The sequence below is a fragment of the Enterobacter sp. BNK-13 genome (assembly GCF_048685015.1).
Classification (GTDB): domain Bacteria; phylum Pseudomonadota; class Gammaproteobacteria; order Enterobacterales; family Enterobacteriaceae; genus Enterobacter; species Enterobacter quasiroggenkampii.
This window is the reverse complement of sequence record NZ_JBLQTP010000001.1, coordinates 4,204,189-4,319,531: the sequence shown is the minus strand read 5'-3', so window position 1 is coordinate 4,319,531 and position 115,343 is coordinate 4,204,189. Positions and strand designations below refer to the sequence as shown.

Sequence of the window (115,343 nt, the reverse complement as noted above, 5' to 3'; positions counted from 1 at the left end):
GCGTTAACTCGCTGAAATCATGTCCGGCATCGCTTCTGAACAGCAGGATCTTAGGTACTGCCTCATGCTTAAATCCCTCAATCAGCACCAGATCCAGGGTGGAATGATCCATCCGACTGACCAGATAAGCGAGATCCAGCGGGGCCTCATCCGGCGTTTCTGTCATTAACGCCCAGCGCTGAGGACTTGCTACCATCGTTTGTGCTGCTCCGGCCTTACGCAGCTCATAGCTGTCTTTTCCTGGCGTATCGATATCCATGTTGTGATGACTATGCTTAATCAATCCAGGACGAAGGCCTCTGGCACACAGCGCGGGTATCAGCTTTTTCAGCAGCGTGGTTTTCCCGGTCCCACTCCATGCGGAAATGGCTAAAAGAGGTATCATTTTTTCTCCTGCATCATCTGCAAATCTTCATGCGTATTCACGTTCACAAACGCTGATTTCACATCGCTAAAATCAACGGAATGGCCGCCAGACTCACGCATGAAGACCATCACCCTGCGCTCTCCCGCAGCCAGATAGCTCTGCAGAGCAGGCACTAGCGATCGATGCATCAACGCGATAGCAGGATGGTCACGCTCGCCGTCATGTACCCAAACCACAGGTGCTGTACCACGAAGCAGGAACAGACGCTCGACGAGATCGGAGGGAATAAAAGGGTTATCGCAGGGGCAGAAAATAAACCACTCTCCATGCGACTGTTGCATGACCGAAAGCATACCGGCAAGCGGGCCCGGGTAATTCTCAAGGCTATCCTGATAAACGGCGTACCCGCTTTGCCGGTAAATGTCGATATGCCTGTTCGCGCTGATGGCCATTGTCGTCACCTGGCCGGCGAGCGTATCGGCGACATGCTGCCACAAGGGTTTTCCATTAAGAAGCTGAAGCCCCTTATCTTTACCGCCCATTCGCGTTGCTCTGCCGCCTGCCAGAACGACCCCGATGATTTCCTGGCTAACATTCACGAATATCGCCTCTTTTATTGTGGGATTGACCCTGCTAACGTGTCACTCTAAATGAAAGGAGCACCACCATGAAATGTAAACGTCTGAACGAAGTTATTGAACTCCTCCAGCCCGCCTGGCAAAAAGAGCCAGAACTCAATCTGATGCAATTTTTACAGAAACTGGCGAAAGAGTCAGGTTTTGACGGCGATCTGGCAGACCTTTCTGACGACATCCTGATCTACCACCTTAAAATGCGCGACTCCGCCAAAGATGCTGTTATTCCTGGTATTCAGAAAGATTATGAGGAAGATTTTAAGACCGCATTGCTGCGCGCCCGAGGCGTAATTAAAGAGTAAAAGCTTGTAAGCGGCGGCACCGAAATCGCCACAAGATGATATCCTGAATCATTCGTATAATTTCCGGATGATCGGATGAACGACCAGGCTTTTACTTTCCAGACATTACACCCGGACACCATTATGGATGCCCTGTTTGAACAGGGTATTCGGGTGGATTCCGGGCTAACACCGTTAAACAGCTACGAAAACCGCGTCTATCAATTTCAGGACGAGGATCGTCAGCGCTACGTCGTAAAATTCTATCGTCCTGAACGCTGGTCCGCTGAACAAATTCAGGAAGAGCATCAGTTTGCTCACGATCTGCTGGATGACGATGTCCCCGTTGCCGCGCCCCTGAAATTCAATAACCAAACGCTCCTCACGCACGAAGGGTATTACTACGCAGTATTCCCAAGCCTGGGTGGTCGTCAGTTTGAAGCGGATAATATCGATCAGATGGAGTGGGTTGCCCGCTATCTTGGGCGTATACACCAGACGGGACGCAAAAAAGCCTTTATTGCCCGCCCGACGATGGGGATTCAGGAATACCTTCTTGAACCGCGCGAACTATTCGAAACGTCTGCAATGATCCCCGCTGCGCTAAAGGATGATTTCCTCAACGCCACCGATAAGCTTATTGCTGCAGTGAAAACCTGCTGGCGCGATGATATTTCCGTCCTGCGCCTGCATGGCGATTGTCACGCCGGGAATATTCTCTGGCGTGATGGCCCGCTGTTTGTCGATCTCGATGATGCGCGTATGGGGCCAGCGGTTCAGGACCTGTGGATGCTGCTCAATGGCGACAAAGCCGAGCAACGCATGCAGCTTGAAACCATTATTGAAGCTTATGAAGAATTTAGCCCGTTTAATTCAGACGAAATTGCCCTGATTGAGCCTTTACGTGCGATGCGTTTTGTTTATTATCTCGCATGGTTAATCAGGCGTTGGGACGATCCGGCATTTCCTCGCAATTTCCCGTGGCTTACCGGAGAGGATTACTGGCGTAGCCAGATATCTACATTTACTGAGCAGGTTAAGGTTCTTCAGGAGCCCCCTCTGCAATTAACGCCGATGTATTAATTGGACACACCCAGGAGAGAGTTAATCATGAAAAAAATTTGGCTGGCGCTGGCAGGTATGATTCTGGCATTTAGCGCTTCTGCTGCGCAGTTTACCGACGGCAAACAGTTCATCACGCTGGACAAGCCGGTCGCTGGCGAGCCACAGGTTCTGGAGTTCTTCTCGTTCTATTGCCCACACTGCTATCAGTTCGAGCAAGTGCTGCATGTTTCTGACAACGTGAAGAAAAAGCTGCCGGAAGGCACCAAAATGACCAAGTACCACGTTGAGTTCCTGGGCCCATTGGGTAAAGACCTGACTCAGGCATGGGCGGTGGCGATGGCACTGGGCGTGGAAGATAAGATCACTTCGCCAATGTTTGAAGCCGTACAGAAAACCCAGACCGTTCAGACCACTGCGGATATCCGTAAAGTGTTCGTTGATGCGGGCGTGAAAGGTGAAGAGTACGATGCCGCATGGAACAGCTTCGTGGTGAAATCACTGGTTGCCCAGCAGGAAAAAGCGGCTGCTGATCTCCAGCTTCAGGGCGTTCCGGCGATGTTTGTTAACGGCAAATATCAGCTGAACATGCAGGGCATGGACACCAGCAGCATGGATATTTTCGTACAGCAGTATGCAGATACCGTGAAATACCTGGTTGAGAAGAAGTAATTTCGTAGATGTAAAAACGCCGGTCACTGACCGGCGTTTTTGTATGAAGATTTTATCTTGTCTATCTGTTCGTCTTTCTCTTTCCAGAGCGTATTAAGCCACTGCTGGAAACGACGTTTGAAGTTCTTATCGTTTACGTAATCACCGTGCAGTTCAGCGTCAATCGGAACCAGATCGACGTGCACGACAATGCGCGTCAGTTTGCCGCTGAGCATATCGAAGAACGGCGTCCTGTCGTTTTCCGGATAGCAGAGCGTGACGTTAAGAAGTTTATCGAACTGTGCTCCCAGCACGTTAAGCGCCATCGCAATCCCTGCCGCTTTTGGCGGCAACAGGTGCTGATAAGGAGAGCGAGTTTGCTGGCGCTTCTCTTCCGTAAACCGGGAACCTTCAACAAAGTTCACGATGGTCGTAGGATGTGCACGAAACTTTTCACAGGAACGGCGCGTGGTCTCCACATCCTTACCGCGACGTTCCGGATGACGAATCAAATAGCTGCGCGAATAGCGTTTCATAAACGGCATATCGAGCGCCCAGCAGGCCAGCCCGATAAAAGGCACCCAGGCGAGTTGCTGTTTCAGGAAGTATTTGTTCATCGGGATGTGTTTGCGAAAAAGCACGCATAACACCACGATGTCCGCCCAGCTGTGGTGATTGCAGATCAGAAGGTACCAGTTCTTTTTGTTGAGACTCTCCAGCCCTTTGACATCCCACTTCAGATGCGGGTTAAGGCACAACAGGATCGCCAGCCCTTCGCACCAGCAATACATCATGAAGTTACAAAATGCGGACACGGCTCGCCACACCACGGGTACGGGCAGCAGCAGTTTAATGATCCCAGCGAGAATGATAGGCACGGAACAGGCGATCGTCACCAGGATAGTTAAAATGATGCTTAGCAGTAATGTTATTGCAGCGAGCAATCTCGACATGATGAGCTTTTTCAAATAGTTAGCTGTAAGTGAGCGACCGGCTAGTCGACGCTGGGCGCTGATTTTACCAGAAAACAAACGAATGAATGGCGCTTTCACATGATGATTTGGTGGCTTTTACCCTGGCGCAGCAGATTTCTCTGGGGTTCTGCGCGAATCAAGGCTTATATCCACATAGACTAAATTGCCATCAGTTGACCATATAGATAAGATCTAACAACATAACAGCATGATAATTAAGATATAAATATTACCTCATATGTGTTTTTCGCGTCTGTTATTCATATGAAGTGAAAATATTCACAAACTTATCCACAGTTTTATTTTTGCGAGCGATCCTCACGATCGCAAAATCTTTTCCTGTATCTGGCGCTAATAACTGATGTTTTCATCCTTCTGTGGCATCCTTTACTCATAAATTGATTAAAGGCACGGACATTATGGTTCAGATCCCAGAAAACCCTCTTATTCTCGTCGATGGCTCTTCTTACCTGTATCGGGCATACCATGCGTTTCCTCCTCTGACCAATAGCGCAGGGGAACCTACCGGCGCAATGTACGGCGTGCTGAATATGCTGCGCAGCCTGATCCTGCAGTATCAGCCAACCCATGCGGCCGTTGTGTTTGATGCGAAAGGCAAAACGTTCCGCGATGAGTTGTTTGAACATTACAAATCCCACCGTCCGCCAATGCCTGACGATCTGCGTGCGCAGATAGAGCCGCTGCATGCCATGGTAAAAGCCATGGGGCTACCGCTGCTGGCCGTTTCTGGCGTTGAAGCCGATGACGTCATCGGTACGCTGGCGCGTGAAGCCGAAAAGATGGGGCGTCCCGTGCTGATCAGCACCGGTGATAAAGATATGGCACAGCTGGTGACGCCAGGGATCACCCTGATTAACACCATGACCAACACCATTCTGGGGCCTGAAGAGGTCGTCACTAAGTATGGCGTGCCGCCAGAGCTGATTATCGATTTCCTCGCGTTGATGGGCGACTCCTCGGATAACATCCCTGGTGTTCCTGGCGTCGGTGAGAAAACCGCGCAGGCGCTGCTTCAGGGGCTGGGCGGGCTGGATACGCTCTACGCCGAATCAGACAAAATCGCCGGGCTTTCCTTCCGTGGTGCAAAAACCATGGCCGGGAAGCTGGAAGAGAACAAAGAGGTGGCTTATCTCTCCTATAAGCTGGCAACCATCAAAACCGATGTCGAACTGGAGCTGGGCTGTGAGCAGCTGGAAGTGCAGCAGCCTTCTGCGGACGAGCTTCTAAGCCTGTTTAAGAAATACGAATTCAAGCGCTGGACCACTGACGTGGAAGCCGGCAAGTGGCTGCAGGCAAAAGGGGCGAAACCTGCTGCAAAGCCGAAGGAGACGATTGTCGTTGACGCAGAAGAGCAGGCGGAAGAAGAAGCCGTGGTGCTTACCTTCGACAACTACGAAACCCTTCTTGAAGAGCCGCAGCTCATTGCCTGGATCGAAAAACTGAAAAAAGCGCCGGTCTTCGCCTTTGACACCGAAACGGACAGTCTCGATAACATCTCTGCCAATATGGTAGGCCTGTCATTTGCGACAGAGCCTGGTCATGCGGCCTATGTTCCCGTGGCGCACGATTACCTGGACGCGCCGGAACAGATCTCCCGTGAGCGCGTGCTTGAGCTGCTGAAGCCGATCCTGGAAGACGAAAAGGCGCTTAAGGTTGGGCAAAACCTCAAGTACGACCGTGGCATTCTGCAAAACTACGGCATTGAACTGCGCGGGATCGCCTTCGACACCATGCTCGAATCCTACATTCTGGACAGCGTCGCGGGCCGCCATGATATGGATTCCTTATCTGACCGCTGGCTTAAGCACAAAACCATCACCTTTGAAGAGATTGCCGGTAAAGGGAAAAATCAGCTCACCTTTAACCAGATTGCTCTCGAAGAGGCAGGACGCTACGCGGCTGAAGACGCTGACGTCACGCTGCAGCTGCATCTGAAGATGTGGCCAAAGCTGCAGAAGCACGAAGGTCCGCTGAACGTGTTCCAGCATATTGAGATGCCGCTGGTGCCCGTGCTGTCCCGCATTGAACGCAACGGCGTGAAAATCGATCCAACGGTGCTGCATAACCACTCCGGGGAACTGGCGCAGCGTCTGACCGAGCTGGAGCAAAAAGCGCATGAGCTTGCAGGCGAGCCGTTTAACCTCTCTTCGCCGAAGCAGCTGCAAACCATTCTGTTTGAAAAGCAGGGCATCAAGCCGCTGAAGAAAACCCCTGGCGGTGCGCCTTCAACCTCTGAAGAGGTGCTGGAAGAGCTGGCGCTGGATTACCCGCTGCCAAAAGTGATTCTGGAGTACCGTGGTCTCGCGAAGCTGAAGTCTACCTACACTGATAAGCTCCCGCTGATGATTAACCCGAAAACGGGCCGCGTGCACACCTCATACCATCAGGCCGTCGCGGCGACCGGTCGTCTCTCGTCAACCGATCCCAACCTGCAGAACATCCCGGTACGTAACGAAGAGGGCCGCCGTATTCGCCAGGCTTTCATCGCACCAGAGGATTATCTGATTGTCTCGGCGGACTACTCGCAAATCGAACTGCGCATTATGGCGCACCTGTCCCGCGACAAAGGCCTGCTGAGCGCTTTTGCCGAAGGGAAGGATATCCACCGGGCGACTGCAGCCGAAGTCTTCGGTCTGCCGCTGGACAGCGTAACCAACGAACAGCGCCGCAGCGCTAAGGCGATCAACTTCGGGCTGATTTACGGCATGAGTGCATTCGGGCTTTCGCGCCAGCTCAACATTCCGCGTAAAGAGTCGCAGAAGTATATGGATCTCTACTTCGAGCGTTATCCGGGCGTGCTGGAATATATGGAACGTACCCGCGCGCAGGCGAAAGAGAAAGGCTACGTTGAAACCCTGGACGGCCGCCGTCTCTATTTACCGGACATCAAATCCAGCAACGCCGCGCGCCGCGCGGGTGCAGAGCGTGCAGCGATCAACGCCCCGATGCAGGGTACTGCGGCGGACATTATTAAGCGTGCAATGATCGCCGTTGATGCCTGGCTCGAGAAAGAGAAACCGCGCGTGAAAATGATCATGCAGGTACACGATGAACTGGTATTTGAAGTGCACAAGGACGACCTCGACGCCGTGTCGAAGAAGATCCACGAACTGATGGAAAGCAGCATGACGCTGGACGTGCCGTTGCTGGTGGAAGTGGGAAGTGGTGAAAACTGGGATCAGGCTCACTAACGGTTCTTCGCATAACGCGCTGTTTATGTAAGTTTGCAACATAAGAACTCGCGTTTTGTGACGATCATTAGAATTCCCTATGTAAAGAATGAAAAAAAACTACAAAAAGTGCTTTTTCTACAGCACAAAAAGGGGTAGAGTTATCGGCGTAGGGTACAGAGGTAAGATGTTCTATCTTTCAGACCTTTTACTTCACGTAATCGGATTTGGCTGAATATTTTAGCCGCCCCAGTCAGTAATGACTGGGGCGTTTTTTATTGCGGCAAAGAAACTTTCGGGCAAAAAAAAGCGCGGCCATCGCCGCGCCCGGTATTACTCTTCTTCCGCTTCCGTCGCGGGTTCCAGCTCGTTAAACCAGGTGTCGAGCTTTTGACGCAGCTTGTCCACGCCCTGCTTTTTTAGCGAGGAGAACGGTTCAACCTGCACATCGCCGTTGAACGCCAGCACCGCTTCGCGAACCATATTCACCTGCGCTTTACGCGCGCCGCTTGCCAGCTTATCGGCTTTTGTCAGCAGTACCAGCACGGCGATATCGCTTGCCACCGCCCAGTCGATCATCTGCTGATCCAGATCTTTCAGGGGATGGCGAATATCCATCAGCACCACCAGACCTTTCAGGCACAGGCGTTTTTCCAGGTATTCACCCAGCGCACGCTGCCACTTGATTTTCATCTCTTCGGGTACTTGCGCGTAACCGTACCCCGGTAAGTCGACCAGGCGTTTGCCCTCTGCGACTTCAAACAGGTTGATCAGCTGGGTACGGCCAGGTGTTTTTGAGGTACGCGCCAGGTTCTTCTGATTGGTCAGCGTATTCAGGGCGCTGGATTTCCCCGCATTAGAGCGGCCAGCAAAGGCCACTTCAATACCGGTATCAGAGGGGAGGTGGCGAATATCGGGCGCACTGGTGACAAAATGCGTCTGTTGGTAGTTCCAGGTAGTCACGTGGTCGTCTCCAAAATCGTAATCTGAGGGGGATTATACCCGAATGCAGGCAAAAGGCTTTTCTGATTGCTATGCCCTGTAGGCGAATGCCCCCACCGGTGTGAGAGATCCGCCAGTGATGCTATGGGAGATTTCAGAGAATTCGCAGGCGTTAAAAAATGCAAACTGTTTTAAATCATAAGCTTATTTTCGGGTAATTGTCTGAAAATCTCTTTTTATACCGTTTCGTTGCTTGTTAGTTTAACGGAACAAGGTAAAGTGTGCGTCAGGGCGAGGAAGCCAACAGGAAATCGACTTAAGGATTAGGGTCAGGAGCGCCAGGAGGCGAAGACGCAGGATTGTCAGGACGACCAGCGCCTGGAGGCGTTTTAACAGGAAATGGAACCGTATCACGGACGGTATTAGCCAAGGGATAAACAGGGTTTGTTGTTGGCAAACATGGAATGTCTGACCCGCTAAGGGTTGTGAGTCAGGAAAAAAGGCGACAGATTGCTCTGTCGCCTTTTTTCTTTGCTTGCTTTCTGCTAGATTTCGCCGCAATTCTATACTGAAGAAAACGACTTAAAGATAAAACATCATGAAAAAACCAACCTCCGCTGCGGGCGCGAAACGCCCTGCAAAAGCACGCCGCAAAACGCGCGAAGAACTGAACCAGGAAGCGCGCGACCGCAAACGCGACAAAAAACATCGCGGTCATGCTGCGGGTAGCCGTGCCAACGGTGGTGGTGCAGCGGGCGCTTCTGCAAAAGGCAAACAGCAGAAAGATCCTCGTATCGGCAGTAAAACTCCCATTCCACTGGGCGTGACAGACACCCCGGTCACTAAGCAGCACAAACCAAAGAGCGAGAAACCTATGCTTTCACCGCAGGCTGAGCTGGATTTGCTGGAGAACGATGAGCGCCTGGACGCGCTGCTGGAACGTCTTGAAGAGGGTGAAACCCTGACCGCTGAAGAGCAGTCATGGGTGGATGCCAAACTGGATCGTATTGATGAACTGATGCAGAGGCTGGGCCTGTCATACGACGATGACGAAGATGAAAAAGAAGACGAGAAGCAGGAAGATATGATGCGTCTTCTGAAGGGTGGAAACTAACATTTGCACCCGGCAGGCACGATAGTCCTGCTTATAACCCTTCCGGTTATATGTTATCTGGTGTGGTTATTCGTTAAACTACGGCGGTTGTCGCGGCGACAGAAGTGGCTGCGCACCCGAATGATGGCCCGCAATGGGGTCAGAACGGGCCGCCGTATACGAACGCGACACCAACGGAAGGAGTGAGCATGTCAGCACCAACTATCGACTGGGATTTGGCCCTAATCCAGAAATATAACTATTCCGGGCCGCGTTATACATCATACCCCACCGCGCTGGAGTTCTCCGATGCCTTCGGCGAGGGGGATTTTCAGCAGGCTGTTGCGCGCTATCCTGAGCGTCCGCTGTCGCTCTACGTCCATATTCCGTTCTGCCACAAGCTTTGCTACTTCTGCGGCTGCAATAAAATCGTGACCCGCCAGCAGCATAAAGCCGACCAGTACCTTGACGCGCTCGAACAGGAAATTGTGCATCGCGCGCCGCTGTTCAAAGGCCGTCACGTCAGCCAGCTGCACTGGGGCGGCGGTACGCCAACCTATCTGAATAAAGCGCAAATCAGCCGCCTGATGACGCTTCTGCGCGATAATTTCAGTTTTAACGACGACGCAGAAATCTCGATCGAAGTCGATCCGCGTGAAATTGAGCTGGATGTCCTCGATCACTTACGCGCAGAAGGCTTCAACCGCCTGAGCATGGGCGTACAGGACTTCAATAAAGAGGTTCAGCGTCTGGTGAACCGTGAGCAGGACGAAGACTTTATCTTTGCCTTACTCAACCATGCGCGTGAAATTGGCTTCACCTCGACCAATATTGACCTGATTTACGGCCTGCCAAAGCAAACGCCGGAAAGCTTCGCCTTCACGCTGAAGCGCGTGGCCGAACTCAACCCGGACCGTCTGAGCGTCTTTAACTACGCGCATCTGCCGACGCTGTTTGCCGCCCAGCGTAAAATCAAAGATGCCGATCTGCCTTCTGCCCAGCAGAAGCTGGATATCCTGCAGGAAACCATCACCTCGCTGACCGACACCGGCTATCAGTTTATCGGCATGGATCACTTTGCCCGTCCGGACGACGAACTGGCGGTCGCTCAGCGCGAAGGGGTCCTGCACCGCAACTTCCAGGGCTACACGACCCAGGGCGATACCGATTTACTGGGAATGGGCGTCTCCGCCATCAGCATGATCGGCGACTGCTACGCGCAAAACCAGAAAGAACTGAAGCAGTATTACCAGCAGGTTGATGAGACGGGCAACGCGCTGTGGCGCGGCATCGCATTAACGCGCGATGACTGTATCCGTCGCGATGTGATTAAGGCGCTTATCTGCAACTTCCGTCTCGATTTCAGCGACGTGGAAGCGCAGTGGACGCTGAACTTCAGCGATTATTTCGCGGAAGACCTGAAGCTGCTGGCGCCGCTGGCGAAAGACGGGCTGGTGGATGTGTCGGAGAGCGCGATTGAGGTCACGCCAAAAGGACGTCTGTTGATCCGCAATATCTGCATGTGCTTCGACGCGTATCTGCGTCAGAAAGCGCGTATGCAGCAGTTCTCGCGGGTGATTTAAACTGCAATGCCGGGTGGCGGCTTCGCCTTACCCGGCCTACAAAAGTGCGAAATGTAGGCCGGGAAAGCGAAGCGCCACCCGGCTTTTCATCGCCAACTCGCTAGCTAAACAGCCCAACCAGCGCCGCACACAGCACCGCCGCAACGGCGGTTTGTGGCGTGTGGCTTTCAGCGGCTCCGCTAGAGAGCATATTCACGAATGTTTCCAGCATGATGTTCACCCCCAATTTCCGGGCACGATCATACAAAACTCATCGGAACAGTAAAGCGCAAAATAACGGCAATTTGCGCTCAATTAATAACCTTTACACAAGCGCGGATATTACTCCATTCCCAGCTCTTTCAGCTTGCGCGTCAGGGTATTACGTCCCCATCCCAACAGGCGAGCGGCTTCCTGCTTGTGGCCCTGCGTATGACGAAGCGCGGTGGTCAACAGCGTACGCTCCATCTCAGGCTGCGCTTCAGACAACAGGTTTTGATGACCGGAACGCAGTGCGCGGTCGGCCCACTGCGCCAGCAGCGTTGCCCAGCTGTCCGGCAAAGCATGCCCGGTGCTGCTTTCAGGTGCGGTCGCTTCAAACAGCTCGGCCGGTAAATCCTGAATCAGCACTTCCTGCCCGGCGGCCATCACGGTTAACCAGCGGCAGGTGTTTTCCAGCTGACGCACGTTGCCCGGCCACGCCAGGCGCGTCAGAGCGGCATCGGTTTCCGGGTGAAGCTGTTTGGCCTCCACACCCAGCTCGCGGGCGGCTACCTGCAGGAAATGGCGCGCCAGACGGGGAATATCTTCCCGGCGTTCACGCAGCGGCGGCAGATGAACGCGAATGACGTTCAGTCGATGGAATAAATCCTCACGGAATTTGCCTTCCTGCACGCGCTGCTCCAGGTTCTGGTGGGTCGCGGCGATAATGCGCACGTCCACCTTCACCGGCGCATAGCCGCCCACGCGGTAAAACTGCCCGTCGGCCAGCACGCGCAGCAGACGGGTCTGGACATCCAGCGGCATATCGCCGATCTCATCCAGGAACAGCGTGCCGCCGTCTGCCTGTTCGAAGCGCCCCTGGCGAATGGTATTTGCGCCGGTAAACGCCCCTTTTTCGTGCCCGAACAGCTCGGATTCAATCAAATCCTTCGGGATCGCCGCCATATTCAGGGCGATAAACGGCGCTTTTGCCCGCGGGCTGTGGCGATGCAGCGCATGCGCCACAAGCTCTTTACCGGTGCCCGATTCGCCGTTAATTAAGACGCTGATGGAGGAGCGGGACAGACGGCCAATAATGCGAAACACGTCCTGCATCGCCGGCGCTTCGCCGATGATGTCGGTGGTTGGCCCAAAATCGGGCGCGTGGCGCGGCTGCTGCTGCTCCTGATAGTGGCTAATCGCGCGCTCGACCAGCGCCACCGCCTCGTCGATATCAAACGGTTTTGGCAGATAATCGAATGCCCCTTGCTGGTAAGCGCTCACCGCGGCATCCAGATCGGAATGTGCCGTCATTATGATGACCGGAAGCATAGGGTGGCGTTGTTTGATCTGCTTTAACAGCGCCAGCCCGTCCATGCCCGGCATGCGAATATCCGACAGCAGAACATCGGGCGTTTTGGTGGTGAGTGCGTCGAGCACTTCGCTGCCGCTCTCAAACGTCGTGCAGCTTAATCCCGCCCCCGTGAGCGCGCGTTCAAGCACCCAACGGATGGAGCTATCGTCATCGACTACCCAGACTATCCCTCGTTGCATAAACGTCACCTTTATTTTTTAATCGGCAGGAAAACCGAAAACTCGGTATGTCCCGGCCAACTGGTAAATTCAATTTTTCCAGAGTGTTGATCAATCAAACTGCGGGCAATGGATAAGCCCAGGCCGGTTCCGCCTTCGCGACCGCTGACCATCGGGTAGAACAGAGTGTCCTGCAGATGCGATGGAATGCCGGGCCCGTTATCCTCGACGTCGATTCGGGCCGCAAGCCGGTAGCGCACGCCGTGTAACGTGAGCTGGAAGGCGGTACGGGTGCGTAAAATAATCTCGCCCCCGTCAGGCCCCAGCGCCTGCAGGGCATTGCGCACAATGTTCAACAGGACCTGCTCAATCTGATCCGGGTCATGGGCCAGTTCCGGCAGGCTTGGGTCGTAATCACGTACCAGCGTGACGTTCTCCGGCAGCTCCATCGAGACGAGCTTCACCACCCGTTCAGCCACTTTATGGATGCTTTCTGTGACGTGCATTCCCGGCTGCTGTGGCCCGAGAAGGCGGTCAACCAGATTCCGCAGACGGTCCGCCTGCTCAATGATGACGTTGGTGTACTCCGCCAGCGCAGGGTCAGGCAGCGCCTTGGTCAGAAGCTGCGCCGCACCGCGTAATCCGCCCAGCGGGTTTTTGATTTCATGCGCCAGACCGCGCACCAGGTCTCGGGCGGCAATTTGCTGTGCATGCTGAAGCTGTTCCTGGCTCAGTCGGCGCTGATTATCCATCGGCGCCATTTCCAGCAGGATCAGGCCTTCGGGAAGACGTTGCGCGGTCAGCGACAGAATGTGCGAACGCCCGTCGATCACCAGCGTCACTTCGTTATCGGTGAAACCCTGGCCCGCCTGTAAACTTTCCTGCATCAGGCCAATATTCAGCGAAAAATAGCTCAGGAGTTCCGGAAGTGGGGTGCCGAACAGTTTACGTGCGCTTTGGGCGAGCAGCTGCTGTGCCGCCGGGTTGGCGTAATGAACGGCCAGTTCGTCATCGACCAGCAAAATGCTGTTAATCAAAGAATTGAGGATCTGCCCAGCATCGGGCAGCGTGCCAGTTGCCATTCAGCAGTCTCCTGGAGTCGTTTGCACTAATTTAGTGCAGTATAGCGTTTTCGGCGTCAAAAGCGCGTGAGATCAGATTGTTGGTGGAGAAAAAAGCCCATCCGGAGATGGGCTAAAAGTTTCCACGGCAACTACTCCCGGCGCTTGTCACGCCGGGTAAAACAACTTAATTAAACGCTGTAGTACAGTTCGAACTCAACCGGGTGCGGAGTCATACGCACGCGGTCGTTCTCTTCAGTGCGCAGCGCGATGTAAGCATCGATAGCGTCGTCAGTGAATACGCCACCTGCAGTCAGGAACTCGCGGTCTGCGTCCAGCGCCTGCAGGGCTTCTTCCAGAGAGCCAGCAACCTGTGGGATCTCTTTCGCTTCTTCTGGCGGCAGGTCGTACAGGTTTTTGTCCATCGCTTCGCCCGGGTGGATCTTGTTCTTGATACCGTCCAGACCGGCCATCAGCAGTGCTGCGAAGCACAGGTATGGGTTAGCCGCTGGATCCGGGAAGCGCACTTCGATACGACGCGCTTTAGGAGACGCCACCACCGGGATACGGATAGAAGCAGAACGGTTACGCGCAGAGTAGGCCAGCATCACTGGCGCTTCGTAGCCCGGGACCAGACGCTTGTAGGAGTTGGTGGTTGGGTTCGCCAGGGCGTTGATCGCTTTAGCGTGTTTGATTACGCCGCCAATGTAATACAGCGCCTGCTCGGACAGACCGGCATATTTGTCACCAGAGAACAGGTTGGTACCGTTCTTGGACAGAGACATGTGGCAGTGCATACCGGAACCGTTGTCGCCAAACATTGGTTTTGGCATGAAGGTCGCGGTTTTACCGAAACGGTGCGCAACGTTGTGCACAACGTATTTGTAGATCTGAATTTCGTCCGCTTTTTTGGTCATGGTGTTGAAGCGGGTAGCCACTTCGTTCTGACCCGCCGTCGCCACTTCGTGGTGGTGCGCTTCAACAACCAGGCCCATCTCTTCCATCACCAGACACATGGTGGAACGAATGTCCTGTGCAGAGTCGACCGGAGGAACCGGGAAGTAACCGCCTTTCACGCCTGGACGGTGACCTTTATTACCACCTTCGTATTTGGTGGAGGAGTTCCATGCGCCTTCGATGTCGTCGATAGCCACGTGTGAGCCAGAAATAGACGCACCGAAACGGATGTCATCGAACAGGAAGAACTCTGGCTCTGGCCCGAACAGAACGGTGTCTGCGATGCCGGTAGAACGCAGGTACTCTTCAGCGCGTTTCGCGATGGAACGTGGGTCGCGGTCGTAGCCCTGCAGGGTGCCTGGCTCGAGGATGTCGCATCGGATGATCAGGGTAGGTTCTTCGAAGAACGGATCAATGACCGCAGTGGTCGCATCTGGCATCAGAACCATGTCGGATTCGTTAATGCCTTTCCAGCCACCAATGGAGGAGCCGTCAAACATTTTGCCTTCTTCAAAGAATTCGGCGTTCACCTGATGAGCAGGGATTGTGACGTGCTGTTCTTTACCTTTGGTATCGGTGAAGCGCAGATCAACAAACTTCACTTCATGTTCGTTCAGCATCGTCAAAACGTGTTCAGCGGACATACTTAACTCTCCAGATTGGTCATTGTCGTCGTGGTAACGAGGTCTTCAATTTCTGTTTGTACTGGCTGGTGCCATGTATTTTTTATAAAGCGAAATCTGTGCCAACTTTTAAAACACCCCAAAAAGGCGTTATCATGCGCACCATAGTGCAAAAGGGCTGCACCACGATGGATTTGTTGCACCAATATAGTGCTTCAATGTGAACATTGAGCACTATATTGGTGCAATTTACGTTAAAGTGCCCTTTTACCGCTCCGTGAAAGCGATCACAAAGCATCTCTGCAATACTTGTTTGCGGGGGATGTTTGTGATCCTGTTTTGTAGTGCGATTAATCCGTGTACAATAACGCGCTATTTCTAAATGCCTGAGGCAAAGTTGTGATCGAAAATTTGCGTAACATCGCCATCATCGCGCACGTTGACCATGGTAAAACTACCCTGGTCGATAAGCTGCTGCAGCAATCCGGTACGTTTGATGCGCGTGCCGAAACCCAAGAACGCGTGATGGACTCCAACGATTTGGAGAAAGAGCGTGGGATTACCATCCTCGCGAAAAACACCGCGATTAAATGGAATGACTACCGTATCAACATCGTTGATACCCCAGGGCACGCCGACTTCGGTGGTGAAGTTGAACGTGTAATGTCCATGGTAGACTCCGTTCTGCTGGTCGTTGACGCAATGGATGGCCCAATGCCACAGACGCGCTTCGTGACCAAAAAAGCATTTGCCCATGGTCTGAAGCCAATCGTTGTTATCAACAAAGTTGACCGCCCTGGCGCGCGTCCTGACTGGGTTGTTGACCAGGTATTCGACCTGTTCGTTAACCTCGACGCGACCGACGAGCAGCTGGACTTCCCTATCGTTTACGCCTCTGCGCTGAACGGTATCGCAGGTCTGGACCACGAAGACATGGCTGAAGACATGACCCCGCTGTATCAGGCGATTGTTGACCGTGTTCCTGCGCCAAACGTCGATCTCGACGGTACCCTGCAGATGCAGATCTCTCAGCTCGATTACAACAACTACGTTGGCGTTATCGGCATTGGTCGTATCAAGCGCGGTAAAGTGAAGCCGAACCAGCAGGTCACTATCATCGATAGCGAAGGCAAAACCCGTAACGGTAAAGTTGGTAAAGTACTGACTCACCTGGGCCTTGAGCGTATCGAGAGCGACATCGCTGAAGCGGGCGACATCATCGCTATCACCGGTCTGGGTGAACTGAACATCTCCGACACCATCTGCGATCCGCAGAACGTCGAAGCGCTGCCAGCCCTGTCCGTTGATGAACCAACCGTATCCATGTTCTTCAACGTCAACACCTCTCCGTTCTGTGGTAAAGAAGGTAAGTTCGTTACCTCTCGTCAGATCCTTGACCGCCTGAACAAAGAGCTGGTGCACAACGTTGCGCTGCGCGTTGAAGAAACCGAAGACGCTGATGCATTCCGCGTTTCGGGTCGTGGTGAGCTGCACCTGTCTGTTCTGATCGAAAACATGCGTCGTGAAGGTTTCGAAATGGCGGTTTCCCGTCCGAAAGTTATCTTCCGCGAAATCGATGGCCGTAAACAAGAGCCGTTCGAAAACGTGACGCTGGACGTTGAAGAGCAGCACCAGGGTTCTGTGATGCAGGCTCTGGGTGAGCGTAAAGGCGACCTGAAAAACATGAATCCAGATGGCAAAGGCCGCGTACGTCTCGACTACGTGATCCCAAGCCGTGGCCTGATCGGCTTCCGTTCTGAGTTCATGACCATGACTTCAGGTACTGGTCTGCTGTACTCCACCTTCAGCCACTACGACGACGTGCGTCCGGGTGAAGTGGGCCAGCGTAACAACGGCGTGCTGATCTCCAACGGTCAGGGTAAAGCGGTTGCGTTTGCGCTGTTCGGTCTGCAGGATCGCGGTAAACTGTTCCTGGGTCACGGTGCTGAGGTTTATGAAGGCCAGATCATCGGTATTCACAGTCGTTCTAACGACCTGACCGTAAACTGCCTGACCGGTAAGAAACTGACCAACATGCGTGCGTCCGGTACTGACGAAGCAACGGTTCTGGTTCCACCGATCAAGATGACTCTGGAGCAGGCTCTGGAATTCATCGATGATGACGAACTGGTCGAAGTGACTCCACAGTCAATTCGTATCCGTAAACGTCACCTGACCGAGAACGATCGTAAACGTGCTATGCGCGGTGCGAAAGAAGACTAATACGGTTAATCCGTAATAAAAAAAGCCGCTGATTTCTCAGCGGCTTTTTTGTTTTTATTTAAAGCTGTATTTCACCCCCAGCATCCCCTGCGTATCGCTGTAGCCTTTGTCGCCTATCTGCTGAGCCACGTTGCCCCATACGCTAAGCTGCGGCGTAATCTGCCCCTCTACGCCTGTCTTGAGTTCACCGATATTGCGCGTACCACGCATCTCATTGCTAACGTCATCCATGCGGATACGCGTGGTCTGGGTGTTGTGGATCCAGTTCGCTTCGATAAACGGCTGGAAGGTCCGTGATTTACCGTCGTCAATCGCGTTATGTCCGCTGATGTAGGCCTTCACGCCGAGGCGCGTCATCAGGTTCCCCTGGGTTTCGTCTTTCACCCGCGTGCCGTTGCGCTCACGATGGTCGTCAGCCTGCACGTCCATCCAAACGGCCTGCGCTTTCGGCTGGAGCCAGTAGCTGTTGCGGCCGCTTTCGCCCACCTTAACGCTATAGCCTGCTTCTACAGAGGCGGTCACGCCGCTGGAGCGATAGTTTTCAGTGGCCTGATCCTGTCCCATCACCTTATTGTCGAACCAGTTATACAGCACCCAGCTATCAACATAAGTGCCACTTTTATCCGCGTCGTTTGCGTACCAGGTACCGTACAGACCGACGCTATAGCCATTCACTTCACCGCGTGAGTGGTAGCCGGTCAGGCTGGAAGCGCTCCGGCTCTGACTGTTGCCGTAGCCCGCCATCAGGCCAAGATGCCAACGGTCCAGACCGTCGGTGCTCCACTGGGCGACATCGCCACCCAACTGCAGCACGTAGCGATTGGCGGTGGTTTTTAACTGGCCGCTGCCGTCTCTGAAACGCGTATGACCGCCGACGTTACGCATCCACAGGCTCGTCACTTTCTGCTCGCCAGTGAGCATGTCGGTGTACTGCGTTTCACCCAGACGGTCGTGCAGGCGGGTCATAAACAGCGTATTTGCCGCATAGCTGTTTGCCAGGTAGCTACCAAATTCCGGGCGATACTGATGCTCGCTTTTCGGTGGTGCAGGCGGTGGGACCGGCTCTTGCGGCGGAATCACCGGGTCAACGGGCGGATCTACCGGGTCAACAGGCGGGTCTACGGGGTCGACCGGTGGGTCAACTGGATCAACGGGCTCCGCCAGGCTGGTCAGGAACCAGTTTTTACCTTTTTGCACCACGTTATAGTCATAGCCCCCCGCCACGATACGGCTGGCCTTCTCAAAGGTGCCATCGGAATTGCCGCCAACGCTGACAATTTCAATCCCTTCTACGGTTTGTGCGCCAGTACCGCCAATGTTGTTCACTTCCACTCCGGTATGACCGGACGTGTTGCCTTCAACAATCAGCTTGTCCGTTTCCGAAGTGTCGTCAAACAGGACGGTATTGAAAACCAGCTTGCCGCCGTTGCCGATAAAATCATCCTTGATGGTCAGCGTTTGCCACGCCGCGTCCTCTGCATGCTGAAAATTAATCGTGCCGCCCGCATTCAGCGTCAGGCTGGTTAGCGTGGAGCTGTCGCGCAGATTCCAGACGGCATCATTCATCGTCAGTGCGATAGTACCGGTACCCGCGGCGTTGCTCTCAATGAAGGACGCACCATTCCACAAGGAGTTGTCATCCATCGTCAGCGTAATGGTACTGTTTTGTGTGGGAAGTGTGCTGGTGGCCGCGACGCCGCCCGCGGAAAGGACATCGCCGTTGAGGATGAATTTGCCTCCAGCGGACGCGTCAATTACCCCGCCGTTACTGGCGTTCAGGGCATAGCTTCCGTTGTCGCGATGGCCTGCGGTGGTAATGGTTGCACCACCCGCGAGGGCTATCACGCCGCGTGACCAGGCATACATCCCGTGCGGCGCTTGCGCGGAGCTACTGGTTTTCTCACTGCTGTTTACCGCAATGGTGACGTTATCTCCCAGATTCACCGCACCGGTGTAAGCATAGACGCCATGCGCGCTGGCACCGTTGGTCGTGATAGTGGCTCCTTCATCAAGGGTGATAGTTGACGAGCCGGTAGAATAAACCCCGGAGGCACTGGCCGCGTCGGTGGTAATCGTCGCGCTTTTGCCTAGCTCAATTTTTGACGCAGAGCCCGCATACAGGCCATAGGCCGATGTGCCGTACGTTTCGATGGTCGCCTCATTTCCCAGACGAACGTAAGAGCCGCTCTGGTTGGTGCGGATCCCTTCGGCGTAGGTACCACGCGTCACAATATGGGCACGATCGCCGACGATAACGTTATTTTTTGCCTTCGACGCATCATTCAGTGCATAGGCGCTAATCCCGCGTCCTGTGCTGCCCGTGGTTTCGATATAGAGATCGTCCCCCACATAAATATTGGCGGAGCCAAGCGATCCCTGGCTGAAGGAGCTGTAGCCGGCATTGATGCCGTCACCGCTTTGGCCATTAACGTAAATGTGTGTGCGATCGCCGGTAATGATAAATACCGGGTTGTCCGGCGTGTTCATACCGTGAGTACGAATACCGTCGACGTCTATACCATTATTGGCAGCCACTTTTGACTGGGTGCGAATCGTCAGATCGTCACCAAATATCACCCCTGGACTGCCGGACGTGGAGTTCTGAATAACGGTAACGGAATGCTCAAAGGCTTCCGCCCCAGGCCCTTCGAGGGTGATCCCATCTCCGTAGATCGGGATATTACCGGCGCTGTACTGGTAGACATAGTTAGGATCGCCGGTATTTTTGCTAAAGTTCGTGTTTGCCGTTGCAGGTATCATCGCCTGTATTTCTGCAGGCAAATCCGTTACCGCTCCGGAAGCGGGTAAATTAGAAAAATCTATTACCGCTGCATGTGCGGTAAATAGCGCTGACGACAACGCCAGCGAAATCGCAGCGGCGACTGGTGAGTGTTTCATTAAATATGGCATGACTGCCCCCTTTCTTTCAGGCGTAGAACATCCTCCACACCATTAAATGTGGGTAGGTAAACAGGTTGAAATTACAAAATAGAAACGAGAATTTTATGAATGCTGGTACCTAACTTCCTCTCAAGTCGTATTTTATGGACGTAAATTTTTTTAACATCAATGCCGTCTGTTTTTATAATCTCCTGAAGGCACGCTCCTGACAAAAATCTGTTAAGTAACGTGAATTCAACAGCATTTAAGATACTGCCGCGTCTGCTATTCACTCGTCTCCCGGTGAATAAATGGCTAATTTTTTCTTTTAATATAATGTCACTGTCATCCGAATAAATAACTCCCTTTATTTCACTGCGGTGAGTGAGAAAATAATTGGCCAATGCTTCCAGTTTGCGGTCTGAGATAATCACAATGTTCATGTTAGTTCTCGCCAGACGTTCAATCCATTGCGGATCGGCAAGTGCGCGCAGGTTGTACATCGAAAAGTCTACAAATATAAATCCGCGTAATAAGTGATTCTTGTTTCCTCGCACTATTTTATTTTCTACTGCAATCTGCAGGAAATAGTTATCACCTGGCCAAACTGCGAACGAGGCGTTTCCACAATATTGTGAACGTACTGCGTTATCTGGATATAACTGACAGGACAATTCACAGCTTATACAGCGGACAACCTTATGCGACGATGGTATCATCCAGTCCACTCCTGTCTTATTTTCACCGTCAATATTTCACTGCCATGCAAATGTGTCAATCTTGAAACATATCCAGTGGCCCTCTCTTGTTTATGAAAAATAGTGATAAAGAATATAAATTCCTGGTGATGCCTATTCTGTCAGGCCATAGCCATCGCGAAAGGACATACGTTGGTCGACGTATTCCAGGAATATTCATCAGTCCCTTAAGATTATTCGACAAAAAAAATCCCAGGTGAAGATTCACGAAATAGCACTAAAAGCTAAAGATTCGTTTCTTTACTCTGCCGCAACGACCGTCTTTTCTCTTGTTGTGGCTCAATATAATTATTAGGTCTGGCGAAGTGTAATGAAATCTCATTATGTCGTGTTAGATGAGAAAAACCTAAGAAAAACGTCTCTTAACCTATTGAAAATAAATGTGTTATTTTTAATCTTAGTTGGAATGGTATCGCGTCCTGATCCTTCTGACCTATACTCTTGTTAAATATACGTATGTCTTTTTGGTGTGTATGGTTAAGTATTGTTATTGCTGAGGAAAGGAAAATTGTATCTCATTAACAAATTGGTCGAGTATGATCCAGAAAACAAAACCCTGGTAAATCATATTTCCGGGCGCTCGATACAATTGCAGCTTCCTGCCAACCTCTGTTTTCTCTATCTCGTCACCCATCCCGGAGAAATAATTTCGCAAAATAAGTTAATGATAGTGGGATGGGGTGAGCGCAATGACGTCACCACACCGAATACCTTTTATCAGGCTATTTTGACATTACGCAACGCCCTGGCTGAGGTGGGGTTACCGCGCGATACGGTAAAAACGATTTCGCGTCGCGGGCTTATGCTTTCCGAAGCCACCCAGGTTGAACGATTTATCCCAGGTGCAGAGCCGATAATAGCCAATAAAGACGCAGTCGTTGCCGATAGCACCGCGGTGAAGAGTCCGGCCTGGCTGATAATAACGACTGCAACGCTTTTGCTGATCGCGCTTATCAACGGGGGGATATTATACAAACAGCACCAGAACATGCCGTTTAGTCACTACATTCCACTTTCTACAGGCAGCAGTGCCTGCCAGCTTTTTTATGCGCCTAACGAACCTATGCAGGACCATTACTTGCGCTTGTTAAACAATAACCCTGGCCTGTGTGCCGAAAAGCGATATGTTTTTCTCATCGGCTACAGTAAAACGGAGCGAATTGCGGCGTTTGCCTGTAATAAGGATCCACGTCGCGACGCGGCCGCGTTTTGCACCACCCATTATTTTTGGGCACACGAGCAATGATGACTCTTCGAAACTGTATTATTTTACTGGCGGCGATTCTGGTGGCGGCTATTACCAGCGGCTGGTTAGCGTACTGGAATTTGTCGAGTACGCCGATACGCTGCACGGGAAATGTGGAATGGACGATTGGTAAAAACCGATTTGTGGGTACGGTTTCCTGGCGAATGCAGCATCGGGAGGGCGCGACCATCATAAACGGTAAATTATTTGGTCAGACGGTGTCTGAAGTTAACCGGACCATCTATTTTCACTACAGTTACCATCAGAATTCGCGCGTGTTAAATAACGATCGTATTGTTAAAACCTTCGCCGATAATGCGGATGAGGCTGATATCAACGCAACGCTACCGGGCTTTTACCGTACACCGGGTCGGGACCTGAGCCTGATGATTGATGAGTACCGGGGGGCCTGGCTTTTTGCCGCGTCAAACGTCCCTTCACTTTACTGTCGTAAAAACGCGCCGTAAAAATCGATCGCACACCTTAGAGCGCACGCATAGTCAAATCTCTTTATTCCCGCTACAGTTACTTCTCCACGGCGAGCAGGAGATAAACATGCTTTATATCTTTGATTTAGGAAACGTCATCGTCGATATCGATTTTAATCGCGTGTTGGGTGCATGGAGCGACTTTAGCCGCGTACCGCTGGCAACGTTAAAGCAAAATTTCGCGATGGGTGAGACCTTCCATCAGCATGAACGCGGCGAGATCAGCGATGAAGAATTCGCTGAACGTTTCTGTCAGGAGATGGATCTACCGTTAAGCTACGAGCAGTTTTCACACGGCTGGCAGGCCGTATTTGTCGCCATCCGGTCTGAGGTGATCGACATCATGCATAAGCTTCGCGAGCAGGGACATCGGGTCGTTGTGCTGTCAAACACCAACCGTCTGCACACCACGTTCTGGCCTGAGGAGTACCCTGAAGTTAAGGCGGCGGCGGATAAGATCTATCTCTCGCAGGAGATGGGGATGCGTAAGCCTGAAGCGCGAATTTATCAGGCTGTTCTGCAGGCAGAGGGATTCACCGCCGCCGATGCGGTCTTTTTCGATGACAACGCCGATAATATAGAGGGAGCTAACCAGTTGGGTATTACGTCAATTCTGGTGACCGGAAAAGAGACGATACCTGACTACTTTGCGAAGCAGCTATGCTAAAAACCGTTCATCAAAAAGCCACGCACCATACTCGCCCGCTGCGGGCCTGGCTGAAACTGCTCTGGCACCGGATTGATGAGGACAATATGACCACGCTGGCGGGTAACCTCGCCTACGTGTCATTGCTCTCGTTAGTGCCGCTGGTGGCGGTCATCTTTGCCCTGTTCTCCGCCTTTCCGATGTTTGCGGACGTCAGCGTGCAGCTTCGTCATTTTGTCTTCGCGAATTTCATTCCGGCAACCGGGGATGTTATCCAGAACTACATTGAGCAGTTTGTTGCCAATTCCAGCAAGATGACGGCAGTGGGGGCGTGCGGTCTTATCGTCACCGCGCTGCTGTTGATGTATGCCATCGATAACGCGCTAAACACGATCTGGCGGAGTAAAAAAGCGCGGCCAAAGGTCTATTCCTTTGCCGTGTACTGGATGATCCTCACGCTGGGACCGCTGCTGGCCGGGGCGAGCCTGGCAATCAGTTCTTATCTGCTCTCCCTGCGCTGGGCGAGTGATTTAAACGGCGCTATTGATAATGTGCTTCGCATCTTTCCGTTGATCCTGTCGTGGCTCTCGTTCTGGCTGCTCTATAGCGTCGTGCCGACCACGCGCGTGCCTAACCGCGATGCGGTCGTGGGGGCGCTGGTGGCGGCATTGCTCTTTGAGCTCGGTAAGAAAGGGTTTGCCCTCTACATCACTATGTTTCCGTCCTATCAGCTGATTTACGGCGTGCTGGCGGTGATCCCCATTTTGTTTGTCTGGGTCTACTGGACCTGGTGTATCGTCTTGCTTGGTGCTGAAATAACTGTCACTCTCGGTGTATACCGCGAACTTAAAAAAGCAGCAGCAGCTGAAAAACAACAAGAAGCAGACCAACCATGATTGCATTGATACAGCGCGTAACCCGTGCCAGCGTCACCGTGGAGGGAGAGGTGACGGGTGAAATTGGCCCAGGACTTTTGGTGTTGTTAGGTGTCGAAAAGGATGATGACGAACAAAAAGCCAACCGCTTGTGTGAGCGCGTGCTGGGCTACCGTATTTTCAGCGATGCGGAAGGCAAAATGAACCTGAACGTCCAGCAGGCAGGCGGCAGCGTGCTGGTGGTTTCCCAGTTTACGCTGGCAGCGGATACCGAGCGCGGCATGCGCCCGAGTTTCTCCAAAGGGGCCGCGCCGGATCGTGCAGAAGCACTTTACGAGTACTTTGTTGAGCGTTGTCGCCAGCAGGAAATGAATACGCAAACCGGACGATTCGCTGCAGATATGCAGGTATCGCTGGTGAACGATGGCCCCGTCACATTCTGGCTCCAGGTATGAGCATACTTACGGCATGGCCGCGGGTAACAAGAGAGAGTACAGCTATGTATCACCTTCGAGTACCGCAAACGGAAGAAGAGTTAGACGCTTATTACCAGTTCCGCTGGGAAATGCTGCGCAAGCCACTGCATCAGCCAAAAGGCTCTGAACGCGACGCCTGGGACGCGATGGCCCACCATCAGATGGTGATGGACGAAGAGGGCAACCTCGTGGCCGTCGGGCGTTTGTATATCAACGCCGATAACGAAGCGTCTATTCGCTTTATGGCGGTTCATCCCTCCGTGCAGGACAAAGGTCTGGGTACGCTAATGGCGATGACCCTGGAATCCGTCGCCCGTCAGGAAGGCGTTAAGCGCGTCACCTGTAGCGCCCGCGAAGATGCCGTTGAGTTCTTCGCTAAACTCGGTTTTGTGAATCAGGGGGAAATCACGACCCCGCAAACCACGCCGATTCGTCATTTTTTGATGATCAAACCCATCGCCACCCTGGACGATATTCTGCATCGCGCCGACTGGTGCGGACAGCTCCAGCAGGCCTGGTATCAGCACATCCCGCTCAGTGAAAAAATGGGCGTGCGCATTCAGCAGTACACCGGACAAAAATTTATTACCACCATGCCGGAAACCGGCAATCAGAACCCGCACCACACGCTGTTTGCCGGTAGCCTGTTCTCACTGGCCACGCTCACCGGCTGGGGACTGATCTGGCTGATGCTGCGCGAGCGCCATCTGGGCGGCACCATCATTCTTGCCGATGCTCACATCCGCTATAGCGCACCGATCAGCGGCAAGCCGAGTGCGGTGGCCGATCTGGGGTCGCTGGGCGGCGATCTGGACCGTCTGGCTCGTGGCCGCAAGGCTCGCGTACAAATGCAGGTTGAACTGTTTGGTGATAAAACACCGGGTGCGGTGTTTGAAGGCACCTATATCGTTCTTCCGGCGAAGCCTTTTGGCGCGTATGAAGAGGGTGGGAACGAGGAGGAGTAATCTCCTGTTCACGCTCCCCGGGCGTGCTGAATCCGCCCGGCGACATCCCGCATAACGTCTCGCGCTGACTCGCTCACGCCGCCAAGCTGAAAGAAGCCATGGATGACGCCCAGCCAGTGCTGAGCGGTACACTTCACACCCTGCTCCGTCAGATGCTGGAACAACATTTCGCCCTCATCGCAGAGCGGATCGTACTCTGCGGTAATAACGTGCACAGGCGGAAGACCGTAAAAATCATCGCGCCACAGCGGACTTGCTTCGGGGTGCTGGCGGTCGGTGTCAGCGAGGTACATTTCATACCCACTGAGCAGGGTATCGCGGGTGATGATGTAATCCGTGCCATTGAGGGCATAGCTTTCAAAACTGGCCGTGGCGTCGAGCATGGGGTAGATGAGAATAAGCTGCGCAGGTTGCCACAGCCCTTTAACCTTAAGCCGCAGCGCCGTTACCAGCGCAAGATGTCCCCCTGCGCTGTCTCCGCAAAGGGTGATCCGGTTTTTATCCACGCCCAGTTTGTCCGCATAGTGCCAGACCAGATCTGCACCTCTTTCCGCATCGTCATGTGCGGCGGGGAAAGTATGCTCCGGCGCCAGCCTGTACTGAATCGCAATCACCCGGCAGTTGCCGTAGCAGGCTAACTGACGGAGTTGGTTGTCATGGGTATCAAAGCCGCCGCTGATAAAGCATCCGCCGTGGTAGTAGATGGCAGCAGGCAATATTTCAGGTGCATTGAGAGGTGAAAATACCCGAATGGTAAGACCCTCAAGAACAAGCGTCTCCACCTGAACGCGCGTTTCGGTCTCCCCGGCAAGCCCCGTGCTGGCAATATAGCCTGCTCGTCGCACCTCAATGCTCTGACGACGTGACGAGGGCCGACCTGCAGCGATAAACCCCTGAACCAGCTGTGCAATACCCTGTTCCAGCGCCATGAAAATTCCCTTTTACTGTATGGATGAACAGTTTTATAGCCTGGTTTGATTCAAAAGAAAACAAGAATAGTGTTGAGGGCAACAATCTGGAAAGCGGCTCGCAAATGGAAGGCTAACTATTGCAAGGGGCTTTAACCCTACTGAGAGAAAGCGTATGTTGCCTTGAAAATAGACAATGGTGATATACTGAGGTGATATATGAGTTTACTGGCGGAGCTTAACATGGGCAGAATTCTGATCGATTTGTCGGATGACGTTATTCAACGTCTCGATAACCTCAAACAGCTGCGTAACCAACCTCGTGCCGAATTACTGCGTGAAGCAATTGAGCAGTATCTCGATCAGCAAAGCTCGTCCGTTATCCGTGATGCGCTTGGTCTTTGGGGGAACCAGCAAGAAGATGGTTTAGAGTATGAGCGCAAGCTGCGTGAGGAGTGGTAGTGATGGAACACATGGCGGTTTTTGATACCAATATCCTGATCGACCTTTTCAACAATCGCGTCGAGGCAGCAAATACGATCGAAAACACAGCATCGCACCGGTCAATCAGTCTAATCACATGGATGGAAGTCATGGTAGGGGCGCGCAAACATGGCCACGAAGCGAAAACCGCGGCGGTAATGGGCGCATTTGAGGTTATCGATGTAACCCGAGAGATCGCAGAAAGAAGCGTCGTGCTCCGTGAGAAGCATGGCATGAAACTGCCGGATGCCATTATTTTAGCGACTGCCCAAAGCAGAAATTGCCTGTTAATCACCCGGAATACCAAAGACTTTCAGGGGATTGCCGGGGTGGTTTTACCTTATCAATTGTAGGCCGGGCAAGCACGCGCCGCCCGGCACTGTCACAGGGAATTACTCCCCTTCACCCGGGAACAGGAACGGGTTGATCGAGCTACGGGCAAAGCCCTCCTGCTCCATCTTCGCATCCAGAATCAGCGAGGCGAGATCGTCGGCCACCGCTTCGACTTTCGGGTCCTTTTCCTGATACAGAATCTTCAGGTAAGTGCCGCAGTCGCCGCAGCTTTCGGCTTTCACCGCTGCATCTTCATTTTCCAGCGACCAGTAGTTCAGATCGCGGGTCTGTTCGCAGTTGCTGCACTTGATGCGCACCACGTGCCACTCGGTTTCACACAGGTTGCAGTGCAGGTAGCGCAGCCCCTGAGTGGTGCCGATTTGCACCATGCTGGAGACCGGCATAGAGCCGCAGACCGGGCAGAACTGGCGCGCCTCGCCGTATTCGGCGCGCGCTTTACCCGGGATCAGGCTCGCCATTTGCGCCCAGTAAAGCGACAGCGCAGCCCAGATAAACGGCGCTTTATCGCTACTGACCAGTGAGAAGTCAGAGGCAAACAGCGCGCTCGCCATCTCTTCCAGCTCTTGTTCGGACGCTTTTTCCAGATTCTCAATGACCGCCAGCGCGGTGCCGCTCATTTCCGGCTTCAGCTCGGCAATCAGCGAATGCAGCAGCTTTTGCCAGTGCTTGTCGCGCGGCAGGACGTGAATGTCCAGCGGCGGCTTGCCCTGCGCGTTGGCTTCTTTGATGCGCGCGGTCAGATCCATTTGCAGAGGGTGATCGTACAGCACCACTTCCTGCGCGTGGGCGACCAGCGCGGCAAAACGCAGAAAATCGCCCAGCGGGTTGTTCTCTGCCAGCTCGCGCAGACGCTCTGCGCGGCGGTTATAGAGGTTCTTGAGTCTGGGGAATAACAACGGCGGAATATAATCCGCCGTGCGTTTCTCGCTCGACCCCAGCTCATCTTGCGGGATTATGCGAATACTCATTCAGTTTTCTTTTCCGTTGTCTTTCGGACTTCACGGTACCAGCGCGGGTGATGCTTCTTCGCCCACGTACTGGTTACCCATCCTTCCACCATCGCGGTAATGGTGCCTTTCACCCAAAGGGCGGCGTAGATATGCACCATGATAACCACAATTAACGCCACTGCGGCAAATGAATGCAGCATCAGCGCGAATCGGATCACCGGGATTGAGAAAGCAGGCGCAAAGTACGGACGCCAGATGATCACGCCGCTCACCAGCAACAGGACCAGGAAGATAATCGCCGCCCAGAATACGCATTTCTGGCCGAAGTTATAACGCCCGGTGTCACCCACTTCCTCGTTGACGACGATCTTACGAATATTCTTCGCCCAAAAGATATCATCCCGATTGATTAGGTTATGGTGCCAGTAGCGGAAAAACATAATGATGAACGACGCGAACATGATGACGCCCACAAACGGGTGCAGGATGCGCGCCAGCTGTGGTGTCCCCATGATCTGCATCAGCCAGTTGAAGGACGGGAAGAAGAACCCCAGCCCGCTTATCGCCGCCAGCATGAAGCAGAAGGCGGTGACCCAGTGGTTGATGCGTTCCGGCGCGGTGTAGCGCACGATGGTGTCACGTTTTTTCATTTGCGCACCTCGTCTTTCTCTTCATGCAGGTTGTCGTCTTCCTCTTCCGCGCGGTTCGGACCGACGCCGACGTAGTGGAAGATGCTCGCTGCGAAGGTGGCAGCAAAGCCCACCGCTGCCAGCGGTTTCCAGATGCCTTTCCAGAACTTCACGGTAGCGCTGATTTCCGGGTTCTCCGGCAGGCCGTGATACAGATTCGGCTTGTCGGCGTGGTGCAGCACGTACATCACGTGCGTACCGCCAACCCCGGCCGGATCGTACAGGCCCGCGTTGTCGTAACCACGGGTCTTCAGCTCGCCCACGCGCTCTGCTGCCAGCGTTTTCATATCCTCTTTGGAGCCAAAGTGGATCGCGCCGGTTGGGCAGGTCTTCACGCATGCAGGCTCCTGGCCGACGGTAACGCGGTCCACGCACAGGGTGCATTTGTAGACGCGGTTGTCTTCCGGGTTCAGGCGCGGTACGTCGAACGGACAGCCCGCGATGCAGTAGCCGCAGCCGATGCACTGTTCGGACTGGAAGTCGACGATGCCGTTGGCATACTGAATGATAGCCCCTTCTGACGGACATGCCTTCAGGCAGCCCGGATCCGCACAGTGCATACAGCCGTCTTTGCGGATAAGCCATTCCAGTTTGTCGTTCTGCTCCACTTCCGAGAAACGCATCACCGTCCAGGACTTGGCGGTCAGGTCTGCCGGGTTGTCGTACACCCCGACGTTGTGACCCACTTCGTCACGCAGGTCGTTCCACTCAGAGCAGGCCACCTGACAGGCTTTACAGCCGATACAGGTCGTCACGTCGATAAGCTTCGCCACTTCCTGCTGGTGGTCCCGCGCCTGAGGCGCGGGCGTGAAACCGTTAGTCGCGGAACGACGGATAATGTCTTGAGATTGATAAGCCATAAGTCGTCTCCGTTACACCTTTTCCACGTTCACGAGGAAGGCCTTAAACTCCGGCGTCTGCGTGTTCGCATCACCGACGAACGGCGTCAGGGTGTTCGCAATGAACCCTTTCTTCGCCACGCCCTCATAACCCCAGTGAATCGGAATACCGATGGTATCCACCTGCTGACCGTGAACGTTCAGCGTGCGAATACGCTTGGTCACCACCGCCTTGGCCTTAATGTAGCCGCGGTTAGAGGAGACCTTCACGGTATCGCCATGGGCAATGCCGAGCTTGTTCGCCAGCTTCTCGCCGATCTCCACAAACTGTTCCGGCTGCGCGATGGCGTTAAGCAGCGCGTGCTTGGTCCAGTAGTGGAAGTGTTCGGTCAGACGGTAGGTGGTACCCACGTACGGGAACTTGTCTTTTTTACCCAGCGCTTCAAAGTCGCCCTTGAAGATACGGGCAGCCGGGTTAGAGACCACGTTCGGGTGCAGCGGGTTGGTGCCCAGCGGCGTCTCAAACGGCTCGTAGTGTTCCGGGAACGGACCTTCCGCCATCTTATCGATAGCGAACAGACGCCCCATCCCTTCAGGCTGCATGATAAACGGCCCAACGTCGCTGCCCGGTGCGGCAGTGCTGTAGTCCGGAATATCCACGCCGCCCCATTTCGCACCGTCCCATTTCAGCAGCTGACGCTTCGGATCCCACGGGTTGCCCTGCGGGTCAGCGGACGCACGGTTATAGAGGATGCGGCGATTGAGCGGCCACGCCCATGCCCAGCCCAGCGTATTGCCCAGACCCGACGGGTCGGCGTTATCGCGGTTGGCCATCTGGTTGCCTTTCGGCGTCCAGCTACCGGCAAAGATCCAGCAGCCGCTGGAGGTGGTGCCGTCGTCACGCAGGTGCGCGAAGGTACTGAGCTGATCGCCTTTCTTCGCCAGCACGGTGCCGGTGGCCGGGTCGATAACGTCCGCCAGCGCCTTACCGTTGCTCTCCATCGCCACTTCTTCTGGCGCAGGGTTTTCCGGCGTCGAGTAGTTCCAGGTCATGTTCAGGACCGGTTCCGGATTCGCGCCGCCTTCTGCCGCGTACATCTTACGCAGGCGCAAGAAGATACCGGCCAGGATCTCGCCGTCGTTCATGGCGATGCCCGGGGCGTCCGCGCCTTTCCAGTGCCACTGCAGCCAGCGTCCGGAGTTAACGATAGACCCGTTCTCTTCCGCAAAGCAGGTTGACGGCAGACGGAACACTTCGGTCTGAATCTTCGACGGATCGACGTCGTTCGATTCGCCGTGGTTCTGCCAGAAGGTCGAAGTCTCGGTATTGAGCGGGTCAATCGTCACCAGGAACTTCAGTTTTGACAGCGACTCAACAACCTTGTTCTTGTTCGGGAACGAGGCAACCGGGTTAAAGCCCTGGCACAGATAGCCGTTCACTTTGCCCTGGTGCATCATCTCGAAATACTGCAGAACGTCGTAACCTTTGTCCCACTTCGGCAGCCAGTCAAAGCCCCAGCTGTTTTCCGCCGTCGCTTTATCACCGAAGAACGCTTTCATCATCGAGACGAAGAACTTCGGATAGTTGCCCCAGTAGTTCACCTGGCCTTCAAGCAGCGGTTTAGGCGTGCTGGCCGTCAGGTAGGTTTGCAGGTCGGTCTGTTTCTCGCTTGGCAGGTTCATATAGCCCGGCAGGCTCTGAGACAGCAGGCCGAGGTCGGTCAGACCCTGAATGTTGGAGTGACCGCGCAGGGCGTTCACGCCGCCGCCTGCCATCCCCATGTTGCCGAGCAGAAGCTGAACCATCGCCATGGTGCGGATGTTCTGCGCGCCGATGGAGTGTTGCGTCCAGCCGAGGGCATACAGGAACGACGCGGTTTTGTCTTTCGCGCTGGTTTCTGCGATCAGCTCGCACACCTTCAGGAAGTCCGCCTTCGGCGTACCACAGATGTTTTCGACAACCTCCGGCGTGTAGCGGGAGACGTGCTCTTTCAGCAGGTTCCATACGCAGCGCGGGTGTTGCAACGTGGTGTCGCGCTTCGCAAAGCCTTTCTCATCCAGCTCGTAGTTCCAGCTGGTTTTGTCGTACTTGCGTTTTTCAGCGTCGTAACCGCTAAACAGGCCATCTTCGAAGTGGTAATCCTCACGCACGATCAGGCTGGCGTTGGTATAGGCTTCGGTGTATTCGCGGTTGTATTTTTCGTTGGTCATCAGGTACAGCAGTACGCCTGACAGGAAAGTGATGTCAGTACCTGAACGAATAGGGGTGTAGAAATCCGCCACTGACGCAGTACGCGTAAAGCGGGGATCGATCACAATCAGTTTCGCACCGTTGTGGATTTTGGCTTCCATCGCCCAGCGGAACCCGACCGGGTGCGCTTCAGCGGCGTTACCGCCCATCACCACAATGAGGTTGGCGTTCTTGATGTCGACCCAGTGGTTGGTCATCGCACCGCGACCAAATGTTGGAGCAAGACTTGCTACCGTTGGTCCGTGTCAGACACGCGCCTGGTTGTCGACCGCGAGCATACCGAGTGCGCGCGTAAATTTCTGGGTTAAATAACCGGTTTCGTTGCTGGAAGCAGAAGCACACAGCATCCCGGTGGAGAGCCAGCGGTTGACCGTGACGCCGTCGGCGTTCTTCTCAACAAAGTTGGCATCGCGGTCTTCTTTGATCAGTTTAGCGATGCGGTCAAACGCCTCTTCCCAGCTGATTTGCTGCCATTTGTCGGAACCCGGCGCGCGATATTCAGGGAATTTCAGGCGGCTTTCGGAGTGGATAAAGTCCACCAGACCGGCCCCTTTCGGGCACAATGCGCCGCGGTTAACCGGGTGATCCGGGTCGCCTTCGATATGGAAAATAGACGCTTTGGCGTTTTTAGCACCGTCGCCGAGGCTATACATCAACAGCCCGCAACCGACAGAGCAGTACGTACAGGTATTACGGGTTTCACGGGTGCGCAGCAGTTTATACTGCCGCGTTTCCGCCAGCGCTACGCCGGGCGCAAAGCCCAGTGCCGCTGCCGTGGTGCCTGCCATACCGCCAGCGCAGATCTTAAAGAACTGCCTTCTGCTGACCTGCATGGGTCACTCCTTGTTTCGACATTGCTTACATATGTAGTTTTGACTTCGCGGTTGAAGAATGACCGCAAAGGAGAAAAATTTGCGTTAATCCCTCAATTCCACGAGGGATATCATCAGAATACCACATTGTCGGTACCGCTGTTCTAATGGCGTTAATACAAAGTGAACGTATTATCACCATGTTGATTATAAAGTGTGATATCGATCACATTAACAGCTCTGCATGTTAAAGCGATGTAGCCGGTGGCAGGTTGCACCCCTGCTAAATGAGTAGGAGAATGGTTGTCGAAAAGTTGATCCATACTATGCGTACAGCCTGTGGTTTATGCTGCAATAGCATGCTCGCTTCCGTGGTTGTTCAGGAATACCGCTGTGTCTAAACAAAACCGTGATCCCCACTCGTCACCCCTGCCTGCCGGCATTGTGGAACTGTCGGTACACCGACCGCCCCGCATAACCCATGCCACGCCCGATTTTCTGGCGGAAGAAGTGCCCGTTGCGCTCGTTTACAACGGCATCTCGCATGTGGTGATGATGGCATCTCCGAAAGATCTTGAGCTGTTCGCTATCGGTTTTTCCCTCTCGGAAGGCATCATCGAGCATCCGCAAGAGATCTACGGCATGGACGTGGTCCAGGCCTGCAACGGTCTTGAAGTGCAAATCGAACTCTCCAGCCGCCGCTTTATGGGGCTTAAGGAGCGTCGTCGCGCGCTGGCCGGGCGTACCGGCTGCGGCGTGTGCGGCGTTGAGCAGCTTAATGATATTGGCAAGCCCGTTGCGCCACTGCCGTTTACTCAGACCTTTAATCTGGCGCACCTCGACCCCGCCCTTGAGCATCTCAACGACGTACAGCCCATCGGCCAACTGAGCGGCTGTACGCACGCGGCGGCGTGGGTATTGCCGTCGGGAGAGATTGCCGGTGGGCATGAAGACGTGGGTCGCCACGTGGCGCTGGATAAGCTGCTCGGTCGTCGTGCGCGTGAAAGTCAGGTCTGGCAGCAGGGCGCGGCGCTCGTTTCCAGCCGGGCCAGCTACGAGATGGTGCAAAAGTCCGCCATGTGCGGTGTGGAAATTTTGTTTGCGGTGTCGGCGGCGACCACGCTGGCGGTAGAGGTAGCGGAGCGCTGTAACCTGACGCTGGTGGGCTTCTGCAAGCCGGGAAGGGCGACGATTTATACCCATCCTCAGCGATTAATAGTTGATCAGTAATTTTGAATGATATTAGCAAATCCTTCCGCTTTTAGTTGTTCGCGATGAGGTCTAGTATTTATCTCATCAAGGCACGGTGCCTTACCTAAACAACTTAATGAAAGGGTTTAAATCATGAAAAGCATCAAAACTTTTGTCGCTGTAATCGCTCTGGCTGCTTCTTTCGGTTCTTTCGCTGCGCAGACTGTGACCGCAACCGCCTCTACCATTGATGGTGCAGAAGCGAAAATCGCGGCTCAGGCTCAGGAAGCGGGCGCATCATCGTACAAAATTACCCAGGCATTCTCCGGTAACCGCGTACACATGACTGCTGAACTGAACAAATAAGCGAGTCACACCGTCGAAAGAGCGCCCCCGGGGCGCTTTTTTAGTTTATGCCCGCCACGCGCAGCAATGCCGTCACCACCGCCGCGGCCACAATGACCACGATTAACGGCATTTTCCGCCAGGCCAAAAACACCGCAAACGCCACGCCCAGCACGCGCGCCATGCCTGCGAAGTGTTCTCCCTCATAAAAGGTGGTCGCCAGCGCGACGGAGAACAGCAATACCGTTGCCGCATCTGACAGCAGCGCCTGAGAACGCTCCGACAGTGCCAGCCGGTTGCCGAGTTTGGCGCCGCCAAGGCGCATTAAATAGGTTCCGGCAGAAAGAATGGCGATGCCGAGAATAAAGACCGTCATGTTTTCCATTATTTTTTCCTCGCGGCAAGACCGAGTAAAGAGAGCAGTACCGGTAATCCCACCGGGGCAAACGGCACGGCGGCCAGCGATAACACAGCGCCGCTGCAGGCGCGGATCAGCGTGGTACGGTTTTTAAATGCGGGAACCACTAATGCCAGCAGAATGGCCGGAAATACCGCGTCCAGCCCGATGGTTTCCGGGTCGGGCAACAGTTTGCCCACCATGGCCCCCAGCAGCGCGCCCAGCGGCCAGATGATGGCAACGCCTAAGCCGCATAGCCAGTAGGCGGCTTTACGCTGTTCGGCGGTTTTTTGCGACAGGCCAAACACCACGCTTTCATCGTTCATGATGTGGCAGCCCAGCAGGCTCAGACCGCGCTTGCCCACCAGCTCACGCACCGTCACGCCAAACGGCACATGCCGCGCATTGACCAGCAAACCTGCCGCCGCAGCCGCCAGCGGATTGCCGCCGCTCGCCACGATGCCGATAAACATGAACTCAGACGCGCCCGCCAGCACGGTAATGGAGAGCACAAACGGCACCCAGACCGGGAAACCGTAGGCCATCGCCAGCGAGCCGTAGGACATTCCGACCACGCCCACCGCGAGGCAGACCAGAATGATTGCTTTTATGGTGTCGCCTTTCAGACAAGAGAGATGATGCTTCATACAATTTTAGCCATATCGAACGTGTATCCATTATAATGAACGCAACGAAAATGATTTTCAAGACGAACGAATTGTTCGTTTTATAGAACGCGAGGCCGTTATATGACGCAGCCGATCAGCCTGATCGCCAAAAGTCTGGTGCGAGAACGCCTGCGAACCGGGCTTTCACTGGCGGAAATTGCCCGCCGTGCCGGGATCGCAAAATCCACGCTTTCCCAGCTGGAGTCCGGCAACGGTAACCCTAGCCTGGAAACGCTGTGGTCGCTCTGCGTGGCGCTGGATATTCCTTTCGCCCGTTTGCTTGAGCCACAGTTGCCGACCACGCAGGTGATCCGCCGTGGTGAAGGGACAAAAGTGGTGGCTGGACAGGCTAACTATGAAGCCATTTTACTGGCGGCATGCCCCCCCGGCGCGCGCCGCGATGTCTATCTTCTGATGACCCAACCGGGAGCAGACCGTATTTCACAGCCGCATCCACCGGGCTCGGTTGAACATATTATTGTGACGCAGGGGCGGGCGCTGGTCGGTCTGCTCGACGCGGCGGAAGAGCTCGGGGCAGGGGATTACATTTGTTATCCCGCCGATCAGCCGCATATCTTCAAGGCCCTGGAGCCAGACACTTACGCGCTGCTGGTGGCGGAACAAAACTAACAGAGATACGGAAACTCATGTCGCTTAAAGCCATTGCCAAAGAACTGGGGCTGTCAGTCACCACCGTCAGCCGCGCCCTCAACGGATATGACGACGTCTCCGCCGAGACGCGCGCACGCGTGGAAGCAGAGGCCCAGCGCCGTGGTTACCGACCGAACACCTTCGCCCGCCGCCTGAAGATGGGCAAAATTGACGCCGTTGGGCTGGTGTTCCCGGTCCATCCTGTTCCGCTCAATAACAGCGTATTTATGGACATGGTCGGCGAAATTAGCCACGAACTGGCGCGACATGAAATCGATTTGTTGCTCATTGCCGATGACGATCTGGCCGATAAACACAGCTATATGCGCATGGTGCAAAGCCGCCGAGTGGATGCGCTGATCGTGGCACACACGCTGGATCACGATCCCCGTCTTGAGCAGCTGCAGGCGGCCGGTTTTCCTTTCCTGGCGCTCGGGCGCAGCCATCTCCCGCAGCCGTACGCGTGGTTTGATTTCGACAACTACGCCGGTACGCATCAGGCTACCCGCTGGCTGATCGAGAAAGGCCATCAGCGTATCGCGCTACTTGGCGAAAGCAACAATCAGGCGTTTATCACCCAGCGCCGTCAGGGCTATCTGGACGCCCTACGGGAAGCCGGGCTTTCCAGCGAATGGTTGCGCGCTATGCCGCCTTCGCGCCGCGTCGGGTATGCCACCACGAAAGAACTGCTTGCCCTGCCGCAGCCGCCCACGGCCATCATCACCGACTGCAACACCCACGGCGACGGTGCGGCGATGGCGCTGGCGCAGATGGGGCGTTTATCCGGCGACAACGCCGTCTCACTGGTGGTCTATGACGGACTACCCCAGGACAGCATCGTCGATATTGACGTGGCGTCGGTGATCCAGTCCACCCGCCAGGGCGTCGGGAAACAGATTGCCGATATGGTGCGCCAGCTGATTAACGGCGACGATATTGAACAGCTTCAGGTGCTCTGGCAGCCAGAATTCTCTCCGGGCCAGACGGCCTAAATAGCGCAAAATTTTAAAGCCGATCACAGAACCGAAACGTTTTGGTTTGTATCCGAAACGTTTCGGATCAACACTCAGATCATCCCGATGACAGGAGATGTCTGATGCAAGATTCCGTTTTACGTCTCGAAACCACGACGGTAGATGTGGTGATTAAAACCCATCCGTTCGCCGAAATTCTCTACTGGGGGCCTCACCTTCGGCACTTTTCGCCGCAGGATGTTGCTCTGCTCGCGCGTCCTGTTGCCAACGGCAGGCTTGACGTCGACTCCCCGGTCACGCTGATGGCCGAGCTGGGGCACGGCCTGTTTGGCTCGCCGGGCATTGAGGGGCACCGCCAGGGGCTGGACGGTTCCCCGGTGTTCAAAACCACCCAGGTGCAGCAGGGCGTAAATACCCTGACGATAACCGCCGAAGATGAGCATGCGGGACTGCGCCTGACCAGCGAGCTGGCGCTGGATGCCAGCGGCGTGCTGGTGGTTCGTCACGGTTTAACGAATCTGAAAGCGATCCCCTGGCAGGTGGACCGTTTCGCCGTCACGCTGCCGGTGGCCGAGCGCGCGCAGGAGGTGATGGCCTTCCACGGACGCTGGATCCGTGAATTCCAGCCGCACCGCGTAAAGCTTGAACACGACAGCTTCGTGATTGAAAACCGCCGGGGTAAAACCTCCCACGAGCACTTCCCGGCGCTGATTGCCGGTACGCCGTCGTTCAGCGAAATGCAGGGTGACGTCTGGGGCGTGCATCTGGGCTGGAGCGGTAATCACCGCCTGCGCGCGGAAGCGAAAACCGATGGTCGTCGCTACCTGCAGGCCGAAGCGCTCTACCTGCCGGGTGAAATGGCGGTTGAGGAGGGCGATACGCTCTGGACGCCGCGCCTGTATGCCAGCTACTCCACGCAGGGCCTGAACGGCATGAGCCAGCCGTTCCATCGCTACCTGCGCAACAACGTCATCCGCTTCCCGGAAAACAAACCGCGCCCGGTGCACCTCAATACCTGGGAAGGGATCTACTTCAACCACGATCCGGACTACATCATGCGCATGGCCGACGAGGCTGCCGCCCTGGGTGTGGAGCGCTTCATCATTGATGATGGCTGGTTCAAAGGCCGTAATGACGACCATGCCGCGCTGGGCGACTGGTATCTGGATGAGAAAAAATACCCGAACGGCCTGACGCCGGTGATCGACCACGTCAAGCGGCTCGGCATGGAGTTTGGCATCTGGGTAGAGCCGGAGATGATCAATCCGGATTCCGATTTGTACCGCGCGCATCCTGACTGGGTACTGGCGCTGCCGGGCTATCCCCAGGCGACCGGACGACACCAGCTGGTGCTCAATCTCAACATCCCGGAGGCCTTTGATTACCTGGTGGAGCGCATGAGCTGGCTGCTGGGCGAGCATGCGGTCGACTACGTGAAGTGGGACATGAACCGCGAGCTGGTGCAGCCGGGACACAACGGTAAAGCCGCTGCCGACGCGCAGACCCGCCAGTTTTACCGCCTGCTGGACGTGCTGGGCGAGCGCTTCCCGCACATTGAGTTTGAATCGTGCTCCTCCGGCGGTGGGCGCATTGATTATGAGGTACTGACCCGCAGCCATCGCTTCTGGGCGTCCGACAACAACGACGCGCTGGAGCGCAGCACCATCCAGCGCGGCATGAGCTACTTCTTCCCGCCGGAGGTGATGGGCGCGCATATCGGTCATCATAAATGTCACGCCACCTTCCGCCAGCATAGCATCCAGTTTCGCGGGTTGACGGCCCTGTTTGGCCATATGGGGCTGGAGCTGGATCCGCTCACCGTGGACGCACAGGAGCGCGAAGGCTATCGCCATTACGCCGCGCTGCACAAGCAGTGGCGAGAGGTGATCCACCATGGTACCCAGTGGCGTATTGATATGCCGGATGCCACCACGCTGGCGCAGGGGATGGTGAGCGAAGATAAGGCGCAGGGGCTGTTTATGGTCAGCCAGCTCGCGATGCCGGATTACAGCCTGATGATGCCGCTGCGCATGGCGGGACTGGAGGCTAGCGCGCGGTACCGCGTCATGCTGCTCGATCACCCGAATATTCAGATTACGGGCGAGGGAGGGCACACCATGCGCAAGCTGCCAGAGTGGATGGAAACGCCGCAAACGGTGAGCGGCGAGTGGCTGATGCAGGCGGGCATTGCGCTGCCGATTCTGGATCCGGAAACCGCCGTTCTGATTGGCGTTGAACGCGTGTAAAGGTGACGGGCCGGGCAGCCGGCCCTCCGTTGAGGATAAAAATAATGAACACAACAACCTGTACCCACAAAGACAACCCTAACTTCTGGATCTTCGGGCTGTTCTTCTTTCTCTACTTCTTCATCATGGCCACCTGCTTTCCGTTCCTGCCGATTTGGCTGTCGGACATCATCGGCCTGAATAAAACCCATACCGGGATTGTCTTCTCCTGCATCTCGCTGTCGGCCATCGCGTTCCAGCCGCTACTGGGCGTTATTTCGGACAAGCTGGGGCTGAAAAAACACCTTCTGTGGATCATCGCGGTGCTGCTGGTTCTGTTCGCACCGTTCTTCCTGTACGTCTTCGCGCCGCTGCTGAAAGCCAATATCTGGCTGGGCGCGCTGAGCGGCGGGCTGTATATCGGTTTTGTATTTTCGGCCGGATCGGGGGCGATTGAGGCCTACATCGAACGCGTGAGCCGCAACAGCTTCTTTGAATACGGCAAGGCGCGGATGTTTGGCTGTCTCGGCTGGGGCTTGTGCGCCTCCACGGGCGGCATCCTGTTCGGCATCGATCCATCGTATGTTTTCTGGATGGGATCGGGAGCGGCATTGCTGCTGATGCTGCTGCTGGTGGTCGCGAAGCCGAAGCCCAACCAGACGGCGCAGGTCATGAATGCCTTGGGCGCGAACCAGCCGCAAATCACCGCAAAAACCGTGTTCAACCTGTTCCGCCAGCGCAGAATGTGGATGTTTATCCTCTACGTGATTGGCGTGGCCTGCGTGTATGACGTTTTCGATCAGCAGTTTGCCACCTTCTTTAAAACCTTCTTCGCCACGCCGCAGGAGGGGACCCGCGCCTTTGGTTTCGCAACGACTGCCGGGGAGATTTGTAATGCCATCATTATGTTCTGTTCGCCGTGGATCATTAACCGCATCGGCGCGAAGAACACGCTGCTGATCGCCGGGGTGATTATGGCGACACGCATTATCGGCTCGTCGTTCGCCACCACTGCCGTGGAGGTGATTGCCCTCAAGATGCTGCACGCGCTGGAAGTCCCGTTCCTGCTGGTGGGCGCCTTCAAGTACATCACCGGGGTGTTTGATACCCGACTGTCGGCGACTATCTATCTGATCGGCTTCCAGTTTGCCAAACAGTCGGCGGCGATTATTCTCTCCGCTTTTGCCGGGAATATGTATGACCGGATCGGCTTCCAGGAGACGTATCTGATGCTGGGCTGTTTCGTGCTGGCGATTACGGTGGTGTCGGCGTTTACGCTGAGCAGCAGGCAGGAGATTGCCGCCGCCGCGGGGGCGGCAGCGCTAACACATCAGTCCAGGTAAAAGACCTCTTTAAGCTCCGCACTCACCGGGCTGTTATCCGGGTTCGACGGCATGACGTCGCCCATATGTTTCCACCAGCGCTGGCAGACGTCGGTATTCGCTACCGCGCTCCAGCGCTCCTCCGATTCAATCTCCACGGTCGCAAACAGCAGGTTACGTGCTTTGTCGAGATAAATGGCGTAGTGGTGAGCGCCGTGGTCTTTCAGCACCGCTTCAAGCTCGGGCCAAATTGGATTGTGGCGACGCGCGTACTCCTCGTGCGCGTCCGGGTTCACCTGCATCACAAACGCTTTGCGGATCATAATGCCTCCAGATAGAGCTCGCGGACTTCATCGCGGCTGGCGGTGCGCGGATTGCATGGCGCACACGGATCCGCGAGGGCTTTATCCAGCCAGCCTTCGATATCGGCTTTAGTGACGCCGAGCTGGCTGAACCCCGCAGGAATGCCGACGCGAGCGCTCAGGTCGCGAATCGCCTGAATGGCGGACATGCCGGCGGCTTCATCACTCATGCCGCGGGTATCGACGCCCATCGCCTGCGCCACGCGGGCGAAGCGGGTGATGGCGTGCGGGCGGTTAAAGCTTTCGACGATCGGCAGCAGAATGGCGTTGCACACGCCGTGCGGCAGGTTATGCGTCGCGCCCGGCTGGTGCGCCAGAGCGTGTACCAGACCCAGACCCGCACTGTTAAACGCCATGCCCGCCAGATACTGGCCAAACGCCATCTGCTCGCGCGCCTCAAGGTTATGACCGTTATCAACCGCTTCCGGCAGCCACAGGTTGATCAGGCGAATCGCCTCCAGCGCGTTGGCATCGGTCAGCGGGTGCGCGCCAACGGACACATAGGCTTCAATGGCGTGGGTTAATGCGTCCATACCGGTTGCGGCGGTCACGGAGGCCGGAATATCCAGCATGACGCTGGCATCGTCCACGGCGATATCCGGGATGATGTTCGGGTCGATGATCACCTCTTTCACCTGACGCGCGGAGTCGATGATCACCGCATTACTGGTCATTTCCGCCGCCGTCCCTGCGGTGGTGTTGATCGCTACCAGCGGCACCCCCGCATTTTTCACCTTGCCGACGCCGGAATAATCGGTTGACGGGCCGGGGTTAGCGGTGAGGATTTTAATCGCCTTGGCGGTATCAATCGGGCTGCCGCCGCCAAAGGCAATGACGTAATCACACTCTGCGTCCCGGTAAGCCGAAAATCCTTTTTGCACCAGCGCTTCTGTTGGGTTCGGGAACACCTCATCGAACAGGTGATACGACATCTGATGGGCGTCCAGCGCGGTAAACAGGCTGTCGAGCAAGCCCAGCTTCACCAGCTGGCCGTCGGTGACAATCAGCGCTTTTCCCCACTGCTTGTTCGCTACCAGATTGACCATATCGCCGATTGCGCCCGCGCCGTGAAGGCTGATTTTTGGAAGCGCCAACATAAAGCTCATGATAATTCTCCTTAACGATCAACGTTTGTCCTGCAAAGGCGTTATGCATATAAATCCAGCGCGGATTGCAGCGGGCTCACGCCAAAGCGCTTGCCGAGGGCGATGAGCGCTTCCCGGGGAATGGTCTGCTTCATGCCGCCCATGGCGTACACCTTCACCAGCACTTCCGCTGATTTCTCGGCGGTGTCGATCAGGCCAAAGGTTTCATCCAGCGTTGGACCGCTGCCGAACACGCCGTGGAACGGCCATAGCACCAGAGAATGTTTTTGCATATCAACGGCGGTTGCCTGGCCGATTTCGTCGGTACCCGGTACCATCCACGGCAGAATGCCCACGCCATCCGGGAACACCACCAGACACTCGGTACTGCCTTCCCAGAGCTTGCGGGTGATGACATCGGCGCTGTTTTCCAGCACGTAGGTCAGGGCGATCAGGTTCGTGGCGTGGCAGTGCATGATCACGCGGTCCTTGCCATTGGTCGCTTTGATGCGCTCGCAGTGGGAGAGGAAGTGCGCCGGCAGTTCGGAGGTGGGCACCGCTTCATCCGTCAGCCCCCACAGAATGTGGTAACCCGCGCCGTCGCTGTCCACTTTCACCACGCCGAGGTTGGCCTCCGGGTCGAGCTGGACGTTACGGAAAAACTTGCCGGAACCGGTGACGATAAACGGCGTGTTGGCGAGCAGCGGCATCGGCTGGCTCAGCGCGATATAGCGCGGCTTCGCGTGGAAATCGGCCGCGAAAGGTTCGATATCCGCGTCGTCCAGGCGCAGCGTCAGGTTGCCGCCGTTGCGCTCGTCCCAGCCTTTCAGCCAGGCATCGGAGGTGGCTTTGATCATGCCCTGGACGAACCAGGAGTGGGTGATAGTCTGCATACTGTGGTTCCTTTGAAAATGCCGGGTGGCGCTACGCTTACCCGGCCTACTCTTACCCGTAGACCCGGCAGGCAACGTGCTGCCGGGCGATGTTTTTACTGACGAGCGGCGAGAACGTCTTTCTCATACGCCCGCACGTTGTTCAGCCACTGGCTGCCCGCTGGGGCATCGTTACGCTGGCAGTACATCTCCCACACTGCCTGCCACGGCAGGGATTTCTGCTCTTCCAGCAGTGCCAGACGTGCGGTGTAGTCACCGTTAGCCTCCAGCTGTTTCAGCGTGGCGACAGGCTCCAGCAACGCGCGCAGCAGGGCTTTCTTCATATTGCGGGTGCCGATAACCCACGCCGCGATGCGGTTGATGGAGGCATCGAAGAAGTCGAGGCCGATGTGTACGCGGTCAAAGAGGTCGTGGCGGATGATTTCGCTGGCAATCGCCTGGGTTTCGTCATCCAGCAGCACCACGTGGTCGCTGTCCCAGCGCACCGGACGGCTGACGTGCAGCAGCAGACGCGGCACGTAGAGCATGGCGGCGGAGATTTTGTCGGAGATCACCTCGGTCGGGTGGAAGTGGCCAGCATCCAGACACAGCGCGGTCTGGCGGCTGGTGGCGTAACCCATATAGAACTCGTTTGAGCCAACGGTATAGCTCTCGGCGCCTATGCCGAACAGCTTGCTCTCGACGGCGTCGATGTGGTGCGCCGGGTCCAGCTTCTCGCTGAGAGCCTCATCCAGCGCGGCCAGCAGGCGCTGGCGCGGAGCCAGACGATCGACGGTGATATCCTTCATGCCGTCCGGGATCCAAATGTTCATCACCGACGGTGTGCCGAGCTGCTCGCCGAAATACGCCGAAACGCGGCGGCTGGCCTTCACGTGATCGATCCAGAACTGGCGGATGTCGTTGTCCGCGTGGGCGAGAGTAAAACCGTCCGCACTCAGCGGATGTGAGAAGCAGGACGGGTTAAAGTCCAGGCCCAGCCTGTTGGTTTTGGCCCACTCTACCCAGTTCTTAAAGTGTTCCGGTTTGATTTCGTTGCGCGCCACCGGCTCATCGGATTCGAGATAAATTGCATGAAGGTTCAGGCGCTTTGGCCCCGGGATCAGGCTCAGCGCCAGTTCAAGGTCGGCGCGCAGTTCGGTCGCGTTGCGCGCTTTGCCTGGATAGTTACCCGTGGCCTGAATACCCCCCGTCAGGGAACCGCCTGGGTTCTCGAAGCCAGCGACGTCATCGCCCTGCCAGCAGTGCATGGAGACGGGCAGATGGTCGAGCTGGCGCAGCGCCTCTTCGACATCTACGCCGACGGCGGCGAAACGCTGTTTAGCCAGATCCCAGGCTTGTTCTAATTGAGTTGTCATGCACAAAGCTCCTTAGTCAGTCGGTTTTGCTGAAACTGCGCGCGAAAGCGAGCAATTTCATGGCAGGGATTGGGTGTGAAGGTGGTCAGACTGGCGTTCGCCGTCACCACCGAACGGAAGTCGTCAACGTTGGAAAGTTCGTCCAGAGTCATCAGCTGAATGCCGATATTGCCGAGCGTGGAGGCCTCCACGGGACCTGCCACCACGGTGATGCCGCAGGCATCGGCGCATAGCTGGTTCAGCAGTTGGTTCTGGCAGCCGCCGCCCACGATATGCAACTGGCTGAAGGGTTTTCCGCGAAGGCTCGCCAGCTCGCTGAGGATGTCGGCATACAGCAGGGCGAGGCTGTCAAAAATGCAGCGCGCCAGTTCGGGAGGGCTGGACGGCACCGGCTGCCCGACCTCGACGCAGGCGGCCTGAATTTCGGCGCTCATGTGCGCCGGATTGATAAAGCGCTCATCGTTCGGGTTGATCAGGAACGTGCAGGCCTTCAGCTTCTCGGTTTCGGCGATAAGCGCAGGCAGGTCGGTAATGTTCTGCTCTTTCAGCACCCGCTGGAGCAGCCACAACCCCATGATGTTTTTCAGTACGCGATAGCGGCCTTCGGCACCCCCTTCGTTGGTAATGTTTGCGGCCATGGCAGCATCGCTGGCGTACGGGGTTTTGCTCTCAAAGCCCATCAGCGACCAGGTACCGGACGAGAGATAAGCCGCGTCTTTGCTCGCAAGTGGGGAAGCAATCACCGCGCTGGCGGTATCGTGGCTGGCGACGGCAACGACAGGAATTGCGTTCCCCTGTGGGCAAATCCAGTGACCGATCACATTACCCGGGTGGGTTGGTGTGCCGAACCAGGAAGGCGACGCTCCCGTCCAGGCCAGCAGATGTTCATCCCAGTTATCCGAGTTGATGTTGACCAACTGCGTGGTGGTGGCGTTGGTATATTCCCAGTTCATGTTGCCGGTCAGGCGATAGCTCAGGTAGTCCGGGATCAGCAGCGCATGGGCCACGTCCGCCACCAGCTCTGGCTGTTGCTCGACCAAAGCACGCAGCTGATAAAGCGTGTTAAACGGCAGAAACTGAATGCCGCTGCGTCTGTAGATGTTGTCCTTACCAAGCTGGGCGATAGCGTGCGCCATCAGGTCGTCGGTGCGGTTGTCGCGATAAGAAACCGGCAAGCCGACGCGTTCGCCATGGCGATCAAGCAGAACGTAGTCCACGCCCCAGGTATCAATGCCGATGCTGTCGATGCGAATACCATCGTTGCAGACGTTGTTCAGTCCGATACGGATCTCCGCCTCCAGGGCATCGATATCCCAGGCCACAAAACCTTCCTGTTTTTGCAGGCAGTTGGCGAAACGGTGCATTTCGCGAAGCGCAAGCGTGTGCTGCTCACGGTCCCAGCTCGCGAGCATTACGCGCCCGCTGGATGCGCCTAAATCGACAGCCACACAATGGCGAAAAGTCATAGTCGGGTCCTTTCTTAAGTCATTAGCGGTGAGTGTAAAAAAGGGAAGAAAAAGTCACCTTCTCACCACTGACAGGCCAAATCTCGCGCTGGCAAGAAAGCAAAGGTGAATGTGAGGGAGTTCACAGTTTCCAGTGGTAGCGGGATTTTCAGGCAGTGTGACGCTGACCGCATTTCCCGATCTTTCCCCCTGTTTCTTGAAAAATGGACAGCTTTTGCGAGGTTTACTGCCAAAAATTGAAGGTGAGTGCGGAAGGCCTTAATTACTATTTTGAGAACATTTTTCATTGGTGGAGGCCGTTATGACCGTACTGCACAGCGTGGATTTTTTTCCTTCAGGAGGGGCGCCTGTCGCGATTGAGCCACGGCTTCCTCAGGCCGCGTTCCCGGAGCATCACCATGATTTTCATGAAATTGTGATTGTTGAGCGCGGGACGGGTATTCATGTCTTCAATGGCCAGCCGTATACCATCAGCGGCGGTACGGTGTGCTTCGTGCGCGACCACGATCGGCACCTGTATGAGCATACCGACAACCTGTATCTGACGAATGTGCTCTACCGTTCCCCGGATGCGTTCCAGTTTCTTTCGCGGCTGAATCAGCTGTTGCCCCAGGAGCAAGACGGACACTATCCGTCGCACTGGCGCGTGAATCAGTCCACCCTGCAGCAGGTGCGTCAGCTGGTGGACCAAATGGAGAAGAGCGAGGACGGGCGGGAGACGCACGCCATTGCCACGCGCGAACTGCTGTTTATGCAGCTTCTGGTGCTGCTGCGCCGCAGCAGCCTGGTTGAAGGGCTGGAAGATAACAACGCGCGCCTGAACCATCTGATGGCCTGGCTGGAAGATCATTTCGCTGAGGATGTCTGCTGGGAAACGCTTGCGGATGATTTTTCACTGTCGCTGCGCACCCTGCATCGCCAGCTTAAACAGCATACCGGTATGACGCCGCAGCGATATCTCAACCGTCTGCGCCTGATCAAAGCGCGTCATCTTTTACGTCATACCGACGAAAGCGTCACGGATATCGCCTATTGCTGCGGTTTTGGTGACAGCAATCACTTTTCAACGCTGTTTCGTCGGGAATTTAACTGGTCGCCGCGTGATATTCGTCAGGGGAAAGACGCGATGCTTCAGTAACGCGAGGGCAGTCACCGTTTTATTTCCGCAAAAAAGCTAATAGTGTCAGGTTATTCGGTGTAGAGGTCGTGGTGTGGCTGCTCAGTTAATCCTTCGCAAAGATGATTTTTATGCCTCCGCGAGCCAGGCCGTGACGGTGGCCGACCGCTACCCGCAAGACGTCTTTGCCGAACATACCCACGAGTTTTGCGAACTGGTGCTGGTATGGCGCGGTAACGGCCTGCACATCCTCAACGACCGTCCCTACCGCATCACGCGCGGAGATCTGTTCTATATTCGCGCGGAGGATAAACATTCCTACGCCTCGGTTAATGACCTGGTGCTGCAGAACGTTATTTACTGTCCGGACAGGCTCAGGCTTAACGTGGACTGGGCCGCAAGCATTCCGGGTTTTCTTGATGCTAAGGGTTCTCCGCACTGGCGCTTAAGCAGTAACGGCATGGCTCAGGTACGGCAGGTTATTTCTCAACTGGAGCAGGAGAGCCAGAAGAACGACCCCGTTTCTAACCAGCTAGCGGAGTTGCTTTTCGCCCAGCTGGTGGTGACGTTAAAGCGCCATCGTTACGCCACTGATAACCCCTCCGCCACGACGCAGGAAGCGCTGCTGGATAAGCTCATCACCACGCTTGCGGGCAGCCTGAATAAAAACTTTATACTGGAGAAATTCTGCGAGCAGGAGCAGTGCAGCGAGCGCGCGTTGCGCCAGCAGTTCCGCACCCTGACCGGGATGACGGTCAACCACTATCTGCGCCAGCTGCGCATCTGCCATGCACAATATCTCCTGCAGCATACGGAGTGGATGGTCAGTGATGTGGCGATGTGCTGCGGCTTTGAAGACAGTAACTATTTTTCAGTGGTGTTTAATCGTGAGGTGGGGATGACGCCGGTACAGTGGCGTCATCGCAGTCGAAAGGGGTCGTGATCAGTTTGCCATGCCGAGGCCGACGATATTGGCAGCGATAATGATCACCACGCAGCCGAGGCTCAGTACGCCAACCGGACGATGTCCGGCGTTCTTCCACTCTTTCAGCACCAGACCGACCAGCCCGCCACACAGTACGTAGAAACTCATGTGCAGCATCCAGCTTACGTAGTCGTATTGCACCGGAATGCTGGCATGGCCCCAGGCGTAGAAGAAAAACTGTAAGTACCACATCAGGCCGCCGAGCGCGGAGAGTAACACGTTGGTGATGATAAGCGATGTTGCCAGCGAGAAGTCGGTTTTTACCGACAGGTTTTTCACTTTTGCGAGACGAATGAAGCAGAAGCCCAGGTTAACCATCGCGCCGCCACCCATAATCACGACATAGCTTGGCAGCGCAACATACAGCGGATCGACGCCCAGCGCGGCGGCGGCGTCATGCATAGGCCTGGCAGCATTCATCGCGAACGACATACCGGCCGAGAAGATGCCGCACATCACCGCCAGCAGCAGACCTTTCTTCAGGTTAAAATCTTCGGCTTTAATGCCCATCTTGCGCTCTTTCAGCTGCCCCGCGCGAGTCACGATTCCTACGCCAACGACCGCCACCAGCACGCCCAGGAGCGTCATCCGCCCACCCTGAGTATTAATAAGCACCTCGACGTTGCCGTTGAGAACTGGCGTCATCAGGGTTCCGACGATCAGCGTAATGCCAATCGCGATACCAATGCCCATCGACATGCCGAGATAGCGCATGGTGAGGCCATAGTTGATGTTACCGACGCCCCACATCGCGCCGAACAGGAACACGGGCAGCAGGGTGGAGGCGCTGAAGGAGGAGAAGTAACCCCAGAAATCGGGCAGCAGCATGGCGCTAATGGTCCAGGGCAAAATCAGCCAGGACACGACCCCGCCAACGGACCACATGGTTTCCCATGACCAGCCTCTCACCTTTTTAAACGGAGCATAGAAACAGGCTGCACTGGCAGCGCCTATCAAATGCCAGAAGATACCCATCGTAATCGCATGATTCATTTTTACACCCTCATCGTTTTTATCGTCAGTGGCTTCTCTTCGACTTAAGGAGTGTAAAAATTAGGCAGTCCGGGAACCTTCAGAAGGTTGCCGCACAGGTGTTCTGGATGGCAATCAGCACGTTAACCGCGTGAGCAGACTCACATTTCCGCTATTAATCGAAAACTGAATAACCTTATAAAAACTACGGCATTGATAATCATTTTCAATATCATTTAATTAACTATAATGAACTAACTGCTTACGCGGCATTAACAGCTGTGCCGCCCGACAATAATGGAGAGGATTATGAGTTATACACTGCCATCCCTGCCGTATGCCTACGACGCACTGGAACCGCATTTCGACAAGCAGACGATGGAAATCCATCACACTAAACACCACCAGACCTATGTGAACAACGCGAACGCCGCGCTGGAAAGCCTGCCAGAATTCGCTAACCTGCCTGTTGAAGAGCTGATCACCAAGCTGGACCAGCTGCCAGCGGACAAGAAAACCGTGCTGCGTAACAACGCGGGCGGCCACGCAAACCACAGCCTGTTCTGGAAAGGCCTGAAGACCGGTACCACCCTGCAGGGCGACCTGAAAGCGGCTATCGAGCGCGACTTCGGTTCTGTTGACAACTTCAAAGCGGAATTCGAAAAAGCCGCTGCAACCCGCTTCGGCTCCGGCTGGGCGTGGCTGGTTCTGAAAGGTGACAAACTGGCGGTGGTTTCTACCGCGAACCAGGACTCCCCGCTGATGGGTGAAGCGATCTCTGGCGCATCCGGCTTCCCAATCCTGGGTCTGGACGTGTGGGAACACGCTTACTACCTGAAATTCCAGAACCGTCGCCCGGACTACATCAAAGCGTTCTGGGACGTGGTGAACTGGGACGAAGCAGCAGCGCGTTTCGCCGCTAAAAAATAAGGTTGCATTGACGCCTGTGAGAAGCGAGTCTGATGGCTCGCTTTTTTTGTATCTGCGTAATGGAGGCAGCGATGCATTACCCGGTGAATGTATTTACAGGCAAGGTAAGGGAGTACGACGGCAGCCGCCCGAGCGCCATCGCCAAAATTCAGGTCGACGGTGAGCTGACGTTAACCGACCTTGGGCTTGCGGGCGACGAGCAGGCCGAAAAGAAGATCCACGGTGGGCCCGAGCGCGCGCTGTGCCACTACCCGCGCGAGCACTATCAGCACTGGAAAACCGAGTTCCCCGAGCAGGCGGACCTCTTCGTCGCCCCCGCGTTTGGCGAGAATCTCTCCACCGAAGGGCTCACCGAAAAGAACGTGTTTATAGGTGATATCTACCGCTGGGGCGATGCCCTGATTCAGGTGACGCAGCCGCGCTCGCCGTGCTTCAAGCTCAACTTCCATTTCGGTATTCATGACATGTCGGCTCAGATGCAAAACGCGGGTAAAACCGGCTGGCTGTACCGTGTAGTGCTGGCTGGGCAGGTGTCAGCGGATGCGCCGCTTGAGCTGGCATCACGCCTGAGTGAAGTGTCTGTTTACGACGCCTGCGCCATTGCCTGGCATATGCCGTTTGATGACGAGCAGTATCATCGCCTGCTGTCGGCGGCGGGGTTATCGACCAGCTGGACAAGAACGATGCAGAAGCGGCGTTTAAGCAGCAAGATCGAGGATAATTCGCGGAGGTTGTGGGGTAAATAGTCCTCCGTAAAGCGTAGGCCGGGTAAGGCGAAGCCGCCACCCGGCACTAACAGCTACGAACGCTTATACAACGGTAGCCACAGCGTTAACCGCAGCCCACCCAGCGGGCTGTCGTCGGCTTTCACCCAGCCGCGATGCTGCTGCATGGCGGTTTCCACAATCGCCAGACCCAGTCCCGTACCGCCCGATTCCCGGTCACGCGCTTCGTCGGTACGATAGAACGGACGGAAAATCTGCTCGCGGTCTTCCGGGCTGACGCCAGGACCGTCGTCGTCGACAATGACGGTGATCCCGTCTTTATCCACCGAGAACGCCACCTCAATCTTCGTGTGCGAGTAGCGCAGGGCGTTACGCACGATATTCTCCAGCGCGCTTTCCAGCGTGTTGGGGTTACCGTACAGCGGCCATGGACCCGGCGGGAAGTTGACGGTGAAGGATTTGCCCATCTGCTCCGCTTCGAACGCCGCGTTATCCAGCACTTCATGCCACAGATGATTGGCTTTCACCGTTTCGCTCACCAGCGCGTTTTTCTGCTGATTGCGCGACATGACCAGCAGATCGTTGATCATGCTGTCCAGACGATGCGCTTCGGTTTCGATACGCTCCAGCTCTTTGCTCTCCCCGCTGCGGCGGCGCAGCAGCGCGGTGCCAAGCTGTAAGCGCGTAAGCGGGGTGCGCAGTTCGTGCGAGATATCCGACAGCAGACGCTGTTGTGCCGTCATCATGCGATCGAGAGCGCTCACCATCTGGTTAAAACTGGTCCCGGCGGCAAGGAACTCCTGCGGTCCGGCTTCCAGTTCAGGGTGTTGTCGCAGGTTACCCTGGGCCACTTCGTCAGCCGCATTTTTCAGCTTACGGGCCGGTTTTGCCAGGCTCCACGCTAGCCATAACAGCAGAGGCGAGCTGACCAGCATAGTAACAATCAGCAGCAGGAGAGGGCGGTCAAACAACAGGTTGATAAAGTCGGACTGGGAGCTGCTCGCGGGGCGAATCAGGTAGAGCTGATAGTTATCCTCGCCATCTCTGACGGAGAACGGCCCCACCATCTCTACGCGGCCATATTTTTTCTTCTGGGGGTGATCGGCGTTATCTGCCTGGCCAATGAAGTTGCGGATGATCTGCATTTCATTGCGATCGGCGCCAATCACGCGGCCTTCGCTGGTCACCAGCAGCAGGCGTTGTCCGGGCGGCGCCCACTTGTCGATAGCGCGAAATAGCCTGCGCCACCACATTAAATCGTTTGGCGGATCGTTTGCCAGCTCGGCTTCCACGTGCTGCTCGATCATCACGCCCTGACGTTGCTCGCTGTCGAGAAGCTCCGTCATCTGGCGTGAGTCGAGTTTTGGCAACATCAGTACGAGCATTAAAACCAGTGCCAGCGTCAGCCAGAAGATGGCGAAGATGCGGGCGGTTAAGCTTCCTATCATGAAGCGGAAACCATCAGATAACCGCGACCACGCAGGGTTTTAAACCATGGGTGACCGTCTTTACGCTCCGGCAGCTTACGGCGCAGGTTAGAGATGTGCATGTCGATGGCGCGGTCAAACGGGGTCAGACGTTTGCCCAGCACTTCCTGGCTTAAATGTTCACGCGAAACCACCTGGCCGAGGTGCTGCGCCAGCAGATACAGCAGGGTGAACTCCGTGCCGGTCAGTTCCAGCGTCTGGCCATCAAAGCTCGCTTCCTGACGGCCCGGGTTCAGGCTCAGGGAGTCGACTTCAAGGGTAGGTGAGCTGTTGTCGGTATTCTGCTGCTGCTCGCTCCAGTGGGAACGACGCAGGATCGCGCGAATACGGGCGACCAGTTCGCGGTCGTTAAACGGCTTCGGTAAATAGTCATCCGCGCCCAGCTCAAGGCCGAGTACGCGATCGAGTTCGCTGCCGCGAGCGGTCAGCATGATAACGGGAGTCTGGTGTGTCTGGCGAAGCTCTTTCAACGTATCAATACCGTTTTTCTTCGGCATCATCACGTCGAGCAAAAGTAAATCGATGCTGTCGTCAAGGAGACTCAGCGCCTGCTCGCCATCATGGGCAACCAGGACGTTGAAACCTTCCATGTCGAGCAACTCCTTTAAAAGGGATGTGAGCTCTCGGTCATCATCAACTAACAGGATTTTATTCATTGTTTAATTACCTCCGAGGCAGAAATTACGACATCAAGGCTGTCTAATCCATGACTTTACGTTGTTTTACACCCCCTGACGCATGTTTGCAGCCTGAATCGTAGACTGTCTCTCGTTGAATCGCGACACGAAAGATTTTGGGAGCAAGTGATGCGCAAAGTTACCGCTGCCGTCATGGCCTCAACGCTGGCGTTCAGTGCGTTTAGCCAGGCTGCTGTAGCTATCATCAGCGATAACGGTTCCTCACAAGAGGACACAACGCAGCACAGTAGCCAAAGCCATATGTTTGACGGCATAAGTTTAACCGAACATCAGCGTCAACAGATGCGAGATCTGATGCAGAGGGCGAGACACGACCAGCCCCCTGTTAATGTTAGCGAAATGGAGACAATGCATCGCCTTGTCACCGCAGAAAATTTTGACGAAAGCGCTGTTCGCGCTCAGGCCGAAAAAATGGCACAGGAACAGGTTGCTCGCCAGGTTGAAATGGCGAAGGTCCGCAACCAGATGTTCCACCTGCTAACTCCCGAGCAGCAAGCGGTTTTGAACACCAGACATCAGCAGCGTATGGATCAGCTGCGTGAGGTTGCACGGATGCAGCGAAGCTCAGAAACGACGTTTTTCAGTAGCAATAGCAGTACCCGTAGTAACCAGTAAACCCTGTTTTCCTTGCCATAGACACCATCCCTGTCTTCCCCCACATGATGTGGGGGTTTTTTTTGCCTGTTGATTCTTCACATCATGAGAAAATGGTATTGAGCGTTCCTCGTTGCTATTACCAGGGAGTTTTCATGTCCCTGTATTATTTTATGAGTACATCTTTGATTTTTAATTTTATGTTATTAATGGTTTTAATAAAATTATAGGTCCTTGATTTTTTCATTTCATCAATCCATTTTTCAGCTTCGGTTTTTTGTTTTAATAATTCTTTGTTTTGCAGTTGAAGGGCGTCGAATGTATCCTGCAATTCATTGTTGGCGCTACTAAAGGTATTGATATTATTCTTCAGTTCAATATTCAACTTACATAATTCGGCGTGTTTATCCTGTAGCTCTACATACTTTATGTGGGTGTCTCTACTGAGATTATCCAGTTGTCTGAACTCGGATTGTAATGTACTGAAAGATTTGTTTATATTGGATATGGTATTAGAAAAGTTAATAAGGAAATTATCACTTCCTTTTTCTTTCGTTTTAGTTGATACGAGTAATTCAATAATAGTGTCAAAGTGCTGATGCAGAGATGCTATTTTATCATCTAAAATAACTGGAGACATGTTTTTGTGACATTGTACTGTACGCTCGTATAGGGAAGTAGAATCAGTTACGTAATAATCCTGAAGATCTAACATCTTGAAGAGATCTTTAGTTTTCCCGTTCAGCATATAATCAAAGGCCACAACTTTTTTCCCATGACAGGCTGCGGTAATTGCGCCATGGAAACTCACACCAATATAAGCGTGGCAACCTGCCAGCATGCTCATAATTTCGTACATATTGAGTTCTTTTTCATAAAGAGTATATCGGGAATCTGCATTTTGATTTATCTCTCTAAGAATGCTTTCATCATCATGAGTATACGCCAGTGGTAATAGTATGATTTCAAAGCCTAAATTGTAAAAATAGTCTAATGACTTTACAACATCAGGGATTGCACTTTTAGGTAGAAATCTATTCGCGTGATAAACAATGTATTCTTTATCGCTGTTTCTTAAATTTTTTAACGATTTTTCAATAATTTCATGAGGAATACATTCTGTCATCATAAATGCAGAATCAGGAAATACGTTAATTAATGTATCCTCTATGCCACTATCTGTCAGGATTTTTTTAGTATAGTTGTCCCGGACTGATATATAGTCAATTGGGTCGCATAAGGCCTGAGTAAGTTTCTGATAAAATGGTGAGAAATCATGGTAGCCGCCAAGTAGATTCCAGATTAATTTTATGTTGTGTTTGTATGCAACTATCGAAGGAATAACCCATGTTTCAAACACCGGGTAGTCTACGAACTCGTCCGAGTCTCTTTTTATTTTTTGTTGCCCGCTTGCATAGTGGAATATTCCACCGCCACCAACGATAATTGCATCGAAATTATGTTTTAGATGCAATGATTCCATCTCATTTAATGGGTAGACAATCTCATTTAATGAGAGGCTTTGTGTTCCCCCCACCGGTGAGAAAAGATAAAGCTTGATATTCAGACCTTTCATTTTCATGATTTTATCGAAAATAATCGGAAATAAATGATCTCCATAATTTGCGATATCATAAACGCCAGTAAACGCAATTTTTAGTGGTTCATTAGACATATATATTCTCTTAAGATAAATTTTTCCAGTACAACATGTATAGCATCAAGTGTACTATATCGCTGAAATTAAACAATATTAACTTATCCTATAAATCTAATAAAGAACAATGAGTTAGATGGTGTGGTGGTTTTTCAGAGTAGTGGTAGGTTTTTATTGTTTGACACAATGCAATAGTATCTGTTGAGCGATTGGATACGGAAACAACTTATCCATTCAGTATTTTCTAAGTCGCAGTGACAGTGTCGTCGATGGTGCATATCAACGTAACAATCAAACCGGATGTGTAGTCTGGATGTAACGGGTTGGTGAAATAAAATTCTTTTAATACAATCGGTTATTGTTTTTCTTTCTTCTCTGTTCCTGTCTTTTCCCACATAAGGGGGGCTCTGCACCATATTCTGATTTGTTAACCGTTTATTCATCCTTCGACTCCCCATGCTTCCGTTATACTAGCGGCATGACATGACAGGAGCGTTTATGAATCAATCCTATGGAAGACTGGTAAACCGGGCCGCCATGGCCGCGACCATCATGGCGTCGTGTTTGCTGGTCATTAAGGTTTTTGCGTGGTGGTATACCGGATCGGTCAGTATTCTGGCGGCGCTGGTGGACTCGCTGGTCGATATTGCCGCCTCGCTGACCAACCTGCTGGTGGTGCGTTACTCGCTGCAGCCAGCGGATGAAGAGCACACGTTTGGGCACGGCAAAGCGGAGTCGCTGGCCGCGCTGGCGCAGAGCATGTTTATATCCGGTTCTGCGCTGTTCCTGTTTCTCACCGGCATTCAGCATCTCGTCTCGCCGACACCGATGAACGATCCCGGCGTCGGCGTCGTTGTGACGATTGTCGCGCTTATATGCACACTTGTTCTGGTAACGTTCCAGCGCTGGGTCGTTCGCAAAACGCAAAGTCAGGCTGTACGGGCGGATATGCTTCATTATCAATCTGATGTTATGATGAATGGGGCTATTCTTATTGCGCTCGGTCTGGCCTGGTATGGCTGGCATCGGGCCGATGCGTTGTTTGCGTTAGGGATTGGTATCTATATTTTATATAGCGCCCTGCGGATGGGGTATGAAGCGGTGCAATCACTGCTTGACCGCGCCCTCCCGGACTCAGAACGCAATGAAATTTTTTCTATCGTGACCGCCTGGCCCGGCGTCAGCGGTGCGCACGATCTTCGAACGCGGCAGTCAGGGCCGACCCGCTTTATTCAGATTCATATTGAAATGGAAGACAACCTGCCACTGGTTCAGGCTCACGTGATTGCTGAGCAGGTAGAGCAGGCGATTTTGCAGCGTTTTCCTGGTTCAGACGTCATCATTCACCAGGATCCCTGCTCGGTTGTACCCGGACATGTTGGGCTTTCGTAATTCGTTGTAAAAAAGTGAGCCAGGCCAGCATTTTGTGTATAAATTACCGCCATTTGGTCTGACCTGAATCAATTCAGCTGGAAGGGATTGATATACTATTTGCAGTATTCGTTGGTCGATAAGTTTCTTCCGGCAACAGATTTCAATTTTGCATTCCTAAGTTCAGAGGTAGTCATGATTAAGAAAATCGGTGTGTTGACAAGCGGCGGTGATGCGCCGGGCATGAACGCGGCAATTCGTGGGGTTGTTCGCGCGGCGCTGACGGAAGGTCTGGAAGTTTTTGGTATCTATGATGGTTACCTGGGTCTGTATGAAGACCGTATGGTTCAGCTCGACCGTTACAGCGTGTCTGACATGATCAACCGTGGCGGTACCTTCCTTGGGTCTGCACGCTTCCCGGAATTCCGTGATGAACACGTTCGTGAAGTGGCTATCGAGAACATGAAAAAACGTGGCCTGGACGCCCTGGTGGTTATCGGTGGTGACGGCTCGTACATGGGTGCAAAACGTCTGACAGAAATGGGCTTCCCGTGCATCGGTCTGCCAGGCACTATCGACAACGATATCAAAGGCACCGACTACACCATCGGTTACTTCACCGCGCTGGGAACCGTTGTTGAAGCGATTGACCGCCTGCGTGACACCTCTTCTTCTCACCAGCGTATCTCTATCGTTGAAGTGATGGGGCGTTACTGCGGTGACCTGACCCTGGCTGCGGCGATTGCGGGTGGTTGTGAGTTTGTCGTGGTTCCGGAAGTGGAATTCAGCCGTGAAGATCTGGTAGCTGAAATCAAAGCGGGCATCGCGAAAGGCAAAAAACACGCGATCGTGGCTATCACCGAGCACATCTGTGACGTAGACGAGCTGGCCAAGTACATCGAAACCGAAACCAAGCGTGAAACCCGTGCCACCGTACTGGGGCACATCCAGCGTGGCGGTTCCCCTGGCCCGTACGACCGTATTCTGGCGTCCCGTATGGGCGCGTACGCAATCGAACTGCTGCTGCAGGGCCACGGCGGCCGCTGCGTCGGTATTCAGAACGAAAAACTGGTTCACCATGACATCATCGACGCGATTGAAAACATGAAGCGTCCGTTCAAAGGTGACTGGCTGGACTGCGCGAAAAAACTGTACTGATTGGCTCTGTTGCCCGGTGGCGCTGCGCTTACCGGGCCTACAAAAGCACGACTCGTAGGCCGGGTAAGGCGTAGCCGCCACCCGGCTTTTTTATGCGTGCACGCTTTTTTATTCCACTACGTTATAGCCAATCTTTTTTTATTCTTTAATCCTCGATTCGCTTTCTGGCACGCTGCATTCATCAAAACACTACACAAGAGAGCTGGGCGATGAATAAATGGGGCGTGGGTTTAACATTATTGCTGGCATCGACCAGCGTTCTGGCTAAGGACATCCAGTTACTGAACGTGTCATACGACCCGACGCGTGAACTGTACGAGCAATACAACAAAGCGTTTGCGGCACACTGGAAACAGGAAACCGGCGACAATGTCGTGGTTCGCCAGTCTCACGGCGGTTCTGGCAAGCAGGCGACCTCCGTCATCAACGGTATCGAAGCTGACGTGGTGACCCTGGCGCTCGCCTACGATGTCGACGCGATCGCCGAGCGTGGCCGTATCGACAAAAACTGGATCAAACGCCTGCCGGATAACTCCGCGCCATACACCTCAACCATCGTTTTCCTGGTCCGTAAAGGCAACCCGAAACAGATCCATGACTGGAATGACCTGATTAAGCCAGGCGTGTCCGTCATCACCCCTAACCCGAAAAGCTCTGGCGGCGCTCGCTGGAACTACCTGGGTGCGTGGGGCTACGCGCTGCACCACAACAATGGCGACCAGGCCAAAGCGCAGGAATTCGTGAAAGCGCTGTATAAAAACGTTGAGGTGCTGGACTCTGGCGCGCGTGGCGCCACCAATACCTTCGTCGAGCGCGGGATTGGCGACGTGCTGATCGCATGGGAAAACGAAGCCCTGCTGGCCACTAACGAGCTGGGTAAAGACAAGTTCGAAATTGTGACCCCAAGCGAATCTATTCTGGCTGAGCCGACCGTCTCTGTTGTCGATAAAGTGGTTGAGAAGAAAGATACCAAAGCGGTGGCGGAAGCCTACCTGAAGTATCTCTACTCGCCAGAAGGCCAGGAAATTGCGGCGAAAAACTTCTATCGTCCACGCGATCCGGCGGTGGCGAAGAAATACGAAAGCGTCTTCCCTAAACTGAAACTCTTCACCATTGATGACGAGTTCGGCGGCTGGACGAAAGCGCAGAAAGAGCACTTCTCTAACGGCGGCACGTTCGATCAGATCAGCCAGCGCTAACCATTAGCCAATGACACGGTAACCCGGCGTGAGAAATCCGCCGGGTTTTTTATTTGGTCATCATTTTGCGTTACTCTTTTGCCTCTATTGAAAACAGGGAACGCGTTGTGAAAAAAATTATCTTATTGATCCTCATTGTCATCGCCCTTGCCGCTGGCGGCGTGTACTGGATGAAAGCGGGTAATCCGAATGCGTTGCGACATATCGTTCTCGACCAGTGCGTGCCGAATCAGATCCAGAATCGTAACCCGGCACCGTGTGCGCAGGTGAAAACGGATGCAGGCTATGTAGTCTTTAAAGACCGCAACGGGCCGCTGCAATATCTGCTGATGCCGACATATCGCATCAACGGCACCGAGAGCCCGCTATTGACCGAAGCGCACACGCCGAACTTTTTCTGGCTGGCCTGGCAGTCGCGCAGCTTTATGACCCTGAAGCGCGGATCCGAGGTGCCCGACAGCGCCATTTCGCTGACGATTAACTCGCCGACTGGTCGCACGCAGAACCATTTTCATATTCATATCTCCTGCCTGCGCCCGGACGTGCGCGAGAAGCTCAATGCGGCACAGGGAGAAATCAGCACCCAGTGGCTGCCGCTTCCCGGCGGGCTGGAAGGGCATGAGTATCTTGCTCGTCGGGTGACGGAGAATGAGCTGGTGCAGCGCAGTCCGTTCATAATGCTGGCTGAAGAGCTTCCGGAAGCGCGCGACCATATGGGGCGCTTTGCCCTGGCGATGGCGCAGCAGTCGGATGGTTCGTTTGTGTTGCTGGCAACCGAACGTAACTTGCTGATGCTTAACCGCGCGTCCGCTGAGGAACTGCAGGATCATCAATGCGCTATTCTAAATTGACCCCACCATAAATAGCGTTTACTCGCCCTGCCTGTCGCCGTAGACTTGCTGAAAAATTCTACAGGAGACAGGTATGTCGCTCTGGTCAACGTATCCTCTGCTGGTACCCTCACTGATCGTTGGGGTCACTATCGTGCTATGGGCGACGTCGCTGTTGCCGGAATTCATCACCGCACTGCTGTTCTTTACGGCGGCAATGACCGCGAAGATCGCCCCGCCGGAGGTGATTTTCGGCGGTTTTGCTTCGTCGGCCTTCTGGCTGGTCTTCAGCGGATTCGTGCTCGGCGTGGCGATCCGTAAAACCGGTCTGGCAGACCGGGCCGCCCGGGCGCTGTCGGCAAAGCTCACCGACTCCTGGGTATTAATGGTAGCGAGCGTGGTGCTGCTGAGCTATGCGCTGGCGTTTGTGATGCCGTCGAACATGGGACGTATTGCGCTGCTGATGCCGATTGTCGCGGCGATGGCAAAACGCGCCGGTATCGCCGACGGCTCCCGCGCCTGGTTTGGTCTGGCGCTGGCGGTAGGGTTCGGGACGTTCCAGCTTTCGGCGACGATTCTGCCCGCTAACGTGCCTAACCTTGTGATGAGCGGTGCGGCGGAAGGCTCGTACGGCATCCATCTGAACTATGTCCCGTATCTGCTGCTGCACACGCCGGTGCTGGGCGTTCTCAAAGGCCTGATCCTGATTGGTCTGATCTGCTGGCTATTTCCCGGTAGCCCGAAACCGCCGAAGGAACAGGCGCCGTCAGAGCCTATGGGGCGGGACGAAAAGCGTCTTGCCTGGCTGCTGGCGGTGGTGCTGGGGATGTGGGTGACGGAGAGCTGGCACGGCGTGGGGCCCGCCTGGACCGGGCTGGCGGCATCGATCATCGTTATGCTGCCCCGCATCGGTTTTATCACCGGAGAGGAGTTTTCTGCGGGGGTGAATATGCGTACCTGTATCTACGTTGCTGGTATTTTGGGGCTGGCGATCGTCGTGACCCAAACCGGTATCGGAACGGCGGTGGGCGAGGCGTTGCTCCGCATTATGCCGCTGGATGCAGATAGACCGTTCACCAGTTTCCTGGCGCTGACCGGTATTACCACCGCACTCAACTTCATTATGACCGCCAACGGCGTTCCTGCGCTGTATACCACCCTGGCGCAAAGCTTCTCGGATGCGACCGGCTTCCCGCTGCTGTCGGTGATCATGATTCAGGTGCTCGGCTATTCCACGCCGCTGCTGCCGTATCAGGCGTCGCCGATCGTGGTGGCGATGGGGCTAGGAAAGGTGCCTGCCAGGGCGGGGATGGTGCTCTGTCTGGCGCTGGCGATAGCGACGTATCTGGTGCTGCTGCCGCTGGATTACCTGTGGTTTAGCCTGCTGAGACGGCTGTAAAAAAGCCCGGTGGCGCTGACGCTTACCGGGCTTACATAACCGTAGGGCGGGTTAGCGAAGCGCCACCCGCCACAAAGGCAATTACGCCTGTTTAGCCGCTTCTGCCGCTTTAACGATCACCGCGAAAGCGTCCGCTTTCAGGGATGCACCGCCAACCAGCGCGCCATCGATGTCTGGCTGGGTGAACAGCTCAGCAGCGTTAGACGCGTTAACGGAACCGCCGTACTGGATGATCACTTGCTCAGCCACTTTGGCGTCAGCTTTCGCAATGTGGTCACGGATGAATTTGTGAACCGCCTGAGCCTGCGCAGGGGTTGCTGATTTGCCGGTACCGATCGCCCAGACTGGCTCGTAAGCGATTACCGCGCCTTCGAACGCTGCTGCGCCCTGCGTTTTCAGCACAGCGTCGATCTGACGTGCGCACACTTCTTCAGTTTTGCCCGCTTCGTTTTCTGCTTCGGTTTCACCGATGCACAGAACCGGGATCAGACCCTGCTCTTTCAGCACGGCGAATTTCTTCGCGATGAACTCGTCGGATTCTTTGTGGTAGGTGCGACGCTCGGAGTGGCCGATGATGATGTATTTCGCGCCGATATCTTTCAGCATTTCAGCGGAGGTTTCACCGGTGAACGCGCCAGACAGGTTAACGTCAACGTTCTGCGCGCCCAGAATGATGTGGCTGCCGTCAGCGGCACGTTTAGCCAGATCCAGATACATATCCGGCGGAGCGATAGCAACCGCGCAGCCGGTCACGCCAGCCAGCTCTTTACGCAGGTTCGCAACCAGTTCGTTTACCATGTGGCGGCTGCCGTTCAGTTTCCAGTTACCCATCACTAAAGGATGTCGCATTTCAATTCTCCACGCTCAATAAGCGAATTAAGGAATATGGCCACCCTGTCGGGCAGCATGGTCTGTGAATCAGTATAGAGATTTTCCCTCGAAAGGCTTTGCTTTTTGTCATTAATTCGCCCCGCCAAGGGTGTCTGATAGTGCCAGCTTAATCGGTTCAACAGCGAAGGTCAGTCCTTTTTCGCCGTTGTCCGCCACAACATAGCGGATCGCGCCTTCGGTATCGGCGTAGTAACGCTTGTTTTTACCGGCGGTGAGGAGTTTTTGCAGCTTTTGCTGGCTTTGCTTTTTCGTTAGCGCAGGGGTAAACGCCTGCAAGACCGCGCTCATGTACTCCAGGGCTTTTGCCTTCGCGGCTTTCTGCTCTGGCCCCTGTATTGGCAGCCAGGTGATCTGCATGCTTTTGATTTTTAACGTCCCGCGCTCCAGCGCCGTGGAAGCATACAAATTCTCGTTAATCTTGCTTGCCGCACGGGTCAGGGTAGGCGTGTCGCGGGGGCCATCAATGGCACGAAACTCATCCAGCGGCAGCGTGGGGTTGGCCTGATTGAAGGCTTCACGAAACTGGCTGATGGACTGATCGAACGACGGTGCGCCCGCCAGCAGATACGGTGCGGTGGTCGGGGCTGTGGTTTCGGCGGCGTGCAGGGTAAAGCCTGCGCTGAGCAGCGCTAAACACAGGAAAAGAGAATGTGTCGAACTTTTCATCAACATTGCCCCTGGCCGTAAGTGCTCATGATTAAAACGATATCTGGTCGGCTTGTCAAAAGGTCACAACTCCAGGGTAAAATGCGCGCGATATGATAATAAGGAACCTTACATGACCATACAGCAGTGGCTGTTTTCATTCAAAGGGCGTATTGGACGCCGTGATTTCTGGATCTGGATGGTGACGTGGGTTGTCGCCATGCTGCTTCTGTTTTTCGTTGCCTATAACGCATGGCTAAGCACGCAAACGGCGGCCTTCGCGCTGGTCTGCCTGCTCTGGCCAACGGCGGCTGTCGTCGTGAAACGCCTGCACGATCGCGGACGTTCCGGCGCGTGGGCATTTCTGATTATTCTGGCGTGGATGCTGGTGGCGGGAAACTGGGCGATGCTGCCGTCCATCCTGCCGTGGGTTGTGGGCAGGCTGCTGCCGTCGGTCATCTTCGTGATGATGCTTGTCGATCTGGGTGCGTTTATCGGCACCCAGAGCGAAAACAAATACGGTAAAGATACCGTTGAGGTGAAATACCGCTGATCACCAGTAGTGTTCGGCGGTCATATGGCCTGGCCGGCGGCGAAGATGTTTCGTCATCTGCCGGGTATCCTTCAGAAGCTGCTGCGTGTCCCGTACCATCTGCGGGTTGCCACACAGCATGACGTGGCTGGTTTCAGCGTTCAGCGGCAAACCCACCGCCTCTTCCAGGGCACCACTCTCAATAAGCGCCGGCACGCGGCCGGTCAGCGTTCCTGCTACGGTTTCGCGGCTGACCACCGTCTGAATCTTTAACTTTCCGCCGTACTGTTGTTCCAGCGCCTGCATCTGCGGCAGGTAGCTCAGGTCTGCGGCATAGCGCGCAGCGTGCACCAGCACGATGTTTTTAAAACGCTCGAGGTCTTTGCCGTACTGCAAAATAGAGAGATAAGGACCGATGGCCGTGCCGGTTGCCAGCATCCAGAGCGTGTCACAATCCGGGATCTCTTCGAGCACAAAGAAGCCTGCTGCTTCACTCACGATCTGCACCTCGTCGCCGGGCTTAAGGGCGGCAAGGCGCGGGCTGAGTTTACCGTCAGGAACGGTGACCAGATAGAACTCGAGATCCGGGTTATCAGGCGAGTTAACGTAAGAGTAGGCGCGCTGCACGCGCTCGCCGTCGACATCCAGCCCCAGCTTCGCAAATTGCCCGGCTTTAAACGGGTGTACGGGAGCATGCACGGTGAGACTAAATAGCGCATCGGTCCAGAACTGTACCTTTGTGACTTTACCTGTTACCCAGTCCGCCATGATCTTCTCCTGTGCTGTTTCTCTGTTCTATCTTCCGTACTTAACGGGGAGATTTCCAGCCCATTTGGGCCGGAAAGCTCTATCGATCAAACGGTTTTACAGAATGTGCGTCTGTACGTCCGGGTCTTTGCGGTCGAGATAGTGGATAGACTGGATGCGGCGAATGGTGCGCGATTTGCCGCGGATCAGCAGCGTTTCGGTGGTCGCCATATTGCCCTTGCGGGTGATGCCGTCCAGTAGATCGCCTTTGGTGATACCGGTCGCCGAGAAGACCACGTTATCGCTTCGGGCCATATCATGTAGCGCCAGCACTTTGTTGGCCTCGATACCCATCGCTTCGCAGCGTGCCAGCTCGTTTTCCCCGATACGGCGGTTCTCTTCGCTGTCGCCTTTCACCTCGTGGCGGGGCAGCAGACGAGCCTGCATATCGCCGTCCAGCGCGCGGATCACTGCCGCAGAGACTACGCCTTCCGGCGCGCCGCCGATGCCGTACAGTACGTCCACTTCACTGTCCGGCATGCAGGTCAGGATCGAGGCGGCAACGTCACCATCCGGAATGGCAAACACGCGCACGCCGAGCTTTTGCATCTGCGCGATAGTGGCGTCGTGGCGCGGTTTGGCCAGAATGGTGACGGTGAGTTCGCTCAGCGGTTTGTTTAGCGCGCTGGCGACGTTACGCAGGTTCTCTTCCAGCGGCAGGCTGAGGTCGATTGCGCCTTTTGCGCCAGGACCGACAATCAGCTTTTCCATGTACATATCCGGCGCGTTAAGGAAGCAGCCCTTATCGCCTACGGCCAGCACCGCCAGGGCGTTGGCCTGACCCATTGCCGTCATGCGCGTGCCTTCGATCGGGTCGACGGCGATATCCACAGCATCACCTTTGCCGGTACCGACTTTTTCACCGATATAGAGCATTGGCGCTTCGTCGATCTCGCCTTCGCCGATCACGATAGTGCCGTCGATGTTGACCTGGTTAAGCACAATGCGCATGGCATGGACGGCTGCGCCGTCGGCGGTATTTTTGTCACCACGACCCAGCCATTTATAGCCTGCAAGGGCGGCCGCTTCGGTGACGCGGGAAAACTCGATAGCAAGTTCACGTTTCATGAGGTACTCGTGCAATCAAAAGGAATTGCACGAAGTTTATCACAGAGTGGGGAGGGGGGTTTTAAGTCCCCTCTCCCCAAAGGGGAGAGGGATACGTTTGTCTTACTCGTCGTGCTCTTCCCACGCAAGGGCGCGTTTGACCGCTTTCTTCCAGCCGCTGTAGCGGAAGTTACGCTCGGTGGTTTCGATGCCCGGACGGAATTCGCGTTCGATCACCGCTTTTTCCTGCAGCTCGTCCAGGTTCTGCCAGAAGCCTACCGCCAGACCGGCAAGGTACGCCGCGCCCAGCGCCGTCACTTCACGCACTTCAGGACGCTCAACGCGGGTGCCCAGAATGTCGGACTGGAACTGCATCAGGAAGTTATTCGCGACCGCACCGCCGTCCACGCGCAGGGCGTGCAGACGAATGCCAGAGTCCGCCTGCATCGCTTCCAGCACGTCGCGCGTCTGGTAGGCGATGGATTCCAGGGTGGCGCGAATAATGTGGTTAGAATTCACGCCACGCGTCAGACCGAAAATCGCGCCGCGTGCATACGGGTCCCAGTACGGTGCGCCCAGACCGGTGAACGCAGGCACCACGTACACGCCGTTGGTGTCTTTCACTTTGGTCGCGAAGTACTCGGAGTCGAACGCATCGCTGATCAGCTTCATCTCGTCACGCAGCCACTGGATAGACGCGCCGGCCATGAACACCGCACCTTCCAGGGCATAGTTCACTTCGCCGCGCGGGCCGCAGGCGATGGTAGTCAGCAGACCGTTTTCTGATTTCACCGCTTTCTCGCCGGTGTTCATCAGCATAAAGCAGCCGGTGCCGTAGGTGTTCTTCGCCATCCCTTCCTTGACGCACAGCTGGCCGAACAGCGCCGCCTGCTGGTCACCGGCGATACCGGCGATAGGAATACGGGTGCCGCCTTTACCGCCGATGTTGGTCTGGCCATATACCTCAGAAGACTTGCGCACTTCAGGCAGCATCGCGCGTGGGATATCCAGCGCGTCCAGCATCTTGTCATCCCACTCCAGGGTGTTGATGTTGAACAGCATGGTACGCGAGGCGTTGGTGTAGTCGGTGACGTGAACGCGTCCCTGGGTCATCTTCCAGATAAGCCAGGTGTCAACGGTACCGAACAGCAGCTCGCCGCGCTTTGCACGCTCACGTGAACCTTCCACATGGTCGAGGATCCATTTCACTTTGGTGCCGGAGAAATACGGGTCAACCACCAGGCCGGTGGCGCTGCGCACGTACTCTTCCATGCCGTCGCGCTTCAGCTGTTCGCAAATCTCAGAGGTACGGCGGCACTGCCAGACGATGGCGTTGTAAATAGGCTTACCGGTTTCACGTTCCCAGACAATCGTCGTTTCACGCTGGTTAGTGATACCAATCGCGGCAATCTCGTCGGAACTGATATCGGCTTTCGCCAGCACTTCGACCAGCGTGGAGCTTTGTGACGCCCAGATCTCCATTGGGTCGTGTTCGACCCAGCCTGGACGAGGGTAAATTTGCTCAAATTCGCGCTGTGACACGCTGACGATGTTCGCGTCATGATCCATTACGACAGCGCGGGAGCTGGTAGTGCCCTGGTCGAGCGCAACGATATATTTTTTTTCGGTCATGGTATGTGTCCCGTAGTCAGATTACAGCGAAGCTTTTTGTTGTGCGGTAGAAGTCGTTTCCTTCTCCTCTTCCACACAGGTGTCGCACGGTAAATGGCGACCAATTAATTTGCGGTAGCTGAACGCACCCAACGCAGCCCCGACAACTGGCGCAAACAGCGGTACCAGGAAGTAAGGAATGTCTTTGCCGCCGGTGAAGGCGACGTCGCCCCAGCCTGCGATAAAGGCGAACGCTTTAGGTCCGATATCACGTGCCGGGTTCATCGCGAAGCCGGTCAGCGGGCCCATGGAAGCGCCAATCACCGCGATCAGCAGGCCAATCAGCAGTGGGGCCAGCGGGCCGCGCGGAATGCCGTTTCCGTCGTCGGTCAGCGCCAGGATAACGCCCATCAGAATAGCGGTAATCACCATTTCAACTGCGAACGCCTGCACAAAATTGATATGCGGGTTTGGATAGGTTGAGAAGATGCCTGCCAGATCCAGACTTTCGACGCTGCCGCGCACCATATGATGCGTCTGTTCGAAGTCGATGAAAAGATTGTAATAAAGCCCGTAAACTAACGCCGCTGCGCAAAACGCGCCGGCAAACTGAGAAAGAATGAAAGGAACAACTTTGCGTCCGTCGAAGCACGCGAACAGCCACAGTGCGATAGTCACCGCCGGGTTAAGATGTGCACCAGAAACTCCTGCAGTCAGGTAGATGGCCATCGCCACGCCCAGACCCCAGATGATACTGATTTCCCACTGACCAAAACTGGCACCCGCCACTTTCAGTGCAGCGACACAGCCCACTCCGAAGAATATCAACAACCCGGTACCAAGGAACTCGGCAATGCACTGGCCTTTTAAGGTTGATGTCTGACTCATAATCGGAATCCTGAAGAAATTGATGTTTATTGTTAGCATGGCCGCCCGTGACAGCCACGATGCCCTGTAGACATAGTGTTAATTTATCGTTAACGAGCAAAAACGAGAAATATCGAAATCAAAATGTGTGGTCTGTGTCAATAAAATGAGCGTTTTCGCGCCATAAAGCACATTTTTACAGCAGTACAGGATCGGTACAGGAATGAGAGCTGAATCATTTCATTAACGAATGAGTTAACAATTTAGGGGGATATGACGCGAACGCACCAGGACCAGACCTAAAAGTGTTGCAAACCGCGATCTGCGCGGTGTGTCGCTGGACACAGAGCGCCGCGCTCCATACAATCGACGGTATATGTCGTGCGCGTTTATGTTAAAGCGTCGCCTTGCAATTCAGGAGAGGTAGCATCATGTCTTTAGAAGTGTTTGAGAAACTGGAATCGAAAGTACAGCAGGCGATTGACACCATCACCCTGCTGCAGATGGAAATTGAAGAGCTGAAAGAGAAGAACAACAGCCTGGCGCAGGAAGTACAAAACGCGCAGCACAGCCGCGAAGAACTGGAGCGCGAAAACAACCAGCTGCGCGAACAGCAGAACGGCTGGCAGGATCGCCTGCAGGCGCTGCTGGGACGTATGGAAGAAGTCTGATTCCCATTGGGATGAACTGAACAGGCCGGGTAAGGCGATGCCGCTACCCGGCTTTTTTTATGCCAGTTATAAAAAAGGCCGCCAGAGGCGGCCTTAACGCTACTTCTCCTGCGCTGTCATAGCAAAAGCAACGAACACATTCGGTTCATCACTCTTTACAACGAGTACGCTGGCGACAATGAACGCGATACATAAATAGCGTTTCATTATGCGGTCCCTGCAGCTAACCGCTCCACCGATCACCACCGGTGATAAGTCGGTGGACACAAGCCCGGTTAAAGGTTGCTTTACGGTTGTGAATACACCTTTCCCTGGACCGATGCCCATGTGCGAGATGGCGGAAAGGGACGATGCATCATAATGAGCAGCAGCAGCGTAGTTAAGGTTTTAATAGTTAATTAGGAATTTATAAAGGATCGATGGGGTTACCTGAGATTTGAACCAGGGTAAGATAAAAATCCTGGTTAAAGGTTGCAAACCTTCCCAACGGACCGCGAATCCCGAGGGACAAAAAAACCGCCACATTCCTGTTGGCGGTTTTTTTTATGGTCCACGCTTACGGTTTTATTACTCGATATCCAGCGGATCTTCGGAAAGGATAATGCCGGTATTATCGGCGTAGAGATGGTCGCCGGAGAAGAAGGTCACGCCGCCGAAATTGACACGCACGTCGCTTTCGCCGATACCGTCACCCGCCGCCCCTACCGGTATGGCCGCGATGGCCTGAATCCCGATATCCAGGTCTTCCAAATCGTCCACCTGACGCACGGAACCGTAGACCACAAGGCCTTCCCACTCGTTCTGCACGGCAATACCGGCCAGCTCAGCATCAATCAATGCGCGCCGCACGGAACCGCCGCCGTCGACCACCAGTACGCGGCCGCGGCCGTTCTGTTCGAGCAGATCGTACAACAACCCGTTATCCTCGAAACATTTCACCGTGACGATCTGTCCGCCAAACGACGACCGCCCACCAAAGTTGGAGAACAGCGGTTCAACGACGTTGACATCTTCCTGGTAGATGTCACAAAGCTCGGAGGTATCGTATTTCATAGGTTTAACGCTCAGTTGCTGCGAATGTGTTCAGTATATCGTGCGAAATGCGTTGTTGGCAAAATCATCAATTGTTAATTGATATTTGTCAGCTAACTGAGCGTCTGGCTTAAGACAATCCCGATGACGAACAACAGGTTAGTCAGCAGCGCGCCTTTTACGGTTCGCTCCAGCATCGGCGGCATGGCGGCCGGGCTACGTTCACGCATCACAAAACGGGCCTGCTTAATCAGCAGCGGCGCGGCAAGCACAAACAGCCAGCCCCAAAGACTGTGCAGGGAAATCAGGTTAAACAACGCCAGGCAGACCAGGGCCCCCATCAGCAGGCAGGCATGGTAGCGACGCGCATTCACTGGCCCCAGACGGACCGCCAGGGTGTTTTTACCGTTCTCGCGATCGCTGTCGATGTCGCGCAGGTTGTTGATGTTGAGCACCGCTGTCGCCAGCAGACCGCAGGCGGTCGCAGGCAGGAACAGGGCAGGGATTACCGTATGCGCCTGTAAGTACCAGCTTCCCATGACGCTCAGCCAGCCGAAGAAAACCAGGACGGAGATATCACCGAGCCCAATATAACCGTAAGGTCGCGTGCCGACGGTGTAGGTGATGGCCGCGATAATGGCCAATAAGCCCAGCACCAGAAAACCAATGAAATCGCTGGGAGTCTTAGACGCCACCGTCACCAGCGCCAGACCCGATAAACAGATCAGCACTACGGTGATGATTAACGCGCGCTTCATCTGCGCCTGGGTAATCACCCCTTTTTGCATTCCACGCAGCGGCCCGATACGGTCAGGTTTGTCGCTGCCTTTCACCGCGTCGCCGTAGTCATTGGCGAGGTTGGAGAGGATTTGCAGCAGGCCGGCGGTAATCAATGCCAGCGCGGCGACCAGCGGATCGAAATAACCCTGCCACCAGGCAAGCGCCGTACCGACGATAATCGCGGCGAAGGCCAGAGGGAGTGTTTTAGGGCGCAGACTTTCGAGCCACGCCTGCGTACGGCTGATGTCAGTCATAAGTATTTAGCCAATAAAAATGGGGGCATTAGCCCCCATTAAACGTGATGAGAATCCAGTAACCGCGATTATAGGATAAAACGGCTCAGATCTTCATCTGCCACTAACGCATCCAGATGTTTACTCACATATTCTGCGTCAATGGTAACGGTTTGACCGTTCAGGTCGCTCGCGTCGTAAGAGATATCTTCGACCAGGCGTTCCAGCACGGTATGCAGACGGCGCGCACCGATGTTTTCGGTGGTTTCGTTCACCTGCCATGCAGCCTGGGCAATACGTTTGATACCGTCTTCGGTGAACTCGAGGTTCACGCCTTCGGTCGCCATCAGCGCTTTGTACTGTACGGTCGCAGAGGCGTTTGGCTCGGTCAGGATACGTTCGAAATCTTCGGTGGTCAGCGCCTGCAGCTCAACGCGGATAGGCAGACGGCCCTGCAGTTCCGGGATCAGATCCGACGGGCTGGCAACCTGGAAGGCACCTGATGCGATAAACAGGATGTGGTCCGTTTTCACCATACCGTGCTTGGTGGAGACGGTGCAGCCTTCAACCAGCGGCAGCAGGTCGCGCTGGACGCCTTCGCGGGACACGTCCGGGCCGGAGCTGTTGCCGCCGCGCTTACAAATTTTGTCGATTTCGTCGATAAACACGATGCCGTGCTGCTCAACCGCGTCGATAGCGTCCTGCTTCAGCTCTTCCGGATTCACCAGCTTCGCCGCTTCTTCTTCAATCAGCAGCTTCATCGCGTCTTTGATTTTCAGCTTACGCGTTTTTTGCTTCTGACCGCCCAGGTTCTGGAACATGGACTGCAGCTGGCTGGTCATCTCTTCCATGCCCGGAGGCGCCATGATTTCCACACCCATTGGCGCGGCAGCGAGATCGATCTCAATCTCTTTGTCATCCAGCTGGCCTTCACGCAGTTTTTTGCGGAACGCCTGACGTGCAGCAGACGGTTCCGCCTGCTGTTCAGCCTGACCCCAGTTGTTTTTTGCTGGCGGGATCAGCACGTCGAGAATGCGCTCTTCGGCCATCTCTTCCGCGCGATAGCGGTTTTTCTCAATCGCCTGGACGCGCACCATTTTGATCGCCGAGTCGGTCAGATCGCGGATGATGGAGTCCACTTCTTTACCCACATAGCCCACTTCGGTGAACTTGGTGGCTTCAACTTTGATGAACGGCGCGTTAGCCAGCTTCGCCAGACGACGGGCGATTTCGGTTTTACCGACGCCGGTCGGGCCGATCATCAGAATGTTTTTCGGCGTAACTTCGTGGCGCAGCTCTTCGTCAAGCTGCATACGACGCCAGCGGTTACGCAGGGCGATAGCCACGGAGCGCTTGGCGTTATCCTGGCCGATAATGTGTTTGTTCAGTTCGCTGACAATTTCGCGTGGGGTCATTTCAGACATGGGAGATCCTTACGCTTTGGAGGTCAATTCTTCGATGGTGTGGTTGTGGTTGGTATAGATGCAGATATCACCTGCAATATCCAACGCCTTCACCGCGATATCACGCGCGTTCATGTCGGTATTTTCCAACAGCGCGCGGGCAGCAGCCTGGGCATAAGGGCCGCCAGAGCCGATGGCAATCAGGTCATTTTCCGGCTGAATCACGTCACCGTTACCGGTGATGATAAGCGATGCGGTCTCATCGGCGACCGCCAGCAGCGCTTCGAGCTTGCGCAGCATGCGGTCGGTACGCCAGTCTTTCGCCAGCTCAACGGCGGCTTTCACCAGATGACCCTGGTGCATTTCCAGTTTACGTTCAAACAGTTCAAACAGCGTGAAAGCATCCGCCGTGCCGCCTGCAAAGCCGGCGATCACTTTGTCGTTGTAGAGACGACGCACTTTCTTCACGTTGCCTTTCATGACGGTATTACCCAGCGTGGCCTGGCCATCACCGGCGATTACCACATGGCCGTTACGGCGTACACTTACTATTGTTGTCACGAGCAGACCCCCTGGTTACAGAATCGGGAAACAGAAGCCCTGAGCCTGTGCTCAGGGCTGAATTAAATGATAGATGGGGGGGAATTTGGGGGTTTCAACCCCCGGAGGCGAGTCGAATGCAGTTTGTGTGACCGGCGATTTTCAAACGAGAAAGGGTGCCATCGGCATTTTCTTTGCCTTTGACCGGACCAATCACCACGCGATTCCAGCCGTTATTGGTGGTAATACGCGAATCAAACCCTTCAAAGGCCAGCTGCGCGCGCACCGTTTCCGCCTGCTCCGCACCTTTGAACGAACCGCACTGTACCATCCAGCGACGTTCGTCTTTTTTCTCCGCCGTCTGCTTCGGCGCTTCGGTCTCTTTCGTTACCGGCGCGGCCTGCTGCGTTTTCGGCTGCTGGGCGGTGGTATGCGCTGGCGTCTGGAGCAGATCCTGATACGGCTGAGCCGCCTGCTTCTGCGGCTGCGTTTTAGGCTGCTGCTGGACAGGCTGAGACTGCACCGTACGCGTCGGCTGCTGATACGGCTGTTCCGTGACCCGCGGCTGTGCCTTAGGCTGCTGTACCGGCTGAGTTTGCGCCCACTGCTGTTGCTGCTGAATCTGCTGTTGTGCCTGGCGACGCTGCAGCGTTTGCTGGCGCTGTTCCGGCGTCTGCTCATTCCACGGCACTTCGTTCAGCTGCGTAGGCTGCTGGCGCATATCGGCCTGCATTTGTGCCAGCAGCTGACGCTGTTCATCCGTCAGCTGATTCGCATTCTGTACTTCACCACCCGCAGAAGGTTCCGTTGGCGCACGCACCCCAGGCTGACGGCTCTCCAGCTCTTTGATATAGCGCCAGCGCTCTTCAGGCTTCGGAGGGAGGCCATTTCCGGCGACTTTACTGGCCTGAAGCGCCTCGGACTCTTCTTTTTTATGGTGCGTGATAAAGTACAGGCCACCAATAAAGGCGACGACTACAGCCGCAGCAATAGCGACCATTGCTGGCGAGACAGCAGGCAGGTTACGTTGCTTTTTTCTTGAGCTACTCTTTTTGCGTCGCGAAGGTGCCGGCTGGCCGCGACGTACATAATCTCGTTGTGCCACTATCGTTTCGCTGTATTTATTCGTTCGTCAGTCCGCCATGTTACTTAAGCGGCGGGGCTTTGACCAGATAAGGGTATCCGAAAGACGTTTACTTTAAGTCACTGCCTGGGTCGTGCCGCGGACGATCAGTTCGCAGTCCAGCAACCGTGAGCCGCTGCTAACTGTTTGACCGTGAAGCTGATCCAGCAGAAGCAGCATCGCTTCGCGGCCGATTTGGTAGCGCGGCTGAGCGACCGTTGAGAGCGGCGGATCGCAAAATTCCGAAAGCGAAATATTATCGAATCCGATGATGGATAAATCTTTCGGTATGCGAAGACCGCGGCGTTTGGCATACGATAATGCGCCCAGCGCCATCACGTCGCTGTGACAAAATACGGCGGTTGGCGGCTCAGGCAGGTCCAGAAGTTTCTCCAGCGCCTGTCCACCCGCAGCGAAGGTAAAATCACCGCGCGCAATGTAGTGCGGATCGACGGTGACGCCGGTCCGGCGCAGCGCCTGAACGTAGCCCTGCAAACGGTAGTGACACAGCGGCATCTCTTCCGGCCCGGCGATACAGCCAATACGCTTATGCCCCAGCTCCTGGAGATAGTTTACGGCGTTGAACGCGGCGGTAAGGTTATCGATATGGACCGTCGGCAGCTCCAGCTCTGGCGCAAACTCGTTGGCCATGACCATCGGCGGTAAATTACGCTGCTCTTCGATGCTGGCATCAAACGGCAGGCGAGAGCCAAGCAGCAGCATGCCGTCAATCTGCTTGGTGATGATGAGGTCGATGAAGGTTTTTTCCTGCTGGTTCTGGTGGGCGCAGTCGCCAATCAGCACCAGATACCCCTGTTCCGCCGCGGTGACTTCAATACCGCGGATAATCTCGCTAAAGAAAGGGTCACAGATGTCCGGCACAATTACCAGGATGGTGCGCGACTCGTTGCGTTTGACGTTACGCCCCATTGCCTGCGGAAAATAGCCCACTTCAAGCGCAGCCTGCTCCACCCGGTTACGGGTCGCCTGGGAGACTTTATCCGGGTTCATTAATGCGCGGGATACTGTTGCCGTAGAGACCTGTGCTTTCTGGGCAACGTCTTTCATGGTCGCAGTCGCAACCTCTTTCCTGGACTTCAACGTCTTCTCCTCGCCTGAACACCGAACTTCTGACATCACCATTTTTACAGATAGTTAATGGAATCGGTTACAGAATTTTCATAAAAAGTGTGAGGAGCGTTAAATTTTTCGATCCAGCTTCAGCCTTCGATAGGGTCGACGTCCAGGACCCACTTCACTTTTCGCGCTTCGGGCAGGGTGTTTATCAGTACCAGCGCGCCGCTGACGATATGCTGAAGACGAATACGCGAGGGGTGCTGGAGCAAGATCTGCCAGCGGAAACGGCCGCCGCGTTTTGGCGCGAGGGCAGGCACCGGGCCCAAAATCCACAGCTGGTTATCCACCAGCGGGCTGGCCTGCAGGAGGTTTCTCAACTGCTGCAGGAAAAGTGGCGCCTGCTGGTTGTTATGATCTTCCGCGCGGATGATGACGTGGCTGGTCCACGGCGGCAGCTGCATGGTCTGGCGTTCCGCCAGCGCCTGCTCGGCAAAGGCGTCATAGCCTTTGTGCAGCAGGGTTTGCAGCAGCGGGTGCTCCGGGTGGTGTGTTTGCAGCACCACTTCGCCCTGTTTACCGGCGCGTCCTGCACGTCCGGCAACCTGGGTGTAAAGCTGGGCGAAGCGCTCGGCGGAGCGGAAATCTGCCGAGAACAGCGCGCCGTCCACGTCCAGCAGGGCGACCAGCGTCACGTCCGGGAAGTGGTGGCCCTTGGCCAGCATCTGGGTGCCAATCAGGATGCGCGCGCCGCCGCGATGCACTTCCGCCAGCTGTTGTTCCAGCGCGCCTTTGCGGCTGGTGGTGTCCCGGTCGATACGCGAAATCGGTACGTCCGGGAAGAAGGGCCCAAGCGCCTGTTCCAGCTGTTCCGTCCCCAGACCGACCGGCACAATATGCGTTGAACCACATGACGGGCACTGGCGCGGCACCGGACGCTGGCTGTCGCAGTGGTGGCAGCGCAAATGCCGCTGGGCCTGATGGAAGGTGTAGTAGTGATCACAGCGCGGGCACTCGGCAATCCAGCCGCAGTCGTGGCACAGCAGGGCGGGGGCAAATCCACGACGGTTGAGGAACAGAATGACCTGATTCCCCGCCTGCAAATGCTGGCGCATGCGGGTAATCAGCGCAGGCGCTAGCCCCACCTGAACCTGCTGACCTTTCAGATCCAGCACGTGCTGAATGGCCGGACGGGCATTCCCCGCCCGGCGCGTCAGGCGCAGCATGTGGTATTTACGCTGGCGCACGTTGTGCAGCGTTTCCAGCGCAGGCGTGGCGGATCCCAAAACAATAGGAATTTGCTCGCTGTGCGCGCGGTAGACGGCCAGATCGCGGGCGTGATAGCGCCAGCCTTCCTGCTGTTTATAGGAGCTGTCGTGCTCTTCGTCGATCACGATTACGCCAAGATTTTTAAACGGCGTGAACAGCGACGAACGGGTGCCAATCACAATCGCCGCTTCGCCGTTTTTCGCTTTCAACCAGGCACTGAGGCGCTCGCTGTCGTTCAGGCCGGAGTGCAGAACCTCAACCGGCGCGTTAAAGCGCTCGCGGAATCGGGCGATGGTTTGCGGCGTCAGGCCAATTTCCGGCACCATCACCAGCGCCTGTTTACCCTGCGCGAGCACGTTTTCCAGCACGCTCAGGTAAACTTCGGTCTTGCCGGAACCGGTGACGCCCGCCAGCAGCCAGGCAGAGAAATGATCGGAGGCGCTATGAATCGCGCCTACCGCGGTGGCCTGCTCGGTATTCAGACGCAGGCGATCCCCTGACACGGAGAAATTTTCCCGCCAGTCGTAAAGGGCAGGTGCTTCGCTTGCCAGGTCGCTCAGCCCTTTCTTTCTCAATGCCTGTAGTGCCGTTTCGCTGACCTCAAGCTCGTCGACCTGATGTCGCCAGATTTTCCCCTGACGCAGCGCCGCCAGCGCCTGCTGCTGTTTCTGCGAACGCTTCAGGCTGTTGATGTCGACGGCCTGGCCTTCCTCCGTGGCAAACCAGTACCACATCGGCGCGTGGCTGGCGCTTTTGCCCTGACGCAGCATCATTGGCAGGGCGTGGAACAGGACGTCGCCAATCGGGTGATGATAATAATCTGCCGCCCACAGCAGCAGTCGCCAGGTGCTGGTGGAGTAAACAGGCTCGCTGTCCAGCACCTCAACGACCGATTTCAGTTCGTTAAGCGGCAGTTCGCTTTTATCGCTGATGGAGACAACGATCCCCACGCGCTGCTGTTTGCCAAATGGCACGGTCACGCGGCAGCCCGCTTTGGCGTTCATGCTGTCGGGCAGCAGATAGTCAAAGGTGCGGGGAAGCGGAACGGGCAGGGCAACGTGAGCGACGGGCATCGAATCTTCCTGACTTGAAAAGTGGCGCGTTAGTATACACATTAGTAAAAGCGGCGTGCGGATCAGTTTGCATACGTTGGTCAAATTCTGTATGATTCGCCGCCTTTGGTGTACTTTACGCCAAAGAACTTACAATCAACATCGCGTGGTGTCTGGCGTTAGGGCTGGAAGAGCGACGCGGCCTTAACTGAGGTTCTCCCATGAAAAAAGATATTCACCCGAAATACGAAATGATTACTGCAAACTGTTCTTGCGGTAACTCTATCCAGATCCGCTCTACCGTGGGTCACGATCTGAACCTGGACGTGTGCGGCAAATGCCACCCGTTCTACACTGGTAAGCAGCGTGATGTTGCAACCGGTGGCCGTGTTGACCGCTTCAACAAGCGTTTCAGCATCCCGGGCGCTAAATAAGCATCCAGAAAAAACCGCCTACGGGCGGTTTTTTTGTGCCTGTTATATCCCTTCTGAATAAATCACACCTGGATATTTCTATCTAAAATAATTAATTACGCATCATTGTATTAAAATATTTGTCTGATGTATTCTTTAACGGATAGTGAACTGCATCTCTCATTTCTTTAATTCTTTGCCACCTTTTAATGAGTGTGTCAAAAATTAAAAGGTTTCTCTCGTTTCGTAAAATTACACTTCGCCCGTCATACATTCTTATTCGCCATTACGACAAGGTGGCTTTCAGGGCGCATTTACTTCGAGGGAACTGTTATGAAATTGAAGCAAGTCTTATTTGTGCTTCCGTTAATATCGTGCGCGGCGCAGGCGGGATATGTGGATTACCGACACGAGTATTACGACGATGGGCGTAACTATGACCGTGTATACATGTCACACCGCTTTGGCACCGGCTTTGGCGTAGCGGTTGAGGCGGTATCGCGCTCCGATAACAAGCAGTCTAACGACGCGCTTAATAATATGGAAAGTAACAGCAACGAATATACCGCAAGCTATCAATTTACCTGGCAAGGTTTTATCTGGCAGCCGGGCGTCGCCGTTGAAATGGGTGATGATATGGCCATCTATAAGCCTTATCTGCGCGTACAGTATAATATTAATGACAGTTGGTGGACGGCATTTCGTTATCGTACGGAGTACACTCGCCGTAATGCTGACGGTAAAGATGACCGTATGGTTTATCGTCCGGAAGTGTGGCTGGGTTATAACATTGATAGCTGGATGTTCGAGTTAAACGGCATTTATAAATTCGCCGACAACGAAGACCTGTATAACAATAAAAAAGAAGATTACGAATATAACTTCCGCGTGGCGTATAACATCGACTCGTGGATCCCGTTTATCGAAGTGGGCAATGTCTCTTCCGGCTATAACACCGCCACCAGCGACGATCGCCAGACGCGTCTGCGCGTGGGTTTAGGCTACAACTTCTAAAAACTATCCCGCTGAGTCACCTCAGCGGGATCACACCGCAGTTAGTATTCCCACGTCTCCGGGTCAATACCCAGTTCACGCATGATTACTTTCGCCTCTTCCGGGATTTCGTCACTACGCTCTTTGCGCAGATCGTCATCGTTCGGCAACGGTTGACCGGTAAACGCATGCAGAAACGCTTCGCACAGCAGTTCGCTGTTGGTTGCGTGGCGCAGGTTATTCACCTGACGACGCGTACGTTCATCGGTGAGGATCTTCAACACCTTCAGAGGAATGGAAACCGTAATTTTCTTTACTTGCTCACTCTTCTTACCGTGCTCAGCGTATGGGCTGATATATTCGCCGCTCCATTCAGCCATGAGATACCTTTAATCCTCTCAGTCATTTATTTAAAGGTGCAAAACCGGTAACCACCCGTTTTGAACCGCAATCTTGCCTAGTTTACCGTAGAGACGATACCGTGGCACGGATATTGCCGCTGCAGCGTGCACTAAAGCATATAATTTTAACGGCTATTTGCGCATTGCTCAATCTATACGCAAAGAAGTTTAGATGTCCAGATGTATTGACGTCCATACTTTCAGTGTTTACTCTGGTGCCTGACTTTTCACCTCATTCGCCAGGAAGCCCTCACCATGACGCGTAAACAGGCCACTATCGCAGTGCGTAGCGGATTAAATGATGACGAGCAGTACGGCTGCGTTGTCCCGCCCATTCATCTTTCCAGTACCTACAACTTCACCGGATTTAATGAACCCCGCGCGCATGATTACTCGCGTCGTGGCAACCCTACGCGTGACGTGACCCAGCGCGCGCTGGCCGAACTGGAAGGTGGCGCAGGTGCTGTGTTAACCAACACGGGGATGTCCGCCATTCACCTGGTGACCACCGTGTTCCTGAAACCAGGCGACCTGCTGGTTGCGCCGCACGATTGCTACGGCGGCAGCTATCGCCTGTTTGATAGCCTGGCGAAACGCGGCTGCTATCGCGTATTGTTTGTCGATCAAAACGACGAACAGGCACTGAAACAGGCGCTGGCAGAGAAACCGAAGCTGGTTCTGGTAGAAAGTCCAAGCAATCCATTGTTGCGCGTTGTCGATATTGCGAAAATTTGTCAGCTCGCAAGGGATGCGGGAGCGATAAGTGTAGTGGATAATACGTTCCTCAGTCCGGCCCTTCAGAACCCACTCGCACTGGGTGCCGATCTGGTATTGCATTCATGCACTAAATATCTGAACGGCCATTCTGACGTGGTAGCAGGTGTGGTGATTGCCAAAGATCCGGATGTTGTCACCGAACTGGCATGGTGGGCCAATAATATTGGCGTCACCGCAGGCGCCTTCGACAGCTACCTGCTGTTGCGCGGCATCCGCACGCTGTCGCCGCGCATGGACGTGGCGCAGCGCAATGCTCAGGCGATTGTCGATTTCCTGAAAACCCAGCCGCTGGTGAAGAAGCTGTATCACCCGTCGCTGCCGGAAAATCAGGGGCACGAGATTGCCGCGCGCCAGCAGAAAGGGTTTGGCGCGATGTTAAGTTTTGAACTGGATGGTGACGAGCAAACGCTGCGTCGCTTCCTGAGCGGGCTGTCATTGTTTACGCTGGCGGAATCTTTAGGTGGGGTTGAAAGCTTGATCTCCCACGCCGCGACCATGACGCACGCAGGAATGGCACCCGAAGCACGTGCCGCCGCCGGTATTTCGGAGACGCTGCTGCGGATCTCAACCGGTATTGAAGATTCTGAAGATTTAATTGCCGATCTGGAAAATGGCTTCCGGATCGCAGCCAAGGGGTAATCATGAGTGTGATAGCGCAGGCAGGGGCGAAGGGTCGTCAACTGCACAAGTTTGGTGGTAGTAGTCTTGCTGATGTGAAATGTTACCTGCGTGTCGCAGGGATCATGACGGAATATTCACAGCCGGGTGACATGATGGTTGTCTCGGCGGCGGGCAGCACCACCAACCAGTTGATTAGCTGGCTGAAACTGAGCCAGACCGATCGCCTTTCTGCGCATCAGGTGCAACAGTCCTTACGTCGTTACCAGAGCGAGCTGATTGCTGGCTTGCTGCCTGCGGACGTAGCGGACGGGCTGATCAGTGCCTTCACGCATGACCTTGAGCGTCTGGCCGCCCTGCTGGATAGCGGCATTACCGATGCGGTGTATGCCGAAGTGGTGGGCCACGGTGAAGTGTGGTCCGCACGCCTGATGGCTGCGGTTCTGCAACACCTGGGCGTAGACGCCGCCTGGCTCGACGCGCGTGATTTCCTGCGCGCCGAACGCGCCGCGCAGCCACAGGTGGATGAAGGCCTGTCCTACCCACTGCTGCAACAGCTGCTGGTGCAGCATCCGGGCAAACGCATTGTGGTTACCGGCTTTATCAGCCGCAGCAACGCAGGTGAAACCGTGCTGCTGGGCCGTAACGGCTCCGACTACTCGGCAACGCAAATCGGTGCGCTGGCGGGCGTGTCCCGCGTCACCATCTGGAGCGACGTGGCCGGTGTTTACAGCGCGGACCCGCGCAAAGTAAAAGATGCCTGCCTGCTGCCGCTGCTGCGCCTGGATGAAGCCAGCGAACTGGCGCGTCTGGCCGCACCAGTGCTGCACGCGCGCACCCTGCAGCCGGTTTCCGGCAGTGATATCGACCTCCAGCTGCGCTGCAGCTACACCCCGGATCAAGGCTCCACGCGCATTGAGCGCGTGCTGGCGTCCGGTACCGGGGCGCGTATTGTCACCAGCCACGACGACATCTGCCTGATTGAATTCCAGGTTCCTGCGGGCCAGGACTTCAGGCTGGCGCATAAAGAGATCGACACGATCCTGAAACGCGCCCAGGTGCGTCCGCTGGCCGTGGGTGTTCACAATGACCGCCAGCTGCTGCAGTTCTGCTATACCGCAGAAGTGGCGGACAGCGCCCTGAAAATTCTGGATGAAGCCGGTCTGCCGGGCGAGCTTCGCCTGCGTCAGGGGCTGGCGCTGGTGGCGATGGTGGGCGCGGGCGTCACCCGTAACCCGCTGCACTGCCACCGCTTCTGGCAGCAGCTGAAAGGCCAGCCGGTGGAATTTACCTGGCAATCGGAAGAGGGCATTAGCCTGGTGGCCGTTCTGCGCAAAGGGCCAACCGAAAGCCTTATTCAGGGTCTGCATACCTCCCTGTTCCGCGCGGAAAAACGCATCGGCCTGGTGCTGTTTGGTAAAGGCAACATCGGTTCCCGCTGGCTGGAGCTGTTTGCCCGCGAACAGGTCACGCTTTCGGCGCGTACCGGGTTCGAATTCATTCTCGCAGGCGTAGTGGACAGCCGCCGCAGCCTGCTGAACTACGAAGGGCTGGATGCCAGCCGCGCGCTTGCCTTCTTTAATGATGAAGCCGTCGAGCAGGATGAAGAGTCGCTGTTCCTGTGGATGCGTGCGCACCCGTATGACGATCTGGTGGTGCTGGACGTTACCGCCAGCGAACAGCTTGCCGATCAGTATCTTGATTTCGCCAGCCACGGTTTCCACGTCATCAGCGCCAACAAGCTGGCGGGGGCAAGCAGCACCGACAAATACCGCCAGATCCACGACGCGTTTGAAAAAACCGGTCGTCACTGGCTGTATAACGCCACCGTGGGTGCGGGCCTGCCGGTAAACCACACCGTGCGCGACCTGATTGAAAGCGGCGACAGCATTCTGGCGCTGAGCGGTATCTTCTCCGGCACGCTCTCCTGGCTGTTCCTGCAGTTTGACGGCACCGTACCGTTCACCGACCTGGTGGATCAGGCGTGGCAGCAGGGCTTAACGGAACCCGATCCGCGCGTTGACCTCTCCGGTAAAGACGTGATGCGCAAGCTGGTGATCCTGGCGCGTGAAGCGGGTTATGACATCGAACCGGATTCCGTCCGCGTCGAGTCGCTGGTGCCTGCCGGCTGTGAAGAAGGTTCTGTGGACCATTTCTTTGAAAATGGCGAAGAACTTAACGAGCAGATGGTGCAGCGTCTGGAAGCCGCGAACGAGATGGGGCTGGTGCTGCGCTACGTGGCGCGTTTCGAGGCCAACGGAAAAGCGCGAGTCGGTGTCGAGGCGGTGCGTCCTGAACATCCGCTGGCGGCGCTGCTGCCGTGCGATAACGTCTTCGCCATCGAAAGCCGCTGGTACCGCGATAACCCGCTGGTGATCCGCGGCCCGGGCGCCGGGCGCGACGTTACTGCCGGGGCCATCCAGTCCGACATCAACCGTCTGGCTAAGCTGCTGTAAAAACTCAATTTCCCTCTCCCTGTGGGAGAGGGTTAGGGTGAGTGCATCAGACTGCACTCACCCCCATCATGAATTTCCCTCATCTTCCCTGAGCAAACCTCACCGTTATTGTTGATTATTTCTATTGACGTCCCTCCGCTTTTCCGTCATTTTTACATCTGGACGTCTAAACGTATAGAAGTTCACAACACAACAGACAATGACACGCGATTGATAGGGGTAGGGTATGAGCTTTTTTCACGCCAACCAGCGGGAAGCACTGAACCAGAGCCTGGCCGAAGTAAACGGCCAGATTAACGTCTCTTTTGAATTTTTCCCGCCGCGCACCAGTGAAATGGAGCAAACCCTGTGGAGTTCTATCGATCGTCTCAGCAGCCTGAAACCGAAGTTTGTCTCCGTGACCTACGGTGCGAACTCCGGCGAGCGTGACCGTACCCACAGCATCATTAAAGGCATCAAAGATCGTACCGGTCTGGAAGCGGCGCCGCATCTCACCTGTATCGACGCCACCCGCGACGAACTGCGTGCCATCGCCCAGGATTACTGGAATAACGGCATTCGGCATATTGTTGCGCTGCGCGGAGATCTGCCGCCGGGCAGCGGTAAGCCGGACATGTATGCCGCCGATCTGGTCGGGCTGTTAAAGGGCGTGGCTGACTTTGATATCTCCGTTGCCGCCTATCCTGAGGTTCATCCGGAAGCGAAAAGCGCCCAGGCGGATCTGCTTAACCTCAAGCGTAAGGTGGATGCCGGCGCGAACCGCGCCATTACCCAGTTCTTCTTTGATGTCGAAAGCTATCTGCGCTTCCGTGACCGCTGCGTTTCCGCGGGCATCGACGTTGAAATTATCCCGGGTATTCTGCCGGTCTCTAACTTCAAGCAGGCGAAGAAATTTGCTGATATGACCAATGTGCGTATTCCGCTCTGGATGTCTAAAATGTACGAGGGGCTGGACGATGACCCGGAAACACGCAAGCTGGTGGGCGCAAACATCGCGATGGACATGGTGAAGATCTTAAGTCGTGAAGGGGTGAAGGATTTCCACTTCTACACGCTGAACCGTGCTGAGATGAGTTACGCCATATGCCACACGCTCGGCGTTAGACCAGGCGTGTAACAAAAAAGAGCCCTCTTCGGAGGGTTTTTTGATTTATAAGGGTTTTATTTTCCTGCCATATCAGCAATGCTGCCTTTGACGTACAAAACTCATGTATTTTCCATGGGAAATTAAACGGATTTAACTATCGAATCTGTGGGTTATCTCAACTATACCTTATCAACAAGGGCGTATATCGTAACGGTAACACTGTAAAAGGGAGCATAGCGATGAGCACGTCAGACGAGACCAATAAAGCGGCATCAGTCGGCAAATGCCCGTTCCATCAGGGCGGCGTCGATCACAGCGCGGGCGCAGGTACAGGCAGCCGCGACTGGTGGCCAAAACAACTCCGCATCGATCTTCTTAACCAACATTCCAATCGTTCGAACCCGCTGGGTGAAGACTTCGACTACCGCAAAGAATTCAGCAAACTTGATTACTCTGCCCTTAAAGGCGACCTTAAAGCACTCCTAACCGACTCTCAGCCGTGGTGGCCAGCCGACTGGGGCAGCTACGCGGGCCTGTTTATCCGCATGGCGTGGCACGGCGCGGGTACCTATCGCTCCGTTGACGGGCGCGGCGGGGCTGGACGCGGTCAACAGCGCTTTGCGCCGCTGAACTCCTGGCCGGATAACGTGAGCCTGGATAAAGCGCGCCGTCTGCTGTGGCCCATCAAGAAAAAATACGGACAAAAAATTTCCTGGGCTGACCTGTTTATCCTCGCGGGTAACGTGGCGCTGGAGAATTCGGGCTTCCGCACCTTTGGTTTCGGTGCCGGGCGTGAAGACGTCTGGGAACCGGATCTGGACGTGAACTGGGGTGATGAAAAAGCCTGGCTGACCCACCGCGATCCGGAAGCGCTGGCGAAGCGTCCTCTGGCCGCCACCGAAATGGGCCTGATCTACGTGAACCCGGAAGGGCCAAACGCCAGCGGTGAACCGCTGTCAGCGGCGGCAGCGATTCGCGCGACCTTCGGCAACATGGGCATGAACGATGAAGAGACCGTGGCGCTGATTGCAGGTGGTCACACCCTCGGCAAGACTCACGGCGCGGGTGAAGCCACCCACGTGGGTACCGACCCGGAAGCCTCACCAATTGAAGCGCAGGGCCTGGGCTGGGCCAGCACGCTCGGCACGGGCGTGGGCGCTGATGCCATTACCTCCGGTCTGGAAGTCATCTGGTCACAAACCCCGACGCAGTGGAGCAACTACTTCTTCGAGAACCTGTTCAAATACGAATGGGTGCAGACCCGCAGCCCGGCAGGGGCGATTCAGTTTGAAGCCGTTGATGCGCCGGAAATCATGCCCGATCCGTTCGACCCGTCGAAAAAACGCAAGCCGACCATGCTGGTCACCGACCTGACGCTGCGTTTTGACCCGGAATTCGAAAAGATTTCCCGCCGTTTCCTGAACGATCCGCAGGCCTTCAACGAAGCCTTCGCGCGCGCGTGGTTCAAACTGACCCACCGTGATATGGGGCCAAAATCGCGTTACCTTGGCCCGGAAGTGCCGAAAGAAGATCTGATTTGGCAGGACCCGCTGCCGCAGGCGGTATTCAATCCGACCAAAGAGGACATTGAAAGCCTGAAGGCGGAAATTGCGGCGTCCGGTCTGTCCGTCAGCGAACTGGTTTCTGTGGCCTGGGCGTCGGCATCGACCTTCCGCGGCGGCGATAAACGTGGCGGTGCCAACGGCGCGCGTCTGGCGCTGGCGCCTCAGCGTGACTGGGATGTGAACGCCGCGGCGGTTCGCGCGTTACCGGCGCTCGAAGCTATCCAGCGCACCACCAACAAAGCCTCTCTGGCCGATATCATCGTGCTGGCAGGTGTGGTAGGCGTTGAGCAGGCCGCAAAAGCGGCGGGCGTGTACGTCACCGTGCCGTTCACGCCGGGCCGTGTGGATGCGCGTCAGGATCAGACGGATATCGAGATGTTTAACCTGCTCGAACCGATTGCCGATGGCTTCCGCAACTACCGTGCACAGGTGGATGTGTCCACCACGGAGTCACTGCTGATTGATAAAGCCCAACAGCTGACGCTGACCGCGCCGGAGCTGACGGTGCTGATTGGTGGCCTGCGCGTGCTGGGTGCCAACTTTGATGGCAGCAAGAACGGCGTGTTCACCAACCGTGAGGGCGTGCTGAGCACTGATTTCTTCGTGAATCTGCTGGATATGAACACCCAGTGGAAGGCGACCGACGAATCCAATGAGCTGTTTGCCGGAAGCGATCGCGCCAGCGGTGAAGTGAAATATACCGCCACCCGCGCCGATCTGGTCTTCGGTTCTAACGCCGTCCTGCGTGCGCTGGCAGAGGTTTACGCCAGCGATGATGCGCATGAGAAGTTCGTTCGCGACTTCGTTGCCGCATGGGCGAAGGTAATGGATTTGGATCGGTTTGACGTGAAGTAACCTTTGTGCCGGGTGGCGGCTACGCCTTACCCGGCCTGGAAATTAAAGTGCCATGTAGGCCGGGTAAGCGCAGCGCCACCCGGCTTTTTTTATTACTCCCACTCCTGCAGGAATCGCTGTCCATACTGGTCGGCCACCAGCAGTGCCGCATAGACCTGATCCGGCGTGACGCCGCCGGGCATGTTGTGGATGGTTTCTCCTTCCGCACAGGACGCTTCGGCAATCAGACGCATTTTGGCCGGAATATCCTCTTTGATGTTCAGCTGTGCCAGCGTGATTGGCAGCCCAACGCTGTGGCAAAGCGCCGCGACGGTTTCAATTTCTTCTACCGGCGCATTTTCCAGCACCAGCTGCGTCAGCGTACCAAACGCCACTTTCTCCCCATGATAGAAGTGATGCGCGTCCGGTACCGCCGTCATACCGTTATGAATAGCGTGTGCCGCCGCCAGCCCGCCGCTTTCAAAGCCGACGCCGCTGAGATAGGTGTTGGCTTCGATGATGCGTTCCAGCGCAGGCGTCACCACATGCTGCTCCGCCGCCAGCATCGCTTTTTCACCCTCTTCAACCAGCGTGTTGTAGCACAGCTCCGCGAGCGCCAGTGCCGCCTGGGTGCATTTACCCCCGGCCATGGTGGTCGCACCGCTGAGCGAGCAGGCGCGTGCTTCAAACCAGGTCGCCAGCGCGTCGCCAATCCCGGCGGCCAGCAGACGTGCAGGCGCACCTGCTACCACTTTCGTATCCACAATGACCATGTTCGGGTTGTGCGGCAGCATCAGGTAGCGATCGAACTCGCCGCTGTCGGTGTAAATAACGGAAAGGGCGCTGCACGGCGCGTCGGTGGAGGCAATAGTCGGCGCAATGGCGACCGGCACGTTCATAAAGTGGGCCAGCGCTTTGGCGGTATCCAGCGTTTTCCCGCCCCCAATACCCAGCACCGCCAGGCAGTCGGCGCTATCGGCCAGTCTTTTCAGCCGATCGATTTCATTTTGTGAACACTCGCCGCCAAACGGCGCGATTTCGGCATGCAGTTCAGCTTTTTTAAAACTTTGTCGTAGGGTTTCTTCGGCAAAACCCAGCACAAATTTATCGCCGACGACCAGCCAGCGGTTGGCCAGCGGTTTCAGATAGTCGCCGAGACGGGTCAGTACGTCAGCGCCCTGGATATATTTCCCCGGCGATTGAATGATACGGTCCATAACAGTTCTCCCTTAGAGGTTGAGGTTACCAAACGCGTTTTTCCAGTCTTGCTCGAACTTCTCTATGGCTGACTCTACCGCCGGTGTGCCGAGCATGTGTTGCGCTACGTCTAAGGGAAGCGTGATTGCTTCACATCCTGCCAACAGGCAGTCCAGCGCCTGACGCGGCGTTTTGAAGCTGGCGGCCAGCACCTTGCTTTCCGGCGCGTGCAGTTCCAGCAGGGACTGCAGTTCCTGAACCATGCGAATGCCGTCACCGCCCTGCGCGTCGACGCGGTTTACATACGGCGCGACATATTTCGCCCCTGCGAGTGCGGCGAGCAGGCCCTGCGCCGCGCTGTAAACGGCGGTGCCCAGCGTGGTTATCCCTTCTTTTTTCAATGCTTTAATTGCGATAAGCCCCTGAGCCGTCACCGGGATTTTCACCACAATGCCCGGAATGGCGTTACTCAGACGTTTGGCTTCCGCCACCATGCCTTCGGCATCGCGGCTCATGGTTTGAGCAAACAGCGTGCCTTCCGGCCCGATGGCTTGTTGCAGGCGCGGCAGCACGTCCCAGATGGATTCACGGCTGGCGGCAATGATGCTCGGGTTGGTGGTGACGCCCGCGATGGGAAAGATGCGCGCCAGGCGTTCTACTTCCGCCACGTTGGCGGTATCCAGGTACAGTTCCATTATTTTTCCTTAAGTCAGAAAGGTTGAATAAAGGATACGGCGCACCCAGGCGCGGCGAATACAGGTCAATTTTGCCAAATACTGGACAAATGTAATGTCCTTAGCGAAGTGAGAGAGCGATCACAATGCTACTTTTTGGCGATCAGCTGGCTGTGGTACTGGCGTCGATATTCGGAAGGAGAACGTTCGGTGTGCTTGCGAAAGAGACGGCAAAAGTAGTTGCTGTCCGTAAATCCGCAGCGTGTGGCGATATCTTTAATTTTGAGATCGTAGCCTTTCAGCAGCTGACGCGCATGTTCCAGGCGCGTTTTTGTTAAATATTCATTGAATCCGACGCTGCCGACTTTCTGGAATAGATGGGAAAGGTAGTTTGGTGAGATGTAGAACGCCTGTGCCACGGATTCGCGAGTTAACAAAGAGGCATAATTTTCTTCGATATAGCTCCGAACGGCTTCGAACAGTGCCCGGCTGCGGCTGTCGGTGTGAATTTCACTGCCAAGCAGATCCCGGCAGTGGCTGAGCAGGCTTAAAACTACCAGCCTTGCTGTGTCTTGTTCCTCAGGCTGCATCTGTAATTCGGTGAGCGTTTGCAGAAGAAAAGCCCCCGTTCGCGGACCACGTCGGGCAACCTGGAGTTGTTGTAAGAGCACATTGTCACGCTGTAGCTCGATTGTAAGCTGCTGCTTACCGAAATGTATGCTCAGGACGTGAGGCGCAGGATGCGTGATTTGTCCAAAAAAAGAAAAAAACGCCTCACAGGGAGTGCCAAGGGTAATGCCGAGGCAGGGAGAGGTTCGGGGATGCTGTTCAGCCAGCGCTGAGAAACGAATCTGACCCAGCGGTAACGTGCGGTTCACCAGGTCAGTCAAAATCTGGGTGATATCGGAATGCATAAGGAGACTACCGAAATTTGCCGGGTGGCGCTAACGCTTACCCGGCCTACTTATCGTAGGCCCGTGCAAGCGCAGCGCCGCCGGGCGTAAAGCCTTAGCCGGTGTTACGCATACCTGCCGCAACGCCCGCAATCGTCACCATCAGCGCCTGTTCAACGCGTGGATCCGGCTCTTTCCCTTCTTCTTCCGCCAGACGCGAACGGTGCAGCAGCTCTGCCTGCAGGACGTTCAGCGGGTCGGTGTAGATGTTACGCAGCTGGATAGACTCGGCAATCCACGGCAGGTCCGCCATCAGGTGTGAGTCGTTGGCGATATCCAGCACCACTTTGATGTCGCCTTCCAGCAGTTCGCGCAGTTCTTTACCCAGCGCCCACAGCTCTGTCTTCACCAGGCGCTGATCGTAGTATTCCGCCAGCCAGAGGTCAGCTTTCGAGAAGACCATCTCCAGCATTCCCAGACGGGTAGAGAAGAACGGCCAGTCGCGACACATGGTCTCCAGCTCGCTCTGTTTGCCGTCTTCCACCACTTTTTGCAGTGCGGCACCGGCACCCAGCCAGGCGGGCAGCATCAGACGGTTCTGCGTCCAGGCAAAGATCCACGGGATTGCACGCAGAGACTCTACGCCGCCGGTCGGGCGACGTTTTGCAGGACGTGAGCCCAGCGGCAGTTTACCCAGCTCCTGTTCAGGCGTGGCTGAACGGAAGTAAGGCACGAAATCTTTGTTTTCACGCACGTAGCCGCGGTACAAATCGCAGGAGATAGCCGACAGCTCGTCCATGATGTGGCACCAGGAGGCTTTCGGCTCCGGCGGTGGCAGCAGGTTGGCTTCCAGGATCGCGCTGGTATAAAGCGACAGGCTGCTGATGGTCACTTCCGGCAGGCCGTACTTGAAGCGGATCATCTCACCCTGCTCGGTCACGCGCAGGCCGCCTTTCAGGCTTCCCGGCGGCTGTGACAGCAGCGCCGCATGCGCTGGCGCGCCGCCACGGCCAATTGAGCCACCGCGTCCGTGGAACAGGGTCAGCTCGATACCGGCTTTTTCGCAGGTTTTGATCAGTGCATCCTGCGCCTGATACTGCGCCCAGGATGCCGCCATCACGCCCGCATCTTTCGCGGAGTCGGAATAGCCGATCATGACCATCTGTTTGCCCTGAATAAAGCCGCGATACCAGTCGATGTTCAGCAGCTGGCTCATCACGTCGTTGGCGTTGTTCAGGTCGTCGAGAGTTTCAAACAGCGGGGCGACCGGCAGGGCGTAGTCGATTCCCGCTTCTTTCAGCAGGAGGTGAACGCCCAGCACGTCGGATGGGGTTTTCGCCATGGAGATCACATAGGCGGCGACCGATCCTTTCGGTGCGTCCACGATCGCTTTACAGGTGTTGAGCACTTCGCGGGTATCGTTGCTTGGCTCCCAGTTGCGCGGCAGCAGAGGGCGCTTGGAGTTCAGCTCGCGGATCAGGAACGCCTGCTTGTCAGCTTCGGACCAGCTTTCATAGTCACCGATGCCGAGATAGCGGGTCAGCTCGCCCAGCGCTTCGGTATGACGGGTACTTTCCTGACGCACGTCGATACGCACCAGCGGCACGCCGAAACACTTCACGCGACGCAGGGTGTCGAGCAGTTCGCCGTTGGCGATGATGCCCATCCCGCAGGCCTGCAGCGATTTATAACAGGCGTACAGCGGCTCCCAGAGCTGTTCGTTCTGGCTGAGCAGGCCTTCTGGTTTTGGCAGACGCTGGCCTTTCAGGCGCGCTTCCAGCCAGGCCTGAGTGGCCATCAGCTGACCACGCAGTTTTTTCATCAGGAAACGGTACGGCTCGCTGGCGCCTTCTTCGCCAGCCAGCGCGCGCAGTTCCGGCGTCGCTTCAACCATCGACAGCTCGGAGATCAGCACCTGAATGTCTTTCAGGAACAGGTCGGTCGCTTTCCAGCGGCTCAGCAGCAGGACGTGGCGGGTGATTTCCGCGGTAACGTTCGGGTTGCCGTCGCGGTCGCCGCCCATCCAGGAGGTGAAGCGAACCGGCACGAAATCAACCGGCAGACGGTAGCCCAGGTTCGCTTCCAGCTGTTCGTTCAGCTCGCGCAGGTAGTTTGGTACCCCTTCCCACAGGCTGTTTTCCACCACCGCAAAGCCCCATTTGGCTTCGTCGACCGGGCTTGGGCGATGCTTACGAATTTCATCGGTGTGCCAGGACTGGGCAATCAGCTGGCGCAGACGGCGCATCAGCTGGTTGCGTTCATAGTCGGCAATGTCTTTGTTATCCAGCTGCTTCAGGCAGTTGTTCACTTCCACCATTTTGTGGATCAGGGTGCGACGGGTGATCTCGGTTGGGTGAGCGGTCAGTACCAGCTCCAGCGAAAGCGACTCAACCGCTTTTTTGATGGTGGCTTCGTTGAGGTCGGGCTGGTCTTTCAGTTTACGAAGGGTGCGGGCAATGACTTCCGGGTTGCTGGCCGCTTCGCCGTTTGGCGAAATGCTGTGGTATTGCTCAGCGGTGTTGGCCAGGTTCAGGAACTGGCTGAAGGCGCGCGCAACGGGCAGCAGCTCATCGTTAGAGAGGTTCTGCAAGGTGGTGAGCAGCTCCTGACGACTGGCCTCGTTACCGGAACGGGAAGATTTAGACAGCTTGCGGATGGTTTCAACGCGGTCGAGGATGTTTTCCCCCAACGCATCTTTGATGGTATCTCCAAGCACTTTGCCGAGCATACTGACATTACTACGCAACGCGGAATATTGTTCGTTCATAAAAACCCAGTCACCCCATCATTTTTGTTTATGCCCATGTGAAAATCTTCTGGACATTCTTTTGTCATCTCCCTTTATAAAGCCACGTAAAACCCCCGTCGTCAATTGCTGCGAAAACGGTTCAGCAAACGAATAAATGTGGGCAATTTACGAAATTTAATTCGCATTGCGTCAGATAAGAGATGCTTATGGAAATGTGACGAAGATCATGCGATCTGTTGCCCTCACCCTAACCCTCTCCCACAGGGAGAGGGGACTCTTCGGTGCGGTTTTAATGCCAGCAGAAGTGATGCACAACCTGGGTAATCAGTTCGCGGGTGGGTTTGATAAAGCGGGTTTCCAGATATTCATCCGGCTGGTGCGCCTGGTTGATGGAGCCTGGGCCAAGAACCAGCGTCGGGCAAAGCGTCTGAATAAACGGCGCTTCGGTGCAGTAGTTCACCACGTCGGTTTTCTGGCCGAGCAGCTTTTCTACCACATCGACCAGCTGATGGTCCGGCGGGCATTCGTAACCCGGGATGGGCGGATGCAGTTCGGAGACCGTCAGGCGACCCGGCCAGCGTTCGCTCACCGGGGCCAGCGCCTCATTCAGCAGGCCGTCGAGATCGCTCAGGGTCATGCCCGGCAGCGGGCGAATATCCATGTGCAGTTCGCAGCAGGCGCAGATGCGGTTGGAGGCATCGCCGCCGTGCAGGCTGCCGAGGTTCAGCGTCGGGTACGGCACGGTGAACGCGTCGTAGTGGTAACGCTCTTTCAGATCGTCACGCAGGGCCATGATGCGGCCGATGGCATCATGCATCAGCTCAATGGCGTTCACGCCGCGCGCCGGATCGCTGGAGTGGCCGGACTGGCCGAGCACGCGCACGGCGGTAGAGATATGGCCTTTATGCGCGCGAATCGGCTGCAGAGACGTCGGCTCGCCGATGATCGCGCAATCCGGGCGAATCGCCGTGTTTTCAGAGAAGTAGCGCGCGCCCGCCATGCTGGTCTCTTCATCAGCGGTCGCCAGAATGTAGAGCGGTTTTTTCAGCTTCGTCACGTCCACGTCACGCAGCGCGTCGAGGATAAAGGCGAAGAAGCCTTTCATGTCGGCGGTGCCCAGACCGTAGAGCTTGTTGTCGTGCTCGGTCAGGGTGAACGGATCGCGCGTCCAGCGGCCATCGTCGAACGGCACGGTGTCGGTATGACCGGCCAGCAGCAGGCCGCCCGCACCGGTTCCGGTACTGGCGAGCAGGTTAAATTTGTGGCGAGTGCCGGGGACGGGCTGAACCTCAACGTTAAACCCAAGATCGCTAAACCAACCCGCCAGCAGATTGATTAAAGACTCATTGCTCTGATCCAGCGCTTCTTCCGTTGCGCTGATAGACGGTGTGGCAATCAGGGCGCGGTAGATCTCGATAAATGGCGGTAAGTTCATTTTCATTGTTGACACACCTTAGGTCGTGATAGTATCAATATTCATGCAATAAATGTGAATAAAAATACATTAACGTTGAGCATAAAGGAACCCGATGTTGAATACGCTGATTGTAGGCGCTAGCGGTTATGCGGGCGCAGAGCTTGTAAGCTACGTGAATCGCCATCCACATATGACCATAACCGCTTTGACCGTGTCAGCGCAAAGCAATGATGCAGGAAAGTTAATTTCCGATTTGCATCCGCAGCTTAAGGGCCTGGTCGATCTGCCGCTGCAGCCCATGTCTGACATCAGCGAGTTTACTGACGGCGTCGACGTGGTGTTTTTAGCCACCGCACACGAGGTCAGCCACGACCTGGCGCCACAGTTCCTGGCGGCTGGCTGCGTGGTCTTCGACCTCTCCGGCGCGTTCCGCGTTAACGACGGCGCGTTCTACGAAAAATATTACGGTTTCACCCATCAGCATCCGGATCTGCTTGAAAAAGCGGTGTACGGCCTGGCTGAGTGGAGCGCAGATAAACTGAAAGAAGCGGATCTGATTGCCGTTCCGGGCTGCTACCCGACGGCGGCGCAGCTTGCCCTGAAGCCGCTGATCGACGCGGGTCTGCTGGATCTGAACCAGTGGCCGGTGATCAATGCCACCAGCGGCGTGAGCGGTGCAGGGCGCAAGGCGGCGATCTCCAACAGCTTTTGCGAAGTGAGCCTTCAGCCGTATGGCGTGTTTAATCACCGTCATCACCCTGAAATCACGACGCATCTGGGCGCGGACGTCATTTTCACCCCGCACCTGGGCAGCTTCCCGCGTGGGATCCTCGAAACCATTACCTGTCGCCTGAAGCCTGGCGTGACCAAGGAGCAGGTGAGCGAGGTCTTCACGCAGGCGTATGCGGACAAACCGCTGGTACGTCTGTACGACAAAGGCGTGCCGGCGCTGAAAAACGTGGTCGGTCTGCCGTTCTGCGATATCGGCTTTGCCGTTCAGGGTGAGCACCTCATCGTGGTGGCCGCAGAAGATAACTTACTGAAAGGCGCTGCCGCACAGGCAATGCAGTGTGCAAATATTCGTTTCGGTTTCCCTGAAACGCAGGCTCTTATTTAAGGTGTGATGATGAACCCATTAATTATCAAACTCGGTGGTGTACTGCTGGACAGCGAAGAAGCGCTGGAGCGTCTGTTTACCGCGCTGGTGAACTATCGCGAATCACACCAACGTCCACTGGTGATTGTGCACGGCGGCGGCTGCGTGGTGGATGAGCTGATGAAAGGGCTCAACCTGCCGGTGATCAAGAAAAACGGCCTGCGCGTGACGCCTGCGGATCAAATTGACATTATCACCGGTGCGCTGGCGGGTACGGCGAACAAAACCCTGCTGTCCTGGGCGAAGAAACACCACATTGCCTCCGTTGGCCTCTATCTGGGCGATGGCGACAGCGTAAAAGTGACCCAGCTCGACGAAGCGCTCGGTCATGTTGGACTGGCGCAGCCGGGTTCGCCTAAGCTGATTAACACGCTGCTGGAAGGCGGGTTCCTGCCAGTGGTGAGCTCTATCGGCGTGACCGAAGAGGGTGAGCTGATGAACGTTAACGCTGACCAGGCGGCAACCGCACTGGCGGCAACGCTGGGTGCGGACCTGATCCTGCTCTCCGACGTGAGCGGCATTCTGGACGGAAAAGGCCAGCGCATCGCAGAAATGACGGCAGAGAAAGCCGAGCAGCTGATTGCGCAGGGCATCATCACCGACGGCATGATCGTCAAAGTGAACGCCGCGCTGGATGCGGCACGCACGCTGGGTCGCCCGGTAGATATCGCCTCCTGGCGTCACGCGGAGCAGCTCCCGGCGCTGTTTAACGGCACGCCGATTGGCACGCGTATTTTAGCGTAATCGATTTAATGTTTTGTAGGCCCGGTAAGCGCAGCGCCACCGGGCAATGAAATTCAAAGATATTAAGGAAGCATGTTATGGCACTTTGGGGTGGGCGTTTTACACAGGCAGCGGATCAGCGGTTCAAACAGTTCAACGACTCTTTGCGCTTCGACTACCGCCTGGCCGAACAGGATATTGTCGGCTCTGTGGCCTGGTCCAAAGCGCTGGTGACGGTGGGCGTGCTGACCCCAGAGGAACAGCTGCAGCTGGAAGAGGCGCTCAATAATCTGCTGGAAGAAGTGCGTCTGGATCCGCAGCAAATTCTGCAGAGCGATGCCGAAGATATTCACAGCTGGGTGGAAGGTAAACTGATCGACAAGGTCGGCCAGCTGGGTAAAAAGCTGCATACCGGCCGGAGCCGTAACGACCAGGTCGCCACCGATCTGAAGCTGTGGTGTAAGGATACCGTTGGCGAACTGCTGGCGGCTAACCGTCAGCTGCAGACCGCGCTGGTGGAGACCGCACAGAACAATCAGGACGCGGTGATGCCGGGTTATACCCACCTGCAGCGCGCGCAGCCGGTGACCTTTGCGCACTGGTGTCTGGCCTATGTAGAGATGCTGGCGCGTGACGAAAGCCGTCTGCAGGATACCCTGAAGCGTCTGGACGTCAGCCCGCTGGGCAGCGGCGCGCTGGCGGGTACCGCTTACGAAATCGACCGTGAACAGCTGGCAGGCTGGCTGGGCTTTGCCTCCGCTACCCGTAACAGCCTGGATAGCGTCTCCGATCGTGACCATGTGCTGGAACTGCTCTCTAACGCGTCTATCGGTATGGTGCACCTGTCGCGCTTTGCCGAAGATCTGATCTTCTTTAACTCCGGCGAAGCGGGCTTTGTTGAGCTGTCCGACCGCGTGACCTCAGGTTCATCCCTGATGCCGCAGAAGAAAAACCCGGACGCGCTGGAGCTGATCCGCGGGAAATGTGGCCGCGTGCAGGGCGCGCTGACCGGCATGATGATGACCCTGAAAGGGCTGCCGCTGGCGTACAACAAAGATATGCAGGAAGACAAAGAGGGGCTGTTCGACGCGCTCGACACCTGGCTGGACTGTCTGCATATGGGCGCGCTGGTGCTGGACGGCATTCAGGTGAAGCGTCCGCGCTGTCAGGAAGCGGCGCAGCAGGGCTATGCGAACGCGACCGAGCTGGCGGATTACCTGGTGGCGAAGGGCGTACCGTTCCGTGAAGCGCACCATATTGTCGGTGAAGCGGTGGTGGAAGCCATTCGTCAGGGTAAACCGCTGGAAGATCTGGCGCTGGCCGATCTGCAGAAATTCAGCGCGGTTATCGGGGATGAGGTGTATCCGATTCTTTCGCTGCAGTCCTGCCTGGATAAGCGTGCGGCGAAAGGCGGCGTGTCGCCTAAGCAGGTGGCGCAGGCGATTGCGGATGCGAAAAACCGGCTGATTTGATGCCTGAAACGTCGGGTGGCGGCTTCGCCTTACCCGACCTACAAAACCCCAGCCCAACCCTGAGTTGGGCTTTTTTACGCAAAAAAAAGCGGACCACGGGGTCCGCAAAAGTTCACGTTGGCTTTAGTTGTTCGAGTTTTGAGAGAAACTCGCTGACGGTGCGGAGACGTCAAGGGTCAAACACGTGCCGCCTCGTCTATGTGGTGTATTATTCAACAGAATGCTTGATAGGGATAATCGTTCGTTGCTATGCTATCTATCGCCATGAACTATCGTGGCGACGGAGGATGAATAATGAATATTCGTGATCTTGAATACCTGGTAGCGTTAGCCGAGCATCGTCACTTTCGCCGCGCGGCAGATTCCTGCCACGTCAGCCAGCCCACGCTGAGCGGCCAGATCCGCAAGCTGGAAGACGAGCTGGGCGTGATGCTGCTGGAGCGCACCAGTCGTAAGGTTCTGTTCACACAGGCAGGTCTTCTGCTGGTGGATCAGGCGCGCACCGTGCTGCGCGAGGTCAAAGTGCTCAAGGAAATGGCAAGCCAGCAGGGGGAGGCCATGTCCGGCCCGCTGCATATTGGCCTGATCCCAACCGTTGGCCCGTACCTGTTACCGCACATCATTCCGATGCTGCACCAGACGTTCCCGAAACTCGAAATGTACCTGCACGAAGCGCAAACCCATCAGCTGCTGGCACAGCTGGACAGCGGCAAGCTCGACTGCGCCATTCTGGCACTGGTAAAAGAGAGTGAAGCCTTTATTGAAGTGCCGCTGTTCGATGAGCCAATGATGCTGGCGATCTATGAAGATCACCCGTGGGCGAACCGCGATCGCGTGCCGATGGCCGATCTGGCGGGTGAAAAGCTGCTGATGCTGGAAGATGGCCACTGCCTGCGCGACCAGGCGATGGGCTTCTGCTTCGAAGCGGGTGCGGATGAGGATACCCATTTCCGCGCAACCAGCCTGGAAACGCTGCGTAATATGGTCGCGGCGGGAAGCGGTATTACGCTGCTGCCTGCGCTGGCGGTACCGCACGAGCGTAAACGTGATGGCGTGGTCTACTTGCCGTGCATTAAACCAGAGCCGCGTCGTACGATTGGCCTGGTCTATCGCCCTGGGTCACCGCTGCGCAGCCGCTATGAGCAGCTGGCAGAGGCCATCCGTGGTGCGATGGATGGCCATTTTGACAGCGCGTTAAAACAGGCGGTTCAGGCCGTTTAGTGCCGCGACCCGATAGGCTTCCGCCATGGTCGGGTAGTTAAAGGTGGTGTTGACGAAGTACTCAATGGTGTTACCACCACCTTTCTGCTCCATGATCGCCTGACCGATATGAATGATTTCCGCGGCGCGTTCACCAAAGCAGTGAATCCCGAGGATCTCTTTCGTCTCGCGATGGAACAGAATTTTCAGCGTACCCACGCTCATCCCCACGATTTGCGCCCGCGCCAGATGCTTAAACTGCGCACGACCCACCTCGTAAGGCACCTTCATTGACGTCAGCTGCTGCTCGGTTTTCCCTACGGAACTGATTTCCGGGATGGTGTAGATGCCCGTAGGGATATCTTCAATCAGATGCGCCGTCGCTTCGCCTTTCACCAGCGCCTGAGCCGCAATGCGTCCCTGGTCGTAAGCGGCTGAGGCCAGGCTTGGATAGCCAATGACGTCGCCGACCGCGTAAACGTGCGGCAGGGCGGTCTGATACATGCTGTTGACCTTCAGCTGACCGCGGCTGTCGGTTTCAAGCCCGATATTTTCCAGCTGCAGGGAATCGGTGTTGCCGGTACGGCCGTTGGCGTACAGGAGGCAGTCCGCTTTCAGCTTCTTGCCGGACTTGAGGTGCATGATCACCCCGTCGTCGCAGCCTTCGATCTTCTCGTACTCTTCGTTGTGACGAATGACCACGCCGCTGTTCCAGAAGTGGTAGGAGAGGGAGTCCGACATCTCCTGATCGAGGAAGGCCAGCAGGCGATCGCGAGTGTTGATCAGGTCAACTTTGACGTCCATTCCGCGGAAGATCGACGCATATTCGCAACCAATGACCCCTGCGCCATAGATAATGACGTGGCGGGGTTCATGGTGCAGGCTCAGAATCGAGTCGCTGTCGTAGACGCGCGGGTGCGAGAAGTCCACGTCGGCCGGATGGTACGGGCGTGAACCGCAGGCAATCACAAATTTTTCAGCGGTGATGGTTTCAACCGACCCGTCGTGGCATTCGAGTGCCAGGGTGTGTTCATCCACAAAATGCGCGTTGCCCTGCAAAATTTCACAGTGGTTACGCTCATAAAACCCCTGACGCATGCGCGTCTGCTGGTTAATGACGGTATCCGCGTGGTTCAGGATGTCGGCAAAGGAGGAACGAAGAAGTCGGGAGTGGTCGCTGTAAAGAGGGTTCTGGTTGAATTCGATAATGCGGCTAACGGCGTGGCGGAGGGCTTTCGAAGGGATGGTGCCCCAGTGGGTGCAACCGCCGCCGACATTATGGTAGCGCTCAATGACCGCTACTCTGGCTCCCTGTTTCACCAGACCCATAGCAGCGCCTTCGCCGCCGGGGCCGGAACCAATAACTATTGCGTCGTAATCGTAGGAATGTGGCATGGCAAGGCTTACCTGTTCTTATACATAAAAGCAACAGAATCATAACATCATTGCCAGAGTAACCCAATTATCGTTGTGCTTTTTTCCGGCAGTTGAGCACAAACCGCACGTAAACAATCATTCACAAAGCCAGGCAAACAGATTAATTTTATTCTCTGGTATAGTGCCATCAGGCCTTTGGAAGGATTCAACTATCGTGATGGGCGTAAGAGCACAACAAAAAGAGAAAACCCGGCGTTCGCTGGTGGAAGCCGCATTCAGTCAACTGAGTGCTGAGCGAAGTTTTGCCAGTTTGAGCCTGCGCGAAGTCGCACGCGAGGCCGGGATTGCGCCAACGTCCTTCTATCGTCACTTCCGTGATGTGGATGAACTGGGCCTGACCATGGTCGACGAGAGCGGTTTGATGCTGCGTCAGCTGATGCGCCAGGCGCGTCAGCGTATCGCCAAAGGGGGCAGCGTGATCCGTACCTCCGTATCGACCTTTATGGAATTTATCGGCAATAACCCCAACGCGTTTCGTCTGCTTCTGCGTGAGCGTTCGGGCACGTCGGCGGCGTTTCGTGCCGCCGTCGCACGCGAAATTCAGCACTTCATCGCGGAACTTGCCGACTATCTTGAACTCGAAAACCATATGCCGCGTGCGTTTACCGAAGCACAGGCCGAGGCGATGGTGACGATTGTTTTCAGCGCAGGTGCCGAAGCGCTGGATGTCAGCATTGAACAACGCAAGCAGCTTGAAGAGCGACTGGTATTGCAGCTCAGGATGATCTCCAAAGGCGCGTACTACTGGTATCGCCGTGAACAAGAGAAACTGGCACATCAAACCGAAGAGTGAAGGTGAGTAATGAAACAGTCAGGTCAGGATAAAGGGACGCTGTTGCTGGCATTGATCGCTGGCTTATCCATTAATGGTACGTTCGCCGCTATTTTTAGCTCCATCGTGCCGTTTTCGATTTTCCCGCTGATTGCGCTGGTGCTGACGGTGTACTGCCTGCATCAACGCTACCTGAACCGCACCATGCCGGTGGGGTTACCGGGGCTGGCCGCCGCCTGCTTTATTCTGGGCGTATTGCTGTACAGCACGGTGGTGCGCGCGGAGTATCCGGATATCGGCTCTAACTTCTTCCCTGCGGTACTGTCTGTGGCGTTGGTGTTCTGGATTGGCTCGCGTATGCGTAGCCGTAAAAGCCAGTTACCGGAGTAAAGGTTTTTGTCATTGTAGGCCGGATAAGCGAAGCGCCATCCGGCTTTTTTGGCAGGTGGCGCTTCGCTTACCTGCCCTACAAGGCCACATTACTTCGCCGTGAGCAGTACACCGCACTCCATATGGTGCGTATACGGGAACTGATCGAACAGCGCCAGACGTTCAACCTTGTGCGTCTGGCCTAACGTTTCCAGGTTCTTGCACAGCGTCTCCGGATTACAGGAGATGTACAAAATACGCGGGTAGGCCTGCACCATCTTCTCGGTTTCGCTGTCCAGGCCACTGCGCGGCGGGTCGACAAAAATCGTCTCACACTGGTAGCTCTTCAGATCGATTCCTTCCAGACGGTTAAACTGGCGAACACCGTTCATCGCCTGCGTGAACTCTTCTGCGGCCATACGAATGATCTGCACGTTGTCGATATGGTTGGCGGCAATGTTGTACTGCGCGGCGGCAACCGACGGTTTGGCGATTTCCGTTGCCAGGACGCGATCGAAGTTACGCGCCAGCGCCAGCGAGAAGTTGCCGTTACCGCAGTAGAGCTCAAGCAGATCGCCCGTTGATCCTTCCGTCGCCTTCAGCGCCCACTCCAGCATCTGCACGTTCATTGCAGCGTTCGGCTGGGTGAAGCTGTTCTCGACCTGACGATACACCATCTCTTTACCCGCCACCGGCAGACGCTCGTCGATGTAGTCCTGATCCAGCATGATTTTGGTTTTTGTCGCGCGGCCAATCAGGTGAACGTTGATGTTCTGCGCACGCAGCGCATCGCGCAGCGCTTCCGCCTGCTCGCGCCACTCGTCGTTCAGGGCTTTGTGGTACAGCAGGGAGACAATCGCCTGATTGCTTTGCGTGGTCAGGTAGTCAATCTGGAAAAGCTTGTTACGCAGTACCGGGTTGTTACGCACGGCGTCCATTATCAGCGTCATCAGCTGGTTGATAAGCTCACTCGCCGCCGGGAAGCTGTCCACGCGGATACGGGACTTCGTCTGCTGATCGAAAATGATGTGGTACAGGTCGTCACCGTCGTGCCAGATGCGGAACTCGGCACGCATGCGGTAGTGGCTGACAGGAGAGCGGAACACCTCGGGAACGGGCGCGTTGAAAGGCGTCATCATACTTTGCAGGCGGACAACTTTCTCTGCCAGCTGCGCGTCGTACTGTTCTGTCGGGAGGTGTTCTGGGGTCATGATGCGTCCTGAGTGATAAAGAATTACGCGGCGATTGTAGGGATTGTTCAGGGGATGTCCAGATTTAATGGCCAATAGCTGTCTGGACATCCATACGTGTCTAATTGTAGCATTCTGTTTCCGGTCTCCTGAGAGTGAAAAGGGAATCCAGTGTAAATCTGGAGCTGACGCGCAGCGGTAAAGACTGGCGGGATGAGCGTTGTAGACACTGTGAAAATGGGAAGTCTTCATCCTTATATAGCCACCTAGCCCGAAGACCTGCCGGGATCACGTCGCATTTGGTTTCATCATCGCGTGCTATCGATGAGGCCTGCGGCATCCTTCTTATATTGTGGATGCTTTAACAATGATTAAAAAAGTATCGCTGTTGACGGCGTTGTCCGTCACGGCATTTTCGGGCTGGGCGCAGGATAGCGCAGACTCGTTGGTGGTGACGGCAAATCGTTTTGAACAACCTGAAAAAACTATTCTGGCTGCAAACACGGTTGTTACGCGTGCCGATATTGACCGTTGGCAGTCAACCTCGCTCCTGGATGTTATGCGTCGCCTGCCCGGCGTGGATACGGCGCAAAGTGGTGGGATGGGGCAACTCTCTTCTCTCTTTATCCGTGGCACCAACTCCAGCCACGTCCTGATCCTTGTTGATGGGATCCGCCTTAACCAGGCGGGCGTCACGGGGTCATCCGATCTCAGCCAGTTCCCAATCTCCCTGGTACAGCGAATCGAATATGTTCGTGGACCGCGTTCGGCGGTATACGGCTCAGACGCGATCGGTGGCGTCGTAAACATTATTACTACTCGTGCGAAGGACGGTACCACGCTGAATGCTGGCGTAGGCTCGCACGGCTACCAGAATTATGGTGGCAGTACTCAGCAAACACTGGGCGACAGCACACGCGTCACGCTTGCGGGTGATTACACCTATACCAAAGGGTTTGATGTGGTTGCGGACGGCAACAATGGTGGCCTTGCCCAGACCGATCGCGACGGCTTTATGAATAAAACGCTCTACGGCGCACTGGATCACGCATTCTCGGAGCAGTGGAGCGGTTTTGTTCGCGGCTTTGGCTACAGCAACCGTACTGCCTACGACGGTTACTACAGCTCATTTACCCCTGACGTACTGGTCGATACCCGCCAGCTTTATAGTCAGACCTGGGATGCAGGATTGCGCTTCAACGATGACATCTTCCATTCACAGCTGCTCACCAGCTATAGCCACAGCAAGGACTATAACTACGACCCGAATTTAGGCCGCTACGATTCGACAGCCACGCTGGATGAAATCAAGCAGTACAATGTCCAGTGGCTCAACTCCGTTGATGTTGGCCATGGGAACATTGGCGCGGGCGTTGACTGGCAGAAGCAGAGCACCGAGCCAGGTACAAACTACGTGACCAACGGCTACGACCTGCGTAACACCGGCGTCTACCTGACCGGGCTGCAGCAGTTTGGTGACTTCACCCTGGAAGGAGCGGTTCGCAGCGATGACAACTCTCAGTTCGGTCGTCATGGCACCTGGCAAAGCAGTGCGGCCTGGGAGTTCGTGGAGGGTTACCGTTTCGTTGCTTCTTATGGTACGGCCTATAAAGCACCGAATCTGGGTCAACTCTATGGTTTCTATGGCAATGACCATCTTGATCCAGAAGAGAGCAAACAGTGGGAAGGTGCGTTTGAAGGCCTGACGGCAGGCGTGAGCTGGCGCGTATCCGGCTACCGTAATGACGTTGATAATCTCATCGACTTCGATAATAACCTCCAGCAATATTACAACGTCGGTAAAGCGCGCATTAAAGGTGTGGAAGCAACAGCATCGTTTGACACGGGGCCGTTGACGCACACCGTTGGCTACGACTACGTGGATGCCCGCAATGCTGCAACCAACGAACTTCTGGACCGTCGTGCTAAGCAGCAGGTGAAATATCAGCTCGACACGCAGATCTATGATTTCGACTGGAGCCTGACTTATCACTATCTCGGTACGCGTTACGACACTGACTTTGGTACTTACCCGTCTGAGAAAGTAAAAATGGGCGGTGTAAGCCTGTGGGATGTCGCAGTTTCGTATCCTGTCACCTCACACCTTACAGTTCGTGGTAAAATAGCCAACCTGTTCGATAAAGATTACGAGACAGTTTATGGCTACCAAACTGCAGGACGGGAATACACCTTGTCTGGCAGCTACACCTTCTAATCCGCGTCCCACCGTGCTGGTGTTTGATTCCGGCGTCGGTGGGCTTTCGGTCTATGATGAGATTCGGCATCTCCTGCCGGATCTCCATTACATCTACGCCTTCGATAACGTCGCTTTCCCGTACGGGGAAAAGAGCGAAGATTTTATTGTCGAGCGCGTGGTGGAAATCGTCACTGCGGTACAAAAGCGCTATCCCCTTGCGCTGGCTGTCATCGCGTGTAACACGGCGAGCACCGTTTCTCTTCCCGCCCTGCGTGAAAAATTCCAGTTCCCGGTTGTGGGCGTCGTTCCTGCAATAAAGCCTGCCGCGCGTCTGACAGCGAACGGCATTGTGGGCTTGCTGGCCACGCGAGGTACGGTAAAGCGTCCTTATACCCGCGAGCTGATCGACCGTTTCGCTAATGAATGCCAGATTGCGATGCTCGGTTCGGCTGAGCTGGTGGAGATGGCGGAAGCGAAGCTGCATGGCAAGTCGGTATCACTCGACGAGCTGCGTCGTATTCTTCGTCCGTGGCTGAGGATGCCCGAACCCCCGGATACTGTTGTGCTGGGCTGTACCCACTTCCCGCTACTCCAGGAAGAGCTATTAGAGGTACTGCCGGAGGGGACGCGTCTGGTGGATTCCGGAGCGGCTATTGCCCGTCGTACGGCATGGTTGCTGGAGCATGAAGCCCCGGATGCGAAATCTACCGATGCGAATATCGCGTTTTGTATGGCGTTAACAAAAGAAACTGAACAACTTTTACCCGTTTTACGCCGTTATGGCTTTGAAACGCTCGAAAAACTGGCGCTATAGCACGGTTTTGAGCAAAAAAGAGACGGTTGAAAGTTTTTTTTAAAAGAGGGGTTGTCAACGTCTGAGAACTCCCTATAATGCGCCTCCACTGACACGGAACAACGGCTTACAGGCCGCCGGGTTAGCGGGGTTCAGAGATGAACGCCAACAGAGAAAAGCGAAAATAATCACTTGACTCTGAATGAGGAAAACGTAATATACGGGACCTCGCAACGGTGAGCGAAAGCCGCGTTGCACTGCTCTTTAACAATTTATCAGACAATCTGTGTGGGCACTCAAAGTGACATGGATTCTTAATGTCTTCGGACAATAAATGAATACCAAGTCTCTGAGTGAACATGCGTAATTCATTACGAAGTTTAATTCACGAGCATCAAACTTAAATTGAAGAGTTTGATCATGGCTCAGATTGAACGCTGGCGGCAGGCCTAACACATGCAAGTCGAGCGGTAACACAGGGAGCTTGCTCCTGGGTGACGAGCGGCGGACGGGTGAGTAATGTCTGGGAAACTGCCTGATGGAGGGGGATAACTACTGGAAACGGTAGCTAATACCGCATAACGTCGCAAGACCAAAGAGGGGGACCTTCGGGCCTCTTGCCATCAGATGTGCCCAGATGGGATTAGCTAGTAGGTGGGGTAACGGCTCACCTAGGCGACGATCCCTAGCTGGTCTGAGAGGATGACCAGCCACACTGGAACTGAGACACGGTCCAGACTCCTACGGGAGGCAGCAGTGGGGAATATTGCACAATGGGCGAAAGCCTGATGCAGCCATGCCGCGTGTATGAAGAAGGCCTTCGGGTTGTAAAGTACTTTCAGCGGGGAGGAAGGTGTTGAGGTTAATAACCTCAGCAATTGACGTTACCCGCAGAAGAAGCACCGGCTAACTCCGTGCCAGCAGCCGCGGTAATACGGAGGGTGCAAGCGTTAATCGGAATTACTGGGCGTAAAGCGCACGCAGGCGGTCTGTCAAGTCGGATGTGAAATCCCCGGGCTCAACCTGGGAACTGCATTCGAAACTGGCAGGCTAGAGTCTTGTAGAGGGGGGTAGAATTCCAGGTGTAGCGGTGAAATGCGTAGAGATCTGGAGGAATACCGGTGGCGAAGGCGGCCCCCTGGACAAAGACTGACGCTCAGGTGCGAAAGCGTGGGGAGCAAACAGGATTAGATACCCTGGTAGTCCACGCCGTAAACGATGTCGACTTGGAGGTTGTGCCCTTGAGGCGTGGCTTCCGGAGCTAACGCGTTAAGTCGACCGCCTGGGGAGTACGGCCGCAAGGTTAAAACTCAAATGAATTGACGGGGGCCCGCACAAGCGGTGGAGCATGTGGTTTAATTCGATGCAACGCGAAGAACCTTACCTACTCTTGACATCCAGAGAACTTTCCAGAGATGGATTGGTGCCTTCGGGAACTCTGAGACAGGTGCTGCATGGCTGTCGTCAGCTCGTGTTGTGAAATGTTGGGTTAAGTCCCGCAACGAGCGCAACCCTTATCCTTTGTTGCCAGCGGTTAGGCCGGGAACTCAAAGGAGACTGCCAGTGATAAACTGGAGGAAGGTGGGGATGACGTCAAGTCATCATGGCCCTTACGAGTAGGGCTACACACGTGCTACAATGGCGCATACAAAGAGAAGCGACCTCGCGAGAGCAAGCGGACCTCATAAAGTGCGTCGTAGTCCGGATTGGAGTCTGCAACTCGACTCCATGAAGTCGGAATCGCTAGTAATCGTAGATCAGAATGCTACGGTGAATACGTTCCCGGGCCTTGTACACACCGCCCGTCACACCATGGGAGTGGGTTGCAAAAGAAGTAGGTAGCTTAACCTTCGGGAGGGCGCTTACCACTTTGTGATTCATGACTGGGGTGAAGTCGTAACAAGGTAACCGTAGGGGAACCTGCGGTTGGATCACCTCCTTACCTTAAAGAACCTGCCTTTGCAGTGCTCACACAGATTGTCTGATGAAAAACAGCAGTAAAAATCTCTGCAGGCTTGTAGCTCAGGTGGTTAGAGCGCACCCCTGATAAGGGTGAGGTCGGTGGTTCAAGTCCACTCAGGCCTACCAAACTCCTTTTAAAGGATGAGCGGTACAGAGATTGCAAAACGATGGGGCTATAGCTCAGCTGGGAGAGCGCCTGCTTTGCACGCAGGAGGTCTGCGGTTCGATCCCGCATAGCTCCACCATCTTTTACTGCGAACCCAAGAAAACTTCAGAGTGAACCTGAAAAGGTGCACTGCGAAGTTTTGCTCTTTAAAAATCTGGATCAAGCTGAAAATTGAAACGACACATCTTTAAGGTGTGTTCGAGTCTCTCAAATTTTCGCAATCAGAAGATGAAACATCTTCGGGTTGTGAGGTTAAGCGACTAAGCGTACACGGTGGATGCCCTGGCAGTCAGAGGCGATGAAGGACGTGCTAATCTGCGAAAAGCGCCGGCGAGGTGATATGAACCTTTGACCCGGCGATGTCCGAATGGGGAAACCCAGTGCAATTCGTTGCACTATCGTTAACTGAATACATAGGTTAACGAGGCGAACCGGGGGAACTGAAACATCTAAGTACCCCGAGGAAAAGAAATCAACCGAGATTCCCCCAGTAGCGGCGAGCGAACGGGGAGCAGCCCAGAGTCTGAATCAGCTTGTGTGTTAGTGGAAGCGTCTGGAAAGTCGCACGGTACAGGGTGACAGTCCCGTACACGAAAGCACACAGGTTGTGAACTCGAAGAGTAGGGCGGGACACGTGGTATCCTGTCTGAATATGGGGGGACCATCCTCCAAGGCTAAATACTCCTGACTGACCGATAGTGAACCAGTACCGTGAGGGAAAGGCGAAAAGAACCCCGGCGAGGGGAGTGAAAAAGAACCTGAAACCGTGTACGTACAAGCAGTGGGAGCACCTTCGTGGTGTGACTGCGTACCTTTTGTATAATGGGTCAGCGACTTATATTCTGTAGCAAGGTTAACCGTATAGGGGAGCCGAAGGGAAACCGAGTCTTAACTGGGCGTTAAGTTGCAGGGTATAGACCCGAAACCCGGTGATCTAGCCATGGGCAGGTTGAAGGTTGGGTAACACTAACTGGAGGACCGAACCGACTAATGTTGAAAAATTAGCGGATGACTTGTGGCTGGGGGTGAAAGGCCAATCAAACCGGGAGATAGCTGGTTCTCCCCGAAAGCTATTTAGGTAGCGCCTCGTGAACTCATCTTCGGGGGTAGAGCACTGTTTCGGCTAGGGGGCCATCCCGGCTTACCAACCCGATGCAAACTACGAATACCGAAGAATGTTATCACGGGAGACACACGGCGGGTGCTAACGTCCGTCGTGAAGAGGGAAACAACCCAGACCGCCAGCTAAGGTCCCAAAGTCATGGTTAAGTGGGAAACGATGTGGGAAGGCACAGACAGCCAGGATGTTGGCTTAGAAGCAGCCATCATTTAAAGAAAGCGTAATAGCTCACTGGTCGAGTCGGCCTGCGCGGAAGATGTAACGGGGCTAAACCATGCACCGAAGCTGCGGCAGCGACACTATGTGTTGTTGGGTAGGGGAGCGTTCTGTAAGCCGTTGAAGGTGTGCTGTGAGGCATGCTGGAGGTATCAGAAGTGCGAATGCTGACATAAGTAACGATAAAGCGGGTGAAAAGCCCGCTCGCCGGAAGACCAAGGGTTCCTGTCCAACGTTAATCGGGGCAGGGTGAGTCGACCCCTAAGGCGAGGCCGAAAGGCGTAGTCGATGGGAAACAGGTTAATATTCCTGTACTTGGTGTTACTGCGAAGGGGGGACGGAGAAGGCTATGTTAGCCGGGCGACGGTTGTCCCGGTTTAAGCATGTAGGCGGAGGTTCCAGGTAAATCCGGTACCTTTTAACGCTGAGGTGTGATGACGAGGCACTACGGTGCTGAAGTAACAAATGCCCTGCTTCCAGGAAAAGCCTCTAAGCATCAGGTAACATTAAATCGTACCCCAAACCGACACAGGTGGTCAGGTAGAGAATACCAAGGCGCTTGAGAGAACTCGGGTGAAGGAACTAGGCAAAATGGTGCCGTAACTTCGGGAGAAGGCACGCTGATATGTAGGTGAAGCCCCTGCGGGTGGAGCTGAAATCAGTCGAAGATACCAGCTGGCTGCAACTGTTTATTAAAAACACAGCACTGTGCAAACACGAAAGTGGACGTATACGGTGTGACGCCTGCCCGGTGCCGGAAGGTTAATTGATGGGGTTAGCGGCAACGCGAAGCTCTTGATCGAAGCCCCGGTAAACGGCGGCCGTAACTATAACGGTCCTAAGGTAGCGAAATTCCTTGTCGGGTAAGTTCCGACCTGCACGAATGGCGTAATGATGGCCAGGCTGTCTCCACCCGAGACTCAGTGAAATTGAACTCGCTGTGAAGATGCAGTGTACCCGCGGCAAGACGGAAAGACCCCGTGAACCTTTACTATAGCTTGACACTGAACACTGGTCCTTGATGTGTAGGATAGGTGGGAGGCTTTGAAGCGTGGACGCCAGTCTGCGTGGAGCCGTCCTTGAAATACCACCCTTTAATGGCTGGTGTTCTAACGTAGACCCGTAATCCGGGTTGCGGACAGTGTCTGGTGGGTAGTTTGACTGGGGCGGTCTCCTCCCAAAGAGTAACGGAGGAGCACGAAGGTTAGCTAATCCTGGTCGGACATCAGGAGGTTAGTGCAATGGCATAAGCTAGCTTGACTGCGAGAGTGACGGCTCGAGCAGGTGCGAAAGCAGGTCATAGTGATCCGGTGGTTCTGAATGGAAGGGCCATCGCTCAACGGATAAAAGGTACTCCGGGGATAACAGGCTGATACCGCCCAAGAGTTCATATCGACGGCGGTGTTTGGCACCTCGATGTCGGCTCATCACATCCTGGGGCTGAAGTAGGTCCCAAGGGTATGGCTGTTCGCCATTTAAAGTGGTACGCGAGCTGGGTTTAGAACGTCGTGAGACAGTTCGGTCCCTATCTGCCGTGGGCGCTGGAGAATTGAGGGGGGCTGCTCCTAGTACGAGAGGACCGGAGTGGACGCATCACTGGTGTTCGGGTTGTCATGCCAATGGCACTGCCCGGTAGCTAAATGCGGAAAAGATAAGTGCTGAAAGCATCTAAGCACGAAACTTGCCCCGAGATGAGTTCTCCCTGAGACTTTAAGTCTCCTGAAGGAACGTTAAAGACGATGACGTTGATAGGTCGGGTGTGTAAGCGCAGCGATGCGTTGAGCTAACCGATACTAATGAACCGTGAGGCTTAACCTTACAACGCCGAAGATGTTTTGGCGAAGAGACGAACAATCAAAATTCAGCCTTGATACAGATAAACAGAATTTGCCTGGCGGCTTTAGCGCGGTGGTCCCACCTGACCCCATGCCGAACTCAGAAGTGAAACGCCGTAGCGCCGATGGTAGTGTGGGGTCTCCCCATGTGAGAGTAGGGAACTGCCAGGCATCAAATTAAGTAGTAAGCCGGTGCATTAATCCGGTGGTTACAAGCAGTCTTCGGTGGAGCGGTAGTTCAGTCGGTTAGAATACCTGCCTGTCACGCAGGGGGTCGCGGGTTCGAGTCCCGTCCGTTCCGCCACTTATTAAGACATTAAGCCTGCCTTACTGGCAGGCTTAATGGCAAAAAACTTTAGGGGCGTAGCTCAGTTGGTAGAGCACCGGTCTCCAAAACCGGGTGTCGCGAGTTCGAGTCTCTCCGCCCCTGCCATATATAATCCTTTGCTTCGGCAAAGGATTTTTTTTGCCCGTAATCCTGTAAAAACGCCTCTTCTTACTATTCAGCCAGCATTCCTGCTGGCTGATGTATCAATCCATAACATTGATTTTTAACAGATCTTTTATCTGTGACTGCTTATCACTGTTTTGCAGCCAAATCGCATACAGCGGTCTGGTAAGCGTGGTGGAATCCAACACCGTATGCAGCCCCGCTTTAGTGTCTGCCCAGCGAACAGGTAACCAGGTACAACCTCTCAGCAAGGGCAGTTGCTGACAGGCGATCTCCGCAGAGCTGGTCGTTAACTGTGGAACATCATCAGGTGCAATCAATCCCGTCTCATGCTGCTGAAAATCTGGCCCCCATTCGAGGCGCAAATAGGTCAGGTCTGCCTTCATCATCGACGGTTCAGAGGCATAAAGCGCCAGGCCAAACTGACCGACGATCTGGCTGCTAAATTCGTCCATCTTGGGGGCTTCGGTTGTGATCAGAAGATCAAGCTGGCGCTCATGAAGTTGCTTAACCAGCGACTGCCGTTGCGCAATCCTGGCTTCAAATTGCAGGTGGCTATGAGAGTGATAAAGCCGGGTAAGCCACTGACTTAGCATACATTCCCACAGGGAAGCGCTGGCCCCTATCGAGAACTCATTATGCCTCGAAGTATGTGCAACCTCTTTGCGTGCCGCCTGCCAGGTATTCATCAGCGTTTCTGCGTACGGCAGCAGTTTTTCACCGGCGGGCGTGAGGCGAATATTGTTGCGATGGCGGGTAAAAAGATTCACACCCAGTTGATTTTCCAGCTGTCGAATACGAAAACTGACTGCTGACTGCGTCAGGTAAAGGGCTTCCGCTGCTCGCCCAAAGTGGCGTGTTCTGCTCACTTCAAGGAAAGTTTTAAGCAATTCCGTATCCACATCTTTCTCCGCAAAATTATTTGTCGTTATGATTTAAATGTTTTGTTTTACACTCTGTCAAGCGTAACTAATACTCCGCGCCATAAATAGCTCGGCCAAAGAATTAGGAGCGTGTAGGATGGCGGAAAGCTTTACGACGACTAATCGTTTTTTCGACAATAAACATTATCCGCGCGGGTTCTCTCGTCACGGCGATTTCACCATCAAAGAAGCTCAACTGCTTGAGCGCCATGGTTATGCCTTTAACGAGCTGGATCTGGGTAAGCGTGAACCTGCAACCGAAGACGAAAAACAGTTTGTTTCTGTTTGCCGTGGTGAGCGTGAGCCGCAGTCTGAAGCGGAACGTGTGTGGATCAAGTATATGGCACGCATTAAGCGTCCAAAGCGCTTCCATACGCTGTCTGGCGGTAAGCCGCAGATGGAAGGTGCAGAAGACTACACCGAGTCTGATGACTAAGATGATAAGAAGGGGCTACGGCCCCTTTTTTTATGCCAGCAACTTCTGCAGATGCAGCAGCAAACGATCGATAGCGCGATAGCTCAGCGCCTCCTGCAAGTGTTTCCTCTCAATGTCAGTACATCCCTCCACGTCAGCAATGGTTCTGGCCACTTTTAGCAAACGCTGCCACGCACGTATAGATAGCCCAAAGCGCGTCAACGTCTCCTCCAGCCATACCGCATCCTCACAGTTAAGGGCACAAAACTGCCGGATGCCGGCATTATCCAGCCGCGCATTTAGCCTGTTCTGGCGAGTGTACTGTCGTGCCTGGGCGGCGATCACCCGCTCGCGTACCTTCGCAGAGCTTTCACCCGTGATGCCCGTCTGCCTGAGCAGGCCCGGAGGAGGAAGCGGGATTTCGAGAGATAAATCGAAACGGTCGAGGAACGGACCGGATAACTTTCCCAGATAGCGCAGCGTCTGCTCCGGCGTACAGCGGTTATGGTTGCCCTGGTAGTGGCCCGTCGGGCTGGGATTCATCGCAGCGACCAGTTGAAACTGTGCGGGATAGCTTATTTTGGCCCGCGTGCGCGAGATATGTATTTCGCCAGATTCAATAGGTTCTCTCAGCGCATCCAGCACGCGGCGCTCAAACTCGGGCAGCTCATCGAGAAACAAAATGCCATTGTGCGCCAGTGAGATCTCACCCGGGCCGGGGATAGACCCGCCGCCGACCATCGCCGTCAGTGAAGCGCTATGATGTGGGGAACGAAAAGGACGACGGCGCCACTGTTTTTGCAACGATGCAGAACTGATGAGGCTATAGATGGCAGCGCTTTCCAGCGCTTCATGATTATTAAGCGGCGGAAGCAGCCCGCTCAGCCTGCTCGCCAGCATCGTTTTCCCCGTACCTGGCGGGCCAATCAACAGAAGATTGTGTCCCCCTGCGGCCGTAATCTCCAGCGCCCGCTTCCCTTGCTCCTGTCCCATAATCTCGCTGAGATCCTCCGGGACGTCGGCTATAACCTCGTCACACTCCTCCGGTTCGGACAGTTCATGTCGTCCTTCCAGCCAGGCACAAACTTCCTGTAAATGTCCCGCGATGAGGCATCCTTTTTCCGCGATAAGACTCACTTCTGATGCGTTTTCATTGGCCACAATGATTTGCCGGCCTGCTCGTATGGCCTCCAGCGCTCCTGATATCGCGCCGGGAACGCCTCTCAGCGCGCCTGTGAGCGCGAGTTCACCCACGAACTCATACGAGCCTAGCCTTGTCGTATTAAGCTGCTCAGAAGCCGCGAGAAGGGCAATTGCGATAGGTAAATCGTATCGTCCCCCTTCTTTAGGCAGGTCGGCGGGAGCAAGGTTGATGGTGATCTTCTTCGCAGGGAAGGTATAACCGCTATTTATTATTGCGCTACGGACGCGATCCCTGGCTTCTTTAACCGTCGTTTCAGGTAACCCGACAAGCGTGAGTCCGGGCAGCCCATTACTCAAATGCACCTCTACGGAAACAAGCGGTGCCTTTACCCCGAGGGCCGCACGCGTATAAACAACTGACAGTGACATTTGCACTACCTCCTGGTGTGACTATGTCAGTGCTCGTTATGTTTGTTTATTGCCATTTCGTGAATTTACGCCGCTTGTTCAGGGGTTTTAATGGCGCATTGCAACAATTTCATAATCGTGGAAAGCTCCTCGCATAACGAAAAAATCCTGTTTTGACGGTTAGCACCACAGTAAAAAAATGAAAAATATTCATTTTCTAATTTCCGTATATAAAACAACGCTTTTAAGAAATATGATTCGCGGGCTAACCAAATCCGTCATAAATAAATCTTGTGTTTAATTTGAAAACTGTGATACCTCTTTAGGTATTCCTTCGAACAAGATGCAAAAAGAACTGAAAATGACAGCCCTTCTACGAGTGATTAGCCTGGTCGTGATTAGCGTGGTGGTGATTATTATCCCACCGTGCGGGGCTGCACTTGGACGAGGAAAGGCTTAGAAATCAAGCCTTAACGAACTAAGACCCCCGCACCGAAAGGTCCGGGGGTTTTTTTATGACTAAAAAACGCAGATGAGGAGCAGAGAATGACGACTAGCACAAAATTCTGTTTCTCCCGATTTATGACGGGGAACTAACTATGAATGGGGCACAGTGGGTAGTACATGCGTTGCGCGCGCAGGGAGTCGAGACAGTATTCGGTTATCCAGGTGGCGCAATTATGCCGATTTACGATGCACTGTATGACGGCGGCGTGGAACATCTCTTGTGCCGACACGAGCAGGGCGCAGTGATGGCGGCCATTGGTTACGCCCGCGCGACCGGTAAAACCGGCGTGTGTATGGCGACGTCAGGCCCTGGCGCAACTAACCTGATCACCGGCCTGGCTGACGCGCTGCTGGATTCTGTTCCCGTTGTTGCCATCACCGGGCAGGTGGCATCTCCGTTCATCGGTACCGACGCTTTTCAGGAGGTCGATGTACTGGGTTTATCGCTGGCCTGTACCAAACACAGTTTTCTCGTTCAGTCTCTGGAAGAGCTGCCGCGCGTCATGGCTGAAGCATTCGAGGTAGCCAGCTCCGGCCGCCCTGGCCCGGTTCTGGTGGATATCCCGAAAGATATCCAGGTCGCACTCGGCGAACTGGAGCCGCACTTCTCCACCGTTCGAAGCGACGACGCGTTTCCGCATGCGGCAGTTGAAGAGGCGCGTCAGATGCTGGCGCAGGCAAAACAGCCGATGCTGTACGTTGGCGGTGGCGTAGGCATGGCGCAGGCCGTTCCCGCCCTGCGTGAATTTATTGCGGTAACGCAAATGCCTGCCACCTGCACGCTGAAAGGGTTGGGTGCGGTAGATGCAGACTACCCGTACTATCTGGGCATGCTCGGGATGCACGGCACTAAAGCGGCAAACCTGGCGGTGCAGGCGTGCGATCTGCTCATCGCCGTCGGTGCCCGTTTTGACGACCGCGTTACCGGCAAGCTGAATACCTTTGCGCCGAACGCCAAAGTCATCCATATGGATATCGACCCGGCGGAAATGAACAAGCTGCGTCAGGCGCACGTCGCGCTGCAGGGCGATCTCAACGCGCTTTTACCGGCATTGCAGCAGCCGCTGGATATCAACGCATGGCGTCAGCACACCGCCGATATGCGCGCTGAACATGCCTGGCGTTACGATCATCCGGGCGAGGCCATCTACGCGCCGCTGCTGTTGAAGCAGTTGTCCGACCGTAAACCGGCAAACAGCGTGGTGACGACCGATGTCGGCCAGCATCAGATGTGGTCAGCCCAGCACATGACCTACACCCGTCCGGAGAATTTCATCACGTCCAGCGGGTTAGGGACGATGGGCTTCGGTCTGCCAGCCGCCGTTGGCGCACAGGTTGCCCGCCCGAACGATACCGTAATCTGTATCTCCGGTGACGGCTCCTTCATGATGAACGTTCAGGAGCTCGGCACCGTTAAGCGCAAGCAGTTACCGCTGAAAATCGTCTTGCTCGACAACCAGCGTTTAGGGATGGTTCGCCAGTGGCAACAGCTGTTCTTCCAGGAGCGTTACAGCGAAACGACCCTTACCGATAACCCCGATTTCCTCACGCTGGCCAGCGCTTTTGGCATCCCTGGTCAGCACATCACCCGTAAAGATCAGGTTGAAGCGGCGCTCGACACCATGCTGAACAGCGAGGGGCCTTACCTGCTTCATGTCTCAATCGACGAACTCGAGAACGTCTGGCCGCTGGTACCGCCTGGTGCCAGTAACTCACAAATGATGGAGAAATTATCATGATGCAGCATCAGGTCGCCGTACAGGCTCGCTTCAACCCGGAAACCTTAGAGCGCGTTTTGCGTGTGGTGCGTCATCGTGGTTTTCAGATTTGCTCTATGAATATGGAGACGGCCACTGACGCCCAAAACATCAGTATCGAATTAACCGTTGCCAGCCCGCGGTCGGTCGACTTACTGTTTAGTCAGTTATCAAAGCTGGTAGACGTTGCCCATGTTGCCATCTGCCAGAGCACAACCACATCACAACAAATCCGCGCTTAAGCGTGACAGGACGAAAAAATGACGACAAAAAAAGCTGATTACATTTGGTTCAACGGTGAGATGGTTCGCTGGGAGGACGCGAAGGTCCACGTGATGTCCCACGCGCTGCATTACGGTACCTCCGTGTTTGAAGGCATCCGCTGCTACGATTCTCACAAAGGGCCAGTGGTGTTCCGCCATCGTGAACATATGCAGCGTCTGCATGA

At 55.1% G+C, this 115,343-nt stretch carries 102 protein-coding genes, 4 tRNA genes, 3 rRNA genes and 1 riboswitch (2 of these 110 only partly in view); of the genes, 60 read left to right on the top strand and 49 right to left on the bottom strand.

The features are described 5' to 3' along the window. Together mobB and mobA are read right to left on the bottom strand one after the other, a co-directional pair. Positions 1-385: the 5' portion of a molybdopterin-guanine dinucleotide biosynthesis protein MobB gene (mobB, locus tag ACMGGQ_RS20825; protein ID WP_420290456.1), read on the bottom strand. It extends 119 nt beyond the left edge of the window; 385 of the gene's 504 nt are visible here — the first part of the coding sequence; the start codon lies at positions 383-385; the stop codon falls past the left edge of the window. Then, positions 382-966 (bottom strand): molybdenum cofactor guanylyltransferase MobA, encoded by a 585-nt coding sequence (gene mobA, locus ACMGGQ_RS20820; RefSeq protein ID WP_167215517.1) that lies wholly within the window; start codon positions 964-966, stop codon positions 382-384. Before mobA ends, mobB begins: the two co-directional genes overlap by 4 nt. Before the next feature lie 68 nt (positions 967-1,034). Here mobA and ACMGGQ_RS20815 point away from each other — a divergent pair, with 68 nt between their 5' ends. The 3 genes from ACMGGQ_RS20815 (at position 1,035) to dsbA (ending at position 3,017) form a co-directional block, all read left to right on the top strand. Continuing rightward, positions 1,035-1,304 (top strand): YihD family protein, encoded by a 270-nt coding sequence (locus tag ACMGGQ_RS20815; protein WP_008501866.1) that lies wholly within the window; start codon positions 1,035-1,037, stop codon positions 1,302-1,304. A gap of 75 nt (positions 1,305-1,379) precedes the next feature. Beyond that, positions 1,380-2,366, top strand: coding sequence for a serine/threonine protein kinase (locus tag ACMGGQ_RS20810; RefSeq protein ID WP_045909080.1), 987 nt, complete (start codon positions 1,380-1,382; stop codon positions 2,364-2,366). A gap of 27 nt (positions 2,367-2,393) precedes the next feature. Further along, complete coding sequence (dsbA, locus tag ACMGGQ_RS20805; protein ID WP_045909081.1) at positions 2,394-3,017, top strand: thiol:disulfide interchange protein DsbA; 624 nt, start codon at positions 2,394-2,396, stop codon at positions 3,015-3,017. Between the two features lie 23 nt (positions 3,018-3,040). Here the strand turns inward: dsbA and ACMGGQ_RS20800 are convergent, their stop codons facing one another. Next, the gene (locus tag ACMGGQ_RS20800) at positions 3,041-3,949 is read right to left on the bottom strand and encodes an acyltransferase (RefSeq protein WP_024909221.1); all 909 of its coding nucleotides are present in this window, start codon (positions 3,947-3,949) and stop codon (positions 3,041-3,043) included. Between the two features lie 440 nt (positions 3,950-4,389). Here ACMGGQ_RS20800 and polA point away from each other — a divergent pair, with 440 nt between their 5' ends. Beyond that, positions 4,390-7,182, top strand: a complete 2,793-nt coding sequence (polA, locus tag ACMGGQ_RS20795; protein ID WP_420290455.1) for a DNA polymerase I — start codon at positions 4,390-4,392, stop codon at positions 7,180-7,182. 312 nt (positions 7,183-7,494) lie between these two features. Here the strand turns inward: polA and yihA are convergent, their stop codons facing one another. Continuing rightward, on the bottom strand, positions 7,495-8,124 hold the full coding sequence (gene yihA / locus ACMGGQ_RS20790; RefSeq protein WP_048226811.1) for a ribosome biogenesis GTP-binding protein YihA/YsxC: 630 nt from the start codon (positions 8,122-8,124) through the stop codon (positions 7,495-7,497). A gap of 577 nt (positions 8,125-8,701) precedes the next feature. Here yihA and yihI point away from each other — a divergent pair. Together yihI and hemN are read left to right on the top strand one after the other, a co-directional pair. Beyond that, positions 8,702-9,217, top strand: a complete 516-nt coding sequence (gene yihI, locus ACMGGQ_RS20785) for a Der GTPase-activating protein YihI (protein ID WP_420290454.1) — start codon at positions 8,702-8,704, stop codon at positions 9,215-9,217. 188 nt (positions 9,218-9,405) lie between these two features. Next, the gene (gene hemN / locus ACMGGQ_RS20780) at positions 9,406-10,779 is read left to right on the top strand and encodes an oxygen-independent coproporphyrinogen III oxidase (RefSeq protein WP_420290453.1); all 1,374 of its coding nucleotides are present in this window, start codon (positions 9,406-9,408) and stop codon (positions 10,777-10,779) included. Positions 10,780-10,879: 100 nt separating this feature from the next. Here hemN and ACMGGQ_RS20775 read toward each other — a convergent pair whose 3' ends face one another. From ACMGGQ_RS20775 to glnA, 4 genes are all read right to left on the bottom strand, one after another. Then, positions 10,880-10,990 (bottom strand): YshB family small membrane protein, encoded by a 111-nt coding sequence (locus ACMGGQ_RS20775; protein ID WP_032622955.1) that lies wholly within the window; start codon positions 10,988-10,990, stop codon positions 10,880-10,882. A gap of 110 nt (positions 10,991-11,100) precedes the next feature. Further along, positions 11,101-12,513: a nitrogen regulation protein NR(I) gene (glnG, locus tag ACMGGQ_RS20770; RefSeq protein ID WP_023309765.1), complete on the bottom strand. Its 1,413-nt coding sequence runs from the start codon at positions 12,511-12,513 to the stop codon at positions 11,101-11,103. A gap of 11 nt (positions 12,514-12,524) precedes the next feature. Continuing rightward, positions 12,525-13,574, bottom strand: coding sequence for a nitrogen regulation protein NR(II) (gene glnL / locus ACMGGQ_RS20765; protein ID WP_032644301.1), 1,050 nt, complete (start codon positions 13,572-13,574; stop codon positions 12,525-12,527). 170 nt (positions 13,575-13,744) lie between these two features. Then, on the bottom strand, positions 13,745-15,154 hold the full coding sequence (glnA, locus tag ACMGGQ_RS20760; RefSeq protein WP_008501856.1) for a glutamate--ammonia ligase: 1,410 nt from the start codon (positions 15,152-15,154) through the stop codon (positions 13,745-13,747). Between the two features lie 378 nt (positions 15,155-15,532). Between glnA and typA the strand changes: the two genes are divergently transcribed. Further along, positions 15,533-17,356, top strand: a complete 1,824-nt coding sequence (gene typA / locus ACMGGQ_RS20755) for a ribosome-dependent GTPase TypA (RefSeq protein WP_023331638.1) — start codon at positions 15,533-15,535, stop codon at positions 17,354-17,356. Positions 17,357-17,410: 54 nt separating this feature from the next. Here the strand turns inward: typA and ACMGGQ_RS20750 are convergent, their stop codons facing one another. Both ACMGGQ_RS20750 and ACMGGQ_RS20745 read right to left on the bottom strand, forming a co-directional pair. Continuing rightward, positions 17,411-20,266, bottom strand: a complete 2,856-nt coding sequence (locus tag ACMGGQ_RS20750) for an autotransporter outer membrane beta-barrel domain-containing protein (RefSeq protein ID WP_420290452.1) — start codon at positions 20,264-20,266, stop codon at positions 17,411-17,413. Positions 20,267-20,337: 71 nt separating this feature from the next. Next, positions 20,338-20,955, bottom strand: a complete 618-nt coding sequence (locus ACMGGQ_RS20745; RefSeq protein WP_420290451.1) for a helix-turn-helix transcriptional regulator — start codon at positions 20,953-20,955, stop codon at positions 20,338-20,340. 547 nt (positions 20,956-21,502) lie between these two features. On the opposite strand from ACMGGQ_RS20745, the gene ACMGGQ_RS20740 reads away from it, so the two are divergent. From ACMGGQ_RS20740 to fabY, 6 genes are all read left to right on the top strand, one after another. Beyond that, positions 21,503-22,240 (top strand): winged helix-turn-helix domain-containing protein, encoded by a 738-nt coding sequence (locus tag ACMGGQ_RS20740; RefSeq protein ID WP_048226821.1) that lies wholly within the window; start codon positions 21,503-21,505, stop codon positions 22,238-22,240. Further along, complete coding sequence (locus ACMGGQ_RS20735; protein WP_420290450.1) at positions 22,240-22,707, top strand: hypothetical protein; 468 nt, start codon at positions 22,240-22,242, stop codon at positions 22,705-22,707. Before ACMGGQ_RS20740 ends, ACMGGQ_RS20735 begins: the two co-directional genes overlap by 1 nt. Before the next feature lie 88 nt (positions 22,708-22,795). Then, the gene (gene yihX / locus ACMGGQ_RS20730) at positions 22,796-23,395 is read left to right on the top strand and encodes a glucose-1-phosphatase (protein WP_069719775.1); all 600 of its coding nucleotides are present in this window, start codon (positions 22,796-22,798) and stop codon (positions 23,393-23,395) included. Then, positions 23,389-24,270 carry a virulence factor BrkB family protein gene (locus ACMGGQ_RS20725; RefSeq protein WP_045909090.1) on the top strand — a complete coding sequence of 294 codons (882 nt, stop codon included), beginning with the start codon at positions 23,389-23,391 and terminating at the stop codon, positions 24,268-24,270. Before yihX ends, ACMGGQ_RS20725 begins: the two co-directional genes overlap by 7 nt. Beyond that, complete coding sequence (gene dtd, locus ACMGGQ_RS20720; protein ID WP_008501836.1) at positions 24,267-24,704, top strand: D-aminoacyl-tRNA deacylase; 438 nt, start codon at positions 24,267-24,269, stop codon at positions 24,702-24,704. Before ACMGGQ_RS20725 ends, dtd begins: the two co-directional genes overlap by 4 nt. Before the next feature lie 44 nt (positions 24,705-24,748). Continuing rightward, positions 24,749-25,690, top strand: coding sequence for a fatty acid biosynthesis protein FabY (fabY, locus tag ACMGGQ_RS20715; RefSeq protein WP_023309755.1), 942 nt, complete (start codon positions 24,749-24,751; stop codon positions 25,688-25,690). A gap of 8 nt (positions 25,691-25,698) precedes the next feature. Here the strand turns inward: fabY and ACMGGQ_RS20710 are convergent, their stop codons facing one another. After that, on the bottom strand, positions 25,699-26,619 hold the full coding sequence (locus tag ACMGGQ_RS20710) for an alpha/beta hydrolase (protein ID WP_420290449.1): 921 nt from the start codon (positions 26,617-26,619) through the stop codon (positions 25,699-25,701). 198 nt (positions 26,620-26,817) lie between these two features. Here ACMGGQ_RS20710 and ACMGGQ_RS20705 point away from each other — a divergent pair, with 198 nt between their 5' ends. Further along, a complete protein-coding gene (locus tag ACMGGQ_RS20705) occupies positions 26,818-27,060 on the top strand; it encodes a ribbon-helix-helix protein, CopG family (RefSeq protein ID WP_045909092.1) in 243 nt (80 codons plus the stop codon). Between the two features lie 2 nt (positions 27,061-27,062). After that, positions 27,063-27,434, top strand: a complete 372-nt coding sequence (locus ACMGGQ_RS20700) for a type II toxin-antitoxin system VapC family toxin (RefSeq protein WP_420290448.1) — start codon at positions 27,063-27,065, stop codon at positions 27,432-27,434. Positions 27,435-27,473: 39 nt separating this feature from the next. Here ACMGGQ_RS20700 and fdhE read toward each other — a convergent pair whose 3' ends face one another. The 4 genes from fdhE to fdnG are packed head-to-tail and all read right to left on the bottom strand — an operon-like array spanning position 27,474 to position 32,997. After that, complete coding sequence (gene fdhE, locus ACMGGQ_RS20695; protein ID WP_008501833.1) at positions 27,474-28,403, bottom strand: formate dehydrogenase accessory protein FdhE; 930 nt, start codon at positions 28,401-28,403, stop codon at positions 27,474-27,476. Continuing rightward, positions 28,400-29,035 (bottom strand): formate dehydrogenase cytochrome b556 subunit, encoded by a 636-nt coding sequence (gene fdoI / locus ACMGGQ_RS20690; protein WP_420290447.1) that lies wholly within the window; start codon positions 29,033-29,035, stop codon positions 28,400-28,402. Before fdoI ends, fdhE begins: the two co-directional genes overlap by 4 nt. After that, positions 29,032-29,934, bottom strand: coding sequence for a formate dehydrogenase subunit beta (fdxH, locus tag ACMGGQ_RS20685; RefSeq protein ID WP_008501831.1), 903 nt, complete (start codon positions 29,932-29,934; stop codon positions 29,032-29,034). Before fdxH ends, fdoI begins: the two co-directional genes overlap by 4 nt. Positions 29,935-29,946: 12 nt before the next feature. Beyond that, positions 29,947-32,997, bottom strand: coding sequence for a formate dehydrogenase-N subunit alpha (gene fdnG, locus ACMGGQ_RS20680; RefSeq protein WP_086374971.1), 3,051 nt, complete (start codon positions 32,995-32,997; stop codon positions 29,947-29,949). 372 nt (positions 32,998-33,369) lie between these two features. Here fdnG and fdhD point away from each other — a divergent pair, with 372 nt between their 5' ends. Both fdhD and ACMGGQ_RS20670 read left to right on the top strand, forming a co-directional pair. After that, complete coding sequence (gene fdhD / locus ACMGGQ_RS20675; RefSeq protein ID WP_196347424.1) at positions 33,370-34,206, top strand: formate dehydrogenase accessory sulfurtransferase FdhD; 837 nt, start codon at positions 33,370-33,372, stop codon at positions 34,204-34,206. Between the two features lie 114 nt (positions 34,207-34,320). Continuing rightward, positions 34,321-34,533, top strand: a complete 213-nt coding sequence (locus tag ACMGGQ_RS20670) for a DUF1471 domain-containing protein (protein WP_021242795.1) — start codon at positions 34,321-34,323, stop codon at positions 34,531-34,533. Positions 34,534-34,573: 40 nt separating this feature from the next. Here the strand turns inward: ACMGGQ_RS20670 and ACMGGQ_RS20665 are convergent, their stop codons facing one another. Next, positions 34,574-34,897, bottom strand: coding sequence for an AzlD domain-containing protein (locus tag ACMGGQ_RS20665; RefSeq protein WP_008501826.1), 324 nt, complete (start codon positions 34,895-34,897; stop codon positions 34,574-34,576). Further along, entirely contained in the window at positions 34,897-35,556 is a 660-nt protein-coding gene (locus ACMGGQ_RS20660; protein ID WP_045909098.1) for an AzlC family ABC transporter permease, read from the bottom strand. The genes ACMGGQ_RS20665 and ACMGGQ_RS20660 overlap by 1 nt, the downstream gene beginning before the upstream one ends. Before the next feature lie 102 nt (positions 35,557-35,658). On the opposite strand from ACMGGQ_RS20660, the gene ACMGGQ_RS20655 reads away from it, so the two are divergent. From ACMGGQ_RS20655 to ACMGGQ_RS20640, 4 genes are all read left to right on the top strand, one after another. Next, on the top strand, positions 35,659-36,207 hold the full coding sequence (locus ACMGGQ_RS20655; RefSeq protein ID WP_023309744.1) for a helix-turn-helix domain-containing protein: 549 nt from the start codon (positions 35,659-35,661) through the stop codon (positions 36,205-36,207). 17 nt (positions 36,208-36,224) lie between these two features. Next, positions 36,225-37,220 (top strand): LacI family DNA-binding transcriptional regulator, encoded by a 996-nt coding sequence (locus ACMGGQ_RS20650; RefSeq protein WP_048226829.1) that lies wholly within the window; start codon positions 36,225-36,227, stop codon positions 37,218-37,220. Between the two features lie 104 nt (positions 37,221-37,324). After that, on the top strand, positions 37,325-39,448 hold the full coding sequence (locus tag ACMGGQ_RS20645) for an alpha-galactosidase (RefSeq protein WP_252074186.1): 2,124 nt from the start codon (positions 37,325-37,327) through the stop codon (positions 39,446-39,448). Between the two features lie 44 nt (positions 39,449-39,492). Next, a complete protein-coding gene (locus tag ACMGGQ_RS20640) occupies positions 39,493-40,770 on the top strand; it encodes an MFS transporter (RefSeq protein WP_048226833.1) in 1,278 nt (425 codons plus the stop codon). Here the strand turns inward: ACMGGQ_RS20640 and rhaM are convergent. The 5 genes from rhaM to rhaB form a co-directional block, all read right to left on the bottom strand. Beyond that, entirely contained in the window at positions 40,758-41,072 is a 315-nt protein-coding gene (gene rhaM, locus ACMGGQ_RS20635) for an L-rhamnose mutarotase (RefSeq protein ID WP_048226835.1), read from the bottom strand. The genes ACMGGQ_RS20640 and rhaM overlap by 13 nt on opposite strands. Then, on the bottom strand, positions 41,069-42,217 hold the full coding sequence (gene fucO / locus ACMGGQ_RS20630; protein WP_420290446.1) for a lactaldehyde reductase: 1,149 nt from the start codon (positions 42,215-42,217) through the stop codon (positions 41,069-41,071). The genes rhaM and fucO overlap by 4 nt, the downstream gene beginning before the upstream one ends. Before the next feature lie 41 nt (positions 42,218-42,258). Continuing rightward, on the bottom strand, positions 42,259-43,089 hold the full coding sequence (rhaD, locus tag ACMGGQ_RS20625) for a rhamnulose-1-phosphate aldolase (protein WP_048028382.1): 831 nt from the start codon (positions 43,087-43,089) through the stop codon (positions 42,259-42,261). Positions 43,090-43,184: 95 nt separating this feature from the next. Further along, the gene (gene rhaA, locus ACMGGQ_RS20620; protein WP_420290445.1) at positions 43,185-44,444 is read right to left on the bottom strand and encodes an L-rhamnose isomerase; all 1,260 of its coding nucleotides are present in this window, start codon (positions 44,442-44,444) and stop codon (positions 43,185-43,187) included. Continuing rightward, positions 44,441-45,910, bottom strand: coding sequence for a rhamnulokinase (rhaB, locus tag ACMGGQ_RS20615; RefSeq protein WP_420290444.1), 1,470 nt, complete (start codon positions 45,908-45,910; stop codon positions 44,441-44,443). Before rhaB ends, rhaA begins: the two co-directional genes overlap by 4 nt. 301 nt (positions 45,911-46,211) lie before the next feature. Between rhaB and rhaS the strand changes: the two genes are divergently transcribed. Both rhaS and rhaR read left to right on the top strand, forming a co-directional pair. Then, positions 46,212-47,048 (top strand): HTH-type transcriptional activator RhaS, encoded by an 837-nt coding sequence (gene rhaS, locus ACMGGQ_RS20610; RefSeq protein ID WP_048226845.1) that lies wholly within the window; start codon positions 46,212-46,214, stop codon positions 47,046-47,048. A 73-nt stretch (positions 47,049-47,121) separates the two neighbouring features. Beyond that, entirely contained in the window at positions 47,122-47,970 is an 849-nt protein-coding gene (gene rhaR, locus ACMGGQ_RS20605; RefSeq protein WP_045909109.1) for an HTH-type transcriptional activator RhaR, read from the top strand. Here rhaR and rhaT read toward each other — a convergent pair whose 3' ends face one another. Further along, on the bottom strand, positions 47,971-49,005 hold the full coding sequence (gene rhaT, locus ACMGGQ_RS20600; RefSeq protein ID WP_048028388.1) for an L-rhamnose/proton symporter RhaT: 1,035 nt from the start codon (positions 49,003-49,005) through the stop codon (positions 47,971-47,973). A gap of 288 nt (positions 49,006-49,293) precedes the next feature. Here rhaT and sodA point away from each other — a divergent pair, with 288 nt between their 5' ends. Together sodA and yiiM are read left to right on the top strand one after the other, a co-directional pair. Further along, complete coding sequence (gene sodA, locus ACMGGQ_RS20595; protein WP_003861999.1) at positions 49,294-49,914, top strand: superoxide dismutase [Mn]; 621 nt, start codon at positions 49,294-49,296, stop codon at positions 49,912-49,914. Between the two features lie 71 nt (positions 49,915-49,985). Next, positions 49,986-50,660, top strand: coding sequence for a 6-hydroxyaminopurine reductase (gene yiiM, locus ACMGGQ_RS20590; protein ID WP_196347436.1), 675 nt, complete (start codon positions 49,986-49,988; stop codon positions 50,658-50,660). 53 nt (positions 50,661-50,713) lie between these two features. On the opposite strand, the gene cpxA is transcribed toward yiiM, so the two are convergent. Then, a complete protein-coding gene (gene cpxA, locus ACMGGQ_RS20585) occupies positions 50,714-52,087 on the bottom strand; it encodes an envelope stress sensor histidine kinase CpxA (protein WP_014885717.1) in 1,374 nt (457 codons plus the stop codon). Beyond that, complete coding sequence (gene cpxR, locus ACMGGQ_RS20580) at positions 52,084-52,782, bottom strand: envelope stress response regulator transcription factor CpxR (protein WP_006179159.1); 699 nt, start codon at positions 52,780-52,782, stop codon at positions 52,084-52,086. The genes cpxA and cpxR overlap by 4 nt, the downstream gene beginning before the upstream one ends. A gap of 150 nt (positions 52,783-52,932) precedes the next feature. Here cpxR and cpxP point away from each other — a divergent pair, with 150 nt between their 5' ends. Next, positions 52,933-53,439 (top strand): cell-envelope stress modulator CpxP, encoded by a 507-nt coding sequence (gene cpxP, locus ACMGGQ_RS20575; RefSeq protein ID WP_045909112.1) that lies wholly within the window; start codon positions 52,933-52,935, stop codon positions 53,437-53,439. A gap of 145 nt (positions 53,440-53,584) precedes the next feature. Here cpxP and ACMGGQ_RS20570 read toward each other — a convergent pair whose 3' ends face one another. Then, positions 53,585-55,093 carry a polysaccharide pyruvyl transferase family protein gene (locus tag ACMGGQ_RS20570; protein ID WP_420290443.1) on the bottom strand — a complete coding sequence of 503 codons (1,509 nt, stop codon included), beginning with the start codon at positions 55,091-55,093 and terminating at the stop codon, positions 53,585-53,587. A 480-nt stretch (positions 55,094-55,573) separates the two neighbouring features. Here ACMGGQ_RS20570 and fieF point away from each other — a divergent pair, with 480 nt between their 5' ends. From fieF to ACMGGQ_RS20545, 5 genes are all read left to right on the top strand, one after another. Next, on the top strand, positions 55,574-56,467 hold the full coding sequence (gene fieF, locus ACMGGQ_RS20565; protein WP_045909114.1) for a CDF family cation-efflux transporter FieF: 894 nt from the start codon (positions 55,574-55,576) through the stop codon (positions 56,465-56,467). A gap of 174 nt (positions 56,468-56,641) precedes the next feature. After that, complete coding sequence (pfkA, locus tag ACMGGQ_RS20560) at positions 56,642-57,604, top strand: 6-phosphofructokinase (RefSeq protein WP_008501816.1); 963 nt, start codon at positions 56,642-56,644, stop codon at positions 57,602-57,604. Positions 57,605-57,813: 209 nt separating this feature from the next. Beyond that, the gene (locus ACMGGQ_RS20555) at positions 57,814-58,803 is read left to right on the top strand and encodes a sulfate ABC transporter substrate-binding protein (protein ID WP_024909198.1); all 990 of its coding nucleotides are present in this window, start codon (positions 57,814-57,816) and stop codon (positions 58,801-58,803) included. A 107-nt stretch (positions 58,804-58,910) separates the two neighbouring features. Continuing rightward, positions 58,911-59,654 (top strand): CDP-diacylglycerol diphosphatase, encoded by a 744-nt coding sequence (locus tag ACMGGQ_RS20550; protein ID WP_048226875.1) that lies wholly within the window; start codon positions 58,911-58,913, stop codon positions 59,652-59,654. A 73-nt stretch (positions 59,655-59,727) separates the two neighbouring features. Next, the gene (locus ACMGGQ_RS20545; RefSeq protein WP_420290442.1) at positions 59,728-61,032 is read left to right on the top strand and encodes an SLC13 family permease; all 1,305 of its coding nucleotides are present in this window, start codon (positions 59,728-59,730) and stop codon (positions 61,030-61,032) included. Positions 61,033-61,113: 81 nt separating this feature from the next. Here ACMGGQ_RS20545 and tpiA read toward each other — a convergent pair whose 3' ends face one another. Both tpiA and ACMGGQ_RS20535 read right to left on the bottom strand, forming a co-directional pair. Further along, complete coding sequence (gene tpiA, locus ACMGGQ_RS20540; RefSeq protein ID WP_003862019.1) at positions 61,114-61,881, bottom strand: triose-phosphate isomerase; 768 nt, start codon at positions 61,879-61,881, stop codon at positions 61,114-61,116. Positions 61,882-61,992: 111 nt separating this feature from the next. Then, the gene (locus ACMGGQ_RS20535; protein WP_045909117.1) at positions 61,993-62,589 is read right to left on the bottom strand and encodes a DUF1454 family protein; all 597 of its coding nucleotides are present in this window, start codon (positions 62,587-62,589) and stop codon (positions 61,993-61,995) included. A gap of 112 nt (positions 62,590-62,701) precedes the next feature. Between ACMGGQ_RS20535 and ACMGGQ_RS20530 the strand changes: the two genes are divergently transcribed. Then, complete coding sequence (locus tag ACMGGQ_RS20530; protein WP_262781256.1) at positions 62,702-63,121, top strand: DUF805 domain-containing protein; 420 nt, start codon at positions 62,702-62,704, stop codon at positions 63,119-63,121. Here the strand turns inward: ACMGGQ_RS20530 and fpr are convergent, their stop codons facing one another. The 4 genes from fpr to ACMGGQ_RS20510 all read right to left on the bottom strand — a co-directional run bounded on the left by fpr (position 63,122) and on the right by ACMGGQ_RS20510 (position 67,453). Further along, positions 63,122-63,868 carry a ferredoxin--NADP(+) reductase gene (gene fpr / locus ACMGGQ_RS20525; protein ID WP_048028397.1) on the bottom strand — a complete coding sequence of 249 codons (747 nt, stop codon included), beginning with the start codon at positions 63,866-63,868 and terminating at the stop codon, positions 63,122-63,124. A gap of 96 nt (positions 63,869-63,964) precedes the next feature. Then, a complete protein-coding gene (gene glpX, locus ACMGGQ_RS20520) occupies positions 63,965-64,975 on the bottom strand; it encodes a class II fructose-bisphosphatase (protein WP_111967934.1) in 1,011 nt (336 codons plus the stop codon). A gap of 102 nt (positions 64,976-65,077) precedes the next feature. Next, complete coding sequence (gene glpK / locus ACMGGQ_RS20515; protein WP_014885706.1) at positions 65,078-66,586, bottom strand: glycerol kinase GlpK; 1,509 nt, start codon at positions 66,584-66,586, stop codon at positions 65,078-65,080. 21 nt (positions 66,587-66,607) lie between these two features. Next, on the bottom strand, positions 66,608-67,453 hold the full coding sequence (locus ACMGGQ_RS20510; RefSeq protein WP_014885705.1) for an MIP/aquaporin family protein: 846 nt from the start codon (positions 67,451-67,453) through the stop codon (positions 66,608-66,610). A 410-nt stretch (positions 67,454-67,863) separates the two neighbouring features. Between ACMGGQ_RS20510 and zapB the strand changes: the two genes are divergently transcribed. After that, positions 67,864-68,103, top strand: coding sequence for a septal ring assembly protein ZapB (zapB, locus tag ACMGGQ_RS20505; protein ID WP_008501806.1), 240 nt, complete (start codon positions 67,864-67,866; stop codon positions 68,101-68,103). A gap of 567 nt (positions 68,104-68,670) precedes the next feature. On the opposite strand, the gene rraA is transcribed toward zapB, so the two are convergent. The 7 genes from rraA to priA form a co-directional block, all read right to left on the bottom strand. Continuing rightward, positions 68,671-69,156, bottom strand: coding sequence for a ribonuclease E activity regulator RraA (rraA, locus tag ACMGGQ_RS20500; protein WP_023309687.1), 486 nt, complete (start codon positions 69,154-69,156; stop codon positions 68,671-68,673). A 92-nt stretch (positions 69,157-69,248) separates the two neighbouring features. Further along, entirely contained in the window at positions 69,249-70,169 is a 921-nt protein-coding gene (gene menA, locus ACMGGQ_RS20495; RefSeq protein WP_008501804.1) for a 1,4-dihydroxy-2-naphthoate polyprenyltransferase, read from the bottom strand. 68 nt (positions 70,170-70,237) lie between these two features. After that, positions 70,238-71,572 (bottom strand): HslU--HslV peptidase ATPase subunit, encoded by a 1,335-nt coding sequence (gene hslU, locus ACMGGQ_RS20490; protein WP_008501803.1) that lies wholly within the window; start codon positions 71,570-71,572, stop codon positions 70,238-70,240. Between the two features lie 9 nt (positions 71,573-71,581). Then, the gene (gene hslV, locus ACMGGQ_RS20485) at positions 71,582-72,112 is read right to left on the bottom strand and encodes an ATP-dependent protease subunit HslV (protein ID WP_008501802.1); all 531 of its coding nucleotides are present in this window, start codon (positions 72,110-72,112) and stop codon (positions 71,582-71,584) included. A gap of 94 nt (positions 72,113-72,206) precedes the next feature. Continuing rightward, positions 72,207-73,196 (bottom strand): cell division protein FtsN, encoded by a 990-nt coding sequence (ftsN, locus tag ACMGGQ_RS20480; RefSeq protein ID WP_032635441.1) that lies wholly within the window; start codon positions 73,194-73,196, stop codon positions 72,207-72,209. Positions 73,197-73,289: 93 nt separating this feature from the next. After that, a complete protein-coding gene (cytR, locus tag ACMGGQ_RS20475) occupies positions 73,290-74,315 on the bottom strand; it encodes a DNA-binding transcriptional regulator CytR (RefSeq protein ID WP_420290441.1) in 1,026 nt (341 codons plus the stop codon). Positions 74,316-74,434: 119 nt separating this feature from the next. Continuing rightward, positions 74,435-76,630 carry a primosomal protein N' gene (gene priA, locus ACMGGQ_RS20470; RefSeq protein WP_420290440.1) on the bottom strand — a complete coding sequence of 732 codons (2,196 nt, stop codon included), beginning with the start codon at positions 76,628-76,630 and terminating at the stop codon, positions 74,435-74,437. Positions 76,631-76,830: 200 nt separating this feature from the next. Here priA and rpmE point away from each other — a divergent pair, with 200 nt between their 5' ends. Together rpmE and ACMGGQ_RS20460 are read left to right on the top strand one after the other, a co-directional pair. Then, positions 76,831-77,043 carry a 50S ribosomal protein L31 gene (gene rpmE / locus ACMGGQ_RS20465; protein ID WP_003862040.1) on the top strand — a complete coding sequence of 71 codons (213 nt, stop codon included), beginning with the start codon at positions 76,831-76,833 and terminating at the stop codon, positions 77,041-77,043. A gap of 312 nt (positions 77,044-77,355) precedes the next feature. Beyond that, positions 77,356-78,036: an oligogalacturonate-specific porin KdgM family protein gene (locus ACMGGQ_RS20460; RefSeq protein ID WP_028015662.1), complete on the top strand. Its 681-nt coding sequence runs from the start codon at positions 77,356-77,358 to the stop codon at positions 78,034-78,036. 41 nt (positions 78,037-78,077) lie between these two features. Here ACMGGQ_RS20460 and metJ read toward each other — a convergent pair whose 3' ends face one another. Next, on the bottom strand, positions 78,078-78,395 hold the full coding sequence (gene metJ / locus ACMGGQ_RS20455) for a met regulon transcriptional regulator MetJ (RefSeq protein WP_003862042.1): 318 nt from the start codon (positions 78,393-78,395) through the stop codon (positions 78,078-78,080). Positions 78,396-78,671: 276 nt separating this feature from the next. Between metJ and metB the strand changes: the two genes are divergently transcribed. From metB to katG, 4 genes are all read left to right on the top strand, one after another. Continuing rightward, positions 78,672-79,832, top strand: coding sequence for a cystathionine gamma-synthase (metB, locus tag ACMGGQ_RS20450; RefSeq protein ID WP_045909121.1), 1,161 nt, complete (start codon positions 78,672-78,674; stop codon positions 79,830-79,832). 2 nt (positions 79,833-79,834) lie between these two features. After that, positions 79,835-82,267 carry a bifunctional aspartate kinase/homoserine dehydrogenase II gene (locus ACMGGQ_RS20445; protein ID WP_008501797.1) on the top strand — a complete coding sequence of 811 codons (2,433 nt, stop codon included), beginning with the start codon at positions 79,835-79,837 and terminating at the stop codon, positions 82,265-82,267. A 226-nt stretch (positions 82,268-82,493) separates the two neighbouring features. Then, positions 82,494-83,384, top strand: a complete 891-nt coding sequence (gene metF / locus ACMGGQ_RS20440; protein ID WP_024909186.1) for a methylenetetrahydrofolate reductase — start codon at positions 82,494-82,496, stop codon at positions 83,382-83,384. A gap of 209 nt (positions 83,385-83,593) precedes the next feature. Further along, a complete protein-coding gene (gene katG / locus ACMGGQ_RS20435; protein WP_196365666.1) occupies positions 83,594-85,774 on the top strand; it encodes a catalase/peroxidase HPI in 2,181 nt (726 codons plus the stop codon). Between the two features lie 92 nt (positions 85,775-85,866). Here the strand turns inward: katG and gldA are convergent, their stop codons facing one another. From gldA to argE, 5 genes are all read right to left on the bottom strand, one after another. Next, positions 85,867-86,970 carry a bifunctional L-1,2-propanediol dehydrogenase/glycerol dehydrogenase gene (gene gldA / locus ACMGGQ_RS20430; RefSeq protein ID WP_420290439.1) on the bottom strand — a complete coding sequence of 368 codons (1,104 nt, stop codon included), beginning with the start codon at positions 86,968-86,970 and terminating at the stop codon, positions 85,867-85,869. Positions 86,971-86,982: 12 nt separating this feature from the next. Further along, positions 86,983-87,645: a fructose-6-phosphate aldolase gene (fsa, locus tag ACMGGQ_RS20425; protein ID WP_063622931.1), complete on the bottom strand. Its 663-nt coding sequence runs from the start codon at positions 87,643-87,645 to the stop codon at positions 86,983-86,985. Between the two features lie 128 nt (positions 87,646-87,773). Then, the gene (locus ACMGGQ_RS20420; RefSeq protein WP_048226862.1) at positions 87,774-88,538 is read right to left on the bottom strand and encodes a helix-turn-helix transcriptional regulator; all 765 of its coding nucleotides are present in this window, start codon (positions 88,536-88,538) and stop codon (positions 87,774-87,776) included. 94 nt (positions 88,539-88,632) lie between these two features. Next, on the bottom strand, positions 88,633-91,284 hold the full coding sequence (gene ppc, locus ACMGGQ_RS20415) for a phosphoenolpyruvate carboxylase (protein WP_420290438.1): 2,652 nt from the start codon (positions 91,282-91,284) through the stop codon (positions 88,633-88,635). Between the two features lie 271 nt (positions 91,285-91,555). Further along, positions 91,556-92,707, bottom strand: coding sequence for an acetylornithine deacetylase (gene argE / locus ACMGGQ_RS20410; protein ID WP_048226864.1), 1,152 nt, complete (start codon positions 92,705-92,707; stop codon positions 91,556-91,558). An 88-nt stretch (positions 92,708-92,795) separates the two neighbouring features. On the opposite strand from argE, the gene argC reads away from it, so the two are divergent. The 4 genes from argC to oxyR all read left to right on the top strand — a co-directional run bounded on the left by argC (position 92,796) and on the right by oxyR (position 97,255). Further along, a complete protein-coding gene (gene argC / locus ACMGGQ_RS20405) occupies positions 92,796-93,800 on the top strand; it encodes an N-acetyl-gamma-glutamyl-phosphate reductase (protein WP_048028410.1) in 1,005 nt (334 codons plus the stop codon). Positions 93,801-93,806: 6 nt separating this feature from the next. Continuing rightward, positions 93,807-94,583 carry an acetylglutamate kinase gene (gene argB / locus ACMGGQ_RS20400; protein ID WP_086374972.1) on the top strand — a complete coding sequence of 259 codons (777 nt, stop codon included), beginning with the start codon at positions 93,807-93,809 and terminating at the stop codon, positions 94,581-94,583. Positions 94,584-94,660: 77 nt separating this feature from the next. Continuing rightward, a complete protein-coding gene (gene argH, locus ACMGGQ_RS20395) occupies positions 94,661-96,034 on the top strand; it encodes an argininosuccinate lyase (RefSeq protein ID WP_420290437.1) in 1,374 nt (457 codons plus the stop codon). Between the two features lie 294 nt (positions 96,035-96,328). After that, positions 96,329-97,255 (top strand): DNA-binding transcriptional regulator OxyR, encoded by a 927-nt coding sequence (oxyR, locus tag ACMGGQ_RS20390; RefSeq protein WP_044597477.1) that lies wholly within the window; start codon positions 96,329-96,331, stop codon positions 97,253-97,255. On the opposite strand, the gene sthA is transcribed toward oxyR, so the two are convergent. Further along, positions 97,229-98,629, bottom strand: a complete 1,401-nt coding sequence (sthA, locus tag ACMGGQ_RS20385) for a Si-specific NAD(P)(+) transhydrogenase (RefSeq protein ID WP_008501785.1) — start codon at positions 98,627-98,629, stop codon at positions 97,229-97,231. The genes oxyR and sthA overlap by 27 nt on opposite strands. A 196-nt stretch (positions 98,630-98,825) precedes the next feature. Between sthA and fabR the strand changes: the two genes are divergently transcribed. Together fabR and ACMGGQ_RS20375 are read left to right on the top strand one after the other, a co-directional pair. After that, entirely contained in the window at positions 98,826-99,464 is a 639-nt protein-coding gene (gene fabR, locus ACMGGQ_RS20380) for an HTH-type transcriptional repressor FabR (RefSeq protein ID WP_008501784.1), read from the top strand. A gap of 9 nt (positions 99,465-99,473) precedes the next feature. Beyond that, entirely contained in the window at positions 99,474-99,833 is a 360-nt protein-coding gene (locus tag ACMGGQ_RS20375) for a YijD family membrane protein (RefSeq protein ID WP_008501783.1), read from the top strand. An 89-nt stretch (positions 99,834-99,922) separates the two neighbouring features. Here ACMGGQ_RS20375 and trmA read toward each other — a convergent pair whose 3' ends face one another. After that, positions 99,923-101,023 (bottom strand): tRNA (uridine(54)-C5)-methyltransferase TrmA, encoded by a 1,101-nt coding sequence (trmA, locus tag ACMGGQ_RS20370; protein ID WP_167215600.1) that lies wholly within the window; start codon positions 101,021-101,023, stop codon positions 99,923-99,925. A 104-nt stretch (positions 101,024-101,127) separates the two neighbouring features. Next, a riboswitch (cobalamin riboswitch) is annotated at positions 101,128-101,304 on the top strand. A gap of 65 nt (positions 101,305-101,369) precedes the next feature. Between trmA and btuB the strand changes: the two genes are divergently transcribed. The 9 genes from btuB to ACMGGQ_RS20325 all read left to right on the top strand — a co-directional run bounded on the left by btuB (position 101,370) and on the right by ACMGGQ_RS20325 (position 109,724). After that, complete coding sequence (btuB, locus tag ACMGGQ_RS20365) at positions 101,370-103,217, top strand: TonB-dependent vitamin B12 receptor BtuB (RefSeq protein ID WP_262766959.1); 1,848 nt, start codon at positions 101,370-101,372, stop codon at positions 103,215-103,217. Beyond that, positions 103,162-104,013 (top strand): glutamate racemase, encoded by an 852-nt coding sequence (gene murI / locus ACMGGQ_RS20360; RefSeq protein ID WP_048028420.1) that lies wholly within the window; start codon positions 103,162-103,164, stop codon positions 104,011-104,013. The genes btuB and murI overlap by 56 nt, the downstream gene beginning before the upstream one ends. 381 nt (positions 104,014-104,394) lie before the next feature. Beyond that, positions 104,395-105,934: ribosomal RNA gene (locus ACMGGQ_RS20355) — 16S ribosomal RNA — on the top strand. A gap of 69 nt (positions 105,935-106,003) precedes the next feature. Continuing rightward, a tRNA-Ile gene (locus ACMGGQ_RS20350) sits at positions 106,004-106,080 on the top strand. Positions 106,081-106,123: 43 nt separating this feature from the next. Further along, positions 106,124-106,199: transfer RNA gene (locus tag ACMGGQ_RS20345), tRNA-Ala, on the top strand. A 171-nt stretch (positions 106,200-106,370) separates the two neighbouring features. After that, positions 106,371-109,274: ribosomal RNA gene (locus tag ACMGGQ_RS20340) — 23S ribosomal RNA — on the top strand. 72 nt (positions 109,275-109,346) lie between these two features. Beyond that, positions 109,347-109,462, top strand: a 5S ribosomal RNA gene (gene rrf, locus ACMGGQ_RS20335). Together the 16S, 23S and 5S rRNA genes with 4 tRNA genes alongside form the textbook arrangement of a ribosomal RNA operon. A 56-nt stretch (positions 109,463-109,518) precedes the next feature. Then, positions 109,519-109,595 (top strand) — tRNA-Asp (locus ACMGGQ_RS20330). A 53-nt stretch (positions 109,596-109,648) separates the two neighbouring features. Then, a tRNA-Trp gene (locus ACMGGQ_RS20325) sits at positions 109,649-109,724 on the top strand. 98 nt (positions 109,725-109,822) lie between these two features. On the opposite strand, the gene hdfR is transcribed toward ACMGGQ_RS20325, so the two are convergent. Further along, the gene (gene hdfR / locus ACMGGQ_RS20320; RefSeq protein WP_024907953.1) at positions 109,823-110,644 is read right to left on the bottom strand and encodes an HTH-type transcriptional regulator HdfR; all 822 of its coding nucleotides are present in this window, start codon (positions 110,642-110,644) and stop codon (positions 109,823-109,825) included. A 118-nt stretch (positions 110,645-110,762) separates the two neighbouring features. On the opposite strand from hdfR, the gene ACMGGQ_RS20315 reads away from it, so the two are divergent. Continuing rightward, the gene (locus ACMGGQ_RS20315; protein ID WP_008501577.1) at positions 110,763-111,101 is read left to right on the top strand and encodes a DUF413 domain-containing protein; all 339 of its coding nucleotides are present in this window, start codon (positions 110,763-110,765) and stop codon (positions 111,099-111,101) included. 30 nt (positions 111,102-111,131) lie between these two features. Here ACMGGQ_RS20315 and ACMGGQ_RS20310 read toward each other — a convergent pair whose 3' ends face one another. After that, a complete protein-coding gene (locus tag ACMGGQ_RS20310; RefSeq protein ID WP_420290436.1) occupies positions 111,132-112,652 on the bottom strand; it encodes a YifB family Mg chelatase-like AAA ATPase in 1,521 nt (506 codons plus the stop codon). Between the two features lie 340 nt (positions 112,653-112,992). Between ACMGGQ_RS20310 and ilvL the strand changes: the two genes are divergently transcribed. The 5 genes from ilvL to ilvE form a co-directional block, all read left to right on the top strand. After that, the gene (gene ilvL / locus ACMGGQ_RS20305) at positions 112,993-113,091 is read left to right on the top strand and encodes an ilv operon leader peptide (RefSeq protein ID WP_001311244.1); all 99 of its coding nucleotides are present in this window, start codon (positions 112,993-112,995) and stop codon (positions 113,089-113,091) included. 86 nt (positions 113,092-113,177) lie between these two features. Then, positions 113,178-113,228, top strand: coding sequence for a peptide IlvX (gene ilvX, locus ACMGGQ_RS20300; RefSeq protein WP_166792073.1), 51 nt, complete (start codon positions 113,178-113,180; stop codon positions 113,226-113,228). A 2-nt stretch (positions 113,229-113,230) separates the two neighbouring features. Beyond that, entirely contained in the window at positions 113,231-114,877 is a 1,647-nt protein-coding gene (ilvG, locus tag ACMGGQ_RS20295; protein ID WP_045909249.1) for an acetolactate synthase 2 catalytic subunit, read from the top strand. Next, the gene (gene ilvM, locus ACMGGQ_RS20290) at positions 114,874-115,137 is read left to right on the top strand and encodes an acetolactate synthase 2 small subunit (protein ID WP_006179206.1); all 264 of its coding nucleotides are present in this window, start codon (positions 114,874-114,876) and stop codon (positions 115,135-115,137) included. The genes ilvG and ilvM overlap by 4 nt, the downstream gene beginning before the upstream one ends. Before the next feature lie 18 nt (positions 115,138-115,155). Then, positions 115,156-115,343, top strand: partial view of a branched-chain-amino-acid transaminase gene (gene ilvE / locus ACMGGQ_RS20285; RefSeq protein WP_023309654.1) — the 5' portion only. 742 nt of this gene lie beyond the right edge of the window; 188 of the gene's 930 nt are visible here — the first part of the coding sequence; its start codon is at positions 115,156-115,158; its stop codon lies beyond the right edge, outside the window.

Excerpts from the sequence above, each read along its gene's own strand:
- ACMGGQ_RS20710 (WP_420290449.1), bottom strand. The coding sequence starts at position 26,619 with ATGGCGCTGGAACAGGGTATTGCACAGCTGGTTCAGGGGTTTATCGCT.
- btuB (WP_262766959.1), top strand. The coding sequence starts at position 101,370 with ATGATTAAAAAAGTATCGCTGTTGACGGCGTTGTCCGTCACGGCATTT.
- fucO (WP_420290446.1), bottom strand. The coding sequence starts at position 42,217 with ATGAGCTTTATGTTGGCGCTTCCAAAAATCAGCCTTCACGGCGCGGGC.
- ACMGGQ_RS20745 (WP_420290451.1), bottom strand. The coding sequence starts at position 20,955 with ATGATACCATCGTCGCATAAGGTTGTCCGCTGTATAAGCTGTGAATTG.
- cpxP (WP_045909112.1), top strand. The coding sequence starts at position 52,933 with ATGCGCAAAGTTACCGCTGCCGTCATGGCCTCAACGCTGGCGTTCAGT.
- pfkA (WP_008501816.1), top strand. The coding sequence starts at position 56,642 with ATGATTAAGAAAATCGGTGTGTTGACAAGCGGCGGTGATGCGCCGGGC.
- ACMGGQ_RS20705 (WP_045909092.1), top strand. The coding sequence starts at position 26,818 with ATGAGTTTACTGGCGGAGCTTAACATGGGCAGAATTCTGATCGATTTG.
- ACMGGQ_RS20445 (WP_008501797.1), top strand. The coding sequence starts at position 79,835 with ATGAGTGTGATAGCGCAGGCAGGGGCGAAGGGTCGTCAACTGCACAAG.
- argB (WP_086374972.1), top strand. The coding sequence starts at position 93,807 with ATGATGAACCCATTAATTATCAAACTCGGTGGTGTACTGCTGGACAGC.
- gldA (WP_420290439.1), bottom strand. The coding sequence starts at position 86,970 with ATGGACCGTATCATTCAATCGCCGGGGAAATATATCCAGGGCGCTGAC.
- ACMGGQ_RS20645 (WP_252074186.1), top strand. The coding sequence starts at position 37,325 with ATGCAAGATTCCGTTTTACGTCTCGAAACCACGACGGTAGATGTGGTG.
- hemN (WP_420290453.1), top strand. The coding sequence starts at position 9,406 with ATGTCAGCACCAACTATCGACTGGGATTTGGCCCTAATCCAGAAATAT.
- priA (WP_420290440.1), bottom strand. The coding sequence starts at position 76,630 with ATGCCCGTCGCTCACGTTGCCCTGCCCGTTCCGCTTCCCCGCACCTTT.
- fieF (WP_045909114.1), top strand. The coding sequence starts at position 55,574 with ATGAATCAATCCTATGGAAGACTGGTAAACCGGGCCGCCATGGCCGCG.
- polA (WP_420290455.1), top strand. The coding sequence starts at position 4,390 with ATGGTTCAGATCCCAGAAAACCCTCTTATTCTCGTCGATGGCTCTTCT.
- ACMGGQ_RS20655 (WP_023309744.1), top strand. The coding sequence starts at position 35,659 with ATGACGCAGCCGATCAGCCTGATCGCCAAAAGTCTGGTGCGAGAACGC.
- ACMGGQ_RS20420 (WP_048226862.1), bottom strand. The coding sequence starts at position 88,538 with ATGCATTCCGATATCACCCAGATTTTGACTGACCTGGTGAACCGCACG.
- metB (WP_045909121.1), top strand. The coding sequence starts at position 78,672 with ATGACGCGTAAACAGGCCACTATCGCAGTGCGTAGCGGATTAAATGAT.
- fpr (WP_048028397.1), bottom strand. The coding sequence starts at position 63,868 with ATGGCGGACTGGGTAACAGGTAAAGTCACAAAGGTACAGTTCTGGACC.
- ACMGGQ_RS20650 (WP_048226829.1), top strand. The coding sequence starts at position 36,225 with ATGTCGCTTAAAGCCATTGCCAAAGAACTGGGGCTGTCAGTCACCACC.
- glnA (WP_008501856.1), bottom strand. The coding sequence starts at position 15,154 with ATGTCCGCTGAACACGTTTTGACGATGCTGAACGAACATGAAGTGAAG.
- fdoI (WP_420290447.1), bottom strand. The coding sequence starts at position 29,035 with ATGAAAAAACGTGACACCATCGTGCGCTACACCGCGCCGGAACGCATC.
- ACMGGQ_RS20815 (WP_008501866.1), top strand. The coding sequence starts at position 1,035 with ATGAAATGTAAACGTCTGAACGAAGTTATTGAACTCCTCCAGCCCGCC.
- rhaB (WP_420290444.1), bottom strand. The coding sequence starts at position 45,910 with ATGACTTTTCGCCATTGTGTGGCTGTCGATTTAGGCGCATCCAGCGGG.
- oxyR (WP_044597477.1), top strand. The coding sequence starts at position 96,329 with ATGAATATTCGTGATCTTGAATACCTGGTAGCGTTAGCCGAGCATCGT.
- glpX (WP_111967934.1), bottom strand. The coding sequence starts at position 64,975 with ATGAAACGTGAACTTGCTATCGAGTTTTCCCGCGTCACCGAAGCGGCC.
- ACMGGQ_RS20725 (WP_045909090.1), top strand. The coding sequence starts at position 23,389 with ATGCTAAAAACCGTTCATCAAAAAGCCACGCACCATACTCGCCCGCTG.
- rhaA (WP_420290445.1), bottom strand. The coding sequence starts at position 44,444 with ATGACAACTCAATTAGAACAAGCCTGGGATCTGGCTAAACAGCGTTTC.
- fdhE (WP_008501833.1), bottom strand. The coding sequence starts at position 28,403 with ATGAGTATTCGCATAATCCCGCAAGATGAGCTGGGGTCGAGCGAGAAA.
- ACMGGQ_RS20750 (WP_420290452.1), bottom strand. The coding sequence starts at position 20,266 with ATGCCATATTTAATGAAACACTCACCAGTCGCCGCTGCGATTTCGCTG.
- fabY (WP_023309755.1), top strand. The coding sequence starts at position 24,749 with ATGTATCACCTTCGAGTACCGCAAACGGAAGAAGAGTTAGACGCTTAT.
- katG (WP_196365666.1), top strand. The coding sequence starts at position 83,594 with ATGAGCACGTCAGACGAGACCAATAAAGCGGCATCAGTCGGCAAATGC.
- ppc (WP_420290438.1), bottom strand. The coding sequence starts at position 91,284 with ATGAACGAACAATATTCCGCGTTGCGTAGTAATGTCAGTATGCTCGGC.
- sodA (WP_003861999.1), top strand. The coding sequence starts at position 49,294 with ATGAGTTATACACTGCCATCCCTGCCGTATGCCTACGACGCACTGGAA.
- ACMGGQ_RS20460 (WP_028015662.1), top strand. The coding sequence starts at position 77,356 with ATGAAATTGAAGCAAGTCTTATTTGTGCTTCCGTTAATATCGTGCGCG.
- ACMGGQ_RS20800 (WP_024909221.1), bottom strand. The coding sequence starts at position 3,949 with ATGTCGAGATTGCTCGCTGCAATAACATTACTGCTAAGCATCATTTTA.
- argE (WP_048226864.1), bottom strand. The coding sequence starts at position 92,707 with ATGAAAATGAACTTACCGCCATTTATCGAGATCTACCGCGCCCTGATT.
- murI (WP_048028420.1), top strand. The coding sequence starts at position 103,162 with ATGGCTACCAAACTGCAGGACGGGAATACACCTTGTCTGGCAGCTACA.
- rpmE (WP_003862040.1), top strand. The coding sequence starts at position 76,831 with ATGAAAAAAGATATTCACCCGAAATACGAAATGATTACTGCAAACTGT.
- ACMGGQ_RS20670 (WP_021242795.1), top strand. The coding sequence starts at position 34,321 with ATGAAAAGCATCAAAACTTTTGTCGCTGTAATCGCTCTGGCTGCTTCT.
- ACMGGQ_RS20775 (WP_032622955.1), bottom strand. The coding sequence starts at position 10,990 with ATGCTGGAAACATTCGTGAATATGCTCTCTAGCGGAGCCGCTGAAAGC.
- trmA (WP_167215600.1), bottom strand. The coding sequence starts at position 101,023 with ATGACCCCAGAACACCTCCCGACAGAACAGTACGACGCGCAGCTGGCA.
- dsbA (WP_045909081.1), top strand. The coding sequence starts at position 2,394 with ATGAAAAAAATTTGGCTGGCGCTGGCAGGTATGATTCTGGCATTTAGC.
- ACMGGQ_RS20570 (WP_420290443.1), bottom strand. The coding sequence starts at position 55,093 with ATGTCTAATGAACCACTAAAAATTGCGTTTACTGGCGTTTATGATATC.
- ACMGGQ_RS20510 (WP_014885705.1), bottom strand. The coding sequence starts at position 67,453 with ATGAGTCAGACATCAACCTTAAAAGGCCAGTGCATTGCCGAGTTCCTT.
- ACMGGQ_RS20640 (WP_048226833.1), top strand. The coding sequence starts at position 39,493 with ATGAACACAACAACCTGTACCCACAAAGACAACCCTAACTTCTGGATC.
- ilvL (WP_001311244.1), top strand. The coding sequence starts at position 112,993 with ATGACAGCCCTTCTACGAGTGATTAGCCTGGTCGTGATTAGCGTGGTG.
- ACMGGQ_RS20700 (WP_420290448.1), top strand. The coding sequence starts at position 27,063 with ATGGAACACATGGCGGTTTTTGATACCAATATCCTGATCGACCTTTTC.
- ACMGGQ_RS20545 (WP_420290442.1), top strand. The coding sequence starts at position 59,728 with ATGTCGCTCTGGTCAACGTATCCTCTGCTGGTACCCTCACTGATCGTT.
- argC (WP_048028410.1), top strand. The coding sequence starts at position 92,796 with ATGTTGAATACGCTGATTGTAGGCGCTAGCGGTTATGCGGGCGCAGAG.
- rraA (WP_023309687.1), bottom strand. The coding sequence starts at position 69,156 with ATGAAATACGATACCTCCGAGCTTTGTGACATCTACCAGGAAGATGTC.
- menA (WP_008501804.1), bottom strand. The coding sequence starts at position 70,169 with ATGACTGACATCAGCCGTACGCAGGCGTGGCTCGAAAGTCTGCGCCCT.
- fsa (WP_063622931.1), bottom strand. The coding sequence starts at position 87,645 with ATGGAACTGTACCTGGATACCGCCAACGTGGCGGAAGTAGAACGCCTG.
- ilvG (WP_045909249.1), top strand. The coding sequence starts at position 113,231 with ATGAATGGGGCACAGTGGGTAGTACATGCGTTGCGCGCGCAGGGAGTC.
- ACMGGQ_RS20310 (WP_420290436.1), bottom strand. The coding sequence starts at position 112,652 with ATGTCACTGTCAGTTGTTTATACGCGTGCGGCCCTCGGGGTAAAGGCA.
- rhaS (WP_048226845.1), top strand. The coding sequence starts at position 46,212 with ATGACCGTACTGCACAGCGTGGATTTTTTTCCTTCAGGAGGGGCGCCT.
- metF (WP_024909186.1), top strand. The coding sequence starts at position 82,494 with ATGAGCTTTTTTCACGCCAACCAGCGGGAAGCACTGAACCAGAGCCTG.
- yiiM (WP_196347436.1), top strand. The coding sequence starts at position 49,986 with ATGCATTACCCGGTGAATGTATTTACAGGCAAGGTAAGGGAGTACGAC.
- metJ (WP_003862042.1), bottom strand. The coding sequence starts at position 78,395 with ATGGCTGAATGGAGCGGCGAATATATCAGCCCATACGCTGAGCACGGT.
- rhaM (WP_048226835.1), bottom strand. The coding sequence starts at position 41,072 with ATGATCCGCAAAGCGTTTGTGATGCAGGTGAACCCGGACGCGCACGAG.
- ilvM (WP_006179206.1), top strand. The coding sequence starts at position 114,874 with ATGATGCAGCATCAGGTCGCCGTACAGGCTCGCTTCAACCCGGAAACC.
- sthA (WP_008501785.1), bottom strand. The coding sequence starts at position 98,629 with ATGCCACATTCCTACGATTACGACGCAATAGTTATTGGTTCCGGCCCC.
- rhaT (WP_048028388.1), bottom strand. The coding sequence starts at position 49,005 with ATGAATCATGCGATTACGATGGGTATCTTCTGGCATTTGATAGGCGCT.
- ACMGGQ_RS20555 (WP_024909198.1), top strand. The coding sequence starts at position 57,814 with ATGAATAAATGGGGCGTGGGTTTAACATTATTGCTGGCATCGACCAGC.
- cpxA (WP_014885717.1), bottom strand. The coding sequence starts at position 52,087 with ATGATAGGAAGCTTAACCGCCCGCATCTTCGCCATCTTCTGGCTGACG.
- ACMGGQ_RS20665 (WP_008501826.1), bottom strand. The coding sequence starts at position 34,897 with ATGGAAAACATGACGGTCTTTATTCTCGGCATCGCCATTCTTTCTGCC.
- tpiA (WP_003862019.1), bottom strand. The coding sequence starts at position 61,881 with ATGCGACATCCTTTAGTGATGGGTAACTGGAAACTGAACGGCAGCCGC.
- glnL (WP_032644301.1), bottom strand. The coding sequence starts at position 13,574 with ATGGCAACTGGCACGCTGCCCGATGCTGGGCAGATCCTCAATTCTTTG.
- rhaD (WP_048028382.1), bottom strand. The coding sequence starts at position 43,089 with ATGCAGACTATCACCCACTCCTGGTTCGTCCAGGGCATGATCAAAGCC.
- cpxR (WP_006179159.1), bottom strand. The coding sequence starts at position 52,782 with ATGAATAAAATCCTGTTAGTTGATGATGACCGAGAGCTCACATCCCTT.
- hslU (WP_008501803.1), bottom strand. The coding sequence starts at position 71,572 with ATGTCTGAAATGACCCCACGCGAAATTGTCAGCGAACTGAACAAACAC.
- ACMGGQ_RS20660 (WP_045909098.1), bottom strand. The coding sequence starts at position 35,556 with ATGAAGCATCATCTCTCTTGTCTGAAAGGCGACACCATAAAAGCAATC.
- fdxH (WP_008501831.1), bottom strand. The coding sequence starts at position 29,934 with ATGGCTTATCAATCTCAAGACATTATCCGTCGTTCCGCGACTAACGGT.
- zapB (WP_008501806.1), top strand. The coding sequence starts at position 67,864 with ATGTCTTTAGAAGTGTTTGAGAAACTGGAATCGAAAGTACAGCAGGCG.
- ACMGGQ_RS20375 (WP_008501783.1), top strand. The coding sequence starts at position 99,474 with ATGAAACAGTCAGGTCAGGATAAAGGGACGCTGTTGCTGGCATTGATC.
- argH (WP_420290437.1), top strand. The coding sequence starts at position 94,661 with ATGGCACTTTGGGGTGGGCGTTTTACACAGGCAGCGGATCAGCGGTTC.
- ACMGGQ_RS20735 (WP_420290450.1), top strand. The coding sequence starts at position 22,240 with ATGACTCTTCGAAACTGTATTATTTTACTGGCGGCGATTCTGGTGGCG.
- glpK (WP_014885706.1), bottom strand. The coding sequence starts at position 66,586 with ATGACCGAAAAAAAATATATCGTTGCGCTCGACCAGGGCACTACCAGC.
- dtd (WP_008501836.1), top strand. The coding sequence starts at position 24,267 with ATGATTGCATTGATACAGCGCGTAACCCGTGCCAGCGTCACCGTGGAG.
- yihI (WP_420290454.1), top strand. The coding sequence starts at position 8,702 with ATGAAAAAACCAACCTCCGCTGCGGGCGCGAAACGCCCTGCAAAAGCA.
- ACMGGQ_RS20315 (WP_008501577.1), top strand. The coding sequence starts at position 110,763 with ATGGCGGAAAGCTTTACGACGACTAATCGTTTTTTCGACAATAAACAT.
- yihX (WP_069719775.1), top strand. The coding sequence starts at position 22,796 with ATGCTTTATATCTTTGATTTAGGAAACGTCATCGTCGATATCGATTTT.
- ACMGGQ_RS20810 (WP_045909080.1), top strand. The coding sequence starts at position 1,380 with ATGAACGACCAGGCTTTTACTTTCCAGACATTACACCCGGACACCATT.
- glnG (WP_023309765.1), bottom strand. The coding sequence starts at position 12,513 with ATGCAACGAGGGATAGTCTGGGTAGTCGATGACGATAGCTCCATCCGT.
- ACMGGQ_RS20535 (WP_045909117.1), bottom strand. The coding sequence starts at position 62,589 with ATGAAAAGTTCGACACATTCTCTTTTCCTGTGTTTAGCGCTGCTCAGC.
- ACMGGQ_RS20530 (WP_262781256.1), top strand. The coding sequence starts at position 62,702 with ATGACCATACAGCAGTGGCTGTTTTCATTCAAAGGGCGTATTGGACGC.